Source organism: Pseudomonas sp. (assembly GCF_050739935.1).
Classification (GTDB): domain Bacteria; phylum Pseudomonadota; class Gammaproteobacteria; order Pseudomonadales; family Pseudomonadaceae; genus Aquipseudomonas.
Genome location: NZ_JBOICF010000045.1, coordinates 1 through 100,280, shown reverse-complemented (window position 1 = coordinate 100,280; position 100,280 = coordinate 1). Strand labels below are relative to the sequence as shown.

The following is a 100,280-nucleotide window of genomic DNA, read 5'->3' as shown; positions in this document are numbered from 1 at the left end:
CCACCGCATTCGCCAGCAAGCCGGCTCCTACAATGGAATGCACCTGTCTGACGTTATTACCCATTACATCCAACGCAACTTCTTCATCCCCCTGGTATTGCCACATGGCTGGATAACGAACCCTTGCCGTTGCCACGCAGTGTCGCAGAGGCCTGTCATCCGAACCGGTTTGTGGTGCGTCATCTGATAAGAGGCAAATAACAGCGCCCTACACAGATCCTCCTTGTAGGGGCTGGCTTGCTAGCGAATGCGCAGTGTCAGTCGACAGGTTCGTCACTGATCCTGTTTGTAGGAGCTGGCTTGCTAGCGAATGCGCAAGGTCAGTCGACAGGTTCGTCACTGATCCTGTTTGTAGGAGCTGGCTTGCTAGCGAATGCGCAGTGTCAGCCGACAGGTTTGTCACTGATCCTGTTTGTAGGAGCTGGCTTGCTAGCGAATGCGCAGTGTCAGCCGACAGGTTTGTCACTGACCCACCGCATTCGCCAGCAAGCCGGCTCCTACAATGGAATGCGCCAGCCTGACATTCCTACTTCCACATTCAAGGCAACTTCTTCACCCCCCTGGTATTGCCGCATGGCTGGATAACAAACCCTTGCCGTTGCCACGCAGCGTCGCAGAGGCCTGGCATCCGAACCGGTTTGTGGTGCGTCATCTGATCAGAGACAAATAACAGCGCCCTACACAGATCCTGCTTGTAGGAACTGGCTTGCTAGCGAATGCGCAGTGTCAGTCGACAGGTTCGTCACCGATCCACCGCATTCGCCAGCAAGCCGGCTCCTACAATGGAATGCACCTGTCTGACGTTATTACCCATTACATCCAACGCAACTTCTTCACCTCCACGCTGATCCACTGTCCGACCGTTTGCATATCCCGGTATGCTCCACTGCGTTCTCCCTTCAGGTGCATGTCGATGCTGCAAGTCCAAGGCGTGTTCAAGAGCTATGCCACGGCCCAAGGCCCATTGGCGGTATTGCGCGGTGCGGATTTGCAATTGGGCCAGGGTGAAAGTCTGGCGTTGATGGGCGAATCCGGCAGCGGCAAGAGCACCCTTCTGCACTTGGTGGCCGGGCTGGATCAGGTCGACAAAGGCAGCATCGAGATCGCCGGTCAGCGTCTTGACCAGATGAACGAAGCGCAACTGGCCAACTGGCGACGCACCGAAATCGGTCTGGTGTTTCAGCAGTTCAACCTCATCGGCAGCCTCAAGGTCGAGGACAATCTCGCGTTTCAGGCCCGTCTGGCCGGGCGTTATCAACCCCAGTGGCAGGCCGAACTGGTCGAGCGCCTGGGTCTGGGCACGTTGCTCAAGCGTTATCCCGAACAACTTTCCGGCGGCCAGCAACAACGAGTCGCCATCGGTCGTGCCCTCGCCTCTCGCCCCGGTCTGCTGCTGGCGGACGAACCTACCGGCAACCTCGACGAGAACACCAGCGACGAAGTACTGCAGTTACTTTTGGACCTGCTCGCCGACAGTCCCACCAGCCTGTTGATGGTGACGCACAGCCCGCGGGTGGCGGCGCGTCTGGATCGTCAGGCAGTGCTGCATCTGGGGCGCTTGGCCGCTGAAGGCGATCGCTGATGCCGGTGTTCTTCTGGACGCTCAAGGCTTTGCTCAGCCATTGGCGGCGCCATCCGGTGCAATTCTTCAGCGTGTTGACCGGCCTGTGGCTGGCGACCAGCCTGCTTACTGGCGTGCAGGCGTTGAACAGCCAGGCCCGCGAAAGTTACGCCAAAGCCAGCCAGTTGATCGGCGGTGAGCCGCAAAAGGTCCTGGTTGCTCCCAATGGCGCGAATTACTCGCAAGAACTGTTCGTCAGCCTGCGCCGGGCCGGCTGGCCAGTGTCGCCTGCTTTGCGCGGGCGCATCACCCTGAAAAATCTGCCCGATCAACGCCTGACGCTGTTGGGCATCGAGCCGGTGTCGCTGCCTGCCAACACCGCGTTGGCAGGACGGGCACTGGACACCGCGCAGATCGTTGATTTCTTCACTCCGCCGGGCAGCACCTGGATCTCCCCACAGACCATGCAGGCGCTGGGCTTGCATGAAGGTGAGCAACCGTTGAGCGAATCCGGTCAGGCCCTGCCGCCGCTGCATGCGCAAGCCGACATGGCTCCCGGTCTGCTGCTGGTGGACATCGGCTTCGCTCAGCAACTGCTGAACCAGCCTGGGCAAATCTCGCGCATGATTCTGCCCACGGACTTTGCGGACAACGCGCCCGCCCTACCCGATGACATGAAGGGCGAACTGGTGATCCGCAAAAGTGGCGAAGACAACGACCTGGGGCGCCTCACCGAAAGCTTCCATCTGAACCTCGACGCGCTGGGTTTTCTGTCGTTCGTGGTCGGGCTTTTCATCGTGCATGCGGCGATTGGACTGGCGCTGGAACAACGCCGCGGACTGCTGCGCAACCTGCGTGCTTGCGGGGTCAGCGCCAGGGGTTTGATCGCTAGTCTGGTGATCGAACTGGGTGTGCTCGCGCTGTTGGGCGGCATTGCCGGGGTCATCAGCGGTTACTGGCTGGCGAGCGTGCTACTGCCGGATGTCGCCGCCAGCCTGCGCGGCCTGTATGGGGCCGAGGTGGCGGGGCATTTGAATCTGAGCATCTGGTGGTGGCTGAGCGGCCTCGGAGTCGCTCTGTTCGGCGCCTTCCTCGCCGGTGCCAGCAGCCTGTTGCGCGCCGCGCGTCTGCCATTGCTGGCGCTGGCCAACGCTCAAGCCTGGCATGAGACCCACGCGCGCTGGCTCAAGCGCCAGGGCTGGATCGCCGGGATTTCTGCGCTGATCGCGTTGCTCGCGGCATTGTTCGGCAACAGCCTGGCGCTGGGTTTCGTGCTCATGGCGAGCCTATTGCTAAGCGCCGCACTGGGCCTGCCAGTATTGCTCAACGCCTTGCTCAACGCGCTGTTGGGCAAGAGCCGTTCGGTGTTGGGACAGTGGTTCCTCGCCGACTGCCGCCAACAGCTGCCGGCCCTGAGTCTGGCACTGATGGCCCTGCTGCTCGCCATGGCTGCGAACATCGGCGCGGGCAGCATGACCTCCGGTTTTCGTCAGACCTTCAGCCATTGGCTGGAGCAACGACTGAGCGCCGAGCTGTACATCAACCCGCAGAATTCGGCGCAGGCCGCGCCGCTGCAAAAATGGCTAAGCGAGCAACCGCTGACCTCCGCCGTGCTGCCCAACTGGCAGGTGTCGCTGCAACTGCATGGTTGGCCCGCCGAGCTGTACGGCGTCATCGACAGTCCCCATTACCGACAACACTGGCCGCTGCTCGAATCGACCGGTGGCGACCCGTGGGGACAATTAGCCAAGGACGACACGCTGATGCTCAGCGAGCAGTTGGCGCGTCGGCTCAGGGTCGCCGTGGGTGACGAAGTGAAACTGCCGGCGCCGGACGGTGACTGGCAGCTGCGAGTGGTGGGCATCTACGCCGACTATGGCAACCCCAAGGGGCACATGCTGGTGAACGCCGAGCACCTGCTCGAACACTGGCCGCAACTGACGCCCAACCGCTTCAATCTGCGCATCGACCCGCACGCCATTCCGCAACTGCTGCGGGTGTTGCACAACAAATTCACCATCGATGACAACCGCATCGTCGATCAGATCCAGCTCAAGACCTGGTCGCGACAGGTGTTCGAACGCACTTTCGCCGCGACTGCCGCATTGAACAGCCTGACGTTGATGGTCGCTGGGGTGGCGCTGTTCATCAGCCTGCTGACCCAGAGTCAGAGCCGTCTGGGGCAACTGGCGCCATTGTGGGCGTTGGGCGTCACCCGCAAGCAATTGATGCTGCTGAACCTGGCGCAGACCTGGCTGCTGGCAGTGCTGACGCTGGTGCTGGCGATACCCCTCGGGCTGTTGCTGGCCTGGTGTCTGGATGCAGTGATTAACGTTCAGGCGTTTGGCTGGCGCTTGCCGTTGCAGGTTTTCCCGGGCCAACTGTTGAGCCTGATGTTGCTGGCGATACTCGCCACATTGCTGGCATCGGCGTGGCCTTTGTACCGTCTGTATCGCACCCGCCCGGCCGATCTGCTGAGGACCTTCGCCAATGAAAATTAAGGCGATGGCCCTGTTGATGGCCGTGTTGCTGATGACTGGCTGCGACGAAAAACCGGAAGAAGAAAAAGGTTTCGCCGGGCTGGCGGACGATGCTGCCAGCTACGCCAAAGTGACCCCGGACAAGCGCTTCGTGTTTCCCGAGGATCACGGCCCGCACGATGATTTCCGCATCGAGTGGTGGTACATCACCGCCAACCTGAAGGATGCTGACGGTCAGTCATTCGGGGTGCAATGGACACTGTTTCGCAACGCCCTGCCCCGAGCGAAAACCGCCCTGGGCAGCGATCAGGGCTGGAGCAACCGAAACCTGTGGATGGGCCATGCGGCGGTGACTTCCGAAGACGCGCACTACGCCGCCGAGCGCTACGCCCGAGGAGGTGTCGGTCAGGCTGGTGTCACGCTGGCGCCTTTCTCGGCCTGGATCGATGACTGGGCCTTGAGCAGCCAATCGAACACCGAAGATCCCCTGGCCAACATGCAGCTGCAAGCGCGAGGGCCGCAGTTCAACTATCGCCTGCACCTGACATCGAGCAAGCCGGTGGTGCTGCAGGGCAAACAGGGCTTCAGTCAGAAATCCGAGCAAGGCCAGGCGTCTTATTACTACAGCCAACCGTTTTTTCAGGCCGACGGCAGCATCGAGATCGATGGCAAGACCTATCAGGTGTCCGGCCCGGCATGGCTGGACCGCGAATGGAGCAGCCAGCCACTGACGGACAATCAGACCGGTTGGGACTGGTTTTCCCTGCATTTAAAAGACGGGGCCGAATTGATGCTTTACCGCATGCGCCAGAAGGACGGCGAACCTTATCTGACCGGCACCTGGATCAACGCCGATGGCAGTACCGAATTGCTGGCGACGACGGATATCGTGCTTGAGCCGCAGGACACCAGCGATGTCGAAGGCCGCGACATGCCCACCCGCTGGTCGGTAAAAATCCCGGAAAAAGGCCTGGACGTCACGGTTGAAGCGCTCAACCCACAAGCCTGGATGAATTTGCAGATTCCGTATTGGGAAGGGCCGGTGCAGATGAGCGGCAGCCAGGAAGGCGTGGGGTATCTAGAGATGACGGGGTATTGAGCCCGCTTTCTACAGGGGCCTACGCAACCCGCTTCTGCCCGAAGGGCGTAGGAGCCGGCTTGCTGGCGAACGCGGTAGTCCAGATTGGAATGTTGCAACTGGCCTGACGCCTTCGACAGCAAGCCGGCTGCTACAGGTTCCGCGTAAGACACATCACCGGCTTATAACCGATCGTTCTAAAACTCTCGTAACCCCTGCCTGTCAGTCTTTGGGTAGCCGGACTTCCCGTCTACGTTCCCCAACGGAAAACCGGTAAGGATTATATGTGCGGATTAGCTGGTGAATTACGTTTCGACAACCAACCTGCGGACCTCGCCGCAGTAGAACGCGTTACCCATCATCTGGCCCCTCGCGGCCCGGATGCCTGGGGTTTTCATAGCCAAGGGCCGATTGCCCTGGGCCATCGTCGTCTGAAAATCATGGACCTGTCCGACGGCTCGGCGCAGCCGATGATCGACAGTCATCTGGGCCTGTCACTGGCCTTCAACGGCGCGATCTATAACTTCCCCGAACTGCGTACCGAGCTTGAAGCCCTGGGCTACCAGTTCCATTCCGGTGGCGACACTGAAGTGCTGCTCAAGGGCTATCACGCCTGGGGCGCAGAGATGCTGCCCAAGCTCAATGGCATGTTCGCCTTCGCCATCTGGGAGCGCGACAAAAAAAGCCTGTTCATCGCCCGTGACCGTCTGGGCGTCAAACCGCTGTATCTGTCGCGCACCGACAAGCGCCTGCGTTTCGCCTCGGCCCTGCCTGCGCTGCTTAAAGGCGGCGACATCAGCCCGATGCTCGACCCTGTCGCGCTGAACCACTACCTGAATTTCCATGCGGTGGTCCCTGCCCCGCGCACTCTATTGGCCGGCGTCGAGAAAATTCCGCCTGCTACCTGGATGCGCGTGAGCGCCGACGGCAAGGTCGAGCAGAAAGTCTGGTGGACGCTGCCCTACGGCCCACGTGCCGACGAAGCGAACCTGAGCCTTGAAGACTGGCGCGACCGCGTACTCGACAGCACCCGCGAAGCCGTGGCCATTCGTCAACGCGCGGCGGTGGATGTCGGCGTGCTGCTGTCCGGCGGCGTCGATTCGAGCATGCTGGTGGGCCTGTTACGCGAAGTCGGCGTAAAGGACCTTTCAACCTTTTCCATCGGTTTTCAGGATGCCGGTGGCGAGCGCGGTGATGAGTTCCAGTATTCGGACCTGATCGCCAAACACTACGGCACCAACCACCACCAACTGCGCATCAAGGAAAGCGAGATCATCGAGCAATTGCCTGCGGCGTTTCGCGCCATGAGCGAGCCAATGGTCAGCCATGATTGCATCGCCTTCTACCTGCTGTCCCGGGAAGTCGCCAAGCATTGCAAAGTGGTGCAGAGCGGCCAGGGTGCGGATGAATTGTTCGCCGGTTATCACTGGTACCCGCAGGTCGATGGCGCGAGCGATCCTTATGCGGCCTATCGCGATGCATTTTTCGACCGCAGTTACGACGAGTACGCTGCCACCGTGGCTCCGCAGTGGCTGACGGCCAATGACGCAGCGGGTGACTTCGTGCGCGAACATTTCGCCATGCCTGGCGCCGATGCAGCGGTGGATAAAGCCTTGCGTCTGGACAGCACGGTCATGCTGGTGGACGACCCGGTCAAACGCGTGGACAACATGACCATGGCGTGGGGTCTGGAGGCGCGTACGCCATTTCTCGATTACCGCCTGGTGGAACTGTCCGCCCGCGTCCCTGCCCGCTTCAAGCTGCCCGATGGCGGCAAACAAGTGCTGAAAGAAGCGGCGCGCCTGGTGATTCCGTCGGAAGTCATCGACCGCAAGAAAGGCTATTTCCCTGTGCCCGGTCTCAAGCACCTGGAAGGCGACACGTTGAATTGGGTGCGTGACCTGTTGCTCGACCCGAGTCAGGATCGCGGCCTGTTTAATCCGACCATGCTCGACAACCTGCTGACCGATCCCGATGGTCAATTGACCCCGCTGCGCGGCTCCAAGCTGTGGCAGCTCGCGGCGCTGAACCTGTGGCTCAGCGAACAAGGACTTTGACCGATGAAAGCCAACGCTTCGATCTATAACCAGCGTTTGTTACGCGGTCAGGCGCCGTCCTACGAACGCTTGCAAGCGCGTTTCGCCGAGGATGGCAGCACCCCCGATAGCGAGCCGCTGGCACTTCACTGCGGCTGGGGCCGTCTGTTGATCGGTCACACCTATCCCGATCCCGCGGCGCTGGCGAACGACCTGTTGACCGAAAAGCCCGGCGAGCGCGACATCGCGCTTTATGTAGCCGCGCCGCAACAGGTGCTGGCGCAATCGCCGCAGCAGTTGTTCCTCGACCCGTCGGACACCTTGCGTCTGTGGTTCAGCGACTATCGCCCTTCCCAACGCGTGTTTCGCGGCTTTCGCATCCGACGTGCGCAAAGCCAGGACGACTGGACTGCGATCAATAACCTGTATATCGCCCGCGGCATGCTCCCTATCGATCCCGCGCTACTGACCCCGCGTCATCAGGGCGGACCGGTGTACTGGATCGCCGAGGACGAAACCACCAATGCAGTGATTGGCAGCGTCATGGGCCTTAATCATCAAAAGGCCTTCAACGACCCGGAAAACGGCAGCAGCCTCTGGTGCCTGGCGGTGGACCCGCAATGCACCCGGCCCGGCGTCGGCGAAGTGCTGGTGCGCCATCTGATCGAGCATTTCCAGAGTCGCGGGTTGGCGTATCTGGATCTATCGGTACTGCACGACAATCAACAGGCCAAGAACCTCTACGGCAAGCTCGGCTTTCGCAACCTGCCGACCTTCGCCATCAAGCGCAAGAACGGCATCAACGAGAAGCTGTTTCTCGGCCCCGGCCCACAAGCGGACTTCAATCCCTACGCACGCATCATCGTCGAGGAAGCTCACCGACGCGGTATCGATGTGCAGGTCGATGATGCTGAAGCCGGGCTGTTCACGCTGATTCACGGCGGCCGCCGCATTCGCTGCCGGGAATCCCTGAGCGACCTGACTTCAGCGGTCAGCATGACCCTGTGCCAAGACAAGCGCCTGACCAACAAGGTATTGAAAGCGGCGGGTCTGGAATTGCCGGTGCAGCAACTGGCAGGCAATGCCGACGACAACCTGGCATTTCTGGATGAGCACGACCGCATCGTGGTCAAGCCGGTGGACGGCGAACAGGGCCAGGGCGTCGCGGTGGATCTGCGCACCATCGAAGACGTTCAGGCGGCGGTCGAGCGCGCTCGCCAGTTCGACTCGCGTGTACTGCTGGAAAGCTTTCATGAAGGGCTTGACCTGCGCATCGTAGTCATCGGTTTCGATGTAGCGGCGGCGGCGATTCGGCGTCCCGCAGAAATCGTGGGCGATGGCCAACACACCATCGGGGAATTGATCGAAGCCCAGAGCCGCCGTCGGTCCGCCGCGACAGGTGGGGAGAGCAAGATCCCGGTCGACGAAGAAACCCGTCGCACCGTGGAAGACGCCGGTTTTACCTTCGACAGCGTGCTGCCTGCCGATCAGCGACTGGCTGTGCGCCGCACGGCCAATTTGCATACCGGGGGATGCCTGGAAGATGTAACAGCGATTCTGCACCCGGTATTGAAAGATGCCGCCATTCGTGCAGCCCGCGCCCTCGACATCCCGGTGGTGGGTCTGGACCTGATGGTTCCGGCCGCCGATCAGCCGGACTATGTGTTCATCGAAGCCAACGAACGCTGCGGCCTAGCCAATCACGAGCCACAGCCGACTGCCGAGCGCTTCGTCGATCTTTTGTTTCCCCACAGCTTGCCTGTGCACGGCTAGACGCAAATCCCTGGCAGGAAGCCGGCTTACTGCAAGCCGGCTTCTACAGGGCCGCGCCGTCCCACGAGATACAGGAGCCTCCCATGACCACTGCAAAAATCCTCGAACCGGATCTGAATTACCTGCAGAAAGTCCTGCTGGAAATGCTCGCGATTCCAAGTCCCACGGGCTTTACCGACACCATCGTGCGCTACGTCGCCGAACGTCTGGAAGAGCTGGGCATACCCTTTGAATTGACCCGTCGCGGGACCATCCGCGCAACATTAAAGGGCAAGCAGAACAGCCCCGATCGCGCCGTTTCAGCGCATCTGGACACCATTGGCGCCAGTGTGCGTGAGGTCAAGGACAACGGCCGCCTGGGCCTTGCCGCTGTTGGTTGCTGGTCGAGCCGTTTTGCCGAAGGCAGCCGCGTCAGCGTGTTCACCGACACCGGGGTGATACGTGGCAGCGTGCTGCCGTTGATGGCCTCCGGGCACGCGTTCAATACCGCCGTCGACACCATGCCGATCAGTTGGGATCACATCGAACTGCGTCTGGACGCCTACTGCGCCACTCGCGCCGATTGTGAATCGCTGGGCATAAACGTCGGCGATTTCGTCGCCTTCGATCCATTGCCCGAGTTCACCGAAAGCGGCCACATCAGTGCGCGGCACCTGGACGACAAAGCCGGTGTGGCGGCGCTGCTCGCTGCGCTCAAGGCCATTGTCGACAGCGGCGCTGAACCGCTGATCGATTGCCACCCGCTGTTCACTATCACCGAGGAAACCGGCAGTGGCGCGGCGGGCAGTCTGCCCTGGGACGTCAGCGAATTCGTCGGCATCGATATCGCGCCCGTTGCGCCCGGCCAGCACTCCAGCGAACACGCGGTGAGCGTGGCGATGCAGGATTCCGGCGGGCCGTATGACTATCACCTGTCCCGGCATTTGCTGCGCCTTGGGCAGGAAAAAGAACTGTCAGTGCGCCGGGACCTGTTCCGCTATTACTACAGCGATGCGCATTCGGCGATTACCGCCGGCTACGACACCCGCACCGCGCTGCTGGCGTTCGGTTGTGACGCGACCCATGGCTATGAGCGCACGCACATCGACAGCCTCAGTACGCTGAGTCGCCTGTTGACCGCCTACATCATGAGCCCGCCTGTATTCGCGAGCGATGCCAAACCGGCCAATGCGTCGCTGGAGAATTTCAGCCACCAGATCGAGCACGACGCCCAGATGGAGACCGATACCCGAGTGCCGGCGGTGGATACATTGGTGGGGCAGCGGTAACCGAAGCGGTAGACGCCTCACCGTTCGGCTCCGTGGGAGCGAATTCATTCGCGATGCAGGAGTTCATTCGATGCAGATTTGGCGAATGTAAGAACCTCTCGCGATTGATTCGCTCCCACAGGTTTTGCGCTGCGCGCCTCTCAACTGCGTAGGAAATTGACTAACGCTGTAGCCCCTGGACGTTGACCACGCTAGCATCCCCGCCATCCGCCCCACTGCGATAACCGAGAACCCTATGCTGATCCCCCACGACCAACTCGAAGCCGATACCCTGACGCGTCTGATCGAGGATTTCGTGACCCGCGACGGCACCGACAACGGTGACGACACGCCACTCGAGACCCGCGTCCTGAGGGTCCGGCATGCGTTGAGTAAAGGTCAGGCCGTGATCTTTTTCGATCTCGACAGCCAGCAGTGTCAGCTGATGCTCAAGCACGAAGTGCCCAAAGAATATTTCGACGAATAAGCGACGGAACAAGACCCAGCGTGAGTCCCCGGCGCGACGGCAATGCTACGTGTCTGATGACTGCGCCGCCATTTGCTGCAGACGCGCGGCGATACGCCTGTAGACTTCGGCCCGGTGGATCTTCACGTGTTGAGGAGCATCGATGCCCAGCCGCACCTGATTGCCGGTGATGCCCAGAATCTGCACGGTGATGTCATCGCCGATGGAGAATGTTTCGCCAATTTCTCGCGTCAATACCAGCATCTTTCCTACTCCCTGGGTGGTAACCGAGGGGGCAGGTTGCCGCGCTGGATCCAATCCTTCAATGCGCTGTGGAGAAATCAGTCTTGCCCTTCAAGCCCGAACGGCGGCGGCTGACAGACATGTCCTACACGTCATCAAACGCGATCAAACACAGCGCAAACTAAACGCGCTCTTTAAGGTTTTGCTCAGGACTTCGTTATCCGGAAACTGACCAGCGCGGGCCGAACAGAATGATCGTTGCGCCTATCACGCACAAAGCCACGCCGATCCAGTCCGACGTCAAGGGACGCACGCGTTCGATCACGCCGAGCCAGGCGATGGATGCAATGATGTAGATCCCGCCGTAAGCCGCGTAAGCCCGACCGGCGTAAGTGGCTTCGACGCGTGTGAGCAACAGCGCGAACAGCGTCAGACTGATCAGCGCGGGAATCACCCACAGTGCGCTCCTGCCCTGCCGCAACCACATCCAGAACCCATAACATCCGGCGATCTCGAACAGGGCAGCGAGGAAGAACCAGAGATAATTGAGCACGGTGAAGTCTCTTCGAAGGTGACCGGAAACAAGAGCGACCGGAAAGATGCGCGCCACCCTATCAGAAAATGTTCCTGGCATGCCTGCGAAGCTAGAAGGCCAAACCCGCCGGTCTCACCCAGCCTTCGCCTTGGCGCGCATCTTTTCAGCCATATTGGCCATCTCGTCGTAGATCACGTTCGGGTTCTGCTGCTTGATCTGCCAGGCCATGCGTCCCTGTTCGTGCGGCAGAATCATGAATTCGCCCTTGCCCACCTCATCGAAGATATACGCGGCAATCTCACTGGCGGTGATAGGCGAGCTTTCCAGCAGCTTGCCGACCTGAGCTTTCATCGCCGGGGTCGGGCCACGGAAGGAGTCGAGCAGGTTGGTCTGGAAGAATGACGGGCAGACCACGTGCACGCCGATCTCCAGCTGTCGCAATTCGACTAGCAAGCTTTCCGACAACGCCACTACGCCCGCCTTGGCCACGTTGTAATTGCTCATCGCCGGGCCCTGCATCAAGGCGGCCATCGAAGCGATGTTGATGATCTTGCCCTTGCTCTGCTCCAGCAACGGCAGGAACGCCTTGCAGCCCTTGACCACACCCATGAGATTGATCGCGATCTGCCAATCCCAGTCCTCCAGCGACAGTTCGCCGAAGAAGCCGCCGGACGCCACGCCGGCGTTGTTGACGATGACATCAATGCCGCCGAACTTCTGCTCACAGGCTTGCGCGAATGCGGTCAGTTGGCTGTAGTCGCGGACATCGCAACGCTGAACGAAACCCTCTGCGCCCGCCTCGCGCACCAGTTTCAAGGTCTCTTGAAGACTGTCGTCACTGACGTCGGACAGCGCCAGACGCCAGCCTTCACGCGCCCAGCGCAATGCGATTTCGCGCCCCAGGCCGGATCCTGCGCCGGTGATCATGATGCGATTTTGCATAGCCTTTGCCTTGTCGATTGCGAGGGAATGGCTTGAGTGTAAACAGACAAATTGTGCGGCAGGATCTCCATTAGCTCGCTGAATATGCCAGGCAAACCGCCGCCTCAGCCCACTGTGCGGCGAGCCCGCCAGCGTTTGATAACAAGCGCGTAAGCGACCAGGTTGACCATCAGCACCAAGCCTGCGAGCCCGATTTGAATCTGTGGCGTGAGGGCTGCCGGATAGATCAGCGGGATCAGGTAACGGCTGACAAAATCCCCTTCATAGCCCGCAACACCCGCCTTGATTCGCAAGCTGTTTTCAAGCGGCGTCAGCGGGCAATACAAATGCAGGAGTTCCACGACCATGCCCCAGACCACGGCAGGCAAATGGAGCCAGATCCAGGCAGGCCTGTGCAAAACCAGAAGTGCGCCTAACATGACGAACACAATAAACATTAGATGGAAGACCACCACCGCATCCGCCATCAACGAATAGTACATAGGGTGCTTCCTATAAAGAGCTAGCAATAAGAATCGGGAGACCAACTCCAAACGGCTTGGTTCCAGAGTAAATCCCTCTAACCGCCCATCAGAACATACAGTCGACCAGCCCCCCTTCGGCAAACTAAATCCTATTAAGCTATTGTTTTTACAGGAATTTATTAGAAAGGTTATTTTTTATTTCCCTTCGTCAGAACCTTTTGTTCTTGGCCACAGTCGGATCATTCAAGCGGCACAACTTTTCGCCGAGTTGGCAAAAGCTTGAACGGCAAAGCCATTAACCAAGTACACAAGAAGGAACTCGTTATGGGCATCGGCACGATTCTAATCATCATCCTCATTCTCCTGTTGATCGGCGGTCTTCCGGTCTTCCCGCACTCCAGAAGTTGGGGTTATGGTCCATCCGGCATCATCGGTACGATCCTGGTGATCCTGTTGATTCTGGTGTTGCTGGGCAGGATATAAGCCCGACCCACCCGTCCTTCCCCGGACGCTGAAAACCCCGCCCTAGAGCGGGGTTTTTCGTTATATGGCCATCACAAGTGCCAGCAGACTCGGCAAAAAAAAAGGATTTACACCGAATCGAGAATGATTATTATTGGCGCCCAATTCGACCAAAGGGACCTGCGTCAGTGATACATGAATCTCTCGTATTTTCCCGACTCAAGGAAGGGAAGGACATCTACGGCATGCTCAACTCTGTGCCGTCCCCGTTGCTGTGCGAAATGCTTGCCTTCGCCGGTTATGACTTCGTGATGCTCGACCTGGAGCATTTGCTTCGCTCCGAGGACGACATCATGCATTGCGTTCGGGCGTGTGAAGCCGCGGGAATCTCGCCCTGGCTGCGCATCCCGCAAGTGGATGAAAAACTGATCGGCCGTGCACTGGATGCGGGCATCGAAGCGATTGTGCTGTCACGCGCCGAAAGCGCAGCGCAGGTCCGACGTGCCGTCGACGCAGCCTTCTTCCCGCCCATGGGCAAGCGTGGAATCACCGGGGGACGCATCACAGGTTTCGGTCGCCTGGCTCTCCCCGCCTACATCGACCGGGCCAATAGCCAGACCCCCATCATTCCCATGATTGAAAGCCGCGCCGGGATCGAGGCCCTTGGCGAAATACTACAGATCAAGGGTATCGGCATGATCATGGAAGGCGCCCTGGATCTGTCGCTGGATCTGGGACTGGGGCCTGATCCGCTCAATCCGCACGTCTGGCAAGCCCTGCAGTCGATGGCAGATGCTTGCCACGAAGCCCAAATACCTTTCTGCGCCAATCCCCGCACCCCCGAACAGAACGCCCATTGGCGCGCGCGCGGGGTCCGTAGCTTCATGGCCGGTGAAGACCGGGGCCTGCTGCACAACGCCCTGAAAGCCCGCCTGCATTCTCTCCAACAGCAAAACTGAGCCGACACAGTCAGATGAAAACAGCAACTTCACTCAATTTTTCATTCAGCCTCCTCACATTGGGCATCTGCCACGCTGCGATGGCGGCCGAAGCACCCACCGAGCTGTCCATCGGCCCGGTCGGCGACCTTTCACTGGCACCCATGGTGATCCAGGGCGACGTACTCGGCAGCGCCAGCGACCAGGACGTACGCAGCTATCCCGGCAGCCGAAGCGTGATTGATTCCAGCGAACTGCAGAAGGCCAGTGCGCGGGGCCTCGACGATGCCCTGCAACGCGTGCCGGGAATCAAGGTCTTCGACGAAACCGGCACCGGTGCACTGCCACAGATCGCGGTGCGCGGACTGTATGAGAGTCGTAGTGGCCGGATTCAGGCTCTATCGGACGGCATTCCCCTGGCATTGGCGCCTTATGGCCAGACCGGGCTGTCGCTGTTTCCGATGACCATGGCAACCGTCGACCGTGTGGACATCGTGCGTGGGGGCGCAGCGGTGCAATATGGGCCGAACAACGTCGGTGGGGTGATTAACTTCATCAGCAAGCCGATCCCGCATAAATGGGAAACCACCCTGCAGGAGAAGACCACATTCAACGCTGGCGGACGACAGTTGTGGGATACCTACCTGGGCACCGGCGGCTACCTGACCGAAAACTTCGGGTTGCAGCTGGACATCAACACCCTCAGCGGCGAATACGGCCGCGAGCATTCCGATACGGACGTTCAGAACTACCGCCTGCGGGGACAGTGGAATATCGACGATGATCGCGACCTGAGCTTCGGTATTCAGCGCTACAAGGCCGACATGGATCTGGCGGGTGCACTCAGCGTGCGCGACTACAAGGACGATCCACGGCAATCGACGCGCCCGCTGGACCGCTTCGAAGGCGACACCAATCGCGTCTGGGGCACTTATACCCAGCGTCTGGGGGCCATGGGACCGTTCGACTCGGTGGAGTTCAGCTGGACCAACTTCGCTCACGACAGCTACCGCAACTTTGTCGTCGGGCTGCCCTTCACCCCTGACGGCGCGGCGGTCACCAAACAGGATGGGCCGCGGGACTTCAAGGTCTGGGGCTCCGAGCCAAGGATCAGTGCCACCATCGACGGCGAAAACATCGGTCAGACCTGGTTGCTGGGCGCGCGCTATGTCAGCGAAGACATCGATTACAAGGTTGACCGCGAAAGCCTCGCCACTGGCCGTAACACGCCGTTCCGGGATTGGAAATTTGACGACGACGCCCGGGCGTTCTACCTGAGCAACGCCATCAGCCTGCTCGATCACCGTCTGACCATTACCCCTGGCGTGCGCTACGAAAATGCACGCATGGATTACAGCGACGGCATCACCGGTTTCAGCCGCGAGAACAAATCCGAAGAGTGGCTGCCGGGCCTGACCGTCGGCTATCAGGCGACCGACGCCTGGTACGTATACGCCAATGCCCAGAAGTCCCTGCGTCCACCGCAGGTCACACAAATCGTCAAGGAAGGTGACGTCGGCGCCGAGTTGGCGTGGAACTACGAAACCGGCGTGCGCTATACGCCGTGGGACGGCATGCGGGTCGACTTCGACCTGTACCGCATCGATTTCGACGACCAGATCGTTTACAACGCCACGTCCGATCGCTTCGACAATATCGGCAGCACCCGACATCAGGGTTTCGAGACCGAGATTTTCTGGACGCCGCAGGCCCTGCGTGACCTGCAGTTGCACGCCAGCTACGCCTATCTCGATGCCAAACAACGCAACGGCACCTACAAGGACAACGAAGTGCCGTTCTCCTCGCGCAATCAGTTCACAGTGGACGGCCGTTACCGTTTCGCCGAGCACTGGACCTACAACCTCGACGGCCTGTACGTCAGCAGTGCCTACACCGATGCCGCCAACTCGGGCAATGAAGACGCCACCGCCAGCGTAGGCAAGCTGCCCGCCTACTGGGTGTGGAACACAGCCCTGGAGCGCGAGTTCAAGCTGGCAGACCAGAGCGTCCTGACCGCGTCGGCCGGCATCAGCAACCTGTTCAACCGCGAGTACTACTTCCGCGGTATCGACACCAGCCCCTGGGGTCGTCAACCCGCGCCAGAGCGCTCGCTCACCCTAGGCGTCAATTACCGCTTCTAAACCGCGCATCCGCGCCCCTGTAAACCAGTTGCCCGATCTTTCGGGACGGGCAACTGCTGCCCCCAGGAAAACTGCCATGCAACGTCCATTCGTCATTCTTGCCCACGTCGCCCACCCCGCCGTTATCGAGGGTTTCCTGCCGGTCGTGCACCAACGCGGCCTGCCGATCGTGATCATTACCGATCACGCCCAGGAACACCGGCGCCTGCTCGCGGCTTCGCACATACCGGCGCAGCGGCTGCATATCGTTGAGTGCGATGTGTTCAACCCGCTCGCCGTCATCGAGACGCTCAATAGCCAGGGGATTCGCCCTGGAGCCGTGTTCTCCAACAGCGATCACTTGCAGACGGCCACCTCAATCGTCGCTGAGGCTTTCGAGTGTCCCGGCAAGGACTGGCGACTGTGCCATGCCGCGAAGAACAAGGCGGCAATGCGCGAGCGCATGCAGCGTCTGGGCCTCCCGGGGCCGTGGTTCCAGGTGTTGAGCGCCAGCACGCCCCTGCCGACCGATGCACCTTGGCCGGTGGTTGCTAAACCTCGGGAAGGCGTGGCCAGCCTGGACGTTCGGCTCTGCCACGACGCTGCGGAGCTAACCGCCTATTGCGCACAATTCTGGCAGCAGCAGCCGGGCCGTACGCTGTTGCTGGAGGCGTACATGGAAGGTGCGCTGTTCACCCTCGAAACCCTGGGCGATGGACGCACGCTGCAAGCAATCGGCGGCTTCGACGTGAGCCTGTCGCCACCTCCGCATTTCGTCGAACTGGCGGCACGCTGGGATGGTCAGTTGAGTCGAGCCCAACGCGCCGCCGCACTCGCTCAAGTAGCGGCGTTCGGGATCAACTTCGGCGTTTGCCACAGCGAATTCATTCTCACCGCCCAAGGGCCGGTTCTGGTTGAAATCAACTACCGCAGCATTGGCGACGGTCGTGAATTTCTGCTCGACCGTTTGCTGCCGCAGGGCTGGTTCGACCGAATCATCGCCCTGCATTTGGGGGAAAGCCTGAGCGTCGCACAACCGGCGCAGGCTGAAGCAGCCGTTCATTACCTTGTGGCCGATCGCTCGGGACGTCTGGACCAGGCCAGCACCAGCTTCAACCTGGAACGCGACGGTCACTGGTGCGACTACCGGGCGCTACACAATGCTGGCGACACCGTGACCATCAGCCATTCCAATAAGGACTACGTCGGGGTACTGCGTCTGATCGCGCCGGACGAAGTCAGCCTTGAAGCGCGACTGAACACGACCCTGAACGACCTCAAGTGGGTGGTGGCATGAGCTCTTACGCAGACCACGCCGATCAGGCGTTCATTACCCGACGCATCATCGATTGCTGCCTGCGCGAGGACATTCGCGCCGTCGTGAGCAAAGGGCAGATCTGCCCACCCTCGGCGCCACTCAGCGAACTGCTACCGACCCCGCCTGATTGCCGATGGCTGCGCGTCTCCCATCTAGGGGCTGATGAGCTTTGGCTGCCGGTGGTTCAGGCGTATCCGCTACAGGATTGGATCGGCACCGGCGACGCCTGGATCCGCGCTTCAACGCAGGGCAGTCTGCAGGTTCAGCGTGGCTACCGGCTCTGGCTCGATCATTTGAGCCATGGCCTGGACGAAGAGAGTCTGGAGCTGTTTGCGGCCTACCTGAAGGAAGCCGACTGCGCGACCGAACATCGCGCCCTGTGCAATCAGGCATACCGCCAACAGGCGCGTGGGCTGCTTGACGTGCCGGGGCTGAAGGACTGGTCGCAGCGCCTGCTGAAGATCGATCAACTGGCGAGCTACCTCGACCATCCGTTCTACCCGACAGCGCGCGCCAAGAGCGGCTTCGATGCTGTGGCGCTACAGGACTATGCGCCCGAGTTTGCGCCGCGCTTCGAACTGAACTGGCTGGCGATCCCGCGCGATGCGCTTACCCTGACCAGCGCGCAACCTTCGCACTGGCCCGATTTCGACGAAGTGGGACTGTCGCCCACCCTGCGAAACAGCCACTCATTAATACCGGTCCATCCGCTGACCTGGAGTCAACTGCAGCACTACGGGCTGCCGGAAGGTGCGCTCAAGGCCCCGCGCAGCGCCATGCGTGTCGAGCCGACCCTGTCGGTGCGCACCGTGGTATGCAGCGATCAACCGCAATGGCACATCAAGCTGCCGTTGCTGGTCAGCACCCTCGGCGCCCGCAATCTGCGCCTGATCAAACCCAGCACGTTGTACGACGGCCACTGGTTCCAGACCATCTTGCTGGCCCTCTCGGCGCGCGATGCACAGTTGGCCTCGCGCTACGTGCACGTCGACGAAAAACACGGCGGTCATGCAGCGGACAGCCGTCACTTGGCCTACATCGCGCGGCGCTATCCAGCGGGGCTGGAGGACACCACGCTGGTGCCGGTCGCCGCGTTGGCCAGCCCGCTTGGCGATGGCCGCCTGCTTGTCGAACAACTGGTCGAGCGTTTCCATGACGGCTCGCTGCAGCGCTGGTTGGAGGAGTACCTCGATCTACTGCTGCATACCCATCTCAGGCTGTGGCTGAAGTACGGCATTGCGCTGGAGGCCAATCAGCAGAACGCCGTGCTGATGTTCGAACAGGGCAAGCCCTTGCGTCTGCTGATGAAAGACAACGACGCCGCTCGCCTTTGGCCGCAGCGCTTCACCAAAGCCTGCCCGGATCTCGGCCATCTGCCAGCGGCCTTGCAGGACGAGCGCATTCGCGTGGACAGCAGCCAGCCGCTGGCCGAGATGTTCTGCACCATCACGCTGCAACTGAACATCGTGGCGATTCTGGAATCGATCGCCAACGCGGGCCTCGCTTCTCGATACAGCCTGTACGACTCGTTGAGGACGCGTTTGATGGCCTGTCTGCAACAGCTCCAAGCACAGGGCATCGACTGCGATGACGCGCACCATTGGTTGCTTGACCGCCAGCGACTGCCGGTCAAGTACCTGCTCAGCGCTGGCAGCCTGTTCAGCAAGGTGCATTCCGGCGCCAACGACATCAACAAGTTCTACGGCTACAGCGCGGCGAACTTCCTGCTGGGGGATGCGCCATGCAACGTCGTCTGATCAGCAGCGTATTGCTAGGGCATTACCTGTCGGCATTCACGGCGCTGGGTATCCCGTTGTACCTGCCACGAATTCTTGCAGACTTGGCCCCGGATACACCGGGCTGGACCATCGGCGTGCTGTTTGTCCTGCCGACGTTGTGCACCGCTCTGGCGGCGCCCATCTGGGGACGCTGGGCTGATCGCAACGGCTGTCGCCTGTCGTTGCTGCGCGCTCATGCCGGGTTGTTTGCCGGCTTCCTGCTGGCTGGCTTGAGCCCGAATCTGCCCGTCTTCGTGCTCGCATTGATCATCCAAGGCACGTTCGGCGGTGCGATGGCGGCTTCCAACGCCTACTTGTCGACCCAGTTCAAAGATGGGGACCTCTCGCGCGCCTTGAACTGGACGCAGTATTCGGCGCGCCTGGCCATGATCAGCGGACCCATCCTGCTAGGCGTTCTGACGTCTCAGGGATTGGGACTGAGCCTGTATCGCTACTTGGCCTGGCTGCCGCTGCTGGCGTTCGTGCTGATCCTGCCGTTGCCCGACGACACCCCGAAACGCGCATTGGCGCACAAGCACACCGCTACTCTGGGCGACCTGCCGGACGACATGGCACGCCTGCTGGCGGTGCAGTTTCTGTTCAGCTTCGCGATGGTCGTCACTTTCCCCTACTTCGTGCCGTTCGGCGAACGTTTGGGTCTTGGCAACGATGCCCTGATCGGCGTGCTCTACAGCCTGCCGCACCTGGTGTATCTGCTGGCGCTGCCCTGGGCGCAGAAACATCGGGGAAACCTGCTGCTCCCTGGGCTCGGATTGCTGGCAATCAGCAATGCACTGCAGTTCTGGAGCGTGCAGGCCGAACCGCTATTCGTCCTGCGACTGCTCAGCGGAGCCGGAATGCTGCTCGGCTTCGTCGGCCTGCACCGCTGCCTCAGTCAGCGCAGCCGCAAAGGCAGCGCGGGTCGCCTGTTCGGCTGGTTCGATTCCAGCGGCAAATGGGCCGGTACCGCAGCTGGCGTGACAGCGGGCCTGGTCAGCCAGACCTGTGGCATCGCCTCCCCGTTTCTCGTTGCGTGCCTGGCGGCCATTGCCGCCCTGGTGCTCGCCCGTCCCCTACTGATCACTTCCCGGGAGATTCCAGCATGACACTCACCATGGACCATACATCCCCTGACACCGTATCCCTGCGTGACCATGCCCTCGATGGCGAGGCCCAACGGCACGCCATCGAATGCCTGCTCAACTGCTACCTGCGCGAGTACGCATTACCCCGCGATGAAGCCAGCCTGAACCACCGGGCGCAGGACTTGCCCATGAGCCTGCGCCAGGCCAACAGCCGTTGCGTAAGCATTCGCCTGCCCAGCGGGCAGTTGGTGGTGCGCATTGACCGCGCCAGTCTGCTGGGTCGCTGCCACTACACCAGCGCGCCCTACTTCAAAGGCAACAACCACAGCTGGCGCCCCCTCGATGCCAAGGAACTGGCGAGCCTTTTGTGCACGCCGCTCAGCGGCGCAGACAGAGTGGGCGAGATGCTGCAACAGGTTGCCAACAGCTTGCAGATCACCCGTACCTTTCTGCGCCATGCGCGCCCGGCCAACCAGGCGAGTGATTCGCTGTTGGTGTCCGAACAGCATCAGCTCTGGGGCCATGCACTGCACCCGACGCCGAAAAGCCGCGAAGGGGTCTCCCATGACGACCTGCTGGCGTGCTCCCCGGAAGTGGGAGCGCATTTTCAACTGCATTGGTTCAAGGTCGACCCGAGCCTGATTCGCCATCAGGGCGACGATCCACGCAGCACCCTGCGCCAGCTGTCGGGCCGGGACGATGCCTATCCGTGTCACCCTTGGGAAGTCGCCCGCATACTCGCCGACCCTCTGGTGCGACGTGGGCAGGAAAATCGCCTGATCGAGTACCTCGGCCCTCTGGGACAGCCGATGTACCCGACCTCGTCGGTCCGTACGCTTTATCACCCGCAACTGTCGTACTTCATGAAGTTCTCGATGCATGTGCGCCTGACCAACTGCGTGCGCAAGAACGCCTGGTACGAGCTGGACAGCGCCGTCGCCCTGACTCGTCTGCTGGCACCGGTCATGATGGAACTGGCCAAGGAGCAACCAGGCTTTATGTTGATGCCCGAGCCAAGTGCCACCAGCCTGGATCTCAGCGCCCTGGGTTCGCTGGAGCAAGCCCGTGAAGTCACCGAATGCTTCGGGATCGTTTACCGGGAAAACCTCTCCCCCGCCGACCGCGAGCGCTATGAACCGCAAGTGGCGATGGCGCTGTTCACGTGGGATCAACAAGGCCGCAGCGTATGCCGTCAACAGGTACAGCGCTACGCCGATAACGCCGGTCTCGGCGTCGAGCAGGCCACGCTCGACTGGCTGAACGCCTATGCCGAACAGATGCTCGGGGGCGTGCTGTATTGCTTGTTCGGTCAAGGCGTGGTGCTGGAGCCGCATCTGCAGAACACCGTCATCGGTTTCGCCAGGGACGGGCTTCCTGCGCGTATCTGGATTCGTGATCTGGAGGGCACCAAGCTGGTTCCGGAGGTCTGGCCCGCCGAACGTCTTGGCGAACTGGATGAACGCACCCGCAAATCCGTGCATTACAGCGCACAGAAAGCCTGGCAGCGCGTGGCCTACTGCGCGCTGGTGAACAATCTGGGGGAAGCGATCTTTCATCTGGCCAACGGCAGTGCGCCGCTGGAGCAACGGCTTTGGGCGCGAATTGGCCAACTGCTGCACGCTCAATCGGCACGCCTCGACTATCCCGATGAGCTGCAGGAGCTCTGCGCTGGAGCGCCTCTTCCAAGCAAGGAAAACTTCATGACGCGGCTGTTGATGCGCGCCGACCGTGAGGCCGGCTACACCTCCCTCCCGAACCCACTGGCCATCATCGAAAAAAGGAAAAGCGCATGAGCCTTCCGGCTGCCGTCGTTCGACGCATCGAGCGACTCAGAACCGAGCACGACGCGCCGTTGTGCGCCTACGTCTACGACCTGCCGGCCCTTGAGCGGCATATCCAGGCAATGCGTCAGGCACTGCCCGCAAACTGCGAACTGTTTTACGCCGCGAAGGCCAATCCGGAGGCGGCAGTGCTGAAGACACTGGCGCCCTGGGTCGACGGTTTCGAGGCGGCGTCGGGCGGGGAATTGAGCTGGCTGTACGAGCAGTGCCCCGATCAGCCGCTGATCTTCGGCGGCCCAGGCAAACTCGACCGTGAGCTGGACATCGCCTTGCAATACGGCGTTTCGGCCTTCCACGTCGAGAGCGTCACCGAACTGCGCAGCCTGGCGCGGATCGCCCGCGAGCGTGGGACACAGGCGCCGGTGATGCTTCGCTTGAACCTTAAGCTGGCCCAGGCGCCGCAGAGTCGCCTGGTCATGGGTGGCAAACCGACACCGTTCGGCCTGGATGAAGAAGGTCTGGCCCACGCCCTGCAACTGCTGCGCGACGAGCCTTCGCTCAAGCTTCAAGGCTTGCACTTTCATCTGTTATCGCACCAGTTGGATGTCGATGCGCACCTTGAACTGATCCGCAGCTATATCCTGACCTTTCGCCAGCTGTGCGCCGAGCATGACCTGCACCTGTCCGTATTGAACGTGGGTGGCGGAATGGGCATCAACTATCAGGATGTGACGCAATCGTTCGATTGGGGGCGTTTCTGCGAGGGTTTGAATGGACTGATTGACAAGTATCGGATGGGCGCCACGCGCATTCGGTTCGAAATCGGCCGTTTCATCAGCGCCGCGTGTGGGTATTACGTCATGCAGGTGCTGGACATCAAGAGCAGCCACGGCGAGTTCTTCGCCATCGGACGCGGCGGCACTCACCATTTCCGCACACCGGCGGCGCAGGGCCACGATCATCCTTTCACAGTGATGCGGGGCACTCAACCGGCGCAGATCATCGATGCTTCAGTGACTCTCGTCGGCCAGCTGTGTACGCCAAAAGATGTGCTTGCCACACAGCAACCGGTGGAGCAGCTGGCCATTGGCGACTTGCTGGTGTTCACCTTGGCGGGCGCTTACGCATGGAACATTTCGCATCAGCACTTTCTGATGCACGAACCGCCGCTGAAGGTGTTCACCGAGGACTGACAGCCAGAACGAAAACGCCCCGATTCGATCGGGGCGTTTTTTATTGCCTCAGCACTTCAGATCAATGCGACACCGCACCACTCGCCCCCAGGCCAGTCTGCGAACGCACGAACTGCGGGAAGAACAACGCACGTTCGCCCTCTGCCGCTTTCGACTTATCCGTCACCGAGAAGAACCAGATCCCGACGAACGCAATGATGATCGAGAAGAACGCCGGATATTCATACGGGAAGATCGCCTTCTCATGATGCAGAATCTGCACCCAGATGGTCGGCCCAAGAATCATCAGCACCACGGCACTGATCAACCCCATCCAGCCGCCGATCATCGCGCCGCGGGTGGTCAGGTTTTTCCAGTACATGGAGAGCAACAGCACAGGGAAGTTGCAACTCGCCGCGATGGAGAACGCCAGACCGACCATGAACGCAATGTTCTGACTTTCGAAAGCGATACCCAGCAAGATCGCAACAATAGCCAAGGCGATGGTAGTGATCTTCGACACCCGGATTTCATCTTTTTCGTTGGCTTTGCCAGCCTTGATCACACTGGCGTACAGGTCGTGAGACACCGCCGATGCACCGGCCAGAGTCAGACCGGCAACCACTGCCAGAATGGTCGCGAATGCCACCGCCGAGATGAAGCCCAGGAACAGGCTGCCGCCTACGGCATCGGCCAGGTGCACCGCCGCCATGTTGTTGCCGCCGATCAGCGCGCCTGCTGCATCCTTGAACGCTGGGTTGGTGCTGACCAGCAGGATCGCGCCAAAACCGATGATGAAGGTCAGGATGTAGAAGTAGCCAATGAAGCCGGTCGCGTACAGAACCGATTTACGGGCTTCCTTGGCATCGCTCACGGTGAAGAAGCGCATCAGGATGTGAGGCAGGCCAGCGGTACCGAACATCAGTGCCAGGCCCAGCGAGAACGCCGAGATCGGATCCTTCACCAGACCGCCCGGGCTCATGATGGCTTCACCTTTGGGGTGAACCTTCACGGCTTCGGAGAACAGCATGTTGAAGTCGAAGTTAACGTGCTTCATCACCATCAATGCCATGAACGAGGCACCGGACAGCAAGAGCACCGCTTTGATGATCTGCACCCAGGTGGTTGCCAGCATGCCGCCGAACAGCACGTACAGGCACATCAGGATACCGACAAGCACGACGGCCACGCCGTAATCAAGGCCGAACAGCAGCTGGATCAGCTTGCCGGCACCGACCATTTGCGCGATCAGGTAGAACGCCACCACCACCAGCGAACCGCAGGCAGACAACGTGCGAATTTCCTTCTGCTTCAGGCGGTAGGACGCCACGTCAGCGAAGGTGTATTTACCCAGGTTGCGCAGGCGTTCGGCGATCAGGAACAGAATGATCGGCCAGCCCACGAGGAAGCCGATCGAGTAGATCAGGCCGTCATAGCCGGAGGCGTACACCAGGGCCGAGATACCCAGGAAGGACGCTGCCGACATGTAGTCACCGGCAATGGCCAGACCGTTCTGCAAACCGGTGATCTTGCCACCGGCGGCGTAGTAGTCCGCTGCCGATTTGTTTTTCTTGGCCGCCCAATAGGTCACGCAAAGCGTGGCGCCGACGAAGACCACGAACATGACGATCGCGGCGACGTTGAGCGGTTGTTTCTGCACGGCACCGGTCAAGGCATCCGCCGCCCAGAGTGTCGGGGCAAAGGCCGCAAGGCCGAGGGCTGAAAAAAGGCGCCGGATCATTGTTGCGCCTCCTTCAGAATCGCGTTGTTCAGCTCATCGAACTCGCCGTTTGCGCGGCGAATATAGATGGCGGTCAACACGAATGCGGAGAGGATCAGACCCACGCCGATCGGCATACCCCAGGTGATGGATGATGTGGCGCTGAGCTTGGCGCCGAGAATGTGAGGCCCATACGCAATCAGAAGGATGAAAGCGGCATAGAGCCCGAGCATGATCGCCGAGAGAATCCAGGCGAATCGTTCCCTTTTCGAGACCAGCTCCTTGAAACGGGGGCTGTTCTGAATCGAGAGGTAAATGCTGTCGTTCATTGTTTTTGTCCTCGCAGCACAGATGGATGTCACGTATTGCACTTTAGCCCGGTCTGCCACGCGCTCCAGACGACCTTAGTATTAGAACGACATTAGTTGATGCACGCGGGGCTGCGCATTTATTGAATGCGGTAAAACCGGAGGCATGTTTGGCGCAAAAGACATGCGCGCGGGGAGTGGCTTTTGATTCTGGCCGCAGGCCTGCAGGGGCCGGCTTGCTGGCAAAACGGTGGATCAGTGACAGATGAGTCGGCTGAAAAATCCTGGGGTCGCCAGCATGCCGGCTCCTACAAGGTCGGATATATGCGAGCATATAAAACCGCCCGGCAAATCACTTGCCGGGCGGTTCGAATCACGCATGAACCTTTTGCGGCAAATTACTTACCGGTCCATTCCTTGACGCGATCCGGGTGTTTGGCGACCCAATCCTTGGCAGCGGCTTCAGGCTTGGCGCCGTCCTGGATGGCAAGCATGACTTCGCCGATTTCATCCTTGCTGGTCCATTGGAATTTTTTCAGGAAGTCAGCCACGTCCGGGGCTTTCTTGGCCAGGTCCAGGCTGCCGACGTTGTCCACGGTTTCAGCCGCACCGTAAACACCTTTCGGGTCTTCCAGGAATTTCAGCTTCCATTTGGCGAACATCCAATGCGGCACCCAACCGGTCACGGCAATGGACTCTTTCTTGTTTTCAGCGCGGGTCAGCTCGGCAATCATGCCGGCGCCGGAACTCGCCTGAAGTTTGTAGCCGTCCAGACCGTAGTCCTTGATGGCCTGGTCGGTCTTGATCATCACGCCCGAGCCTGCGTCAATGCCCACGATCTTTTTCTTGAAGGATTCATCGGTTTTCAGGTCCGCAACGGAGTTGGCTTTGACGTACTCAGGTACGATCAGGCCGATTTTTGCGTCCTTGAAGTTGGGACCGTAGTCGGTGACCTTGTCCTTGTTCTTGGCCCAGTATTCGCCGTGGGTCACGGGCAGCCAGGCGGACAGCATCATGTCCAGCTTACCGGTGGCAACGCCCTGCCACATGATCCCGGCGGCAACCGCCTGCAGTTTCACGGGGTAACCCAGTTTTTCCTTGATCACTTCAGCGGCCACGTTGGTGGTCGCAACGCTGTCGGACCAGCCATCCACATAACCGATGCTCAGCTCCGGTTTGTCGGCGGCAAGGGCCAGCGTGGAACTGATGGCAAGCGCCAGTGCGGCACCTGCGCCCAGGATATTTCGCATTTTCATCGTTACTTCCCCGGTAGTCCTGCACCCGACGGCGGTCGGGTATCGTTAACGTTTTTTTAAGTCTGCGGCCTGCGCCCGCATTTGGCGCACCGCAGAACTTTCACGCTTCAACCACTTGCCTGCGCAGCAGCACTCGCTGCGTTGACGACCCGATGATCAACCCCCACTGACCTTGTGCCTTTCCTGTCAACGACACTCAGGCAGCGGGAAACGACATCAGTGCGCCATCAACGACAAACAGGTCGTGAAAAGGATCGCAATCCGTCCGAAAATTGCATGCCTAAACGGCAGTCGCGAGTTTTGCGCTGCGAACTGCAAGTAAAAGCAGGCGACGGCGCTTCGATTTGCAGCTTGAGGCTTATAGATCGAGACTGCTGTTGAGCTAAGATGCGGGCCCTCTGCCCCACTTTGGCTCGATCATGGCTGCCACTCCCCGCTCGCCTTTCGTCCTTTATCTGTCCTCCTGTCTGCTTGCCCTGATCGCCCTGTGCGGCTACTGGTATGCCCTCGGCAAGCCGGTCGTGTTGCCCGACGCCGCGACGCCCACCCACAAGCTGCAATGCGCGTCCTACACCCCTTTCGATAAAGACCAGTCGCCGTTCGATCAGCCATTCACCCTGCGCCCGGCGCGAATGGATGCCGATCTGGCATTGCTGGCGACGCGCTTCGAGTGCATCCGCACATACTCGATGACCGGCCTTGAAGCGATTCCGCAACTGGCGCGCAAGTACGGCCTGAAGCTGATGCTGGGCGCCTGGGTCAATGCCAACCCGGTGGACACGGCCAAGGAGGTCGACGCGCTGGTCAAGGCAGCCAACGCCTACCCGGATGTTGTCACCACTGTGATCGTGGGTAACGAGACCCTGTTACGGAAAGAGGTGACAGGGCCGCAACTGGCGAAACTGATTCGTCAGGTGAAGGCCCAGGTCAAACAGCCGGTGACGTATGCCGATGTCTGGGAGTATTGGCTGCAATACCCGGAAGTGGCGCCGGCGGTGGACTTCCTGACGATTCATCTGCTGCCGTACTGGGAAGACGATCCCAAGGGTATCGATGACGCGCTGTCTCACGTGGCGCAGATCCGGCAGACCTTCGCCAACAAGTTCGCGCCCAAGGACATTTTGATCGGAGAGACCGGGTGGCCCAGCGAAGGACGTCAACGTGAAACCGCCCTGCCGAGCCGGGTCAACGAGGCGAAGTTCATTCGCAGTTTCGTCGCCATGGCCGAGCACAACGGCTGGCATTACAACCTGATCGAAGCATTCGACCAACCCTGGAAACGTGAAGCCGAAGGCGCGGTGGGGGGATATTGGGGGCTGTTCGATGCCGATCGCCACGAGAAAGGCGTACTGACCGGCCCGGTGTCGAACTTGCCGTACTGGTCGTTCTGGCTGGCGGTCAGCGGTGCGATCAGTCTGCTCACGCTGGCCATGGCTGGAGGTGTTACCCACTCGCGTAACGCATTTATCCTGCCGTTACTCGCCGTGTTCGGCGGTTGCTGCATCGGCACCTGGGGCGAACTGGCGCGGGTGACCTGCCGCTTCACCGGTGAATACATCTGGGCCTGGGCGTTGGTTGTGCTGAATCTGTTGGTACTGACCCACGCGGCTCTGGTGCTGTCTGACAGGGAGGGATGGCGCAGCCGGGTGTTCGTCTGGTTCGAATCCCGCGCCGGCTGGTGGCTGAGTGCGGCGGGGTTCGCGGCGGCGGTGATGATGCTGGCGATGGTCTTTGACCCGCGTTACCGCAGCTTCGCCACGCCGACGTTGTGGCTGCCTGCGCTCTTCTATCTGCTCAGGCCCGTCACCGCGCCGCGCCGCGAGATCGCTCTGCTGGCATTGATCGTCGGTGTCGGGATCGTTCCACAGCTGTTTCGCGAAGGCCTGAGTAATCCGCAGGCCCTGGCGTGGGCGGCGGCCAGCGTGCTGATGGCGCTGGCACTGCGGCGCAGTTGGCAAGTCAGTTCGGCTTCACCTGCCGCCGAGGCCGCAACAACACGCGAACCAGGGAGCACGCAGGGATGACGCCCTGCGAAACACATTGTGTTACCGATGGAGGAATTCCAAAACAGAATACGGGTAACACGGAAACAGAATGGGCGCCGCTGACATCCCCTGAAATTTTGTGATTTCTTTAATCCATTGAATTTAAAGGGTTTTCAAAAGTTGGCACGCGCCCTGCTATATCTCCTGCATAACAAGAACAAAATGTGAAAACCCAATAAAAATAAGATGAATCGGCTCTGACATAACAAGAACAACGGCACAGAGACGCAGCCAACAGATTTTTTTGGAGTAGATGTGCTTTACAGAGGCCTTGGCCTCACAGCCCGACAGAGAACAATAAAACTACCATCAGGTAGCGTCCAGAACGGGTTGGATCCTCGCCACAGGTAAAGGATCGAAGCAGATAAGCGCTCAAAAAAATACGTTTGCTCTTGTATCCCGGATGGGGATCGCTGAAGAACGCTGTGAAGGGAACGGTTGCCAAAAACAACAACAGACCGCCCTACAACAATAAGAAAGAGCACGTGCAACGATTTAAAGGGGAGCCTCGGCTCCCCTTTATGCTGACTGGGGTTTGGGTTCGACCTGTTTTTTGATTCTGCCCGGAAGGCGTAGGAGCTCGGCTTGCCGGCGATCTGCCGGGAACCGGCAGCAAGCCCAGACACCGAGGACTAACTGACCCACCGCATTTACCGACTTTCCTGCCGCTACGCGCCAGATCGCGAGCAAGCTTGCTCCTACGCCCTTCGGGCAGAATCAAATGCGGCGCGAGAGCGCCAGATCACCTGCAAGTCTTCTACGCCCTCCGGCAGAATCAAAAGCGGAGCGAGCGCAAAAACACTTATGAAGCCCGCACCAGCCGCAACCCTGCAATCACCACCGCGAACACCGCCACACTCGCCGTATACAGCACCAGGGCCAGCACCCCCAGCAACAATCCAATTCCCGCCAGCACCCGCCCGACCTTGCGCGGTACGAAGAACGCAATCACCGACGTCACCAACGCCCCCCAGCCGAACACCCCGAAGTGGATCAACAATCCCAGATTCGAACGCAGTACGCATTGCCATTTCAGCGCGTCGTCGGAGCAGGTACCCACCCACTGCACGTCTTCCATCAGCCCGTACCTCACGCCATAACTCAGGGCGAGCCACAGGGTCAGGGCAGCAATCATTAAAGCCAGCGGCAGGCGACGTGACACTCGATGCTCCAGATGAGAAAAAACGACGCCCAGCATATCCGCAGTCAGCCCAGGACAAGAACCACAACACATTAAAAGCACAAGCTGACACGCCGGCAGAGCCAGAACGTATATTGTCGCCTAGGATTTGTACGGGTAACGCAGGTATCAACGCAAAATGCCATCACGGCACTTTTCGTGCTTCCCCTGTGTCATAGCCTGCGCATATCAACAGCACTTCTTTCCCAAGGGATTTAGTCATGCTTCGTTTTCTACGCCTCGCCGCCCTCTCTGGCGGCTTGTTCTTGAGTGCGTCCGTGATGGCGATCGATATCGATCCGTCCAGCTATGGCTTCCCTCTGACCAACCCGTTCGAAGCGACCATCGCCACGACACCGCCTGATTTGCGCGCAAATGTCCCGAACGATGCGGACATCGATCAGGACGACTACAGCTTGACCCTGCGCCCCGATCGCGAATTCACCCTCCCGGACAACTTCTGGGCCGTGAAGAAGCTGCATTATCGCCTGGCCAGGCAAGACCACCCGGCACCGCTGATCTTCCTGATCGCCGGCACTGGCGCACCTTACAACAGCACCCTCAATGAATACCTCAAGCGTCTGTATTACGGAGCTGGGTATAACGTCGTACAGCTGTCATCGCCGACCAGCTACGACTTCATGAGCGCTGCCTCACGTTTCGCGACGCCGGGTGTCACCACCGAAGACGCTGAAGACCTTTACCGCGTAATGCAGGCCGTCCGTGCCCAGCAGAACAAACTGCAGGTCACCGAGTACTACCTCAGCGGTTACAGTCTTGGCGCTCTGGATGCAGCCTTCGTCAGCAAGCTGGACGAAACCCGCCGCAGTTTCAATTTCAAGAAAGTGCTGCTGATCAATCCGCCGGTGAACCTCTACACCTCGATCACCAACCTGGACAAACTGGTCCAGACCGACGTGAAGGGCATCACCAACAGCACCACTTTCTATGAACTGGTGCTGCAGAAGCTAACACGCTATTTCCGCGAAAAAGGCTACATCGACCTCAATGACGCGCTGTTGTATGACTTCCAGCAGTCCAAGCAGCATCTGTCGAACGAACAGATGGCCATGTTGATTGGCACCTCTTTCCGCTTCTCCGCCGCCGACATCGCCTTCACTTCCGACCTGATCAACCGTCGCGGCCTGATCACGCCGCCGAAGACGCCGATCAGCGAAGGCACCAGCCTGACGCCGTTTCTCAAGCGCGCGCTGCAATGTGACTTCGACTGCTACGTCACCGAGCAAGTGATCCCGATGTGGCGCGCGCGCACCGACGGCGGCAGCCTGCTGCAATTGGTCGACCAGGTCAGCCTGTATGCACTCAAGGATTACCTGAGCACCAGCAAGAAAATCTCTGTGATGCACAATGCCGACGACGTGATCCTGGGTCCCGGTGACCTCGGATTCCTGCGCAAGACCTTTGGCGATCGCCTGACCGTTTATCCTTACGGCGGTCATTGCGGCAACATGAACTATCGCGTCAACAGCGACGCCATGCTGGAGTTTTTCCGTGGCTAAACGTCTATTGCTTATTGCCGCTCTGCTCTGTGCGGGCACCGTTCATGCAGCCGATGCGCCGATCGTTTCCCAGGCCGCTCCCGTGCAGCGCGTGGACAATCCCGATGGCTTCACCGAGCCGCTGAAGTCGCTGAAATTCAACCCTGGCCTGGACGCTCAGGAGTTCGAGCGCTCCTCGCTCAACGCGCTCAACGTCTACGACCCGCTCGAATCCTGGAACCGTCGGGTTTACCACTTCAACTATCGCTTCGATGAGTGGGTCTTCCTGCCGGTGGTCAACGGCTACAAATACGTCACCCCAAGCTTCCTGCGCACGGGCGTCAGCAACTTCTTCAGCAACCTTGGCGACGTGCCCAGCCTGCTGAACAGTCTGCTGCAGTTCAAGGGCAAACGCTCGATGGAAACGACTGGACGCCTGCTCATCAACACCACGCTAGGGATCGCCGGGCTGTGGGATCCGGCCACCAAGATGGGCCTGCCGAAGCAGAGCGAAGACTTCGGTCAGACCCTGGGCTTCTATGGCGTACCTGCCGGACCTTACTTCGTGTTGCCGATCCTCGGTCCGTCGAACTTCCGTGACACCGGCGGTCTGGTATTCGACTTTTCCGCGGAATCGCAGATCAACTTCCTGAACGTTGCGCAGGTCAGCGAAGACCATCCGGAGTTGTACCTGCTGCGAGCGATCGACCGTCGCTACACCACCAGCTTCCGCTACGGGTCGATGAACTCGCCATTCGAATACGAGAAGGTACGGTACGTGTATACCGAGGCGCGCAAGTTGCAGATTTCCGAGTGATCTCAAGCAACTCAGACCTGTAGGAGCAGGCTTGCTGGCGAACGTGGTGGATCAGTGACAGATGAGTTGTCTGCCCCCCGCGTTCGCCAGCAAGCCCGGCTCCTACAAAGGATCGTGCGATGTCGGACGCATCTACCAACTCGATCAATTCCTCGCAAAAACCTCACCCATCCATCGCCTCAACAGGCATACCATAGGCGTCATTCCCCTCTTTCGGAGTGAGCCTCATGACTCAATTACGCAAAGTGCTATCGATCCAGGCCGGACAACCGACCTCGGACGGCGCGGGCGTCAAGCTGACGCGCGTCTTCGGCGGCCCAGGTGTCGAGTTGTTCGATCCCTTCCTGATGCTCGACGAATTCGGCTCGGACAAACCTGACGACTACATCGCCGGTTTCCCACCGCACCCGCATCGCGGTTTCGAGACCGTGACCTACATGCTTGAAGGCCGCATGCGCCACGAAGATCACATGGGCAACGTTGGCCTGCTGCAGGGCGGCGGCGTGCAATGGATGACCGCAGCGCGTGGGGTGATCCATAGCGAGATGCCGGAGCAGGAAGAAGGGGTGATGCGCGGCTTTCAGTTGTGGCTGAACCTGCCGGGCAAATCGAAGATGGGCGACGCTGGTTACGACGATATCCAGCCCGAGCGCATTCCGCGGCTCACTACGCAAAACGGCGTCGAAGTGATCGTAATCGCCGGGCACTTCGATGATGGTCAGGTGCAACAGGCAGGTGCCGTGCAGCGTCCGGACACCGAGCCGCAGTATTTCGACTTCCATATACCTGCCGGTGCGCGGGTCAGCCCACAGGTTGCGGATGGTCACACCGTGCTTTTGTATGTGTACGAAGGCGAAGTGGAGATTGCCGGACAGGCACAGAAGCTCGGCAAGAGCCGTCTGGCGCGCTTGTCGGAACAGGGCGAAGTGCAGCTGAGCACTTCAACCGGCGCCCGCGTATTGTTGATTGCCGGTAAACCGCTGCGTGAGCCAATCGTGCAATACGGCCCTTTCGTGATGAACAGCCGCGAGGAGATCGAACAGGCGCTGCGCGATTTTCAGGCCGACAAGCTGACGGCGTGATCTTCAGCTGCGCTTTTTATACAGCTTCGGCTCACCCGGCGGTCTGCTTTTGAACCGCCGATGCGCCCACAAATACTGTTCGGGGCATGCGGTCACGGCTCGTTCGACCCACTGATTGATGCGCACGCAATCGGCCTCGTCGCTTGCGCCGGGGAAATCGGTCAGGGGCGGATGAATCACCAGCTTGTAACCGCTGCCATCGGCCAGACGCTCCTGAGTGAACGGCACCACTAGGGCGTGGCCGAGCTTGGCAAACTTGCTGGTGGCCGGCACGGTAGCGGCCTGAATGCCGAACAGCGGCACGAAGAGGCTCTGCTTGGCACCGTAGTCCTGGTCAGGCGCGTACCAGATGGCGCGGCCCTTGCGCAATTGCTTGATCATGCCGCGCACGTCTTCGCGCTCGACGGCGATGGAGTCCAGATTGTGCCGCTCGCGGCCACGGCGCTGAACGTAGTCGAACACGGGATTCTTGTGCTCGCGATACATCCCGTCGATGGTGTGCTGCTGACCGAGCAATGCCGCGCCGATCTCCAGCGTGGTGAAATGCAGCGCCATCAGGATCACGCCCTGACCTTCAAGATGTGGCTGCTTGAGGTGCTGCAACCCTTCGATATGAGCAAGCCTGGCCAGACGCGGCGTGCTCCACCACCAACTCATCGCCATTTCGAAAAAAGCGATACCAGTGGAAGCGAAGTTTTCCTTGAGCAGGCGTTTGCGCTCTGCCTTTGAATATTGCGGAAAGCACAGTTCCAGATTGCGCGCGGCGATGATCCGTCGGTCGGTGGCGAAGTAATACATGATCCCGCCAAGGACGCGGCCGATGACCACCAGCACACGGAACGGCAACTGCACCACCAGCCAGAGCAAACCCAGCCCAAGCCACAGGGGCCAGTAGCGCGGATGAAGAAATTGAGCTCGAAAACGCGGGCGTTCCATTACAGCTTCCGTCAGGGCAAAGGCGGGCATTCTACATTGGTTCGGCGCGATCCGGGACGCTTAGTCGGTTGCGGCTCCCTTGCGACTCGCGGGCGTTATCGTTATAAGTCTCGGCACTTTTAGCGACAAGCCGCTGTATGCCGACATGAGCCAAATCGAATTGCAAGACAAGGAACCCGTGTTCCAGTTGAAGGGCAGCATGCTGGCCATCACCGTGCTGGAACTGGCCCGCAACAACCTCGAAGCGCTGGATCGTCAGTTGGCGGCCAAGGTCGCCCAGGCACCGAACTTCTTCAGCAACACCCCGCTGGTGCTGGCGCTGGACAAGCTGCCGCCCAACGAAGGCGCGATCGATCTGCCGGCGATGATGCGCATCTGCCGCCAGCACGGTCTGCGCACGCTAGCCATTCGCGCCAACCGGATTGAAGACATCGCCGCCGCCATCGCCATCGACCTGCCCGTTTTGCCACCCTCGGGTGCCCGGGAGAGACTGCTCGATCCGACGGAAGGTGAAGTGAAGAAAAAACCCGAAGTGATCGAGAAACCGCCGGAGCCCCTGATCAAGCCGACCAAGATAATCACGGCTCCCGTGCGTGGCGGACAGCAGATCTACGCCCAAGGCTCGGACCTGGTAGTGATTTCTTCGGTCAGCCCCGGCGCGGAACTTCTCGCCGATGGAAACATCCATGTGTATGGTCCGATGCGGGGTCGGGCACTGGCGGGCATCAAGGGCGATACCAAGGCCCGGATTTTCTGCCAGCAGATGGTCGCCGAACTGATCTCCATCGCCGGGCAATACAAGGTTGCCGAAGACCTGCGCAGAGATCCTCTGTGGGGGGCCGGGGTACAGGTCAGTCTGTCCGGCGACGTGTTGAACATCACCCGTCTTTAACGGATACTGCGCCATTTTCAAAGCCACTCTGATTCGTCGCGAAAACGATGCAAAGGGAAAGGAAATCCGGGAAATTCATTTGTTTTCTCGAACATGAGCCTCGCAAGGCGCTCGCCTTCACCATTGCACGAACCAACGGTGCGTTCCGAGGGGCTATAACAGGGACTAGGTTCGTTCGAAAAGTCGGCGAGCGAAGGGCAGGCAAGGCAAAAGCAGGCGAGCAAGCGGAGTTTAGCCCCCTAAATGAGCATTGCGAGCCTGCTTTTAACGCAGCATGACCGAGCGCAGCCACTTTGCGGACGAAGCTAGCCGTCCTACTTTTAGGGGTTTTACACCTTGGCCAAGATTCTCGTGGTTACATCCGGCAAGGGTGGTGTGGGCAAGACCACCACCAGCGCCGCTATCGGTACCGGCCTCGCTCTGCGCGGCCACAAGACAGTCATCGTCGACTTCGACGTCGGCTTGCGTAACCTCGACCTGATCATGGGTTGCGAGCGTCGCGTGGTGTATGACTTCGTGAACGTGGTCAACGGCGAAGCCAACCTGCAACAGGCGCTGATCAAAGACAAGAAGATCGAAGGCCTGTACGTGCTGGCCGCCAGCCAGACCCGCGACAAGGAAGCGCTGACCAAGGAAGGCGTGGAAAAAGTCCTGATGGAACTCAAGGAAACCTTCGAGTACATCGTCTGCGACTCGCCTGCCGGTATCGAAACGGGCGCTCACCTGGCGATGTACTTCGCCGATGAAGCGATCGTCGTGACCAACCCTGAAGTGTCGTCGGTTCGTGACTCGGATCGCATGCTGGGCCTGCTGGCCAGCAAGTCCCGCCGCGCCGAGCGCAACGAGGACCCGATCAAGGAACACCTGCTGCTGACCCGCTACAACCCTGAGCGCGTGAGCAAGGGCGAGATGCTGGGCGTTGAAGACGTCAAGGAAATCCTCGCCGTGACGCTGCTGGGGGTGATTCCTGAATCCCAGGCTGTGCTCAAGGCTTCCAACCAGGGCGTGCCGGTCATCCTCGATGACCAGAGCGACGCCGGCCAGGCGTACAGCGATGCCGTCGATCGCCTGTTGGGCAAAGACCGCGAGCACCGCTTCCTGGACGTACAGAAAAAAGGATTTTTCGAACGTCTGTTCGGGGGTAATTAATGAGTATTTTTGACTTCTTTCGTGCCAACAAAAAGCCAAGCACCGCGTCGGTAGCGAAAGAGCGTCTACAGATCATCGTGGCGCACGAACGCGGCCAACGCAGCACCCCGGATTACCTGCCAGCCTTGCAGAAAGAACTGGTCGAGGTGATCCGCAAATACGTCAATATCGGCAACGATGACGTACATGTCGCGTTGGAAAACGACGGCAGCTGCTCGATTCTGGAACTCAATATCACCCTGCCTGATCGTTGATCGAAAAGGCAGTCGCCACGGCGGCTCGGTTGCTCGGGACTTTTTAGGTCCTGGGTGAGCGAGCCGCCGTTGGCGTTTGCTACAGGGCTGTTTTTTGCTCTGAGACTGGTTTAGCTACGAGGCTGTTCGATGCCGCTGTCCAACGTTCACATTCTCCATCAGGACGACGCCGTTCTGGTGGTGAACAAGCCCACCTTGCTGCTTTCGGTGCCCGGTCGCGCCGATGACAACAAGGATTGTCTGATCACCCGTCTACAGGAAAACGGCTATCCGGAGGCACGGATCGTCCACCGTCTGGACTGGGAAACGTCCGGAATCATCTTGCTGGCTCGCGATGCGGATACTCATCGGGAGCTGTCTCGGCAGTTTCATGACCGTGAAACCGAAAAGGCCTACACCGCGCTGGCATGGGGGCAACCGACGCTGGACAGCGGGAGTATCGATCTGCCTCTGCGCTATGACCCGCCGACCAAGCCGCGGCATGTGGTCGATCATGAGTTGGGCAAGCATGCGCTGACGTTCTGGAAGGTGCTGGAGCGGTACGACACGCATTGTCGTGTGGAGCTGACGCCGATTACCGGTCGCTCGCATCAGTTGCGGGTGCACATGTTGTCGATCGGTCATCCGTTGTTGGGGGATGGGTTGTATGCGCATCCTGAGGCGCTGGCGGCGTATTCGCGGTTGTGTCTGCACGCGAGTATGTTGACGTTTACCCATCCGGTGACGGGTGAGCGGTTGCGGTTCGAGTGTCCGGCGCCGTTTTGACAGGCCCCCGTCACAGATGCGTGGTCTGACACTCCGCGGTCGCCAGCAAGCCGGCTCCTACAGTAGATCGGGGGTGCAGCGAAGCATCGTGTTCGGCATCAACGATGCGAAGAACGTTAGCTCCAATCCGTCAAGCCGTTGCTCTTACGCGATAGTTGAGACGACACAAATCGCGACTTGGGATGCAGGCCGAACGCAGGCTTTGCTGCGCAAGATCGCTACCGCCGGCAAGCCGGACTGCTACAGGGAATGTGTGCATTCGCTGAATTCGATACACCGCAAAACCTGTAGGAGCCGGCTTGCTGGCGAATGCGGCGGGTCAGTCACAGATGCGTGGTCTGACACTCCGCGTTCGCCAGCAAGCTGGCTCCTACAGCAGATCGGGGGTGCAGCGAAGCATCGTGTTCGGCATTCGATGCGAAGAGCGCTAGCTCCAGCCCGTCATGCCGTTGCTTTTCTTACGCGATAGTTCAGACGACACGAATCGCGACTTGGGATGCAGGCCGCCGGAGGAAGGACTCCGACGACGTTGGACCCAACCGGAAGCAAACGCTTTGCTACTTTTGCCTGGTCCGGCATCCCGGCTTTTCAAAAATAACCCGCCGGGGGCGAAACGCTTCTGCCGTTAAGCAGAATTAAGTCAGCGGCGCCAAAAGCATCGGATATACACCCCAACCCAGCGCCAACATCAAGCCCCACAGCAACCACGCTCGCCCCCACAGTAATAGGCCTGTAAACTCGCGCCATTGCTGTCTGGAGTAACTTATGCGCGAAGAGTTGAACCAAGGCCTGATCGACTTTCTTAAGGCCTCCCCCACCCCATTCCACGCCACCGCAAGCCTGGTACAACGTCTCGAAGGCGCCGGCTATCAGCGCCTGGACGAACGCGAGCCTTGGCACACCGAAGCTGGTGGCCGCTACTACGTCACCCGCAACGACTCCTCCATCGTCGCCTTCAAACTGGGTCGCCTGTCGCCACTGATCGGCGGGATTCGTCTGGTCGGCGCGCACACCGACAGCCCCTGCCTGCGGGTCAAGCCCCAGCCTGAACTGCAACGCCAGGGTTTCTGGCAACTGGGCGTCGAAGTCTACGGCGGCGCCCTGCTCGCTCCGTGGTTCGACCGCGACCTGTCGCTGGCTGGCCGCGTCACCTTTCGTCGTGACGGCAAGGTCGAAAGCCAACTGATCGACTTCAAACTGCCGATCGCGATCATCCCCAACCTGGCGATACACCTCAATCGCACCGCCAACGAAGGCTGGCCGATCAACCCGCAAAACGAACTGCCGCCAATTCTCGCGCAAGTGGCAGGCGACGAGCGCGCTGACTTCCGCGCCTTGCTCACCGACCAGCTTGCACGCGAGCATGGCCTGAACGCCGACGTGGTGCTCGACTACGAGTTGAGCTTCTACGACACCCAGAGCGCAGCCGTCATCGGCCTGAACGGTGATTTCATCGCAGGCGCGCGTCTGGACAACCTGCTGTCATGCTTCGCTGGCCTGCAAGCCCTGCTCAACGCCGATGGCGATGAAACCTGCCTGCTGATCTGCACCGACCATGAAGAAGTCGGCTCGACCTCTGCCTGCGGTGCCGATGGCCCGATGCTGGAGCAAGTGCTGCAACGTCTGCTGCCCGAAGGCGACGACTATGTGCGCACCATCCAGAGATCACTGCTGATTTCCGCCGATAACGCCCATGGCGTGCACCCCAACTACGCCGAAAAGCATGACGCTAACCACGGCCCGAAACTCAATGCCGGCCCGGTGATCAAGGTCAACACCAACCAGCGCTACGCCACCAACAGCGAAACCGCCGGTTTCTTCCGCCATCTGTGCATGGCCGAAGAAGTGCCAGTGCAGAGCTTCGTGGTCCGCACCGACATGGCCTGCGGCTCGACCATTGGCCCGATCACCGCCGGCCATCTGGGTGTGCGCACAGTGGATATCGGCCTGCCGACCTTCGCCATGCACTCGATCCGCGAGCTGGCCGGCAGCCAGGACCTGGCGCATCTGGTCAAGGTGCTGACAGCGTTTTATGCCAGTGCCGAGTTGCCATAACCGACACTCGCTACTGTAGGAGCCGGCTAGCTGGCGAATGAGGTTTATCAGCAACCTTGTCTTGGCTGACACACCGCATTCACCGGAAAGCCAGCTCCTATAACGTAATCAATGGCCCGCCCGATTCGAGGTTGATGACCCGGTGATTCCCCCTTCCCGCACTTGCACCCTGCCGCGTCTGTTGTTGATCTGTCTGCTGGCATTGTTTCCTCTCGCGTTGACTCAGGCCGCCGGGCTGCCCAGCCTGCTGAGTGGTCAGAAGGCTCAGCCCCAGGCGCAAGAGCCACTGGGCCAGTCGCTGGATGAAGTAATCACCTCGCTGGAGAACGACCAGCAACGCAGCAAGCTGCTCGATGACCTCAAGAAACTACGCGACGCCAGCAAAAGAGCCCAGCCCAACGCCGAGCAAGGCGTTCTGGGATTGATCGGCGGCACGCTGTCCGAATTCGAAAAACAGTTCACCGGCGAAGACAGTCCGCTCAGCCGCTGGGGAGCTGAGGTGGCGTTGGCCGAACAGGAACTCGTCGCGCTGATGCTGCCTGCCAGCCAGTGGTGGCCGATCATCTTCAGCTTTGCCGTGGTCATTGCCCTTTGGAGCCTGCTGGCCGCCGCGTTGATCTGGCTCAGCCATCGGGTGCGCCTGCGTTTCGGGCTATCAGAAGAACTGCCACAACATCCACGCCCCACCGACATGCTGCGCTTTGCACTGCGCAAACTCGGCCCCTGGCTGATCGCATTGGTGATCACCATTTACCTCAGTTATTCCCTGCCACCGTCGCTGGGCCGTGACCTGGCCATGGTGCTGGCTTATGCGCTTGTGGTGGGTACGCTGTTTTCGGCCATCTGCGTGATCGCCTTTTCCCTGCTCGACGGCCCGCACCGTCATCGAGCGCTGTATATCCTGCGGCATCAGGCATTTCGTCCGCTGTGGTGGATTGGCAGTTTTGCCGCGTTCGGTGAGGCGCTGAGCGACCCACGACTGGTTGCCAGCCTCGGCGTGCATCTGGCGCACACTGCGGCGACCCTGGCCAACGTCATGGCGGCGATTTCGACAGGGCTGTTCATCCTCCGTTTTCGCAGGCCGATCGCCCATCTGATTCGCAATCAGCCACTGTCCCGCCGCCTGAAACGCCGAGCGCTGAGCGACACCATCGAAGTCCTTGGCAGCTTCTGGTATCTGCCCGCATTGGTATTGGTAGGTGTGTCGCTGTTCGCCACGTTCTTCTCGGCGGGCGACACAAGCACCGCCCTGCGCCAGTCGCTGATTTGTACCGTGCTGCTGGTGCTGTGCATGGTCATCAACGGCCTGGTGCGGCGCTACTCGCAGAAACCGGCCCACGGTCATAAACGACATGCGCTGTATTCCGAACGGCTGAAAAGCTTCTTCTATACCGTGGCGCATCTGCTGGTCTGGCTGCTGTTCATCGAGTTGGGCCTGCGTGTATGGGGCCTGTCGCTGATCCGCTTTTCCGAGGGCGACGGCCATGACATCAGCGTGCGTCTCGTCGGTCTGGCGGCAACGCTGGTATTCGCGTGGCTGATCTGGATTCTGGCCGACACCGCGATTCATCACGCCCTCACCCGCTCGCGCAAAGGTCTGGCCAACGCTCGCGCGCAGACGATGATGCCGCTGATCCGCAACGTGCTGTTCGTGACCATTTTCATCATCGCGGTGATCGTCGCGCTGGCGAACATGGGCATGAACGTGACCCCGCTGCTGGCTGGTGCCGGTGTGATCGGTCTGGCTATCGGTTTCGGCGCGCAGTCGCTGGTCGCGGATTTGATCACCGGCCTGTTCATCATCATCGAGGACTCGCTGGCCATCGACGATTACGTGGACGTCGGTGGGCATCTAGGCACGGTCGAGGGGCTGACCATTCGCACCGTGCGCCTGCGCGACATCGACGGCATCGTGCACACGATTCCGTTCAGCGAGATCAAGAGCATCCAGAACTACTCCCGCGAATTCGGCTACGCGATTTTCCGCATCGCCATCCCGTCGAACATGAACATCGACGACGCCTTGAAGATGATTCGCGACGTCGGCCAGAAGATGCGCACCGATCCCCTGCAGCGCCGCAACATCTGGTCGCCGCTGGAGATTCAGGGCGTGGAGAGTTTCGAGTCGGGCAACGCCATCCTGCGCGCACGCTTCAAGACTGCGCCGATCAAGCAATGGGAAGTGTCACGCGCGTTCAACCTGTCGCTCAAGCGCTATCTGGACGAAGCCGGCATGGACCTGGCGACGCCGCGGCTGAATGTGCAGGTGAGCACCAGTGGTGGAAGTGTGAGCGGGGTTCGCGGGAAGAAGGATGAGTCGGCGGGCTGAGTACCTGCGGATATACGCAAGGTTCTGTAGCAATCCGGCTTGCCGGCGGTAGCGATCTTCAGGACCGCACCGCCGGCAAGCCGGACTGCTACAGAAGGTCGGCTTAAGAGACCTGGATCAAGGCGTCGCCGATGCCGTGGCGCTGTCCTTGAACATCGCCGCGAAGCGCGGTTTGTTGGCCGCGTAATACGCAGCGGCCACCTTGTCGGCGGAACTCGCGCGCGCATCGTTCATCATCGTTTCCAGGTCCGCCTGCGGGATGGAGTAGTGGGCAAAGAACTGCGCCACCTGTGGGTACTGTTCACTGAAGCCTTTGCGGGCAACCGCGTGGATCTGCTCGGTGCCACCGAACAAATGCTCAGGATCATCCAGATAGCGCAGTGGATATTTGGAGAACATCCAGTGCGGACTCCAGGCATTGACCAGCGACCACTTCTTGCGTTTCAGGTTACGATCCAGCTCGCTCAGCATCCCGCTTTCCGAAGACCCGACCAGCGTGTACCCCACGATCTTTTTCTCGTTGATGGCCTTTTCGGTCAGCTTGTACTGTCCATTGCCTACCTCGGAGGTCAGTATCTTGCTGTCAAACCTGGTCCTGATTTCCGGCTTGTTCAGGTCAGCAATGCTTGAAACTTCACTCTCAGGAACAAGGTCTTTCGGCACCGCCATGCCGATGCGTCCTTCATACAGCACGCCCAGATCTTCGAGTTTGTCCTTGTATTTGTCATAGAAGGCCTTGTGTGTGCCCGGCAGCCAGACCATCGGGATCACGTCGATCTTGCCGTCGGCCATGGCCTGAAACTGTATGCCAATGTCGGCCATGACCAGCTTGACCGGCTGCTTCAACTGATCCTGCAGAACGATGTTGGCGAGCTGGACCGCAATCACGGTGTCCGACCAGTTGACCCAGCCGATACGCACTGGCGGTTGCTCTGCGGCCTGAGTGAACAGGCTCACAGTCGTCAAGGCAACCCCTGCCAACCAACCAATACGTTTTTTCTTATACGGTGAATAAGCAACCATTGTGCATCTCCCCTATCGTGTATGGATGTTACCTGGTGCGGCAGTGGAAATAATTACGGCTTTTTTTGTTATAACAACAGAACGTTTTAATAGGCTCAAGCTAATAAAGGTTATCCCGGCATGAGCCCAGGTTATCCGAGGATAATTGCACCTCTACTGTCTTTGAGAAAAATCCATTTCATAGTCTGCGATGGATCTTTTGATGTAGTAGCCCTTACAACTAATTCATTAAAAATTATTGATTTCACAGCTTTTTCTCCTGCCATTTTTACGACTTGGAAGATTCGGTCAGCGCAACAGCGCTGCGCAGCCCGTCGCAAGTGTTCTTGAAAAGTTGTTATTGGAGCATCATGCGACTTCAACTTAATCTGAACGACTTGTTTATCTCCATGGTAAGTAACGGGTATAACTACCGACGATAGTCGATCAATACTAAAGACTGCCTCCTGCTCGCGTGCCAGGCGGGTTTTCCTACATTCCGCCGCGCGCAACATCTGCTCCGGCTTGGACAGCACGCCCGACCATGGCCTCGAAATCGGCGGCGAGCAGGCTTTGCAACGCTGCCGCCGTGACCCCGCGATAAGCCATCAGCGAGTCGATCATCGCCTGCGGCTCGGTCTCATCAAGCAACCGACTCGCCCCCAGGACGACTCCGCGTGCGGCCTGCCGAGCGATGTCTTGCGGGATCCCGGCGGCAACGGCCTGCCGCATCAACGCCGTCATCAACAGCGCCGGAAACGCGGGCCCTGTGCCGCACAGCGCGCTCAGATAGTCGATGCAATCTTCCGTCGGCACGCGGCTCGCCGTACCGACACACTCCAGCAACTGCTGGACGAGAGCCTGATCAGACGCTGACAGCTCAACCGAGCAATGCCAGGGTGTGAATGACTGCCGTATGTCGACCGCCGCGTTGGCCATCGCGCGTACCACCTTACGCGCCCCGGTGGCACTGCTGATGGCTTGCGCCGGTACGCCGGCCATCAGCGAAATCACAAACCTGTCCGACGCATTGATCGCCAGTGCTTTGAATTGCTCTGGGCGCACCGCGACGATCACGATGTCGCTGGCATCGACCAACCCCTGATTGTCCGCCAGCAGATGAGCGCCCGAAGCAGCCAGCGGATGGTCACCGGAACGATTGGAGAGAAACAGTCGCTCGGCGGCAATCAATGCATTGTCGAGCAACGCTCTGGCCAGCGCCCCGCCCAGCCAGCCTGTGCCGCCAATGATGCCGACGGTTTCAGCTCGCACTTGGGGCCTCCTCGAAGGTATCCGCCAACGCCACGAACTCTCCGGGCTCTTTCTCGGCATAGCCGAACTTTCCAAAGAAACGGTCGAGCTCGCGTTTCTTCGGCGCCTTGCCGGTGAAAATGCTGACGTATTGAGGAATACGACGAAAACGCACCGTGATGTCCTCGGCGGTGCCCATCGAAATGTAGCCGATCTGGGTCAGGTAGATGGTCCGCGCCCGAGCATCGGCGGCGTCATGTTCGTAACCGAAACGCCTGAACATGGTCGCCAGGGCATTGATGCGCGCCTCGTCGGCCGCTGCGATCTCGGTGGTCACTTCGGCGGACTGCAGCGCCCAACTGCGAACCGCGAACTCAAACTGCGAATCAAAAAGCTCCGGGTTTATCCAGCATTCGAAAACGTTGAGGATGGCCTCCGAGATACTCTCCGCATAGCTTTCGCACTGCTTGACCAGCCCGCCGGTGTTCTTGTCCTTCCAGCGCGCCAACAGCGCGGCAAGCAACTGTTCGCGGTCCTGGAAGAACCAATAGAAGCTGGTCCGCGACAGATTGAGACGCTTGGCCAGCGGCATGACCCGTACGGCGTCCACGCCTGACTCTTTCAGCGCGTCGTAGGCGGCCTCCAGCCAACCCTCCGGAGAACCCCGCCAGCCCGAGTCCTGGGTTTTGCTCCGTCCTTTAGCTGATTCCGACATTCGCGAGTCGCCTCGAATTAAAAAGTGAATCAACTGTACGCTCATGATCTTTTGATGTACACCTATGTACATTCAGACGACGTTCCATGAAACGACTCAGGATTGCGTTGCATGAAAATATTGGACGAGAGCGACCACCATGCAACACGAAGAATTTCGTAAAAAGGTCAAAGGCTACCGGCGTCTGATCCCGTCGATGACCGCCTTGCTGGTGTTCGAGGCAGTCGCCAGACAGAGCAGTTTCACCCTCGCGGCTCAGGAATTGGGCGTGACCCAGGCGGCGGTGAGCAAGCAGATCAGGTATCTGGAGGAAACCCTGGAAACCCGGCTCTTTCACCGCCTGCATCGGGCAATCAAACTGACCAGCGAGGGTTACGTCCTGTATGCCGTAACCACTGATTCCCTGCAGCGCATGGCGAACGTCTTCGACAAGATCATCGAAGGCATCACTGAGCAGGAAATTGTGCTTGCCAGCACCTCGGCGTTCTCTCAACTGCGCATTCTGCCGCGCCTGAGTGCGCTGCGCCTGAATCATCCGGACTTGCAACTGCGCCTGATCACCCACGTTCTAACCCCGGATTTGCGCGCGGACGACATTGATCTGGCGGTGCGCTATGGCGACGGAAAGTGGGATGACGGCACGTCTGTCTTCCTGTTCGACGAAGAGGTCTTCCCCGTGTGCTCGCCAGGCTGGCTCGCCACCCATGCAGCACCATCTCGCGCGGACGATTTCCTGCACGTGAAGTTGATCGATTCGGATGCAACCCTGGAAGGCTGGATGACGTGGAACGGCTGGTTCAAAGCGCTGGGCGACGAGCGGCCCAAGCTCAAATACGCCCTGCGCTGCAGCTCTTACACCGACACCGTTCAAGCGGCTCTGCAAGGCCACGGCGTCGCACTTGGCTGGAACCGCCTGCTCGAACCGATGCTCGCGCGCGGCGAGCTGGTGCGCCTGACCCCCTGCGTGGTCAGGCCCAAGGAGGCTTATTATGTGGTCATCCCTAACGGGCGCCAGATCACTCCGTTGATCCATGCCCTGGTGGATTGGCTCAGAGACAGCAGTGCCCCACTGCAGTCGATTGCCAGCAGTTCATCCGCGGCGCGCTCGCATAACTTAGAGCTATGTGAAGTTGAAAATATGGAGCGTTGACGGTATTTAACCCGGTCACGATACTTTATTCAGTAAGTTTCAAAGATATTGAATAAACCTCTGGGGTATACCGTGAATACTGCCGCCATCGAAGCTCACCGAAAGTTAGTTGATACTCGCATTCCGGGCCATGGTATGAATGGCGGTTTGTTCGGTCGTGAAGATGTGTTCGAAAACGATATGGACATCTTTTTCAACAAACACTGGATTCTGGTTGGCGTGACCGCCGATATCCCTGAGCCAGGGGATATTTCCACCATTGATATCGGCAGGTCGTCGATTATTGTCGTACGTGACGACGACGAGCAAATCCAGGCCTTTCGTAATGTCTGCCGGCACCGCGGCGCTCGGCTCAAACCTGCGGGCAAATCCACAGTCGGCATGTTGGTGTGCCCTTATCATCAGTGGACTTATGATCTGGACGGCCGCCTTAAACATGCTGCACATATGGGCCAGGATTTCGACCGCAAATGCAGAAATTTGCAACCGGTACATACCAAAGTTGTCGGCACCCATATATTTGTCTGCTTGGGCGAGCAGGCCCCGCAAGATATCAATTATCTGGCCGAAGCCGTCACAGCGCGGTTTGCGCCTTATAACTTGCCCTACACGAAGATCGCGCATGAAGCGGAGATCATCGAGAACGGTAACTGGAAGTTGGTCATTGAGAACAATCGCGAGTGTTACCACTGTTCGGCGACTCACCCGGAACTGACCGCCTCGTTCCTGCCCGAAGACTTCGGTTTTTGCGCCGAAGGGCTTAGCGAAGAATCGCTTCAGGCGCTGGATGAGTATGAGCGCCGAAATGCAGCAGCGAGAAAGAGTTGGGAAGACGACGGTTTCCTCTGTGATGCCGTGGAGCATCTGGACGTGGATGCCGTGACGCAATTTCGTACGCAGCGATTGGTCATTGCCGGCAATGGCGAATCCCAGACCCTCGATACCCGGGTGGCGTGTACCAAGTTGTTTGGCGACCTGACCCGACGCGATCTGGGCGACATTCATCTGTGGACGCACAACTCATGGACCCACGTGATGAGTGATCACGCGGTGATTTCCTACATCATCCCGCTCGCTCCGGACAAAACCCTGGTGCGCACCAAATGGCTCGTGAATGCCGACGCAGTAGAGGGCGCGGATTACGAAGTCGACAAGCTGATCGAGGTCTGGAAAGCGACCAATCAGCAGGACGCCGATCTGGTCGCGATCACCCACAGCGGTACTCAGGACCCTGGTTATTCACCCGGTCCGTTCTCGGCATTCACCGAATCCTACGTCGATCAGTTCTCTCGCTGGTACGCCGCGCGGCTTGCTGCTCACGGTGTGTGAGGAATGATCATGACCCGATACGAGAATCTGCCCACCATCTCCGGTAGCGCATCATCGCAGCAACTGTTTACCGATGCGCAGACCTGGAGTGCATACGGCGCGCAGTGGAACAGTGGCGAGCAAAAAAACTTGCTGTGTTGCGATGTACATAACGAAACCCACGACGTGAAGACATTCAGCTTTCGTTGCGGCGACTTTAGCGCGCTGAGCTTCGAGCCCGGTCAGTTCATAACGGTGTCGCCGGTCATCAGCGGGCAGACCTTATCGCGTTGTTACACCCTGTCGTCGTCGCCTACGCGGCCGTTTTCGTTCTCGATCACGGTCAAGCGCGTACCGGGCGGGATCGTTTCGAACTGGCTGCACGATAACTTGCGGGCGGGCGATTCGCTGAAGGCTTCAGGCCCGGCGGGCAGCTTCACGCCCGTAGGGCATCCGGCGCAGAAGCTCTTGTACCTGTCGGCAGGCTCCGGGGTCACACCGCTGATGTCGATGACCCGCGCCGGTTTCGACCTGGCGGCTCGTCTGGACATCGTTTTCGTGCACAGCACGCGTACGCCGGCCGACATTGTGTTTCATGACGAACTGACCCGTATGCAAGCGCTGATGCCCGGTTTGCGCGTGCTGAATGTGTGCGAAGGTCGCGGGGCGGAGGCGGACTGGGCCGGGCCTGTGGGACGTCTGGATCTGCAACTGCTGAGCGAATCGGTGCCCGATTTCAGGGAACGTGAAGTGTTTACCTGCGGCCCGCAGGGCTACATGGATGCGATCAAGGCGGTGCTTGCCAAAGGGGCGTTCGATTTCCAGCATTACCATCAGGAAAGCTTCGACATCGCAACGCTGAACGAAGAGCCGCTGATCGAGCAGCCCCCAACTGCCGAACAGATGGAAACACTGTTCAGCATCACCCTGTCCCGCTCCGGCAAGACTTTTTCCATGCCCGCCGACCAGACCGTGCTCTGGGCGGCAAAAAAGGCAGGTGCTATCGTGCCATCATCATGCAGTCAGGGTGTGTGCGGCACCTGCAAGACCGCACTGTTGCAAGGGACGGTGGAGATGAACCATAACGGCGGCATTCGCCAGCGGGAGATCGACAAGGGCTTGCGGTTGTTGTGCTGCAGCAGGCCGACGTCGGATCTGGTGCTCGATCTGTAGCAGCGCGGCTTGTCGGCGGTGGCGCCCGTGATATCGCCACCGCCGACAAGCTGTGCTGCTACAGCTCCCCTACCACCGCACTCACATGAATCGCATCGTGCCGCCAATACTCCAGATCGCAATCGATCAAGCGGCCATGTTGATCGTGATTGACCCTGGCAATCCGCAAGCCGGGGCTGCCGAGGGATACTTTCAATGCCGCAGCCGCCTCGACGGGTAGCGCCGTCGGCACCATCTCGAATCGCACTTGACCGTAAAGGATGTCGTAACGACTGACGTACAGCTCGGTTAGCGACTGATTCAGGTCGAAATCCAGAATCTGCGGGAAGTATTCAGGATTGAGGTAATGCTCGACATACAACACCAGGCGCTCGTCGATTCGTCGTACGCGACAGATCTGGATCACGCTGGACAGCGCGGGCAATTGCAGTAATTCACAGATCGCCGCCGACGCAGGTTGCAATCGTGCGCAGATCACCTGAGTCGCCGGCACCCTGCCCTGTGCCTGAACCATGGCGTGAAAATGGCTGCGACGCATCAGGTCGTAGGCCAGGCGTGGCGGCGAGATGAACCAGCCGCGACGTTCTTCTCGATAAATCAGCCCCTGAGCTTCGAGCTGCACCAACGCCTCGCGCAGGGTTATACGCGTGGTGTCGAAAACTTCACTGAGTTTGCGTTCGGCAGGCAACTTGCTGCCCGGCGGCAATAGACCGTGCTCGATCTGTTCCTGCAGGGCATTGCAGATGGTCGTCACCGCTCGAGGCACATCTTGGCGCATTGCGTTACCTATCTGGACTAGACCAGTGCGATTTGGGGGCAAGGTCTACAGCGGAATGGCCCGTTTCAGTGCTCTAGAGCCTAGGCAGCCTAGATGACTGTTGCATGACAATCCAGCGCGATCCGCTTGAAAATCCCGACCTTAAAAAGAACTTAGGCTTTTCAGATCAGGCACTTGGACATGGTCTACGCTTAGCTCAAAGCCGTACCCCTAGCCTGTGCTTCCCCCAGCAAAAGTCGGTCCAGACACGAAAATGTCATGTAACGGGCCTAACTTGGCTCAGGTATTGCTGACCTAGACCAGCTTTCCAGACCAACCGATTAGACATACTCAAGACATACCCACCCGCAACGAACACTTCACCGACCCTTTCCAAGTCAATGTCGAGAAGTGCACGAAGGAGCTTCGAATGAAACACCTTTTGCTGGCATCACTCCTGGGTTCGGCCATCGCGCTGAGCACATCGGCCATGGCCGCGGACACCGACCTCAAGACCCTGGAAGCCGCGGCCAAGGCCGAAGGTGCGGTCAACAGCGTGGGCATGCCTGACGACTGGGCTAACTGGAAAGGCACCTGGACCGATCTCACCGCCAAATACGGTCTGGTGCACATGGACACCGACATGAGTTCGGCGCAGGAAGTGGCCAAATTCGATGCGGAAAAAGACAACGCCAGCGCCGACATCGGAGACGTCGGTGCCGCTTTCGGCCCTATCGCAGTTGCCAAGGGCGTGACCCAACCCTACAAGCCAAGCACCTGGGATCAGGTGCCGGACTGGGCCAAGGACCAGGACGGTCACTGGGCGCTGGCCTATACAGGGACTATCGCTTTCATCGTCAACAAGAAGCTGCTGCATGGCTCCGACGTACCGAAATCCTGGGCTAATCTGAAAACCGGCAAATACAAGGTGACGATCGGCGACGTCAGCACGGCGGCGCAAGCAGCCAACGGCGTACTCGCGGCTGCGATCGCCATGAAGGGCGATGAAACCAACCTTGCACCGGGCCTGCAACTGTTCACCGAACTGGCCCAGCAGAAGCGTCTGGGGATCAACAATCCGACCATCCAGACCATGGAAAAAGGCGAAGTGGAAGTCGGCGTGGTCTGGGACTTCAACGGCCTGAGCTACAAAGCCAAGATGACTAACCCGGACGACTACGTGGTGCTGATCCCGTCTGACGGTTCGGTGATTTCCGGCTACACCACCATCATCAACAAATACGCCAAACACCCGAACGCCGCCAAACTGGCGCGTGAATACATCTTCAGCGATGCCGGCCAGATCAACCTGGCCAACGGCAACGCTCGCCCGATCCGCGCCGAACATCTGACGTTGCCGCCTGAAGTACAGGCCAAGCTACTGCCCAACGAGCAGTACGAGAAAGTGACACCGATCAAAGATCCCGCAGCATGGGAAAAAACCTCGAAAGCCCTGCCTCAGCAGTGGAACGAGCAGGTCATCGTCGAGATGCAATAAAACCTAATGGCGCTTCCAGGATGAAGCGCCATTTTGGGGGGACGACCGCAAGTTTCGGTCCACACACCGAACCTCTGTGGGAGCGAATTTATTCGCGATACCGAAGTACAGACGATGAGGATGTGTCGGATGTATCGGCCAATCGCGAATACATTCGCCCCCACGGTTTTTAATCCGCGGAGCGAGTATGAAATACAACGTCATCCTGATCCTGCTGGACGGCCTGAGTTACAGCGTGGCGCAGCATGCGATGGGGCATTTGCTGGCTTACCGGAACGCGGACCGGGCCGCCTTGTACAAGCTGGAATGTGAATTGCCGGCGCTTTCCCGACCACTTTATGAATGCATTCTGACCGGCATTGCGCCAATCGACAGCGGCATCGTGCACAACCACGTGTCGCGCCTGTCCAACCAGCGCAGCGTCTTCCACTACGCCGCCGCTGCCGGGCTCACCACCGCCGCTGCGGCCTATCACTGGGTCAGCGAGCTGTACAACCGCAGCCCGTTCATCGCAGCCCGCGACCGACACACGGATGACGCTGACCTGCCGATCCAGCACGGCCACTTCTATTACGTCGATCACTACCCCGATTCACACCTGTTCGACGATGCCGAGCACCTGAGAACCGCGCACCAGCCGAATTTCCTGTTCATCCACCCGATGAACATCGACGATGCCGGCCACAAGCACGGCCTGGACACCGCGCAATACCGCAACAGCGCGCGTTCGGCTGACGTCATTCTTGCCGAATATCTGCAGCGCTGGCTCGACGCCGGGTATCAGGTGCTGGTAACCGCCGACCATGGCATTAACAACGACCGCTCGCACAACGGCACCCTTCCCGAGGAGCGCGAAGTGCCGTTGTTCGTCATCGGTGACGCATTCAGCCTCGATCCCGGGGCACAACCCAAACAGACCGAGATCTGCGGAACGGTGTGCGAACTGCTCGGCGCGCCCCACGACAAACCTGTTTGCAGAGAGGTGCTCAAGTGAATTCACAGAGTCGCGGCAAATGGCTGGGGCTGCTGTGCCTGGTGCCCTTTGCGATTTTCTTCATCGCGTTTCAGATCGCGCCACTGGCCTGGGTCGCGATCAACAGCCTGCACTCGGACGCGGGCTGGGGCGTGGACAACTTCGTCAAGGCGTTCAATTCGCGCTTCTATCGCCAGGCGATGCAGTACAGCCTGGAGATCAGTTTCTGGTCGAGTTTGATCGGCATCGTCATCGCGATCCTCGGCAGTTACTCGCTGCGCAAAGTGCCAGGGCGGCTGCGGGATTTCGTCAGCGCCTTCGCCAACATGACCAGCAACTTCTCTGGCGTGCCGCTGGCCTTTGCCTTCATCATCCTGCTCGGCTTCAACGGCGCGCTGACGCTGATCCTGAAACAGGCCGGGATCATCGACGACTTCAACCTGTACTCGAAAACCGGCCTGATCATCCTCTATACCTACTTCCAGATCCCCCTTGGCGTATTGCTGCTGTACCCGGCGTTCGACGCGCTGCGTGAAGACTGGCGCGAATCGGCTTCGCTGTTGGGTGCCAGCGGCTGGGCTTTCTGGCGACACATCGGCATCCCGGTGCTGACCCCTGCCCTGCTCGGCACGTTCGTCATCCTGCTGGCCAACGCTCTGGGCGCCTATGCGACGGTTTACGCATTGACCACCGGCAACTTCAACGTGCTGCCGATTCGCATCGCCGCGATGGTGGCCGGTGACATCACGCTGGACCCGAACATGGCCAGCGCACTGGCGATGATTCTGGTGGGCATGATGACCTTGGTCACTCTCGTCCATCAGTGGCTGTTGAAGAGGAGCTACCATGTCTCGCGCTGAACGCGGCCCGGTCGGGCTTTACCACCGCTTGGTGGTGTACATCCTGTTCCTGATTCTGCTTGCGCCACTGCTCGGCACCTTTGTCTACTCGATTGCCACCAGTTGGTCGGCGACCATTCTGCCCGCAGGCTTCACTTATAAATGGTATGTGGCGCTGTGGAGCGATCCACGCTTTCTGATTGCCTTCGGGCAATCTTTGCTGGTCTGCGTCGGCGCGTTGATCCTCTCGGTGGTGCTGATTCTGCCGCTGCTGTTCGTGGTGCATTACCACTTTCCGAAGCTCGACGCGCTGATGAACATCCTGATCCTGCTGCCCTTCGCCGTGCCACCGGTGGTGTCGTCAGTCGGGCTGTTGCAGCTCTACGGATCGGGGCCGCTGGCGATGGTCGGGACACCGTGGATTCTGATCGGTTGCTACTTCACCGTGGCACTGCCGTTCATGTATCGGGCGATCACCAACAACCTGCAGGCGATCAACCTGGTCGACCTGATGGACGCCGCGCAACTGCTGGGCGCTAGCACCTTCAAAGCGGCATTCCTGGTGGTGCTGCCCAACCTGCGCAAGGGGTTGATGATTGCGCTGCTGCTGTCGTTCTCCTTCCTGTTCGGCGAATTCGTATTCGCCAACCTGTTGGTCGGCACTCGCTACGAAACCCTGCAGGTCTACCTGAACAACATGCGCAACAGCAGCGGCCACTTCAACAGCGCACTGGTGATCTCCTATTTCTTCTTCGTACTGCTGCTGACCTGGGCGGCCAACCGACTGAACAAGGACAAAGACTGATATGAGCTTCGTCAGCGTCGAAAACCTGCAAAAGAACTACGGCAGCACAGCGGTGTTCAGCGATATCAACTGCGTGATCAATCAGGGCGAATTCGTCACCCTGCTCGGCCCGTCGGGTTGCGGCAAATCTACCCTGCTGCGTTGTATTGCCGGCCTGACCTCAGTCACCCGCGGCAAGATCTTTCTCGACGACAAGAACATCGTTCCGCTGTCGCCGCAGAAGCGGGGCATCGGCATGGTGTTCCAGAGTTATGCGCTGTTTCCCAACATGAACGTGGAGCAGAACGTCGCCTTCGGTCTGCGCATGCAGAAGGTCAGCACCGATGAAACCCGGCAGCGTGTGGCCGAAGTGTTGAAGCTGGTGGAGCTGAACGAACTGGCCAAGCGTTATCCGCACCAGATGTCCGGCGGCCAGTGCCAGCGAGTGGCCCTGGCGCGCTCGCTGGTTACCCGCCCGCGCCTGCTGCTGCTCGATGAGCCGCTGTCGGCGCTGGATGCGCGGATTCGCAAACACTTGCGAGAGCAGATCCGCGCCATTCAACAAGAGCTGGGCCTGACCACGATTTTCGTCACCCACGATCAGGAAGAGGCGCTGACCATGTCTGACCGCATCTTCCTGATGAACCAGGGCCGGATCGTGCAAAGCGGCGACGCGGAAACGCTGTACACCGCGCCGGTCGATGCATTCGCCGCAGGCTTCATTGGCAACTACAACCTGCTTGAGCCCGACGACGCCAGCCGCCTGATGCAGCGCCCGATCAACAGCCGCGTGGCGATTCGCCCGGAAGCCATCCAGTTGAGCCTGACCGGCTCGCTGGAAGGCGAGGTGCGCAGCCACAGCCTGTTGGGTAACGTGATTCGTTATCGCGTCGAAGCGCGAGGGGTGGAGCTGGTCGTCGATGTGCTCAACCGCTCTGCCGACGACTTGCACCCCAACGGCAGGCGCGTCACCCTGAACATCGAAGCGTCGGCGTTGTGTGAGGTCGCGTGACGAAGCTGCCGTAAATTTGAACTGTGGGAGCGAATTCATTCGCGATGGGCCGGTACATCCGACGCACCTTCATCGTCTGTACCTACGTATCGCGAATGAATTCGCTCCCACAGGGTCCAGGTTCTCCATGGATCTGTACGTACCGAATTAAGAGGATTTACACCATGGCACTGGCCATATTCGATTTGGACGAAACCCTGATTCACGGCGATTGCGCCAGCCTGTGGAGCGAGCAGATGGGGCGTCTGGGCTGGGTCGATCCTGAGTCGTTCATGAAAAAAGACCACGAGCTGATGGAGGCCTACAGCAAAGGCGATCTGGCGATGGAGGATTACATGGCCTTCAGCCTGGAGCCGATGATTGGCCGCACGCCTGAAGAAGTGGATTTCCTGGTAGCCCCGTGGGTGGAGGACTTCATCGAGCCGATCATCTTCAGCGACGCCACCAAGGCCATCGCCGAGCATCGCGCCGCAGGCGATCGCATTCTGATTATCTCCGCGTCCGGTGTGCATCTGGTGCAGGCCATCGCCGAACGCATCGGCGTCGATGAAGTCTTGGCCATCGACCTGGACATCGCCCACGGCGTCTACAGCGGCAAAACCCGCGGCGTGCTCACCTACCGCGAAGGCAAAATCATCCGCCTGCTGGAATGGCTGGATCAGGAGGGCGAAAACCTCGAGGGGGCCAGCTTCTATTCAGACTCGCGCAATGATCTGCCGTTGTTGCAGAGGGTCGATTTCCCCCATGTGGTCAACCCCGATCCGGTGCTCAGGGAAGCAGCAGAAAAGGCGGGTTGGCCGATTCATAGCTGGAAGTAGGCGCTCTGGCGGTATTGGACCCGTGCAACACGGCCCGACAAACGGCAGCAAAACCTGTCATTTCTGACAGTAGGCAAAGATCCCAAAGCGGCGCTCAATGACTTCTGCGATACACAGACAGGAGTCAACCGCCATGGCAACAACACCTCCAGACACCTCCACTTCCTCCGCTTCGACCTATGAGGCTGTACCACCCGAGATCCCCGGCGGCATCCGGCTGGGCGGCCCGCCCGCCGAGCCAGGTGAAGACCTATGGGGGATCAACCATGGGGCGGCGCTGGACAACTTTCCCAAGAACGGGCTGCAGTTGTACATCCAGGCATGGACCAACATGAGCGTGGGGGACAGCGTCAGCGTGCTGCTCGATAACGGCGAAGTGGCCAGCGAGCGCATCCAGGCCGGCGAGGCGGGTCAGCGCGTCACCACCTTTGTCCCGGCCGTGAGACTGGAAGCTGGTCGTCAGAAAAAAACCCTCCAGTACATCCTGAGACGTCTGGGTCAGGTTCCGGAAAACTCTGCCGAGAGGAACATTTACGTCAAGCTCGATCGCCCCGGAGGGCAGGATCAGGACGGTGATAACCCGGGTCATTCCGAACTGACATTCTCGCTGCCCGAAGATATCGTCAATGATGGTGTAGACGCGGAAGCCGCGAAGAAAGGCGTGCAAATTACTGTTCAGCCCTATCCAAATATGGCTGAACTGGACGAGATCAAGCTCTCTTGGGGCGGGGTGTTCGTCCTTCACGAAGTGCTGAAGGAAGAAATCGGCAAACCGATCGTCATCATCGCAGATGAAGCCACCATCGTGGCCGCAGGCGACTCGGGGGCGAACGGCCTGGCGGTGACCTACGAAGTTTATGACTTGGTGCACAATCGCTCGGAAGACTGGGCCGCGGAGGCTCGCATCGTCGTCGACACAGGAAATTCGCGTCTGGGCTTCCCGCTAGTCAAAGGTACTGTAGACAACGTCCTGGACCTGGACGCCCTTGGCGACCAGCCAGCCATCGTTCAGGTCGTCGCCCAGACCAGAAGCGGTGTGCTGAGCGCAGAGCTCAAGAACCAGTTTGAATCGTCGATCTCCAGGGCCTCACTGGGCCGTGAAACGCTGGAAAATGTGCTGACCCTCAACGCCGATTTCAACAAGGGCGACAAGATCGTCGTGAGACTCAAGGGTACCAGCATCGAAGGCATCGAGATTGACTACGAAGCGCCGGAAGAGCTGGTCGATAACCTGCCAACTATCTACGAGATACCTGTCCCCAATCCGATCATCCGGCAGTTGGCCAAGACCCAGGTCGTGTTTTCTTACCGTGTGATCCGTCAGGATGGTGCCGAAGCGAAGTCCAAGGGCGCGTTCATTCAGGTGGTCGGCGAGCCTGTGCGCATGGCTGCGCCGATTGCCAAGGACGCCGCACAAGGTGCCATCGACCCCGACCTGGCGAACACCCTAGTCGAAGTGCCGTGGGACAACAGCATGATGGCGGGCGACGTGATCATCCTGAAGTGGGTCGGCATCCGTCCCGATACAACCATCTATGATCCGGAGCTGCCGATCAAAGTCATCTCCAATGGCGAGGCTGCCAGCAAACAGCCTATTCCCATCCAGGTCGAGGGTAACCATTTGAAGGCCGTGGAGGGCGGCACGCTGGAGCTGTATTACCTGCTGGAAAAATACGTCGATGGATCGACCGTCATTCGCGAATCCGCTCGTCTCCCGCTGTTGCGTGTAGGCGAGCCCAAGGCGGAACTGCCAGCGCCTACCGTGTCTGGCGTGGTAGACGGTGTGATGGACCCCGCCCTGGTACAGGCGATACTGACCGCACCGGTTTACACCCACAAAGCCGTCGGTGACCAAGTGCATTGTTTGTGGAATGGCAGCGCGAGCGGTCAATACTCAGATTGGGTAGATGTCGGCGAGCGGACGAAAGACCTTCCCATCGACTTCACGATCAGCGGCTCGTTGATCAAGCCAAACGAAGGCGGCACTGTCGAGGCGTCCTACTGGGTGATTCGCAAAGAGGATAACCGGCGCAGTGATTCGGAGTTGACTGCTTTCAGTGTCGGGCGGCCAGAGCAGCTCGATCCGCCCACCATCAGCAGTATCAAAGATTTAAACAACCTCGAAATCCGCCCCGGCGCCACCACGTTCGAGACCAGCGTTAACGTCACGGGCACGGCATCGCCCGATCAGGAGGTCGAAATCTTCGATGGCGATGTCTCGAAGGGGAAAGTGACGGCCAACGCCAACGGCACCTGGACCAAACCGCTGAACGGGCTGACCACGGGCGACCACGCCATCAAGGCCGTCGCGCAGTATGGCGACGGCGCGCAATCGGCGGTGCGCAGCTTTACGGTTATCAGCGTCAAAGCCATTGCCATTACGGACGTCAAGGACTCCAAAGGAACTTCGATACCCGATGGCGGCACGACCCCTGATACAACGGTAACCGTCTCCGGCACTGTCACCTATTCCTGAGCAACGGGACAATCAGACGGCAACTGGAGGGGCAGCAGTTGCCCCTCTCTGCTTGCGCATTGCCCGGCCAGTTCAGGCAGCGAGCTGACCTCATCAAGGATCTGTACCCTCATAAGGAATGCGACCATGCAACGGTTTACCTCCACCTTGTTTCCTCCCGTCAACCGAGACCCCTCGACCATGGCGCTGCGACCAATATTGATCGCTGGCATGGTGAAGCCGGTCGAGGACGGCGACGGCGGTGTCAATTTCAGCATCGTGAACGATCCGTATGGCATGTTGGCCGCCGTGGATCCGTGGCCGGGCATGGCAGTGGGCGATCATGTCGACCTCTACTGGGACACCGAACTCATCGCGCAAGGAGATGTGGGGCCCGCCGATCTCAACGAGCGTATGTTTTTCTTGCTGGATACCCAGCCCATCGCGGTGGGCTGGGCCGAGAACGTTTACTTCCGGTTGACGCGCCAGGGCCCCAGCACGCCCGAAGATTCAGCGGGCTTGCGGATCAGGGTCAAGCTCGATTTCCCGGGAGGGCTGGACAAGGAACCACATCTGCCCGGTCATTCGGAACTCGCGGCACCGCGTCTGCCCCAGGAGGTGATCGACAATGGCGTGGACGCCAGCTGGGCCGAGCGCGGTATTCCGGCGCAAATTGCTGCCTATCCTGGCCGCGCGGCACACGACACCATCGAATTGGTATGGGGTGATGTACCGCTGAGCCACCGAGTCACCCCCGCCGAAGCTGCCGGCACACAGCCCATCGTGATCACAGTGGATCAGGCGACCGTCCTCGCGGCAGGGGATGCCAGCCATCTGGTGGTGCGCTATCAGGTGTACGACGAGGTCTGGAACTTCTCTTCGGACTGGTCGCGGCAAACGCTGGTGGACGTTGAAGCTGGCGCCCACCGCCTCGACGCGCCGGTAATCAAGAACGCGTTCAATGGCGTGATCGACCTCGGACGGCTCGGAGCAGACGATGTCGCTGTACAGATCGTGATGACGGGCGCTCCGTTCGAGCGCAACGACACCGTCACCCTAACCTGGCTTGGCACACCTGCGTCGGGCTCGCCGGTGATCTACACCAAAGCGGTTAGCGTCGGCAGTATTCCGTCCATCCTGGAGATTAATGTACCCAACGCTGATATCCGGGCGATCAATGGCGGCAGCGGTCGGGCGACCTATGTGCTGACCAAAGCCAATGGTGACCCGCCTCAGTCCTCGAAACGCGCGACCGCCAGGGTTACTGGCCAGATTCCGCTGCCGGCTCCCGCTGTGCTGGAGGCCGTCGGCAACACGCTGGACCCGACGCTGGAGCGGGCCCACGCGCAGATTCCCGTGTATGAGAGAATGGCCAACGGCGACCTTATCGACATGATCTGGCGAGGTACCCAAGAGAACGGCGTGCCGCACCTCTACGAAGGCCAGCACATCGTTTCGGCCAATGAGGTGGGTGATGTGATCTATATTCCGGTACCCGAACGCGACATCGCCATCCTGGCCAACGGCACGCTCGCGGTCAGTTACCAGGTCTCAAACGATGCCTTGGGCACGCTGGATGTTCGCGTCTCGGACCAGTTGCGGCTGAGTGTTGCCCAACGGCATGCCGAGCTGCCCGCCCCGTCCGTGGACGAGGCACCTGAAGGCGTTCTGGATCCGGAACTGGTACCCATTCACGCCACCTTGCGCGTGCCGTATACCGGCACCGCGGCGGGCGATCTCCTGACCTGGTACTGGCAGGCCGAATCTCCGGACGGCACCTATCAAGACTCGATCCCCATCACTCACCCGATCGCAGGGCAACCCGTGACCTTCTACATTCCCCGGTCGCTGATCGAGCCAAGCCTGAACACAATCGTAATGATCTTCTATAGCCTCAAACTCGCCAGCACCGGTAACTTCCAGTATTCACAGGTGCTGGACCTGACCATCGGCAAGTTGATCGGCGAGTTGCCTGCGCCACAAGTGCTTGAAGCAAATGGCACGATGCTGAACCCGATGCAGGCCCTTAACGGGGCGACCGTGCGCGTGCGCTACGCCAGCATGGACCCGGAAGACCTCATCACGCTGACTTGGCTGGGCAGCCCTGGAGGGGGTTCGCCAGCAGACCAACAAGTGGCGGGCTCGGCGAGCGGCCAGGTCGATTTTCCAATCCCCGCGTCTGTCATCGGCGCCAACATCGGTCAGCAGGTCAGCGTGGTCTATAAGGTCAAGCGCTCGACGACAGAGAAGCAATCCGAGTTTCTGCTGCTCGACGTGACGCCCATTCCCGACAGCCAACTGCCCGCGCCGATCATTACCCAGGCCAACGCGCAAACCAAGATCCTGAACCTGGCGACCTTTGCCGGCAACGCGACGACGACAGTGGAGAAATGGCCTTTCATCGCGACCGGCCAACGGGTCTGGCTGCGCCTGGAAGGTGAAACCGAGAACGGTGGGCCGCAGTCAATCGTCCTGCTCGATGGCTCGGAACTGACAGGTGCGCAAGTCGGCTCCGGCCTGTCCGAGACTGTCCTGCGCACAGAGCTGGAAAAACTGGGACAGGACACGTCCCTCAACGTCATCTGCAAAGTGGCGTTCAGCAATGTGGCCGATGAGGGCAGTGCGCTGCCGCTCCCCACTACGGTTTATGAGTTCAAACTTCACCATGACTGGGTAATCCCTGTCATCGTCAGCGTGAAGGACTCCAAAGGTGAAGTGGCCAACGGTGGAACGACGTTGGATAGAAACTTGACCCTCAGCGGGACTGGAACGATAGAAGGCGAATTGGAGATCATCGATGGAACGACTTCGCTGACGAAGACGCGCGTAACCGCCGACGGGACGTGGACGGTTGATCTGACCGGCCTCAGCGTACGAAATTACAGCATCAGGGCCAGAGCGCTGGATGGTAGCGGGCCGGAATCGTCGGCGTGGGACTTCACCATCAGAGCGGGCGTAGAACCTACGCTGTCCAGTGTCCGCGATACCAAAGGGGAAGTCCCAAACGGAGGTTCAACGACAGATACGACAGTAACGGCGTCGGGCAAAGCCAGTGCCAATGAGACGGTTGAAGTATTTGACGGAGCGACGTCCAAGGGCAACGCGGCGGTCAACGACAATGGTGACTGGAGCCATTCCGTGTCCGGGTTGGCTGTGGCCAATCACAGTCTCAAGGCCGTTGCGCAATATGGCGATGGGATGTCATCGAATACCCGCACCTTCACCGTCAGGTCTCCCGTGCCAGACTTTGTACTGGATCGGTCGCAAGTTAATTTGAACGGCAGGGTTTATATCCTTCCAGCCTATCCAGCTCTCGATCCAGTCAGTTGGCCCAGCGGCACTACTTACACCCGTGTGCCTAGCAGTGGTGTGACGCCCTACACCTACACCTCGAGTAATCAGTCGGTGGTGAGAGTCAGCACCAATGGCACGATCATCTCCCGCGGAAACGGCAGCGCAACCATCACGGTCAGAGATGGACAAGGGCGCTCCGGCTCATACACGGTCAGAGTCAGCAATGTGATTCAGGTCATAGGGCTAGGGAACAGCCTCTATCCGCATGCATTGAGTGCCGCTGCAAGCCAGGGCAAGCGGATACCGAGTCATGCTGAACTAAATGAGATTGCCTCTGCGTACTCGGGCCGCTGGCCAATGGGTAATCGTTTGTACTGGTCAACCAGCCCAGGCTCAGGTTATTGGACGGTAGAGTGTAAGAACCTGGTGACCGGCGGCTGGGCGAATGTGTCGACCAAGGTATTCCTGGGTGGCGGGCAATACTGCAACGTCGTTGCCATCTAGAAAAAAGCCCACTGAGCGACTCAACGCTCAGTGGGCTCTTCGTCACGCGCTGTTTCACCAGCTATAGCGCAATCCCACGTTAGCCCCAAATGGCTGCTCGATATGCTCGCCATTGGAGTAATCAAAGTCGGCATGCATTTGCAGACGGTCACTGAAGGCCACAGCGACACCAGCCCCCAACTCGCCACGAGAGCCTGACAAATCGTTGTTGAACACGTTGTTGTTGACCTGAACTTTGTTGTTCTTGGCAAACTCATGCACACCCGCCACGCGAACATAAGGCTGCACGATCTTGCCGTCGCTCAACGTGAAATTGCGCCCTGCGGTGACGCCGACCTTGCCCAGCAAGGAGCGAGTGCGATCGCCTTCGGCCTGCATGTCGTTATCCAGGCGGTAATCCTTGCCCTGAATCACCACGGCCGAAAGCTGGGTGTAGGGTTCAACGAAGTAACCGTCGTCGAGTTTGATATGGCGCCCGAATTCCACCGAACCGCCCATACCCACATTGTCGTAATCACCCTTGGCGCGAGTGCCGTCGCTGATACTGACTTTCGAATCGTTGCGGAAACGGTTTAATTTGAGCACGCCGTCGAAGTAGTAGCCGCTGGCCTGATCCATCCAGGTGGTGTAAACGCCCGCGTAGTAGCTCTTGACTGTACCGGAGGTGCCGCGAGTCAGATCAAGATCCGATTTACTGTGACCTGCCAGCACGCCGATCAGCCACTGGCCGTCGCCGATCGGCAACGGCGCATCCGCACCCAGAGAGAAGCCTTGTTGCGTCTGCTGATAACCCACTCCGGAAGCTTGATCGACGTTGTATTTGTTGCCGTACGTGCGCACCCAGCCTCCAGCCTTGCCGCCGTTGAAACGCAGTTCACCCATGCGACTGCGCAGCGAGGTCAACTCGCCGTACCAGACGGTCGGCGCGGTATTGAACAGGGCCAGGACCGATTGAGTACCAGGGCTGATGGTGCGGGTGCTTGGATCGAGGAACCAGTCCGATCCTCCACTGCCATTGGCGCTGGACGCAAGCTCGTAAGAATAAGCGCCCACGTCCACAGCACGGGCACCGGCCAGGGCAAAGGTCGCGTCGCCGCTCGCCGTGCGCACTACGTTCAAAGGCTCGGGGGACACCGGATCGACCCCGGACCCTGCGATCAGCAAGGTATGACTGCCCGTCGCGGAACCGGTAACGTTCAGGGTGTCGTGCTGATTGGTCGCATAGTCGGCATCCATAATGAAAGTGCCGTTGCCGGTGAGGTTGCCGACATTGAGCTGATAGAACTCGTTGGCCGCACCGAACTTCACCACGCCGTCGTTAAGCGCCAACGAGTTAACGCTGTTGTTGCCCGCCATGTTCCAGACCGAACTATCGCCAATGGTCACCCTATCTACGTTGATCAGATTGCCGTCGAAAATCGAACCTCTTTGCAGTGAAACCGCGCCCACCCCGTCTAGTGAGGTGATATTGCCGCTCAACGAACTGGCATCAAGACTGACATTATTGCTTTTCACATTGCCGTTGAGCGCTGCACCGCTACGCAGGGCGACACCACCCGCAGCGGTCGCCGAGGTGACATCACCTCTGATTGAGCTGGTATCGAGGCGCACGTCATCGCTGCCAATGATGCTCCCCTCCAGGACCGAGCGGTTGCCCAGTACGACCGAGCCCGCGTTCGCCATACTGACGTCGCCAGTCAACGAGCTGGCGTCCAGGGCAAGCGTACCGATTCCGGTGACTGTGCCCGTCAGACTCGAGCCGTTTTGCAACGACAACGTACCGTTGGCCCCCTCGGCAGCTGCAACATTGCCGTTTAGTTGTGCACGGTCAAATGCGAGGCTGGCGTTGCCGCCCTGCGCGACTTGTACGTTACCGGTCAAGGCGCTGCCTGCAACCCGCATATTGGCAGTCGCATCCCTTTCAACCTGGAGCAGGTTGCCATTTCCACCGTTTAGCGTGGAACCATTGAGCACCTCGATGTTGCCTGTGACGCCCTGAGCTACCTGAATGGCGGCGCCCGCTGTACCGATCACGCTTGAGTTGTCGAGGGTCAGTCGGTAGTCACCGAATGCCTCAGGCGTATCTCGGGCGAACACCACCCCATGATTGGCACCGCTGATGGCCGAGGCATTACTGGCAAGGACGTTCCCCCCCTGCACTCGCAAGCCGATACCATTAGCGCCACTGCCCACCAGACGACTGTTGTCCAGTTGCAAGGTGCTCAGACCGGTAACCCGAGCGCCTATTTCCCCACCTTCGATCGTGCTGCCGGTCACCTGAGCCCGAGAACCTTCATTGCCCAGCTCCCTGCCTGCGGACAAGCCTATTTCGTCGCTGGAGACGGTTGCGTTATTGATAGTCGCGAAAGAACTGGCCAGCTCAACGGCAGTCCCTATATCACCCGCATTCACGGTGCCCCCATTCATATTGAAGGTGCCCCCCGACACAAGTGTCACGTACGCAAGATTCGCCCCGGATGCATTCAGGGTACTGCCTGAACCAGTAACGGAGTAGTCATCGAGCGGGATGCTTTCGTCGATATTCAGTACATCACCATTGGAGATGATGGTAAGTGCACTCGCGACAGGCGTGAGTAACAAGAAGGGAATGGCAGTGAGTGCAGCACTCCAGCCTGGGGAGAGGGAAAACTTGGGAGAAACACGCCTTTTAGGCGTCGGGGACATAATTGGATTCATATCTTAAAGTCCGATGGAATGTAGAGCGATCGGAAAGATTCGCTACTGGAAATTCAGTGACGAAAAAACATATAGAGAAAGCCGACGAAAAAATGCAGGACAAGTCCTACCGACCTGTAGGACTTTTCCTACCAAAAACATCATCAACCGGACGCACTCGAGCGGTGCCTATATATTGGGCATCACAAGATTATAAGTATGCTCAGTTAAGTGAGCGGAGTTAGTATAAATAGAGATAACGCAACTGGCTGCTCAGCCGATTCGCTATTGCCTCAACAAAAAAGGGGAGTACAAGTTGCCCCCCTTCTTTGTTCAACTAGTTATCAACTACTACCTGAGCGATTCAGTTCGCACGTTGCACCCGGTGCACCCGCGATTCCCATCCACACCGGTACGGTGTCTTTAGGTGACTTGCGAGTGAAACCGTCAACGACCGCCGTGTACTCGATAGTGCCAGGCCCGTTTCGAGTATCGCGCAGCGGTTCGTACTCCAGAAACACAATGAATCCCGCAGTGGCCTCTTGAGGAGTTGGTTCATAGGTAAACGAGAAGGTAACTTCCCTGTTTTCGGCAGTATTGTGCCCTGTGTAGTTGAAGGTCAGTACTTGGTTGGCTAGCTGTGGCTCTCCCCCCTCGACCTGGATCTCCACGCCCCAACCAATCCCGCTCTTCTCTCTCAACGAGTTGCAGTTAAGGTTGCCGAAATCCTCGTCCAGATTGAGGAATTTCACCGCAGGCAAGGCGACTACTGTAACGGCGACCTCCACTGGCTGATCGGGCGAAAACACCTCGGCGTTGTTCACGTCCGGGTGCGTGATCGAGTAGCGCACCGGCAATGCCGAGTTATTACCAGCGGCCTCGATGATGTCCCATGGGATGGTAAACGGAATGAGTTGAGCCTCAGCCTCATCGCCCACAACCTCATAAACACCTCCGGGCGCCGGCACTGGGACAAAGTTCCAATACAGCTGTACGATTTCACCTGCGACGTGCGGCTCGTAAATCTCGACGGTCGCGGTTGCGTCCTGACCGGCATCGTCCTCAGTCAGCATGTTGTCTACAGCGCTCACTGCGCCGCGTACGGTGACCTTTTCGAGAAGTGGGTTGACCGGATCCGGAATATCGGGGTTTTCAGGACCTGGGGAGCGCAGATCGACCTGGATTCCGACCACCGTGCCTTCAGGGTAGGTTCTGGCCCGTTTGATGGCGTAGGTCACATCCACAGGCTTGGGTCCTGTGCCCGATGTACCGCCTTCAAGCAACGCAGGGTAAGGAATGCGCACGAAGGTCTGCGAGCCTTCAACAGCGATCGCCGTTACCTTGATTCCTCCCCAGTCGACTTCAACGATATCGCCGGAAACGAAGTTGGTGTAGGGCTCGATCACCACCTCCACCCCGGTAACGACATCCTGTGGATCTATCAAGTCGTCGCCGGGAGGTGCCAGCGGAATGGTCAGAGGTCGCAAACCAGCTGGAGCCGGGGTTAACACGACATCGACGGGCTTGTATTCCGAAGGTCGGCCGACGTTTCCGACCCTGTCTTCCAGGGTGTAGAAAATCGACTTCTCGCCCTCTTCCAATCCGATCTGTGCCGCCGTCAGGGTAGTGGTCAGCGGGCTGGTGGTATCAGTTCGAGTAATCTTCCCTACGTATACTGCCGACGGGATGGATCTGCCGAAATACACGTTCACTGCGTCGCCAATTTTCCTGTCGGCATAATCGCCCGGTACCGTGATGAGCACCCCGCCGTTGGCGTCCAGATACTCCTTGGTGATGCCATTACTCTCCACCTCTGCCGGCAACGTTACCAATGAACCGGGCCCGCCGTTGTTGGGCGCTGTACGGTCGATGTTAAAGTCCAGAGCATCGGACGCAGCGGGGTTGCCCTCCACATTGACCTGATACTGCAAGCTGTGGAGCCCTGGCTGCGTCGTCTGATTGGGCGATAACGCGATCATGCCCGGAAACTCGCTGTCTTCAATGGGGAGGGTGAATCGCCATGTGTTATTCCCCAACAGCGCGCCGTCCCATATCAGCCGCACAACAACCCGCTGCCCTGCCACACCGTCAATGTCAAATTTCGGAATACTCACTTTCAACGTCTGCCCCTGAAACCTTGCGGGCAACTGACGGTTGGGGTCGTCGGTGGTGACTGGCAATAGTGGGTTATCAGGGTGAAACTCAGGGGCTGGTCTGGCGAGAACCCGCAGTGAGCGAGACGCGAATAGAGTGTCACGCGCCTCCTTGGCTGGCCCGCTTTGCTCGGTGGTATCAATAGAGCTCATGGTGCTTCCTCCTTGAGTGGTTTTCAGTCCATTGGCGACGTACTGCATGATCCCGGCCGACGGTCCTTCTCCACGTGTTGATGACAGCAGGTTTAATGCTTGAACAGACCGAGGAACTTATCCAGCATCCCGGTCGATGGGGTCTTCGCAGTGGGCTCAGTGAGACTCGTCGCCGAGCGCTACTTAGATGAAACAGGGTCCGGGCCACACACCTCGCCAGAGGCATAGGTCCGGGTGATCTTGACGACATCGGTGCGAGATCGCCCGACCGTACCGCTGGTTTTATAGAGGGTGTAGCGGGCCGTGGCCGAACCGTTGTCCTCCATAGGCGCGATCAGCGTGTCGAAGGGCAGCACGACATGATCGAAGCCATTGCTGGCCTCGGCGGCGTCCAACGTCCTGGAAAAAGTCGCGAAAGCCCCCGGTATCGGAGCGGTGCCATTAAGGTTTTTGCAGCCTTGCCACGCCAGTTCGATGCGGTCGCCCGCGGTAAAGCGCGGGTCGCCTGGAACCCTCACCGTCACCCCTTCCCAGAGCTTGGGCTCCGACCCGCAGTTGAGGTAACCGTAAAGGTCGGCATGGGGGAACGACGGCTCGGTCAAGTCTTCAATTACCTCGATATTCACATTGACGTTGGTCTCCAGTGACAGCTGCTGGTTGACGCCGTTATCGGTAAGGTAATAGACCGGCAATGCAGGGTTGATCAGCTCCGGCTCGATGGCCGACCAGGGAATGGTGAAGGAGATCGGCTGGCCGGCGACGTCGCTTGCCTTGACCGTATACTCGGCGATCGCCGCCACTGAGCGCCCCCAGAACACTTCCAGCCGCTCACCGGGATGCGGATCCTGAAACAGCGCAACCGTGGCCGTCGCGTCCAGTCCGAAATCCGCGCCTGTGAGGGTATTGGGTATGTCGGAGTACTGACCGCGTACCTCGATCTTGTCCAGAGTGACGTTCAACAACGCCGGCGCATTGGTGTGATCCTGACCGGCGATGGTCAAATCCACCGGCACCGACACCGGAAGCAGAGCAGGTGTCAGCAGCGTGCCGCGACGTACCTGATAATCCACTTCCGCAGTCATCGGGCCCAGGCCCCTGGCGGTTAACGTGCCCCAGGGCACATAGGTGCGTAGCGGGAATCCCGAGGGCACGACCGGCACTTCGGCAAGCTCGGTACCATCCCAGTCGATGATGATGAAATGGCCGGGCTCGGCGTTGTCGTAGCGATCGATTTCGACCGTCACACCGCCCTCAGAGGTCGCGCCTTCACGGGCATGCTGGCGGTCGATCAGGTCACGGATGGACAACGGAACGCGTGCCGGTTTCAGGTTTTCTGGTGGCGGCGTCAGATCTACCGTGATGGATGACAACACCGAGCGCGGACCTAAATTTCCCGCAAGGTCGCGCAGCCTGTAATACAGATAGCGAATACCCTGCCCGGCCTGCCTGACGACTTGCGCGTTAACCGGGATGATCAAGCGATCGTTATCGATGTCGTCCTGAGTAAACAGGACTTCGCCCTGGACCTTTTCGAGATCAGGCGGCGGGTTGCTATTGCTCCAGTACCATATCGCCACGTCCTTGGCCCGAAGTTCGAAATAAGGCTGAACCGCACACTCCACCTTGCCCTCCCTGGCCAGGTACTCTTCCGAGATCACGCCTGCCAGCTCTGGGGGAAATACTACCGCGCGTGGCTGTTGTCCTGAGTCGGGCGGGGTAAGGTCCACGGTGACGGTTTTTTTCAACGACTCCCGCCCGTCGTTACCCGATAGCGAGATCTTGTATGAAAGTTCGTAGACACCTTCCTCCAGCATCGACTCGAGGACGGCAACCTGTTTATCACCGGGCGCAATAGGTGGCTCGAAAGTGAAGCGGCTCACCTGGATGAATGGGGCGCCTGCGCGTCGCCAAGACAATATCACTATGTTCAAACGATGCTGATCGAACTCCCACTGTGGAATGAGGACCTCCAGATCGGCGTTCAGCGCCGTTCGCGGCAGCAGTCCTCCGGGCTCCTCATTGCCTTCATCATCCTTGAGAATGTCCGGCACGACAGGCGCCCCAAACTCCTCGGTTATGACCCAATGGCCGTTGTTGGTGCGTTGGCTATCGGCCTGAAACAGATTGTTCATGCGACATCATCCTTGATTCTGGTACCGGCAGCGGAACCTGCTTGAACTCAATCTCCAAGCTCGCAGGCAAGGCTCTCGTGTGCTGAGTTGCGATTGATTAAGCGCCGATTTGTGCGAGTTGGGTACTGTCAGAAATGACAGGTTTTGCGACCGTTCGTCGGTTCAGCAAATGCTTTTAGAAGCACTGAGAGTGGCGTCGCGATCGGGTCGATCACGACGCAATGAGGTGAGACGGGTTGGGATGGAACGGCAGGGCTCAGGTCAGATCGGAATCGATCACCAGAACCACCTTGCCCGATACCTGATTGGTCGCCAACTCCGCGTAGGCCTCTTCAGCCTCGCTGATCGGAAAACTGCGCGCCAATTGCGGCTTAAGGCGACCCTCAGTGAACAGCGGCCAAACCTGCTGACCCAGGTCGCTCAGCAGGTCGGCCTTGAACTGATCGTCACGGCTGCGCAGGGTCGAGCCCAGAATCTGAATGCGCTTGCCCAGTACCTGAGCGAAATCCACCTCAGCCTTTCGCCCGCCCATCAAACCGATCAGCACCAGGCGCCCGTCCGTGCCCAGCACTTTCAGGTTAAGCGCGGCATAGTTGGCGCCTACTGGGTCGAGAATTACGTCGAACGGTGCGAAATCGCTCAGCCCATCGAGACTCTCGTTGCGGATCACTCCGCCCTGTGCACCCAGCTCTTCGCAGTACGCCAGACGCTCGGCCGAGCCGACGCTGACCCAGCACGGGCTGCCAAACGCCTTGCAAAGCTGAATGGCGGCTGAACCAACTCCACTTGCTCCAGCGTGCAGCAACACTTTTTCGCCAGGCTTCAGACCCGCGAGTTGAAACAGGTTGAGCCAGGCCGTTGCATAGACCTCCGGAATACCCGCCGCTTCATGCAGCGACAGACCCTCTGGTACGGGTAAAACATGCCGTGCGTCGACCACCACTTCTTCAGCCATCGCCCCGCCTGCAACCAGCGCACAGACGCGGTCTCCCACCGTCCATGAGGTGCCGGAGCCGACTTCGGCGATCACTCCGGAACACTCCATGCCAAGGATTTCCGTGACGCCCGGGGGTGGTGGATACAGACCTGCCCGTTGCAGCAGATCGGCCCGATTGAGTCCTGCCGCAGCGACCTTGATGCGGACTTGCCCTACATCAAGCGCTGGCGATGGCTGTTCAACCCATTCCACATGACCTTCAACGCCTTGCAATGCTTTCACGGTGCCTCCATAGTGAGTCTTGACTGAGCCCGATGCGCTTCATGGCGCACGGGCTTTTTGCATTATGCGACCGGGTTTCGCATCAGGTTGGGTGAATTACGTCACGAGCGACGGCAGTACAAGGTAGCCGAGCGCAGTTGTTTTTCACGGAGCCCGAAAGGAACCGGCGACCTCAAAGACGGCCTAATATGCGTTATCAATTGTCCCCGCGTCGAATCAGCATGAAGCATTTTTTACCCAGCACCACCCTTGCATTACTCATTGGCCTGGCTGCCCTGCCAATGTCCGCCAGTTCGTTCGCAGCCAACAGCTGGGACAATCTTCAGCCTGATCGCGATGAAGTCATTGCGAGCTTGAACGTCGTGGAGCTGCTCAAGCGCCACCACTACAGCAAGCCGCCGCTGGACGACAAGCGTTCGGAAATCATCTATCAGAGCTACCTGAAACTCCTCGACCCTGCGCGCAGTTATTTTCTGGCCAGCGACATCGCCGAGTTCGACAAGTGGCGTTTTCAGTTCGACGACTTCCTCAAGAGCGGCGATCTGAATCCGGGATTCACTATCTACAAGCGCTATCTGGACCGCATCAAGTCGCGTTTGGATTTCGCGCTGGCCCAGTTGGATAAAGGCGTCGACAAGATCGACCTGACCACGCAGGAAACCCTGCTGGTCGACCGCAAGGACGCGCCATGGCCGAAGAACGAAGCCGAACTCGATGACCTGTGGCGCAAACGCGTCAAGGACGAAGTGCTGCGCCTGAAGATCGCGGGTAAAGACCCGGCGAAGATTCAGGAAACCCTGACCAAGCGCTACAAGAATCAGCTCGCGCGTCTGGGCCAGACTCGCAGCGAGGACATCTTCCAGGCGTACCTGAACACCTTCGCGATGTCCTACGACCCGCACACCAACTACCTGTCGCCTGACAGCGCGGAAAACTTCGACATCAACATGAGCCTGTCGCTGGAAGGCATCGGTGCCGTCCTGCAAAGCGATAACGACAACGTCAAGATTGTGCGTCTGGTTCCGGCCGGTCCTGCCGCCAAGACCAAGCAGGTCGCCACCGCCGACAAGATCATCGGCGTCGCCCAGGGCGACAAGGAAATGGTCGATGTGATCGGCTGGCGTCTGGACGAGGTGGTCAAGCTGATCCGTGGCCCGAAAGGCTCGGTGGTGCGTCTTGAAATCATCCCGGCGAGCAACGCGCCGAACGATCAGACCACCAAGATCGTGTCGATCACTCGCGAAGCCGTGAAGCTCGAAGAGCAAGCAGCGAAGAAGTCGATCCTGCACCTGAATCAGGACGGCAAGGATTACAAGCTGGGGGTGATCGAGATCCCTGCGTTCTACCTCGACTTCAAGGCTTATCGTGCTGGCGACCCTGAGTACAAGAGCACCACGCGCGACGTGAAGAAACTGCTGACTGAATTGCAGTCGGAGAAAGTCGACGGCGTGGTCATCGATCTGCGTAACAACGGCGGCGGTTCGTTGCAGGAAGCCACCGAGCTGACCAGCCTGTTCATCGACAAAGGTCCGACCGTGCTGGTGCGTAACGCCGACGGTAAGGTCGATGTGCTCGAAGATGAAAACAGCGGTGCGTTCTACAAAGGTCCGATGGCCTTGTTGGTCAACCGCTTGTCCGCCTCGGCTTCGGAAATTTTCGCCGGCGCCATGCAGGACTATCACCGCGCACTGATCATTGGCGGCCAGACTTTCGGCAAAGGCACCGTGCAAACCATTCAGCCGCTGAACCATGGCGAGCTGAAACTGACTCTGGCCAAGTTCTACCGGGTTTCCGGTCAGAGCACCCAGCATCAGGGCGTACTGCCGGACATCGCGTATCCGTCGATCATCGATACCAAGGACATCGGCGAAAGCGCGCTGCCGGAAGCCATGACTTATGACACCATCAAGCCCGCGATCAAGCCGGCGGTAGACCCGTTCAAACCGTTCCTTGCCCAGTTGCAATCGCGTCACGACGTACGTTCGGCCAAAGACGCCGAGTTCGTGTTCGTCGAACAGAAGCTTGCGCTGGCCAAGAAACTGATGAGCGAAAAAACCGTCAGCCTCAACGAAGCGCAGCGCCGCACCGAGCACGCCGACATCGAGAACAAGCAGCTGGTGATGGAAAACGTGCGGCGCAAGGCCAAGGGCGAGGAACCGCTCAAGGAGCTGAAGAAAGAAGACGAAGACGCGCTGCCAGTGGACGACGACAAGACCAAACCCGAAGACGACGCGTATTTGTCGGAAACCGGGCGGATTCTCATCGACTACCTGGGCCTGAGCGGGTCCGTGGCGAAGAAGTGATTTGTCGCGGTCCTGCTCGCCGGCGGTAGCAGATTCGAGATCAGCATCGATGAAAAATGCTGAATGATGGCAAAAAGTCATCAAATAGTCATGAATCTGTCGTGAAATACAGGGGCTTGGCGCCAGGCGTCGGGCCCCTTTTTCTTGCCCCGAGATTGCCATGACCGTGACCGAACAGCTGAGCGCTTTGAGTGCGATCCTGACTCATAGCGACCTGCACAGCTTGTTCCAACCGATTGTGTCGCTGCCGGATCGCCGTATTCTCGGCTACGAAGCCCTGACCCGCGGACCGTCCAACTGCGCGCTGCACTCCCCTATCAACCTCTTCGCCGTGGCGCGCCAGGCCGGTCGCCTGAGCGAACTGGAACTTGCCTGCCGCGAATCTGCCTGTCGCCGCTTCAGCGAGCAGAAACTTGAGGGCAAGCTGTTCCTCAACATCTCGCCCGAGTCGCTGCTGGAGCCTTCGCACCCACCCGGCCGCACCTTGCAGCTATTGCAGCGCTATGGCATCCCGCCAAGCCAGGTGGTGATCGAACTCACGGAACAAACCCCCACCGATGATTTCGAGCTGCTGTATAACGCGCTCTATCACTATCGCGACATGGGTTTTTCCATCGCGCTGGATGATCTCGGTGCAGGCTATTCCAGCTTGCGCCTGTGGTCGGAACTGCGTCCGGACTATGTGAAGATCGACCGGCACTTCATCGATGGCATTCATCAGGATGCGGTCAAACGCGAGTTCGTCGGTTCCATGCTGCAAATGGCCAAGGCCTCCCGCGCGTTGGTGATCGCCGAAGGCATCGAATTGCAGGAAGAACTAGCCGTACTGATCGACATGGGCGTCGAGCTGGTCCAGGGTTATCTGCTATGTCGCCCACAGGAACGTCCGCCCTGCGACGCCCGCACCCTGCTGCCCAAGATCGATCCGAGCGGTGTCGCGCTCAACGATGAAGGCAGCGACCTCAGCGCCCTGCTCAACACCCCGCCGGCCGTGCTACAGACCACGCCCACCGCAACGGTGCTGGAAGCCTTCCGCAAACAGGCCAACCTGAACTCGCTGGCGGTGTTGGACGAGCATCAGCAGCCCGTCGGTATCGTCCACCGCCACTCGCTATCGGACGTGCTGCTGCAGCCGTTCGCAACCGAGCTCTATGCACGCAAACCGATCAGCCGATTGATGAGCGATGACTTCCTCGCCGTTGAGCTGACCCAGTCACTGCAACAGGTCAGCCGGCTGATTACCAGCCGCGCCCGGCAGCGTATAGAAGAAGATTTCATCATCATGCAAAACGGCGCATACCTGGGACTGGGCCGGGTGATCGATGTGCTCAAGCTGATCACCGAACTGAAGATTCAACAGGCGCGCTATGCCAATCCGCTGACTCTGCTGCCGGGCAACGTACCGATCCAGCAGTGCCTCACGCGGCTGCTGCAACAGGGGCGCGAGTCGATGATCTGCTACGTCGACATCGACAGCTTCAAGCCCTTCAACGACATCTATGGTTATGGCCGGGGCGATGAGGTGCTGCTGTGTCTGGCGCAATGCCTGAATGACCGAATCGACCCCAGCCGCGACTTCGTCGGCCACATCGGCGGGGATGATTTCCTGATGGTGCTGGGCGCGGAGGACTGGCGCAAACGCCTGAACATGCTGTTGGAAGCCTTCCAAAACCAGTGCCGCCGCTTCTACCGCGCCGAGCACCTGGAGGCTGGTTGCTTCGTCGCCCTGAACCGCCAGGGCCAACGCCAGGAATTCCCCCTGCTGTCGCTGTCGGTAGGCGTTGTGCACCTGCATCCGCAAGTCTGCAACACGCTGGACGCCAGTCAGCTGGCCGAACTGGCGTCCCAGGCCAAGCATCACGCCAAGGACGTCATCGGCGCCAGCGTGCACCTGATCGATACGCTGGAGATGGAAGCAACGGCGGCGCTGAATCAAGCGATCTCAGGTATGTGAATGTCCGCCGCGCGGCGCAGGATTTTATACGCGCATGCCCTGAAGGAGCCGGCTTGCTGACGAAGCGGTGGGACATTCAATACAGCAATATCAGGCCTGACGCCTTCGCCAGCAAGCCGGCTCCTACAGGCTCTCGGTTCGACGCCGGATTCGCACCGATGCCATTGGCTGTGGCCGGCTCGACGCGAATCTTCATACGCCAAATCCCTTTGTACGAGCCGGCTTGCTGGCGAAAGCGGTGGGACATTCAATACAGCAATATCAGGCCTGACGCGTTCGCCAGCAGCCGGCTCCTATAGGCTCGCGGTTCGACGCCGGATTCGCACCGACGCCATTTGTCGTGGCCGGCTCGACGCGAATCTTCATACGCCAAACCCCTTTGTAGGAGCCGGCTTGCTGGCGAACCGGTGGGACATTCAATACAGCAATGTCTGAACAGACGCCTTCGCCAGCAAATTGATTCCTGCGATGTGAAGACCTTCATGCGCCGCGTGGCCTGCCGGCGGTTCAACGGGGGATATTGATGCGCCCCTCCCGCCGCTCACCAGAAATGGTGTTTATTCACGCTTAATCTCTTCCGGATATTCGAACTCAAACACCCGCGCCACTTCCGCGGCGTGCCAGGAGGCTGCGGCGACGCCGTCGGAGGGGCCGGAGAAGCGGTTCAGGCGTTCGGCGCACTCGAAGAAGCCGGTGCGTGGCAGGCGGCTGGCGCCTTGGCTGATGACCAGCGAACTGCGCAAAGGCTGTTCGGCGCGGGCGTCGAGGGCGGCGAGGTGTTCGAGGGCGGCGGTCAGGGTCTGCATCGCCGGGGTCGGCAGTTGCAGGCGTTCCAGCAGCGCGCGATAGGTCACCAGATGACGCTGCTTACGCGCCAGATCAAGCTCTGCAAGTAGGGCTTCCCAATGCTGACGGCTGATGCGCACGCTCATGGCTCACCTCGCCAGCCGGGCACACCCAGCTCCCAGGCCAGACTTCGCCGAATGGCCGCATCGGGCTGACGCGTGCCGTTCTCGATCAATTCCAGATAAGAAGGACTGATGCCGACAGCGCGCGCCAGTTTGGCAGCTTCAATACCCTTGGCTTGGCGTAGCGCACCTAGCTGGTCGAATGACGGGAAATCAGCGGATGCAGAAGCGGTGGCGTCGGCGGACTGAGCAGCGGGTACTGAAATTTGCGGCTCGGAAACTCCGGCCGCTTGCAACAGGGCCTGATACTGCGCCCACGGCAGGACCGCGTACTCTGGCTCTCCATCGCGAGAAATAACCTGAAGATCCATACCACCCCCCCTGTAGGACAAAAAGCCGGCTCTTGTAATCTTTTTTTCTTGATATTGGCGGCATCTTAACAGCGGATGAGGCGCAAAGGCGTACGCCCAACCGACAGAGTCTTTACTGGAACGACGTTTTTTATGGGGATTGAGACAGATTGACGATAACAGCGGGCCTGCTTCGCCATGTAGCAGCATGGCATGCCTGAGGGCGCCAGACTTATGCCATGCCAGCATATTGATGTGCCGTGACCAAACGGGTGTTAATCCTTCTTCTCCCGCTCCAGCAGTTTCGGCGTTTCAGGCAGTCGCTCGACCACCGCCAGCTTTTCCGGGTTCTGTCGCTCACGCCAGGCGCGAAAAGCATTGAGTTCGGCATCGAGATTCTTCATGACCCACGCCAGCACGGCGATGTCATCGAGCATGCCCAAACCTGGAATCCAGTCGGGAATGGCGTCAAGCGGGCTCAGGAAATACATCAGCCCTGCGACCACCGACAGGATTGCCTTGCCGCTGATGGCCCGATACTCGCCGCGCCAATACGCCAGACACAACGCCTGGAGCAGTTTCAGATCGTCCTTGAGTTTGCCCAGCCGGTTACCTTCGCTGGCGGCCTTGCCTGCCACGGCGAACAACAACGCGGGCAAACGGCCCGCCGCCATCAGGCGTTTGGCCATGGGAAGATAACGAATGAAGTTCCAGGGTGCTTTCATATTTCACTCCAGCGATATCGATAAAAATCGACCAATCGGTCAATCGCCACTGATGAAGAACCCAACCAGGAAGCGCCACCCTGTACGCACGAAAGGTTATCCACACAAATTGTGGATAACCTTGTGAACAGAGCCGCTTTGCGGCCCTGAAACGCCCGCACTATCGGGCCCTGGCTTAAATCGCGCGTTTTTTACTCACATAAGAAAACGCAGAAATTCGTTGACTTGAGCGCTTGTCGAGACTACCGGATGCACATCGAAACCTGACGCATCAATCAACAAATCCCGATATTCGCTCGATCCGTCAACGGTATTGGGACTGTATGTGCCCTACCCCGTTCGATTTTTTTTCGACAAAAATGAAAATGCCCCGTCGAGACGGGGCATTTCGTGCAAGCGGTAATCGGCGTATCGATTACTTCTTGGCTGCAGGCTTGGCAGGTTCTGCTGCCGGTGCTGCTTCTTCTTCCTCATCCGCACCAGCGGCACCAGCGGCGTCGTTACCGGCAGCGGCTGGATCCTTGATGCCCAGCAGTTCCAGGTCAAAGACCAGCACCGAGTTGGCCGGAATCATCGGGCTCGGGCTTTGCGCACCGTAGGCCAGATCGCTCGGAATGTAGAGCTTGACCTTCTCGCCGACGTGCATCAATTGCAGGCCTTCGACCCAGCCAGGAATCACACCGCTGACTGGCAGATCGATCGGGCTGCCGCGCTCGACCGAGCTATCGAATACCTTGCCGTCAGTCAGCTTGCCTTCGTAGTGAACGGTCACGACGTCAGTCGGCTTGGGCACCGGGCCGTCGGCTTTCTTGATGATTTCGTATTGCAGGCCGGAAGCCGTGGTGGTCACTTCCTTGCGCTTGCCGTTTTCTTCGAGGAATTTCTTGCCAGCTGCTGCCGACTCTTCGCTCATTTTGGCCATGCGTTCTTCGGCACGCTTTTGCAGATCGCCGAAGGCCGCTACCAGCTCTTCATCCTTGAGTTTCTGTTCTTTCTTGCCGACTGCGTCTTCGATACCGAGCGCTACGGCTTTGGAATCCAGGTCGTCCATGCCTTCCTGAGCCAGGCTTTTGCCCATGTTCAGGCCGATGCCGTAAGAGGCTTTTTGTGCCGAGGTTTTCAGCTCAACGGTGCTGGCTTGCTTATCGCAGCCCGCGAGTACCAGACCGACCAGGGCAATCGCCGCTGCCAACCGATGCTGTTTCATCCTGTTTCCTTGTTCATGCGCCAATAGGGCAAACGAGTAAAGCCGCGAGCTTATCAGGCCGCCGCGATCAATGGCTACCGGCATGAGAGGGGGAAAAGGCAGATAAGTTCAGGTATCAAAAGGTTTTCTCGTTTGATCGAGAAAACCGTTCAGTTTGGGTTCAGGCGCTCGGCAAAAATCATTCGATCGCCATATCCGTTGTATGAGCGCGCTCGCCCGCGATGCATTCGCCAGTAACCGCCAGGACGTCTGACAGAACACGATCGCGGGTAAGCTCGCTCCGGCGGTGTCGATGAAGATTCAATAAACATCCCGCACATACCGCTTCTGCTCGGCCAGATAACGCAAATGCTCAGCGGCATCTTCCGCACTCAGGCCACCGTGCTCACTGATGACCTGGCGCAGCGCCTGATCAACGTCTTTGGCCATGTAGGTGGCGTCGCCACAGATATAAAGCTGAGCGCCTTCCTGCAACCAGCTCCATACTTCGGCGCCCTGCTGCCGGATGCGATGTTGGACGTAGACCTTTTCCGCCTGATCCCGGGAAAACGCCAGACTCAAACGGGTCAGCAGTCCGTCCTTGTGCATCCCTTGCAGCTCATCGCGGTAATAGAAATCACTCGCCGCGTGTTGCTCACCAAAGAACAGCCAGTTGCGCCCGCGATCTCCACGCATTCGCCGCTCCTGCAGAAACGCGCGAAACGGCGCTACGCCAGTACCCGGTCCGATCATGATCATCGGCACGTCACCATCGGCGGGCGGGCGAAAGTGGCGGGTCGGTTGCAGGAAGATCGGCACTTGGCCGTCATCGGCGCGATCGGCGAGAAACGTCGACGATACCCCTTTTCGTTTGCCGTAACGCACGGTGGAAACCGTCAGGTGTACCTCATGCGGATGCGCCTTGGAACTGGAAGCGATGGAGTACAGACGCGGTTGCAATCGCTTCAGCGAGTCAAGCAATTCCTGAGGCTGACACTGGGTTTTGCAGGCCTGCAGCACATCCGCCAACTGCCGCCCCCACAGCCAGTCCTTCAATGCGTCCTTGTTCGCCTCGGCAAGCAGCGTCTGCAGTTCAGGATGACGGCTGCGCTCTGCGATCAGATTTAACGTGTCACGGTGTGCCCGGGCGATTTCGTAGTGCTCGGTCAGGGCCCGATGCAGCGGCATTTCACCGACTTTATCGACCTGCACGACGTGCTCGCCATTCAGCCCGGTCAGCGTCAGCAATTCGTCCACCAGCGCCGGGCAATTGCGCGGCCAGACGCCCAGCGCGTCACCCGCTTCATATTTCATCGCGCTGCCACCCAGACTCAGCGCGAGCTGCCGTGTGTCCTTGCTTGAGCCTGCGCCGTTCAGACGGTTGTTGATGACCAGCTTCGACGACAGAGGTCGCGCACGACTGGGCACCTCAGCCAAGGCCGTGGCAGGCCTGGGTTCAACGCTCGACGAGGTTGAGTCCACTGTCAGCGCGCGCTGTAACTTGTCCAGCCAGGCGTCGGCGGGCACCTCATAATCGGTGTCGCAATCAAGCCTGGGCAGCAACGGCGAGGCACCCAGCGCTTGCAGCCGCTGATCGAGGTTTTTGCCATGCTGGCAGAACTGATCATAGTTGGGATCGCCCAGTGCCAGCACCGCGTAGCGCAGCGACTCAAGACGCGCCTGACGGCTGCTGAGAAAGGACCAGAACGGTTGGCCATTATCCGGCGCGTCGCCGTCTCCGAAGGTGCTGCTGATGAGTGCCAGATTGCCGACCTTGTCTAGCTGCTCCGCTGAAAATGCCGCCATGTCGCTGACCGTCACGGCGATACCGGACTCACGCAAGCGGTTACCGAAGCGTTGCGCCAGCGCTTCGGCATTACCGGTCTGCGAGGCCCAGAGCAACGTCAGATCGGCCTTGCTCTGAGCCGGGACGGGACTCTCCTGGGCCGCCGCCGACAGCTCATTTGCGCTGCGATTGAACAGGCCTGCCAGCAGCCCATCGAGCCATGACCGCGTACCGTCGGCAAATGGCGCCGATTGAGGCAGCACCGGCACATCATCGGCAGGGGCCGATTGCAGTGCGGTGAAAAAACCAGATAGCCAGGTGCGCTGCTGATCATTCAGTTCCGGGGCAGGCACCTGCGCGATACCGGTGATTCGAGCAAAGGCAGCGAGACGCGACATAGCAGGCTCCTTGGTATGCAGGACGGTCGGCGGCACGGGGTCCGAGGCTTGATCCGCAGCCTCGGGTGTTTCAAGAAAACGATGGCCGATCAGGTCGAGTTTGCGCAGCGCCACCGCACAGAATTTGAATTCGGGCTGTTGCGAGACCGGGTCGACGGCGTCGCTGGTGACGGCGTTGATTGCCAGGTTCTCACCGTACACATCGTTCCAATGAAACGGCGCGAAACAGTTACCCGGCCGCACTCGATCGGTGACCACCGCCGGCAGCACGGCGCGTCCTCTTGCCGAGCGCACTTCGACCGCGTCCTTGGCGGCGATGCCAAGAGCGGTGGCATCGTCCGGGTGTATTTCTATGAAAGGCCCGGGGTTAAGTCTGTTCAGGGTCGCGACTTTGCCGGTCTTGGTCAGGGTGTGCCAATGATGCTGTACGCGGCCGGTGTTGAGCACCATCGGAAAGTCTTCGCCGGGCATCTCGGCAGGCGGCATGTGCGGGCGCGGCAGAAAGACTGCCTTGCCGTTCTCGGTGGCGAACACGATGGCTGGACGCTGGCCTCGCTCATCCAGTTTCAGGGTCTGACTTGTCCCATCGTTGAGGTAACGAATCGGATTGCGCGCGGCGTCGGAGTCGGGTGCGCAGGGCCATTGCAGGGACCCTTCACGCAGCCGCGCATAACTGGCGCCGCGGATGTCGTAGCCGGTTTTCGGATTCCACGCCTGTTTGATTTCCTCGAAGACATCCTCGGCCGAGCGGTAAGTGAAAGCCTCGGCGAAGCCCATTTCACAGGCCACGCGGGCGATGATCTGCCAATCGGGCAAGGCGTCGCCCGGCGCATCGACCGCTTTTTGCGTCAGGTTCAGATTGCGCTCGGAATTGATCATCACGCCTTCGGCTTCGGCCCACAGCGCGCCGGGTAACAGGATGTCGGCGTAGCGGTTGGTTTCAGTGTCGAGGAAGGCATCCTGGGTGATCACCAGCTCGGCGGCCTGCAACCCTTCGATGACTGAGGCGCGGTTGGCGACGCTGGCGACCGGGTTGGTGCAGATGATCCAGCAAGCCTTGATCGTGCCAGCGCGCATCTGCTTGAACATATCGATGGTGCCACCACCGGATTTCTGCCCGAGAGAGCCGTGGGGGATCGACCACATTTCTTCTATATAGCTGCGATCCGCTTGTGCCAGCACCGAGCGCTGTCCGGGAAGTCCCGGCCCCATGTAGCCCATTTCCCTGCCGCCCATGGCATTGGGCTGGCCTGTGAGGGAAAACGGACCGCTGCCGGGGCGGCAGATTTTCCCGGTCGCCAGATGCAAATTGCACAGCGCGTTGGTATTCCAAGTGCCGTGGGTGCTTTGGTTCAGGCCCATGGTCCAGCAGCTCATCCACTCCGGTGCCTGGCCGATCATCTGCGCGGCCTGACGAATATCTGCTTCTGCCAGACCGGTGATTTGCGCCACGTTGGCGGGGAAATAATCGGCGAGGAAGTCGGGCATGGCATCCCAGCCCTGGGTGTACGAAGCGATGAAGTCTGCGTCGATGTCGCCGCTTTCCAGCAACAGGTGCAACAGGCCATTGAGCAACGCCAGATCGGTGCCGGGTTTGATCTGCAGAAACAGGCTGGCCTTGTCCGCCGTGGCGCTGCGCCGGGGGTCGACGACGATCAGCTTCGCCCCGGCCTTGACCCGATCCATCATGCGCAGGAACAGGATCGGGTGACAGTCGGCCATATTCGCGCCGATCACGAAGAACAGGTCGGCCTTGTCGAAGTCGTCGTAAGAACCCGGCGGGCCGTCGGAGCCCAACGAAAGTTTGTAGCCGCTCCCGGCACTGGCCATGCACAGCCGCGAGTTGGACTCGATGTTGGGGGTGCGCACGAAGCCCTTGGCGAGTTTGTTGGTCAGGTATTGCGCTTCCAGGGACATCTGCCCGGAAACGTAAAACGCCAGCGCATCGGGGCCTTCGCGATCAAGGATCGCGCGCAGGCGCTGTGCGGTTTCGCTGATGGCGATATCGATGCCGGTGCGCACCGGATCCTGGTTGCGCTGATGACGCAGGTACGCCGATTCCATACGCCCCGATTCGGCGATGGCCTGGCCGCAGGTTGTGCCTTTGGTACATAGGCGACCGAAGTTGGTCGGATGGGTCTTGTCGCCGGTGACCTTGATCACCCGATTGTTTTCGACCTGCATGACGATGCCGCAGCCGACACCGCAATAAGGACACACACTCCGCACGCTGTTGCTCGCCATATCCACTTTCCCGAAGCCAAAAAAAGACGCCCTGTTCCCCACCGCTTAATAAAAAACGGGGAGCACACGGCGCCTTTGTCGTGAAGATGGCAATCGGCGTTGACTGCCTGTAACAGGGTCGTTGCAAACCGCAGGCCAGCGTCAATGACATGGGCTGTAGCGGCACGGATTGGCGGCGTTGGAGTATTCAGAGCGGCTCCCGCCGGCGAGCCTAACTGCAACAGATTGGGGCGAACGGCGCCCGATTCGCACTGTTTTTGCCCCTTTATTGACCCACCATCTGCCCGCTTCTGCCCGGAGGGCGTAGGAGTCGGCTTGCTGACGATCTGCCGCGAACCGGCAGCAAACCCGGCAAACGCGGTCTGCCTGCTGCGACCAAGGTGGCTGAATTGCTGCCGCTTCGCGCCAGTTCGCGAGCAAGCTTGCTCCTACGCCCGTCGGACAGAACCAAAAAGCACGGCTCTGCGTCAGCCATGAAGATTGGGAGAGCGCCCCTAGCTGGCACACCCGTTGCTTCACCTCAATCCAGTCCAGCCTCTACATACGGTTGGCGGCCCGGGTCGATCAACGACGATCGCCTGCCCTACAAGGCAATGGGCTCGCAGGTTGCTGCCGACAATGTGGTCGAGTGACAACCCATAAAAGAACAGGCAAAGGCGCCTGGAACCGAGAGGTTCCGGGCGCCTTTTTTTTGCTTTCAAAAACCTGATTGGCTTTGGCCGGGACTCGATATGAACACCACTGTCGCCCCTCTTGATGATGTGCAAACTCTGATCGTCGTCGGTAACGGGATGGTCGGTCACCACTGCGTCGAGCAACTGATCGCTGGCGGTGCCCTTACGCGCTATCGCATTCACGTCTTTGGCGAGGAAGGCCAGCGCGCCTATGACCGCGTTCACCTGTCCGAATACTTCGGCGGACGGGATGCCGAATCGCTGGCCCTGAGCGACGCAGCCTTATATGAGCAAGCCGGTCTGACGCTGCACCTGGGCGTCCCGGTGCTGGAAATCGACCGCGCCCGCCGTGAGGTAATCACATCCAAGGGCTGTTTTGGCTACGACAAGCTGGTGCTGGCGACCGGTTCCTACCCCTTCGTGCCACCGATCGAGGGCGCCGAAGGCCATTCGCGGCTGGTGTATCGCACGCTAGATGACCTGGACACCATCCGCGCTGCGGCGAGCCAGGCCAAACGTGGCGTGGTCGTCGGTGGCGGCTTGCTAGGTCTCGAGGCGGCCAATGCACTGAAGTCGCTGGGGCTTGAAGCCCATGTGGTCGAATTCGCCCCGCGTTTGATGCCGGTGCAACTGGACGACCATGGTGGCGCAGCCTTGAAGGCGCGCATCGAAGCCCTGGGCGTCGGCGTACATCTGTCGCGCGCAACCCAGTCGATCACCCAAGGCGAGGACTATCGCTACCGGATGAACTTCGCCGGTGATGAATTTCTCGAAACCGATCTGATCGTGTTCTCCGCAGGCATCCGGCCGCAAGACGCCCTCGCCCGCCAATGCGAGCTGGAGCTGGGCCCACGCGGCGGCATCGCCATCGATGAGCACTGTCGCACCAGCGATGCCGACATCTTTGCCATTGGCGAATGCGCGGCCTGGAACGGCAGCGTGTTCGGCCTGGTAGCGCCGGGTTATCAGATGGCGCGCAATGTCGCGGCTCAGTTGTGCGATTTGGACGCCGAGCCATTCTTCGGCGCCGACATGTCGACCAAACTCAAGCTGCTCGGCGTCGACGTAGGCTCGATCGGCGATGCCCACGGCGCGCTGACAGGCGCCCGCAGCTATCGCTTCATCGACGAGGCCACCGGCAGCTATCGGCGTCTGGTGGTGTCCGCCGATGGTAAACAGGTACTCGGCGCGGTGCTGGTTGGCGACAACAGCTATTACGACACCCTGCTGCAATATGCGCAGAACGGCATCAAGCTGCCTGCCGATCCATCGAGCCTGATCCTGCCCCACAGCGAAGGCGCACCCACGCTCGGCGCCGATGCGCTACCCGCCACCGCGACCATCTGCTCCTGCCATAACGTCAGCAAAGGTGCGATCTGCTCGGCCATCGATGGCGGCTGTACCGATCTCGCAGGCATTAAGGCCTGTACCAAAGCGGCGACCGGCTGCGGTGGCTGCTCGGCACTACTCAAAAGTGTGTTCGAGCATGAACTGACCGCGCGGGGTGTCGCTGTGGACAAGAGCCTGTGCGAGCACTTCGCCTTCACCCGTCAGGAGCTGTACGCCTTCGCTCGCGTGGAAAAAATCGAAAGCTTCGAGGACATGTTCGCCCGTCACGGCAAAGGCCATCTCGGTTGCGACATCTGCAAACCGGCTATCGGATCGATCCTTGCGTCGTGCTGGAACAAGCCGATCATGGACCCGTCCCTGGTGCCGTTGCAGGACACCAATGACACCTTCATGGCCAACATGCAGAAGAACGGTACCTACTCGGTGGTCCCGCGGATTCCGGCGGGTGAAATCACCCCGGACGGCTTGATCGCCATTGGCGCCGTGGCGAAGAAATACGACCTGTACACCAAGATTACCGGCGGGCAGCGTATCGACCTGTTCGGCGCGCAGTTGCACGAATTGCCGGACATCTGGGCCGAGCTGATCGCCGCCGGTTTCGAGACCGGGCATGCGTACGGCAAATCGACGCGCACAGTGAAATCCTGTGTCGGCAGCACCTGGTGTCGCTATGGCGTGCAGGACAGCGTACAGATGGCGCTGAACATCGAGGATCGCTACAAGGGCCTGCGCTCGCCGCACAAATTGAAGTTCGCGGTTTCTGGCTGCACCCGCGAATGCGCCGAGGCGCAAAGCAAGGACATCGGCGTGATCGCTACCGAAAACGGTTGGAACCTGTACGTCTGCGGCAACGGCGGCATGCGCCCGCGCCACGCCGAGCTGTTCGCCACCGACCTGGATGACGAAACATTGATTCGCTATATCGACCGGGTGCTGATGCTCTACATCCGCACCGCCGACAAGCTGCAGCGCACGTCGGTCTGGCGCGAGTCGCTGGAGGGCGGGTTGGATTACTTGAAAGCCGTAGTCATCGACGACAGCCTGGGGCTGGCCGTCGAACTGGAGGAACAAATGCAGCTGGTGGTCGATCGTTATGAATGTGAGTGGGCCAACGCGCTGAAGAGCCCGGAAAAGCTCAAGCGCTTCCGCACCTTCGTCAACGACAAGAGCGCCGACCCGGACATTCATTTCGTCAAGGAACGCAGCCAGCGTCGCCCGGCGCGGCCCCATGAACTCAACCTTATTCCCGTCGAGGAGATCGCACGATGAGCCACGCCAACGCGCTTATGAAGGACATGACGCACACCCAAGCCTGGCGCGCGGTGTGCGCCCGTCAAGACCTGGTGCTCAACTCCGGCGTGGTGGCGCTGGTAGGTAACGTGCAGGTGGCGCTGTTCTACGTAGCCTGCATCAGCGGCACGCCGCAGCTGTTTGCCGTGGACAACCGCGATCCGGTGTCCGGCGTGAATGTAATCGGTCGGGGGTTGATAGGCAGCCTGGCGGGCGATCTGGTGATTGCGTCGCCGCTGTATAAGCAGCATTACCGGCTGGAGGATGGCACGTGTCTGGAGGACCCGGCATTGAGATTGCGGACCTGGCCGGTGCGACTGGCGGGGGATGTGGTGGAAGTCGATGTGGGGTGAGTAGACCCTGCACCAGGGAGTCTATGCAGGCCGAAAGGCTTGAGGGTATCAAGACCAGCCGGGACACTTGAGCTGCGAGCAGCAAGGGCCGAATTCGGCTGCCCTGCTGCTTGAGGTTCACGTCAAATGGCTGCGACTGACTTATTGATCCACTACGAATCCATCGAAATGCGGCCGCATGCTGATCGGCTTCGACAGCGGCGGGCGGATGCGCTGAGCATCGGGCAGCAGCGTCATCCCAAGACCGGGACCGCTCGGAATGTCGACAAAGCCATTGAGCGGCAATGGCACTTTATCGACGATGTTGCTGCCCAGATGCTCGGGACGGGATTCGAAAATACCCGCCTCGAATCCTGTCGCGTATTCCTGGATCGCGAAATTCGGCACAGCCGCCGCCAGTTGCAGACAGGCCGCCAACCCGATGGGCGACAGCGGGTTGTGCGGCACGATCTGAACATGATGTGCCTCGGCCATGGCGGCGACCTTGCGTGCTCCGGTTATGCCACCACACAGGCACAAATCGACCCTTGCGTATTCCACTGCGTTACGACTGAGCAGCGCTTGAAATTCGTAAATCGTAGAAAAGCGCTCGCCGGTGGCGATGGGCACATGGATCTTGTCGGCGACCCGCGCCATCGCATCGGGCCCTTCCGGGCGAATAGGATCCTCGACGAACATCGGATGATATTCCTCGATGCCACGGGTGAAGGTAATCGCCTCGGCAGGCGTCAGACGCCGGTGCAATTCGATCAACAAATCGACCCGGTCACCCACCACCTCACGCATCCGTCGCACGTTATCGATGGCATCGCGCATCTTGCGGATGTGGGTCTTGAAGTAGACCTGGTCGTTGCCCTCGTCCAGGAACGGATTCAAATGGCCAAAGGCGGTGAACCCTGCGTCCATTTTGGCTTTGCACTCTTCGAGGATTTTCTCGATGGAGCTCTCGTAGATGTGGCCGTAAATCCGCGCTTTTTTGCGCACTGCGCCGCCGAGCAATTCATAGATCGGCACGTTCAGAGCTTGTCCCTTGATGTCCCACAACGCTATGTCGATGGCAGAAATCGCCGCATTGATCGCCAGCCCCTGGAAATAACTGAACCGGTGCATGACGTTCCAGTGATGCTCGATATCGAAGGCCGGCTTGCCCTCCAGGTACTCGGCAAAACGGCGAATGGCGGCACCGGACGCCTCAATGTGCCCCCAGGCCCCCGCCTCACCCACGCCCACCAGACCGCTATCGGTTTCGACCCGGGCGTACATGAATTGACCGACGTGCAATGCTTCGACTTTGGTAATTCGCATGGTTTCTCTCGCTTCTATCAATATTTTTGTCAGTTACGGACGGCTGGAAGGCGCTGGATAAATCTTCGGCCCACCCTCGACTGCCGCCGTATTGGCTTCATCGGCGGCAGCCCCGTCGCGCAAATCGCGATTGACGGTTTCCGGTCCCATGAACACCGAGAACGCTGTGATGACCGCCAGTACGACCACGTAGATCGACACCAGATGGGGCGAGCCATCGCCGATGGACAACAAGCCAACGGCGATCATTGGCGCGATACCGCCGGAAATCGGCGAAGTCACTTCTCGGGCCAGCGAAAACCCTGTGTAGCGGATGCGTGACGGGAACATTTCCGCCAGCCATGGGCTTTGCGCCGAGGTCATCATGGTCTTGGCCACCGAAGAGACGAGGAACAGGCCCGCGTAGATCCACACCAGATCCTGGGTCTGCAGCAGTTTGAAAAACGGAAAGATCGCAAGCCCGGACAAAATCGCCCCGCCCATGTACACCGGCTTGCGACCGACCTTGTCCGACAGCCAACCAAAAAGCGGCACTGTGAGAAACTGCGCCGCGGTGCTGAACATCAGCGCGGTGACAATCGTGCTGCGCGCCATGTGCAGTTGCTGAACGACGTACACAATGACGAACGATTCGTAGATATACGCCAGTGAGTTATCGCCCAGGCGTGCTCCCCAGGCGCACAGAATCGGACGCAGCGAGGTGCGAAACACTTCCCGGATCGGCGCCTTGACCACCGCCTTGCGGCGTTTGAGGTCCTCGAAGATCGGTGATTCCTTGAGGGTCGAGCGCAGCAGCATGCCCAATGCGACCACCACCGCGCTGAGCAGAAACGGGATACGCCAGCCCCACTCTTCGAAGGCATCCTGCGACAGATGCGAAGACAGATTGAACGTGGCCAGAGACATCAGCAGACCCAGCGCCACGCCCATATAAGGCATCGCCCCGTACAGGCCGCGGCGTCCCGGTGGTGCATGTTCCACCACCATCAGCACCGCTCCGGCATATTCGGCGCCAGAGCCCAGCCCCTGCAGTGCGCGAAGTACAGTCAGCAGGATTGGCGCCCAGATGCCGACCATCGCGTAGGTTGGCAGCAACCCCATCAGCGTGGTCGAGCCACCCATCAACAACAGCGTGATAATCAGCACTTTCTTGCGGCCGATTCGGTCGCCCATGCGTCCGAAAAACACGCTGCCCAATGGGCGGACGAAAAAGCCGATGGCGAAGCTGGCAAAAGCCAGCAACGTGCCGACCAGATGGTCGAACGAGGGGAAGAACAATTTGTTGAACAGGGTCGCTGCCGCTGTCGCGTACAGGTAGAAGTCGTACCATTCGACGGCTGTGCCGACGATGGCGCTGAGGATAGTGTTGCGTACCGCTCGCCGTGTTTCCGGCGTCTGGCTTGATGATTCCACGATGAGCCCCTTTTTATAGTTTTCGAGGGTCTAGCGATGGATGGGCTTGGGTCGCGCTGCCTCTTCAATGAATGCGTGAGGCCGCTTGACGGATGCTTGATGAGCAGCGCGGACACTTGGCACATGTTCGTTCTGCTATGATCACGTCGTCGAAAATCATTTTGGAAACGTTTCCGGAAACGTTTCCAAACCATAAAAGGAACATGGCCGAACGTCAAGTGCTAATCGGCTGAAAGGATTTTGATGAGTAAGAACACTGCAAGCGGTGGGCGGTCGGGCATTCGTGAAGTGGCAGAACTGGCGGGTGTGGGAATCGCATCGGTATCGCGAGTACTGTCCGGGCAACCCGGCTCCAGCGCAAAAATGACCGAGCGGGTGATGGAGGCCGCGAGGCAGTTGGGCTACACGCCGAATCTTTTGGCTCAAAGCCTGCGTCGGCGCTCCAGCCGCTCAATAGGTTTCGTCTGTTCGGACATCACCAACCCGCTGCTATCGTCCATTGTCAGCGGCGCGGAAAGTGTGCTGACGTCGGCCGGTTTTTCCATCCTCCTGACCAATTCCGGCGGTGAGCCCAGCGTCGATGCCCAACGCATCGAATTGCTTCAGCAGCGTCAGGTCGATGGCCTGATTCTGCTGCCCGCCCTGGAAGACGACCCCGCCACGCTGGCGCTGCTGCAACGAAGCGAAACGCCGTTGGTAGTGATTGATCGCAGCCTGCCCACGACGATCAATGCTCATTACGTGCTGTCGGACCACTATTCGGGGGTGAGTGAAGCGACCCGCACGCTACTTGAGTTAGGGCATCGGTGTTTGGGCCTGATCGTAGGTCGCGACGTGCGCCCGACTCGCGAGCGCGTGCGGGCAGTCGAAGACAGCTATCGCAACCTTGGCCTTGAGCCTGACCTTCTGATCGATTCAGGTACTTTGTCCGTGGAACATGGCGAAGAGGCGATGGAACGGCTGCTGGATTCAAGCCCTGCTCCCACGGCGGTGATTCTGGGCGGCAATCAATTGCTTGAAGGGGCGCTACGTGTCATCCGCCGTCGAGGCGTGGCATTAGGCAGCGAACTGTCACTGATTTGCTGCGACGACGTGGCGCTGAGCCGTTTGTTCGAACCACCCATCGCCACGGTAATGCGCGACAACGTCTTGTTGGGTAAGCGCGCGGCTGAACTGCTGCTCAAGCAGTTGGAAGTACCGCACGCCAGCGAGGCGGTCATTCTGCCGACCTGGTTCGAACATCGCGCCAGCTGTGGGCCGGTTCAAGCGGGATCTGGCTGAAAGGCTCGACAATGGGATTGCGGGGATGGCCGGTGCGATTGATTGACCGGCCAGAATCACAAGCAGATCGAGGTGTGTCGTCGCCAAATCGCAGGCACAAAAAAAGCGACCCTAAGGTCGCTTTCTTTGTCGTTACGAGGAGTTCAAGGGCCTCATAACTCAATATGGCGCAGCGGACGGGACTCGAACCCGCGACCCCCGGCGTGACAGGCCGGTATTCTAACCGACTGAACTACCGCTGCGCGTAACACCTTTCAACGAGTGGTGGGTGATGACGGGATCGAACCGCCGACCCTCTGCTTGTAAGGCAGATGCTCTCCCGGCTGAGCTAATCACCCTTGTCTCTCGGTGTGGCGCGCATTCTACGGAGCGATCAAATCTCTGGCAAGCACTTTTTCAAATAATTTTTATAATCCCACCAAAGGCTTACATCAGGGTTGGCCGCAGGGTCACGGCAGCGAATAATGCCCCCCTTTGTATAAAGGAGAGATGTACCCCCATGTGGTTCAAAAACCTGCTTGTCTATCGCCTGACCCAGGACCTGCCATTTGACGCCGAGGCGCTGGAAACCGCATTGGCGACCAAGCCCGCGCGCGCTTGTGCCAGCCAGGAGTTGACCACTTACGGTTTCATCGCCCCGTTCGGCAAGGGCGAAGACGCACCGCTGGTGCATGTCAGCGGTGATTTCATGCTGATCTCAGCGCGCAAGGAAGAACGTATCCTGCCGGGCAGCGTGGTCAATGATGCACTTAAAGAGAAAGTAGAAGAGATCGAGACCGAGCAGATGCGCAAGGTCTATAAAAAGGAACGCGATCAGCTGAAGGACGAAATCATTCAGGCCTTCCTGCCGCGCGCGTTCATTCGTCGCTCGTCGACCTTCGCTGCCATCGCGCCAAAGCAAGGCTTGATTCTGGTCAACGCTTCCAGCCCGAAACGCGCCGAAGACCTGCTGTCGACCTTGCGTGAAGTGGTCGGCTCGCTGCCCGTGCGCCCGGTGACCGTGAAAACCGCACCGACCGCGATCATGACCGAGTGGGTCAAGTCCGGTCAGACTGCCGAGAACTTCTTCGTCCTCGACGAATGCGAATTGCGCGATACCCACGAAGACGGCGGCATCGTCAAGTGCAAGCGTCAGGACCTGACCAGCGACGAGATCCAACTGCACCTGAGTACCGGCAAAGTCGTGACGCAACTGTCGCTGGCCTGGCAGGACAAGCTGTCGTTCGTGCTGGACGACAAGCTGAGCGTCAAGCGCCTGAAGTTCGAAGATTTGCTGCAGGACGAAGCCGAGCAGAATGGTGGCGACGATGCACTCGGTCAGCTGGACGCCAGCTTCACCCTGATGATGCTGACCTTCGGCGAGTTTTTGCCAGAGTTGTTTGAAGCATTGGGTGGCGAAGAGATTCCACAAGGTATCTGATCGACTGCCCCCTAGGAGCCGACTTGCAGGCGAAACCCGTTGTGTAAGCGACATGAACAGTGGCTGACATACTGCGGTTCGCCAGCAAGGTGGAGCGCCATCCCGGCGGCTCCTACAGTTTGCGTACCCGGTTCACCCCACAATAAAAGGAGCAAGCCATGCGTGCACTGGCTGCATTGAGTCGTTTTGTCGGTAATACCTTCGCGTACTGGGTGCTGCTGTTCGCCGTGCTGGCGTTCCTGTTCCCAAGCTGGTTCATCAGCCTGAAGACCCTGATCGTGCCGCTATTGGGGCTGGTCATGTTCGGCATGGGACTGACTCTCAAGCTGGACGACTTTTCCGAAGTCGTGCGTCATCCATGGCGCGTGGCGCTGGGGGTGGTCGCGCACTTCGTGATCATGCCGGGTGTTGCCTGGTTGCTGTGCCAGGTGTTTCACCTGCCAGCGGAAATCGCAGTGGGCGTGATTCTGGTCGGATGCTGTCCGAGCGGCACGTCGTCCAACGTGATGACCTGGCTGGCCAAAGGGGATCTGGCGCTCTCGGTGGCCATCGCCGCTGTCACCACCCTCCTCGCCCCGCTGCTGACTCCGGCACTGATCTGGCTGCTGGCCTCGGCGTGGCTGCCGGTATCCTTCATGGAGATGTTCTGGTCGATCCTGCAATTCGTCATGCTGCCGATTGTGCTCGGGGTGGTCGCGCAGCGTCTGCTTGGCGAGAAGGTGCGATACGCCGTGGACGTGCTGCCGCTGATTTCGGTGGTCAGCATCGTGATGATCGTCTGCGCGGTGGTCGCGGCCAGTCAGGCGAAGATCGCTGAATCGGGCCTGCTCATCATGGCTGTGGTGATCCTGCACAACAGCTTCGGTTTTCTGTTGGGCTACTTCACCGGCAAGCTGTTCAAACTGCCCCTGGCCCAGCGCAAGTCGCTGTCGCTGGAGGTCGGCATGCAGAACTCCGGCCTCGGCGCGGCACTCGCTGCAGCGCACTTCTCGCCCCTGGCGGCCGTGCCCAGCGCGTTGTTCAGCGTGTGGCACAACATCTCGGGGGCGCTGCTTTCGACGTATTTCAGGAAGATGGAGCCGGATGTCGAGGCTGAAACGCAGAGGAAGCCTGCAGCGCAGTAAGAGTACTAAAAGCGCTCGATGCATAGTGATGGTGGTGGGCTAAGCTCGGGAGTCCCCTAGCCCACCATCATTACCCAGCAAGATTGTTAGAGTCTCGCTTGGGGGCGCTAGCAACGAACTCGGTACTGCATGGGAGCGTTTCTATTTGAATGCGTTATATATCTAACCATTATTTTTGTAATCGATTTGCGCGTCCAGCCAGACATCAACCGCTAAATAATCGTCGTCGAATCTAACAATTGCTGGATTGTGAAAGTGATAAATTTGCCTTTTAACAGCTATCTTCACCTGATTACCAAAGACCGTCGTTTGAGCATCATGATCGCGGGTGATCAAGAACGCTGTAGCATTCTCCCGAAGAGACTCTAGTGCCAGACCGTCGTCTTCTATCGAGCGATGCACAAAATAATGATAAGTGAATGGAACCGTCGCGCCTCCTGAATCGCTGAGAACTACATAAACCATTGCTTTATCTCCGACGGGATAACGCTGGATGATCTCCGACAACTCGGCTGTAAACTTATAGTTGAGCAGAATCCAAATTGCCTGTAAAGCACAGAGCGAGAGCAAACATCTGAATACCCATTTACCAGGCGCGCGTGTTTGCATACTTGATGCCCTCCGCAATCATTTCCTGATCATTCTTATCGTCCCCAAAAGGATATGTAAACCAATTCACCCAGGTTACTTCCGGGGCCGTAGTCCCTGCCCTGAACTGGGCGGCACCGGCTGCTCGATGGAGAACAAACTCTGAGTATCCTGCGCAGGTTCCGACTGTTCCATAATGAAAATTTCCGAATTGTTCAAATTGTCTTCCCCTCTTTTTTTTGAAATCCCAGGGGCCGCCATTTCTCACTCGGCTATAAAACCAAAGATGTGCTTCTTGAGGGGATCGTGGCAACCAATCTCATCTGGCGAGCGATGCTCATATTTCCATACAGCGAAACCCCTTCGGGTGCAGGAGGTACGATCATTAGGATCTTCATCCAAGTCGATAGAGAAGCGGACGAATCTATTGCGCCAGGGCAGTGAGAAAAAGGTTATAGGCAGCCATCAAAAAAAAATCAGAAAAGTCCTACAACCATCACAAGAAACCACCGACGGACATCTTTGAACTTAACTACAAGCATCGCTTTATAAAGCCGGCTTACTGGCGATAACGGCGCTCAGTCAACATTGATACCGCCTGCACCGCCCAAACCACTGTGGGAGCGAATTCATTCGCGATTGGCCGGCAGGATCGATATATCTCTATCGCCTGCCAGATTTTTCGCGAATGAATTCGCTCCCACAGAGAACCGCATGACTGCACTGAAATCTCGGTGCTTTTATCACCGCACCGCGCCCCGAAGCTCCGCCACCCGCTCACGCACCAGCGCCGGCTGCGAATCATCCCCCGAAATCGCCGGCCCGGCCACCAGTGTCACCCGCGACCATAGTCGGCGAAACACGCCTTTGTCGGGATCCCGACTGAAGAAGCTGCCCCACAGTCCCTGCAATGCCAGGGGGATCACCGGCACGTCGTTTAATTCCAGCACGCGGGTCATGCCGCCTTTGAACTCATCGATCTCGCCGTCGGTGGTCAGTTTTCCCTCCGGAAAGATGCACACCAGTTCGCCTTCCTTCAGGTATTCAGCGATGCGCTTGAACGCCTGATCGTAGATCAGCAGGTCCTCGCCGCGCCCGGCAATCGGGATCGCGCCAGCGGTGCGGAAGATGAAGTTGAGCACCGGCAGGTTGAAGATCTTGTAGTACATGACGAAGCGGATCGGCCGACGCACTGAACCCGCGATCAGCAGCGCATCGACGAAGGACACGTGGTTGCAGACCAACAACGCCGCACCCTCATCAGGAATCTGTTCGAGGTCGCGATGCTCGACGCGGTACATGGAGTGGCTGAGCAGCCAGATCATGAAGCGCATGGTGAATTCAGGCACGATCTTGAAGATGTAGGTGTTGACCGCGATGTTCATCAGCGACACGACGAGAAACAGCTGCGGGATCGACAGCTTCACCACGCTGAGGAAGATGATCGACACGATAGCCGACACCACCATGAACAGCGCGTTGAGGATGTTGTTCGAGGCGATCACCCGCGAGCGCTCTTTCTCTGGCGTGCGCGACTGGATCAGCGCATACAGCGGCACGATGTAGAAGCCACCGAAGATGCCAATGCCGAGAATATCCAGCAGCACCCACCACGCTTGCCCGTATCCGAGAACCGCAAGCCAGTTGTTGGCCTGAACGTTCTGCGGGAAGCCCCCCGAGTGCCACCACAGCAACAGCCCGAACACGGTCAGCCCCATCGAACCAAACGGCACCAGGCCGATTTCCACTTTGCGCCCCGACAGCCGCTCGCAGAGCATCGAGCCTGCGGCGATGCCGATGGAAAACACGGTAAGAATCAGGGTAACGACGGTTTCATCGCCGTAGAGAAATTCCTTGGCGTAGGCTGGAATCTGCGTCAGGTAGATCGCGCCGACGAACCAGAACCACGAGTTGCCGACGATCGAGCGCGACACGGCTTTGGTCTGCCCCAGACCCAGCTTCAGCGTGGCCCAGGACTCGCTGAAAATGTTCCAGTTCAGACGCATGCCAGGGTCGGCGGCGGCCGCCGCTGGAATACCGCGACTGGCCAGATAACCCAGGCAGGCCACCAGCACCATGGCGGTGGAAACGACGGGCGCGTAATGCGTGGCGGACATCATGATCCCGGCACCGATGGTTCCGGCCAGAATCGCCAGGAAGGTGCCCATTTCCACTAGCCCGTTGCCGCCCACCAGTTCGTTCTCATGCAAGTGTTGCGGCAGGATCGAGTATTTCACCGGGCCGAACAGCGCCGAGTGGGTGCCCATGGCGAACAGCGCCGCGAGCATCAACGAAAGGTGTTCGAAGAGAAAGCCCACCGCACCGAGCACCATGATGCCGATTTCCAGCACCTTGATCATGCGGATCAACCGGTCTTTGGGATACTTCTCGCCAAACTGCCCGGCCAACGCCGAAAACAGGAAGAACGGCAATATGAACAACAACGCGCACAGGTTGACGTAGATCGACCGGTCGCCGTCGATGGTCAGCCTGTAGAGAATGGCGAGGATCAGCGATTGCTTGAAGATGTTGTCGTTGAATGCCCCCAGGGACTGGGTCACGAAGAACGGCAGGAAACGCCGTTTTTTCAACAGATTGAACTGCGACTGACTCATCAAACGTGGTCCTGAATGGCGCCGCTGTCGGCTTTGAGGATTGGAACGCTGGAGTTTCGATCCGAGCCACATTGAAGACGTAACCGGCATGCCTGTCGATAGGCACATCTATGGAGCCGTCTCGCCGTTAACGCGCCGCGCTGTCGCACGACCAACTCGGCCCGCTGTGGGAGCAATCTATTCGCGAAAAATAAGTCAGGCGATAGAGATGCATCGACTGAACGTGCCACTGGTGAATGAATTCGCTCCCACAGTTTGATGCCGTGCGAACAAGAGGAAGCAGTCAGCGCTTTAGACCGGCAATACACGGCGAAACGAAAAGCGCTCCTTTATAAGCCCCCACCACCGTACGTTTCATGACCACCAGCCACAACGCTGCCAAGCCTGCCACCGACAGACTGCCGAAGACCGCAAAGAACCCCAGACTCAATACAGCCCCCAGCTTCAACGTGGTCAAGGCAAACACCCCCAGCGGGAAGGTGAACCCCCACCAACCGAGGTTGAACGGGATGCCGGTGCGTAGATAGCGGGCGGTGATCAACCCGGCAATCAATAGCCACCACACGCCGACGCCCCAGAGAACGATACCCGCGATCAACCCCAACCCTGAGGCAATCTCCCCTGCCCCGCGCAAGCCATGATCAGCAAAAATCGCCGGCGAGTCGGCGCCGAGGATGATCAATCCAAACGCCCCGGTGCTGATCGGACCCAGCGCCAGCCAGCTCGACGCCGCCATGCTTTCGTGGGGCAGTTTGTGCAATGCCATGCGCAACAACAGGATGGTCAGAATGCTGAACGCCACCGGCACCGACAATCCCCACAGCACATAACTGGTGATGAGCACACTGAATCGGCTGTGACTGTCGGCCAGATGCGGCGCCAGCAGGCCACCGCTGACCGCCGCGACTTCCGCCGCAACCACGGGTAACAGCCAGACGGCGGTCATCTGGTCGATGCGATGTTCCTGGCGGGTGAACATCATGAACGGAATCAGCGTCCCGCAAGCCAGCGACATCACCACATCCAGCCACCACATCGTCTCGGCCAGGGCGAATACGCCATCCCCCCAGCGCGGCAGGCCAAAGGTCAACAGGCCATTGATGATCGTAGCCAGGCCCATGGGAATCGTGCCGAAGAACATCGAAACCGTCGAATGCCCGAAGATCCGCCGCGCCTCATCGAAGAACATCACCCAACGCGCGGAGTAAAGAAAACTGAAGGTCAGGAACAGAACGATGTTCAACATCCATAGCGCTTCGGCGAGCTGATACAGACCAGGGATGTGAACCGGGAGCTGCGTCAGCACCGCCGAAAGAATCCCGGTGCCCATGGTCGCGGCAAACCAGTTGGGGGTGAATTGGCGAATGACTTCCCGCGGATGGGTCAGTTGGCTGAAGGGTTTGTTCGCAATGAAAAGACTGTGGCTCATGGGTCGCTCCTGTCCTCGTGTGAGGTGCTACCCATGTTACGGGGGGCGCTGATATCTATTAAGCGGGTATTTTCGTTATGCCTCATAGATTTTGCAGATATACGAATTTCCTGCTTCGCGATCCCTCGAACTTGTCCAAAGCTGCATGTCAATGAAATCTGCGACAGGCTCTTCTGATCGGTAATCCCCTGCGACACCACGCCGCTCAGACCTTGGTCGAAACAGACGAATGTCATCCGGCGTGCGAGACTGTCTGGCCTGCGAAGGATCGCAGCGCAAATGTTATTTGTCTGAGTCTGGAGTTCCCATGTCGCTGTCCAGCGGGCTGATTGCTGCTGTCGCCTTGGCCTATATGGCCATCATGTTCGCCATTGCCTTCTATGGCGATCGTCGCAGCGGTGCCTTGCCGCCGCGATTGCGTGCGTGGGTGTACAGCCTGTCGCTGGCGGTCTACTGCACCAGTTGGACTTTCTTCGGCGCTGTGGGCCAGGCCGCCGAGCAATTGTGGTCGTTCCTGCCGATCTACCTGGGGCCCATCGTGATGATGGTACTGGCGCCCTGGGTACTGCAGAAAATGGTGCTGATCAGCAAGCAGGAAAACATCACCTCCATTGCCGACTTCATCGCCGCACGCTATGGGAAATCTCAGACGCTGGCCGTGGTCGTCGCGCTGATCTGTCTGATCGGCGTACTGCCCTACATCGCCCTGCAACTCAAAGGCATCGTGCTGGGCGTGAACATTTTGATCGGCGCGGGCGCCGACGCCACAGGCACGCGTGCGCAAGACACGGCGTTGATCGTGTCGCTGGTGCTGGCGCTGTTCACCATCGTTTTCGGCACGCGCAACCTGGATGCCACCGAACACCACCGCGGCATGGTCCTGGCGATCGCTTTCGAGTCACTGGTCAAGCTGTTGGCCTTCATGGCCGTCGGCGTGTTCGTGACCTTCGGCCTGTATGACGGGTTCGACGATCTGTTCAACCAGGCGATGCTCGCGCCGCGCCTGGAAGCGTATTGGAAAGAGACGATCAATTGGCCTTCGATGGTGGTGCAGACCGGCGTCGCAATGATGGCGATCGTCTGCCTGCCCCGGCAATTCCACGTGACGGTGGTCGAGAACATCGAGCCGCAGGATCTGCGACTGGCGAAATGGGTATTCCCGACCTACCTGCTGCTGGCCGGGTTGTTCGTGGTCCCCATCGCGCTGGCCGGGCAAATGCTGCTGCCGGGTTCGGTGCTGCCGGACTCCTTCGTAATCAGCGTGCCGCTGGCCCATTCCCACCCTGCGCTGGCACTGTTGGCGTTTATCGGCGGCGCGTCGGCAGCAACGGGCATGGTGATCGTCGCCAGCGTCGCCCTGTCGACCATGGTCTCCAACGACATGCTGTTGCCCTGGCTGTTGCGGCGCAAAACTGCAGAGCGTCCGTTCGAAGTGTTCCGCTACTGGATGCTCTCGGTGCGTCGGGTCAGCATCGTGGTGATTTTGTTGCTGGCCTATGTCAGTTACCGTCTGCTCGGCTCGACGGCGAGTCTGGCGACCATCGGCCAGATCGCCTTTGCCGCCATCACCCAGCTGACCCCGGCCATGATCGGCGCCTTGTACTGGAAGCCGGCCAACCGCCGAGGCGTATTCGCAGGCCTGGCGGCGGGTGTGTTCATCTGGTTCTACACCCTGGTGCTGCCGCTGACCGCCCACAGCATGGGCTGGTCGCTGAGCAGCTTTCCGCTACTGGCGTGGCTGCACGGCAATCCGCTCAACCTGCCGATCACCCCGCTGACCCAGGGCGTGGTGCTGTCGATGGCCGGCAACTTCATCTTGTTCGTCTGGGTTTCGCTGCTGTCGCGCACCCGGGTTTCGGAGCACTGGCAGGCGGGCCGGTTCATTGGTCAGGAGTTGCAGGCGCGACCCAACAATCGCTCGCTGCTATCGGTGCAGATCGAAGACCTGCTCAAGCTCTCGGCGCGCTTTGTCGGCGAGGAACGCGCGCAGCAAAGCTTCATCCGCTTTGCCTATCGTCAGGGCAAAGGCTTCAACCCGAACCAGAACGCCAACGGCGAATGGATTGCCCATACCGAGCGACTGCTGGCTGGTGTGCTCGGCACGTCTTCGACCCGCGCAGTGGTCAAGGCCGCCATCGAAGGCCGCGACATGCAGCTCGACGATGTGGTGCGCATCGCCGACGAAGCCTCCGAGGTATTGCAGTTCAACCGCGCCCTGCTGCAAGGCGCTATCGAGAACATCACTCAAGGCATCAGCGTCGTCGACCAGTCGCTGAAGCTGGTGGCGTGGAACGACCGCTATCTGGAGCTGTTCAATTACCCGGAAGGGTTGATCAGCGTCGGTCGCCCCATCGCCGACATCATTCGCTACAACGCCGAGCGCGGATTGCTCGGACCGGGCGAAGCCGAGGTGCACGTCGCCAGGCGCCTGCACTGGATGCGTCAGGGTCGCGCCCACACTTCCGAGCGGCTGTTTCCCAATGGTCGGGTGATTGAGTTGATCGGCAACCCGATGCCAGGGGGCGGTTTCGTCATGAGTTTCACCGACATCACCGCTTTCCGAGAAGCCGAGCAGGCGCTCAAGGGCGTCAATGAAAGCCTGGAGCAGCGCGTCGCCGAGCGCACCCGCGAGCTGTCGCAACTTAACGTTGCCCTCACCGAAGCCAAGGCACACGCTGAAGCGGCCAACCAGTCGAAGACCCGCTTCCTTGCCGCTGTCAGTCATGACCTGATGCAACCGATGAACGCCGCGCGACTGTTTTCGGCCGCGCTGCTTCACATCGATGACAACATCCCCGATGAAGCACAAACACTCATTCAGCACCTGGACAGTTCGTTGCGCTCGGCCGAGGACTTGATCACCGACTTGCTGGATATTTCCCGCTTGGAAAACGGCAAATTCAATCCGACCATCGCGCCTTTTCCGCTCAACAATCTGTTCGACACCTTGGGCGCCGAGTTCAAGGCACTGGCTCAGGAACAGGGCCTGAGTTTCCGCGTACGTGGCAGTCAATTGCGGGTTGCCAGCGATATAAAGCTGCTGCGCCGGGTGCTGCAGAATTTCCTGACCAACGCCGTCCGTTATGCCAAGGGGTCGATTTTGCTGGGGGTGCGGCGCAAGGGGATGCACCTGAGTCTGGAGGTGTGGGATCGCGGGCCTGGGATCCCGGAGGACAAGCGTCAGGTGATTTTCGAAGAATTCAAGCGTCTTGACAGTCACCAGACACGCGCTGAAAAAGGCCTTGGGCTGGGCCTGGCGATTGCCGATGGTTTGTGTCGGGTGCTGGGTCACACGCTTCAGGTACGGTCCTGGCCCGGTGAAGGTAGCGTGTTCAGCGTCACCGTGCCGCTGGCCCGAAGTCAAATCCTGCCGCCACCTGCCAGCGTCGAGCCGCAGCGCGCCGCGCTCAATGGCACGCGGGTGTTATGCATCGACAACGAAGACAGCATCCTGATCGGCATGAACAGCCTGCTCAGCCGCTGGGGTTGCCAGGTGTGGACAGCGCGCAATCGCGAGGAATGCCAGACCCTGATCGAGGACGGCATTCGTCCGCATCTGGCCTTGGTGGATTACCACCTGGACCATGGCGAGACCGGCACCGAGCTGATGGCCTGGCTGCGCACACAACTGGGCGAACCGGTGCCCGGCGTGTTGATCAGCGCCGACGGAAGGCCCGAGCTGGTGGCGCAGGTGCACGCGGCGGGACTGGAATACCTGGCCAAACCGGTGAAGCCTGCGGCATTGCGGGCGCTGTTGAGTCGGCATGTGAGTTTGAGCTAGTCCGAAGACATGGATTTATCGACTGCTACAGAACAATGTGATCGGCTCCAAAACCGGCCAGGCGTTCGACGCTGATCATCTGACTCACCGCAAATCCCCTTGTAGGAGCCGGCTTGCTGGCGAAAGCGCAGTGTCAGTCAACATTGATGTATCTGACCTACCGCGTTCGCC

At 59.3% G+C, this 100,280-nt stretch carries 72 protein-coding genes, 2 tRNA genes and 4 pseudogenes; 46 read left to right on the top strand and 32 right to left on the bottom strand.

Features of this window, described 5'->3' with window-relative positions:
• Positions 1-96: 96 nt before the first annotated feature.
• The 9 genes and pseudogenes from ACRER8_RS08215 to ACRER8_RS08175 form a co-directional block, all read left to right on the top strand.
• A pseudogene (locus ACRER8_RS08215) lies at positions 97-201 on the top strand (hypothetical protein); the annotation flags it as partial.
• Between the two features lie 364 nt (positions 202-565).
• Positions 566-670: pseudogene (locus tag ACRER8_RS08210) on the top strand (hypothetical protein); the annotation flags it as partial.
• A 243-nt stretch (positions 671-913) separates the two neighbouring features.
• Complete coding sequence (locus tag ACRER8_RS08205; RefSeq protein ID WP_431745838.1) at positions 914-1,582, top strand: ABC transporter ATP-binding protein; 669 nt, start codon at positions 914-916, stop codon at positions 1,580-1,582.
• Positions 1,582-4,062, top strand: coding sequence for an ABC transporter permease (locus tag ACRER8_RS08200; protein ID WP_431745837.1), 2,481 nt, complete (start codon positions 1,582-1,584; stop codon positions 4,060-4,062). Before ACRER8_RS08205 ends, ACRER8_RS08200 begins: the two co-directional genes overlap by 1 nt.
• Positions 4,052-5,140 carry a lipocalin-like domain-containing protein gene (locus tag ACRER8_RS08195; RefSeq protein ID WP_431745836.1) on the top strand — a complete coding sequence of 363 codons (1,089 nt, stop codon included), beginning with the start codon at positions 4,052-4,054 and terminating at the stop codon, positions 5,138-5,140. Before ACRER8_RS08200 ends, ACRER8_RS08195 begins: the two co-directional genes overlap by 11 nt.
• A 263-nt stretch (positions 5,141-5,403) precedes the next feature.
• Positions 5,404-7,176, top strand: a complete 1,773-nt coding sequence (locus tag ACRER8_RS08190) for an N-acetylglutaminylglutamine amidotransferase (RefSeq protein WP_431745835.1) — start codon at positions 5,404-5,406, stop codon at positions 7,174-7,176.
• A gap of 3 nt (positions 7,177-7,179) precedes the next feature.
• Complete coding sequence (gene ngg, locus ACRER8_RS08185) at positions 7,180-8,928, top strand: N-acetylglutaminylglutamine synthetase (RefSeq protein ID WP_431745834.1); 1,749 nt, start codon at positions 7,180-7,182, stop codon at positions 8,926-8,928.
• An 83-nt stretch (positions 8,929-9,011) separates the two neighbouring features.
• Positions 9,012-10,196 (top strand): osmoprotectant NAGGN system M42 family peptidase, encoded by a 1,185-nt coding sequence (locus tag ACRER8_RS08180; protein WP_431745833.1) that lies wholly within the window; start codon positions 9,012-9,014, stop codon positions 10,194-10,196.
• Positions 10,197-10,431: 235 nt separating this feature from the next.
• Entirely contained in the window at positions 10,432-10,662 is a 231-nt protein-coding gene (locus ACRER8_RS08175; RefSeq protein WP_081566003.1) for a YheU family protein, read from the top strand.
• A 45-nt stretch (positions 10,663-10,707) separates the two neighbouring features.
• Here ACRER8_RS08175 and csrA read toward each other — a convergent pair whose 3' ends face one another.
• From csrA to ACRER8_RS08155, 4 genes are all read right to left on the bottom strand, one after another.
• Positions 10,708-10,905 (bottom strand): carbon storage regulator CsrA, encoded by a 198-nt coding sequence (gene csrA / locus ACRER8_RS08170; RefSeq protein WP_431745832.1) that lies wholly within the window; start codon positions 10,903-10,905, stop codon positions 10,708-10,710.
• Between the two features lie 196 nt (positions 10,906-11,101).
• Positions 11,102-11,437 (bottom strand): YnfA family protein, encoded by a 336-nt coding sequence (locus ACRER8_RS08165; protein ID WP_431745831.1) that lies wholly within the window; start codon positions 11,435-11,437, stop codon positions 11,102-11,104.
• Between the two features lie 114 nt (positions 11,438-11,551).
• A complete protein-coding gene (locus ACRER8_RS08160) occupies positions 11,552-12,361 on the bottom strand; it encodes an SDR family oxidoreductase (protein WP_431745830.1) in 810 nt (269 codons plus the stop codon).
• A 104-nt stretch (positions 12,362-12,465) separates the two neighbouring features.
• Positions 12,466-12,843, bottom strand: coding sequence for a DUF2784 domain-containing protein (locus ACRER8_RS08155; protein ID WP_431745829.1), 378 nt, complete (start codon positions 12,841-12,843; stop codon positions 12,466-12,468).
• Positions 12,844-13,149: 306 nt separating this feature from the next.
• Between ACRER8_RS08155 and ACRER8_RS08150 the strand changes: the two genes are divergently transcribed.
• The 8 genes from ACRER8_RS08150 to ACRER8_RS08115 all read left to right on the top strand — a co-directional run bounded on the left by ACRER8_RS08150 (position 13,150) and on the right by ACRER8_RS08115 (position 23,500).
• Positions 13,150-13,308 (top strand): DUF3309 family protein, encoded by a 159-nt coding sequence (locus tag ACRER8_RS08150; RefSeq protein ID WP_092410703.1) that lies wholly within the window; start codon positions 13,150-13,152, stop codon positions 13,306-13,308.
• A gap of 167 nt (positions 13,309-13,475) precedes the next feature.
• Positions 13,476-14,246, top strand: coding sequence for an HpcH/HpaI aldolase family protein (locus ACRER8_RS08145; RefSeq protein WP_431745828.1), 771 nt, complete (start codon positions 13,476-13,478; stop codon positions 14,244-14,246).
• A gap of 14 nt (positions 14,247-14,260) precedes the next feature.
• On the top strand, positions 14,261-16,366 hold the full coding sequence (locus tag ACRER8_RS08140; RefSeq protein ID WP_431745827.1) for a TonB-dependent receptor family protein: 2,106 nt from the start codon (positions 14,261-14,263) through the stop codon (positions 16,364-16,366).
• Between the two features lie 76 nt (positions 16,367-16,442).
• Positions 16,443-17,642 (top strand): ATP-grasp domain-containing protein, encoded by a 1,200-nt coding sequence (locus ACRER8_RS08135; protein WP_431745826.1) that lies wholly within the window; start codon positions 16,443-16,445, stop codon positions 17,640-17,642.
• Positions 17,639-19,420 carry an IucA/IucC family protein gene (locus tag ACRER8_RS08130; protein ID WP_431745825.1) on the top strand — a complete coding sequence of 594 codons (1,782 nt, stop codon included), beginning with the start codon at positions 17,639-17,641 and terminating at the stop codon, positions 19,418-19,420. Before ACRER8_RS08135 ends, ACRER8_RS08130 begins: the two co-directional genes overlap by 4 nt.
• A complete protein-coding gene (locus ACRER8_RS08125; protein WP_431745824.1) occupies positions 19,405-20,547 on the top strand; it encodes an MFS transporter in 1,143 nt (380 codons plus the stop codon). The genes ACRER8_RS08130 and ACRER8_RS08125 overlap by 16 nt, the downstream gene beginning before the upstream one ends.
• Entirely contained in the window at positions 20,544-22,319 is a 1,776-nt protein-coding gene (locus ACRER8_RS08120; protein WP_431745823.1) for an IucA/IucC family protein, read from the top strand. Before ACRER8_RS08125 ends, ACRER8_RS08120 begins: the two co-directional genes overlap by 4 nt.
• Positions 22,316-23,500 carry a type III PLP-dependent enzyme gene (locus ACRER8_RS08115; protein WP_431745822.1) on the top strand — a complete coding sequence of 395 codons (1,185 nt, stop codon included), beginning with the start codon at positions 22,316-22,318 and terminating at the stop codon, positions 23,498-23,500. Before ACRER8_RS08120 ends, ACRER8_RS08115 begins: the two co-directional genes overlap by 4 nt.
• A 61-nt stretch (positions 23,501-23,561) precedes the next feature.
• Here the strand turns inward: ACRER8_RS08115 and ACRER8_RS08110 are convergent, their stop codons facing one another.
• The 3 genes from ACRER8_RS08110 to ACRER8_RS08100 form a co-directional block, all read right to left on the bottom strand.
• Positions 23,562-25,220, bottom strand: a complete 1,659-nt coding sequence (locus ACRER8_RS08110) for a cation acetate symporter (protein ID WP_431745821.1) — start codon at positions 25,218-25,220, stop codon at positions 23,562-23,564.
• Entirely contained in the window at positions 25,217-25,528 is a 312-nt protein-coding gene (locus tag ACRER8_RS08105; RefSeq protein WP_431745820.1) for a DUF485 domain-containing protein, read from the bottom strand. The genes ACRER8_RS08110 and ACRER8_RS08105 overlap by 4 nt, the downstream gene beginning before the upstream one ends.
• Before the next feature lie 377 nt (positions 25,529-25,905).
• The gene (locus tag ACRER8_RS08100; protein WP_431745819.1) at positions 25,906-26,763 is read right to left on the bottom strand and encodes a glycine betaine ABC transporter substrate-binding protein; all 858 of its coding nucleotides are present in this window, start codon (positions 26,761-26,763) and stop codon (positions 25,906-25,908) included.
• 419 nt (positions 26,764-27,182) lie between these two features.
• Here ACRER8_RS08100 and ACRER8_RS08095 point away from each other — a divergent pair, with 419 nt between their 5' ends.
• Positions 27,183-28,787: a beta (1-6) glucans synthase gene (locus ACRER8_RS08095; protein ID WP_431745818.1), complete on the top strand. Its 1,605-nt coding sequence runs from the start codon at positions 27,183-27,185 to the stop codon at positions 28,785-28,787.
• 823 nt (positions 28,788-29,610) lie between these two features.
• Here ACRER8_RS08095 and ACRER8_RS08090 read toward each other — a convergent pair.
• Positions 29,611-29,970, bottom strand: a complete 360-nt coding sequence (locus tag ACRER8_RS08090) for a hypothetical protein (RefSeq protein WP_431745817.1) — start codon at positions 29,968-29,970, stop codon at positions 29,611-29,613.
• A gap of 239 nt (positions 29,971-30,209) precedes the next feature.
• Between ACRER8_RS08090 and ACRER8_RS08085 the strand changes: the two genes are divergently transcribed.
• The 3 genes from ACRER8_RS08085 (at position 30,210) to ACRER8_RS08075 (ending at position 33,386) form a co-directional block, all read left to right on the top strand.
• Positions 30,210-31,508 (top strand): serine/threonine protein kinase, encoded by a 1,299-nt coding sequence (locus tag ACRER8_RS08085; protein ID WP_431745816.1) that lies wholly within the window; start codon positions 30,210-30,212, stop codon positions 31,506-31,508.
• On the top strand, positions 31,501-32,304 hold the full coding sequence (locus ACRER8_RS08080) for an MlaA family lipoprotein (protein WP_431745815.1): 804 nt from the start codon (positions 31,501-31,503) through the stop codon (positions 32,302-32,304). Before ACRER8_RS08085 ends, ACRER8_RS08080 begins: the two co-directional genes overlap by 8 nt.
• Before the next feature lie 227 nt (positions 32,305-32,531).
• Positions 32,532-33,386 (top strand): pirin family protein, encoded by an 855-nt coding sequence (locus ACRER8_RS08075; protein WP_431745814.1) that lies wholly within the window; start codon positions 32,532-32,534, stop codon positions 33,384-33,386.
• Positions 33,387-33,389: 3 nt separating this feature from the next.
• On the opposite strand, the gene ACRER8_RS08070 is transcribed toward ACRER8_RS08075, so the two are convergent.
• Positions 33,390-34,322 (bottom strand): lipid A biosynthesis lauroyl acyltransferase, encoded by a 933-nt coding sequence (locus ACRER8_RS08070; protein ID WP_431745813.1) that lies wholly within the window; start codon positions 34,320-34,322, stop codon positions 33,390-33,392.
• A 145-nt stretch (positions 34,323-34,467) separates the two neighbouring features.
• On the opposite strand from ACRER8_RS08070, the gene minC reads away from it, so the two are divergent.
• The 6 genes from minC to ACRER8_RS08040 all read left to right on the top strand — a co-directional run bounded on the left by minC (position 34,468) and on the right by ACRER8_RS08040 (position 41,766).
• On the top strand, positions 34,468-35,214 hold the full coding sequence (gene minC, locus ACRER8_RS08065; RefSeq protein WP_431745812.1) for a septum site-determining protein MinC: 747 nt from the start codon (positions 34,468-34,470) through the stop codon (positions 35,212-35,214).
• 336 nt (positions 35,215-35,550) lie between these two features.
• Positions 35,551-36,363, top strand: a complete 813-nt coding sequence (minD, locus tag ACRER8_RS08060; protein ID WP_431745811.1) for a septum site-determining protein MinD — start codon at positions 35,551-35,553, stop codon at positions 36,361-36,363.
• Positions 36,363-36,617: a cell division topological specificity factor MinE gene (gene minE / locus ACRER8_RS08055; protein ID WP_037013831.1), complete on the top strand. Its 255-nt coding sequence runs from the start codon at positions 36,363-36,365 to the stop codon at positions 36,615-36,617. The genes minD and minE overlap by 1 nt, the downstream gene beginning before the upstream one ends.
• A gap of 129 nt (positions 36,618-36,746) precedes the next feature.
• A complete protein-coding gene (locus tag ACRER8_RS08050; protein ID WP_431745810.1) occupies positions 36,747-37,382 on the top strand; it encodes an RluA family pseudouridine synthase in 636 nt (211 codons plus the stop codon).
• A 765-nt stretch (positions 37,383-38,147) separates the two neighbouring features.
• Positions 38,148-39,437, top strand: coding sequence for a M18 family aminopeptidase (locus ACRER8_RS08045; RefSeq protein WP_431745809.1), 1,290 nt, complete (start codon positions 38,148-38,150; stop codon positions 39,435-39,437).
• 142 nt (positions 39,438-39,579) lie between these two features.
• Positions 39,580-41,766: a mechanosensitive ion channel family protein gene (locus ACRER8_RS08040; RefSeq protein ID WP_431745808.1), complete on the top strand. Its 2,187-nt coding sequence runs from the start codon at positions 39,580-39,582 to the stop codon at positions 41,764-41,766.
• 117 nt (positions 41,767-41,883) lie between these two features.
• Here the strand turns inward: ACRER8_RS08040 and ACRER8_RS08035 are convergent, their stop codons facing one another.
• The 4 genes from ACRER8_RS08035 to ACRER8_RS08020 all read right to left on the bottom strand — a co-directional run bounded on the left by ACRER8_RS08035 (position 41,884) and on the right by ACRER8_RS08020 (position 44,734).
• Positions 41,884-42,789 carry a glycine betaine ABC transporter substrate-binding protein gene (locus ACRER8_RS08035; RefSeq protein ID WP_431745807.1) on the bottom strand — a complete coding sequence of 302 codons (906 nt, stop codon included), beginning with the start codon at positions 42,787-42,789 and terminating at the stop codon, positions 41,884-41,886.
• Positions 42,790-42,920: 131 nt separating this feature from the next.
• Positions 42,921-43,283, bottom strand: a complete 363-nt coding sequence (locus ACRER8_RS08030) for a 4Fe-4S dicluster domain-containing protein (RefSeq protein WP_431745806.1) — start codon at positions 43,281-43,283, stop codon at positions 42,921-42,923.
• Entirely contained in the window at positions 43,261-44,040 is a 780-nt protein-coding gene (locus tag ACRER8_RS08025) for a pyrroline-5-carboxylate reductase family protein (RefSeq protein WP_431745805.1), read from the bottom strand. Before ACRER8_RS08025 ends, ACRER8_RS08030 begins: the two co-directional genes overlap by 23 nt.
• Positions 44,030-44,734 (bottom strand): TetR/AcrR family transcriptional regulator, encoded by a 705-nt coding sequence (locus ACRER8_RS08020; RefSeq protein WP_431745804.1) that lies wholly within the window; start codon positions 44,732-44,734, stop codon positions 44,030-44,032. The genes ACRER8_RS08025 and ACRER8_RS08020 overlap by 11 nt, the downstream gene beginning before the upstream one ends.
• Positions 44,735-44,873: 139 nt before the next feature.
• Between ACRER8_RS08020 and ACRER8_RS08015 the strand changes: the two genes are divergently transcribed.
• The 3 genes from ACRER8_RS08015 to ACRER8_RS08005 all read left to right on the top strand — a co-directional run bounded on the left by ACRER8_RS08015 (position 44,874) and on the right by ACRER8_RS08005 (position 48,365).
• The gene (locus ACRER8_RS08015) at positions 44,874-45,884 is read left to right on the top strand and encodes a LysR substrate-binding domain-containing protein (protein WP_431745803.1); all 1,011 of its coding nucleotides are present in this window, start codon (positions 44,874-44,876) and stop codon (positions 45,882-45,884) included.
• 135 nt (positions 45,885-46,019) lie between these two features.
• The gene (locus tag ACRER8_RS08010; protein ID WP_431745802.1) at positions 46,020-47,213 is read left to right on the top strand and encodes an aromatic ring-hydroxylating dioxygenase subunit alpha; all 1,194 of its coding nucleotides are present in this window, start codon (positions 46,020-46,022) and stop codon (positions 47,211-47,213) included.
• A 9-nt stretch (positions 47,214-47,222) separates the two neighbouring features.
• Positions 47,223-48,365 (top strand): FAD-binding oxidoreductase, encoded by a 1,143-nt coding sequence (locus ACRER8_RS08005; RefSeq protein WP_431745801.1) that lies wholly within the window; start codon positions 47,223-47,225, stop codon positions 48,363-48,365.
• 58 nt (positions 48,366-48,423) lie between these two features.
• On the opposite strand, the gene phnR is transcribed toward ACRER8_RS08005, so the two are convergent.
• The gene (gene phnR, locus ACRER8_RS08000; protein WP_431745800.1) at positions 48,424-49,143 is read right to left on the bottom strand and encodes a phosphonate utilization transcriptional regulator PhnR; all 720 of its coding nucleotides are present in this window, start codon (positions 49,141-49,143) and stop codon (positions 48,424-48,426) included.
• Between the two features lie 409 nt (positions 49,144-49,552).
• On the opposite strand from phnR, the gene ACRER8_RS07995 reads away from it, so the two are divergent.
• The 8 genes from ACRER8_RS07995 to ACRER8_RS07960 all read left to right on the top strand — a co-directional run bounded on the left by ACRER8_RS07995 (position 49,553) and on the right by ACRER8_RS07960 (position 61,299).
• Entirely contained in the window at positions 49,553-50,620 is a 1,068-nt protein-coding gene (locus tag ACRER8_RS07995) for an ABC transporter substrate-binding protein (protein WP_431745799.1), read from the top strand.
• Positions 50,621-50,807: 187 nt separating this feature from the next.
• A complete protein-coding gene (locus ACRER8_RS07990; RefSeq protein ID WP_431745798.1) occupies positions 50,808-51,614 on the top strand; it encodes an alkaline phosphatase family protein in 807 nt (268 codons plus the stop codon).
• Positions 51,611-52,453 (top strand): ABC transporter permease, encoded by an 843-nt coding sequence (locus ACRER8_RS07985; RefSeq protein WP_431745797.1) that lies wholly within the window; start codon positions 51,611-51,613, stop codon positions 52,451-52,453. Before ACRER8_RS07990 ends, ACRER8_RS07985 begins: the two co-directional genes overlap by 4 nt.
• A complete protein-coding gene (locus tag ACRER8_RS07980) occupies positions 52,440-53,237 on the top strand; it encodes an ABC transporter permease (RefSeq protein ID WP_431745796.1) in 798 nt (265 codons plus the stop codon). The genes ACRER8_RS07985 and ACRER8_RS07980 overlap by 14 nt, the downstream gene beginning before the upstream one ends.
• Position 53,238: 1 nt before the next feature.
• Positions 53,239-54,228, top strand: a complete 990-nt coding sequence (locus ACRER8_RS07975; RefSeq protein WP_431745795.1) for an ABC transporter ATP-binding protein — start codon at positions 53,239-53,241, stop codon at positions 54,226-54,228.
• 164 nt (positions 54,229-54,392) lie between these two features.
• On the top strand, positions 54,393-55,046 hold the full coding sequence (locus tag ACRER8_RS07970) for an HAD family hydrolase (RefSeq protein WP_431745794.1): 654 nt from the start codon (positions 54,393-54,395) through the stop codon (positions 55,044-55,046).
• Positions 55,047-55,179: 133 nt separating this feature from the next.
• Positions 55,180-57,522 (top strand): Ig-like domain-containing protein, encoded by a 2,343-nt coding sequence (locus ACRER8_RS07965; protein ID WP_431745793.1) that lies wholly within the window; start codon positions 55,180-55,182, stop codon positions 57,520-57,522.
• Positions 57,523-57,648: 126 nt separating this feature from the next.
• On the top strand, positions 57,649-61,299 hold the full coding sequence (locus ACRER8_RS07960; RefSeq protein ID WP_431745792.1) for a hypothetical protein: 3,651 nt from the start codon (positions 57,649-57,651) through the stop codon (positions 61,297-61,299).
• A 54-nt stretch (positions 61,300-61,353) separates the two neighbouring features.
• On the opposite strand, the gene ACRER8_RS07955 is transcribed toward ACRER8_RS07960, so the two are convergent.
• From ACRER8_RS07955 to ACRER8_RS07940, 4 genes are all read right to left on the bottom strand, one after another.
• Positions 61,354-63,711 (bottom strand): autotransporter outer membrane beta-barrel domain-containing protein, encoded by a 2,358-nt coding sequence (locus ACRER8_RS07955; RefSeq protein ID WP_431745791.1) that lies wholly within the window; start codon positions 63,709-63,711, stop codon positions 61,354-61,356.
• Between the two features lie 608 nt (positions 63,712-64,319).
• On the bottom strand, positions 64,320-66,281 hold the full coding sequence (locus tag ACRER8_RS07950) for a hypothetical protein (RefSeq protein ID WP_431745790.1): 1,962 nt from the start codon (positions 66,279-66,281) through the stop codon (positions 64,320-64,322).
• A 179-nt stretch (positions 66,282-66,460) separates the two neighbouring features.
• Positions 66,461-68,413 (bottom strand): hypothetical protein, encoded by a 1,953-nt coding sequence (locus tag ACRER8_RS07945; RefSeq protein WP_431745789.1) that lies wholly within the window; start codon positions 68,411-68,413, stop codon positions 66,461-66,463.
• A 256-nt stretch (positions 68,414-68,669) separates the two neighbouring features.
• The gene (locus ACRER8_RS07940) at positions 68,670-69,632 is read right to left on the bottom strand and encodes a zinc-binding dehydrogenase (RefSeq protein ID WP_431745788.1); all 963 of its coding nucleotides are present in this window, start codon (positions 69,630-69,632) and stop codon (positions 68,670-68,672) included.
• A 221-nt stretch (positions 69,633-69,853) separates the two neighbouring features.
• Here ACRER8_RS07940 and ACRER8_RS07935 point away from each other — a divergent pair, with 221 nt between their 5' ends.
• The gene (locus ACRER8_RS07935; RefSeq protein ID WP_431745787.1) at positions 69,854-71,935 is read left to right on the top strand and encodes a carboxy terminal-processing peptidase; all 2,082 of its coding nucleotides are present in this window, start codon (positions 69,854-69,856) and stop codon (positions 71,933-71,935) included.
• 160 nt (positions 71,936-72,095) lie between these two features.
• Positions 72,096-73,889, top strand: a complete 1,794-nt coding sequence (locus tag ACRER8_RS07930) for a bifunctional diguanylate cyclase/phosphodiesterase (RefSeq protein ID WP_431745786.1) — start codon at positions 72,096-72,098, stop codon at positions 73,887-73,889.
• Positions 73,890-74,446: 557 nt separating this feature from the next.
• On the opposite strand, the gene ACRER8_RS07925 is transcribed toward ACRER8_RS07930, so the two are convergent.
• The 6 genes and pseudogenes from ACRER8_RS07925 to ACRER8_RS07900 form a co-directional block, all read right to left on the bottom strand.
• Complete coding sequence (locus ACRER8_RS07925; RefSeq protein WP_431745785.1) at positions 74,447-74,821, bottom strand: hypothetical protein; 375 nt, start codon at positions 74,819-74,821, stop codon at positions 74,447-74,449.
• Positions 74,818-75,006: pseudogene (locus ACRER8_RS07920) on the bottom strand (helix-turn-helix domain-containing protein); the annotation flags it as partial. The pseudogene ACRER8_RS07920 and the gene ACRER8_RS07925, both read right to left, overlap by 4 nt.
• 65 nt (positions 75,007-75,071) lie before the next feature.
• Positions 75,072-75,168: pseudogene (locus ACRER8_RS07915) on the bottom strand (transcriptional regulator); the annotation flags it as partial.
• Positions 75,169-75,422: 254 nt separating this feature from the next.
• Entirely contained in the window at positions 75,423-75,872 is a 450-nt protein-coding gene (locus ACRER8_RS07910; protein WP_431745784.1) for a YkvA family protein, read from the bottom strand.
• A gap of 415 nt (positions 75,873-76,287) precedes the next feature.
• On the bottom strand, positions 76,288-77,079 hold the full coding sequence (locus ACRER8_RS07905) for an FKBP-type peptidyl-prolyl cis-trans isomerase (protein ID WP_431745783.1): 792 nt from the start codon (positions 77,077-77,079) through the stop codon (positions 76,288-76,290).
• 300 nt (positions 77,080-77,379) lie between these two features.
• The gene (locus ACRER8_RS07900; protein ID WP_431745782.1) at positions 77,380-81,486 is read right to left on the bottom strand and encodes a molybdopterin-dependent oxidoreductase; all 4,107 of its coding nucleotides are present in this window, start codon (positions 81,484-81,486) and stop codon (positions 77,380-77,382) included.
• 731 nt (positions 81,487-82,217) lie between these two features.
• Between ACRER8_RS07900 and nirB the strand changes: the two genes are divergently transcribed.
• A complete protein-coding gene (nirB, locus tag ACRER8_RS07895) occupies positions 82,218-84,779 on the top strand; it encodes a nitrite reductase large subunit NirB (RefSeq protein WP_431745781.1) in 2,562 nt (853 codons plus the stop codon).
• Positions 84,776-85,153 carry a nitrite reductase small subunit NirD gene (nirD, locus tag ACRER8_RS07890; protein ID WP_431745780.1) on the top strand — a complete coding sequence of 126 codons (378 nt, stop codon included), beginning with the start codon at positions 84,776-84,778 and terminating at the stop codon, positions 85,151-85,153. The genes nirB and nirD overlap by 4 nt, the downstream gene beginning before the upstream one ends.
• A gap of 141 nt (positions 85,154-85,294) precedes the next feature.
• On the opposite strand, the gene ACRER8_RS07885 is transcribed toward nirD, so the two are convergent.
• Positions 85,295-86,458, bottom strand: a complete 1,164-nt coding sequence (locus ACRER8_RS07885; RefSeq protein ID WP_431745779.1) for a mandelate racemase/muconate lactonizing enzyme family protein — start codon at positions 86,456-86,458, stop codon at positions 85,295-85,297.
• A 33-nt stretch (positions 86,459-86,491) separates the two neighbouring features.
• On the bottom strand, positions 86,492-87,871 hold the full coding sequence (locus ACRER8_RS07880; RefSeq protein WP_431745778.1) for an MFS transporter: 1,380 nt from the start codon (positions 87,869-87,871) through the stop codon (positions 86,492-86,494).
• A 243-nt stretch (positions 87,872-88,114) separates the two neighbouring features.
• On the opposite strand from ACRER8_RS07880, the gene ACRER8_RS07875 reads away from it, so the two are divergent.
• Positions 88,115-89,152, top strand: a complete 1,038-nt coding sequence (locus ACRER8_RS07875; protein WP_431745777.1) for a LacI family DNA-binding transcriptional regulator — start codon at positions 88,115-88,117, stop codon at positions 89,150-89,152.
• A 165-nt stretch (positions 89,153-89,317) separates the two neighbouring features.
• Here the strand turns inward: ACRER8_RS07875 and ACRER8_RS07870 are convergent.
• Together ACRER8_RS07870 and ACRER8_RS07865 are read right to left on the bottom strand one after the other, a co-directional pair.
• Positions 89,318-89,394 (bottom strand) — tRNA-Asp (locus tag ACRER8_RS07870).
• 20 nt (positions 89,395-89,414) lie between these two features.
• Positions 89,415-89,490 (bottom strand) — tRNA-Val (locus ACRER8_RS07865).
• A gap of 161 nt (positions 89,491-89,651) precedes the next feature.
• Here ACRER8_RS07865 and rdgC point away from each other — a divergent pair.
• Together rdgC and ACRER8_RS07855 are read left to right on the top strand one after the other, a co-directional pair.
• Positions 89,652-90,572 (top strand): recombination-associated protein RdgC, encoded by a 921-nt coding sequence (gene rdgC, locus ACRER8_RS07860; protein WP_431745776.1) that lies wholly within the window; start codon positions 89,652-89,654, stop codon positions 90,570-90,572.
• Between the two features lie 158 nt (positions 90,573-90,730).
• Positions 90,731-91,696 carry a bile acid:sodium symporter family protein gene (locus ACRER8_RS07855; protein ID WP_431745775.1) on the top strand — a complete coding sequence of 322 codons (966 nt, stop codon included), beginning with the start codon at positions 90,731-90,733 and terminating at the stop codon, positions 91,694-91,696.
• 162 nt (positions 91,697-91,858) lie between these two features.
• On the opposite strand, the gene ACRER8_RS07850 is transcribed toward ACRER8_RS07855, so the two are convergent.
• From ACRER8_RS07850 to ACRER8_RS07835, 4 genes are all read right to left on the bottom strand, one after another.
• Complete coding sequence (locus tag ACRER8_RS07850) at positions 91,859-92,305, bottom strand: hypothetical protein (protein WP_431745774.1); 447 nt, start codon at positions 92,303-92,305, stop codon at positions 91,859-91,861.
• The gene (locus ACRER8_RS07845) at positions 92,283-92,552 is read right to left on the bottom strand and encodes a polymorphic toxin type 44 domain-containing protein (RefSeq protein ID WP_431745839.1); all 270 of its coding nucleotides are present in this window, start codon (positions 92,550-92,552) and stop codon (positions 92,283-92,285) included. Before ACRER8_RS07845 ends, ACRER8_RS07850 begins: the two co-directional genes overlap by 23 nt.
• Before the next feature lie 475 nt (positions 92,553-93,027).
• Positions 93,028-94,902: an MFS transporter gene (locus tag ACRER8_RS07840; protein ID WP_431745773.1), complete on the bottom strand. Its 1,875-nt coding sequence runs from the start codon at positions 94,900-94,902 to the stop codon at positions 93,028-93,030.
• 280 nt (positions 94,903-95,182) lie between these two features.
• Positions 95,183-96,328 (bottom strand): TDT family transporter, encoded by a 1,146-nt coding sequence (locus tag ACRER8_RS07835; protein ID WP_431745772.1) that lies wholly within the window; start codon positions 96,326-96,328, stop codon positions 95,183-95,185.
• A gap of 307 nt (positions 96,329-96,635) precedes the next feature.
• Here ACRER8_RS07835 and ACRER8_RS07830 point away from each other — a divergent pair, with 307 nt between their 5' ends.
• The gene (locus ACRER8_RS07830; RefSeq protein ID WP_431745771.1) at positions 96,636-100,109 is read left to right on the top strand and encodes a hybrid sensor histidine kinase/response regulator; all 3,474 of its coding nucleotides are present in this window, start codon (positions 96,636-96,638) and stop codon (positions 100,107-100,109) included.
• Positions 100,110-100,280 lie beyond the last annotated feature (171 nt).

Coding starts and splice junctions, on each gene's coding strand:
- ACRER8_RS08205 (WP_431745838.1), top strand. CDS start 914: ATGCTGCAAGTCCAAGGCGTGTTCAAGAGCTATGCCACGGCCCAAGGC.
- ACRER8_RS08200 (WP_431745837.1), top strand. CDS start 1,582: ATGCCGGTGTTCTTCTGGACGCTCAAGGCTTTGCTCAGCCATTGGCGG.
- ACRER8_RS08195 (WP_431745836.1), top strand. CDS start 4,052: ATGAAAATTAAGGCGATGGCCCTGTTGATGGCCGTGTTGCTGATGACT.
- ACRER8_RS08190 (WP_431745835.1), top strand. CDS start 5,404: ATGTGCGGATTAGCTGGTGAATTACGTTTCGACAACCAACCTGCGGAC.
- ngg (WP_431745834.1), top strand. CDS start 7,180: ATGAAAGCCAACGCTTCGATCTATAACCAGCGTTTGTTACGCGGTCAG.
- ACRER8_RS08180 (WP_431745833.1), top strand. CDS start 9,012: ATGACCACTGCAAAAATCCTCGAACCGGATCTGAATTACCTGCAGAAA.
- ACRER8_RS08175 (WP_081566003.1), top strand. CDS start 10,432: ATGCTGATCCCCCACGACCAACTCGAAGCCGATACCCTGACGCGTCTG.
- csrA (WP_431745832.1), bottom strand. CDS start 10,905: ATGCTGGTATTGACGCGAGAAATTGGCGAAACATTCTCCATCGGCGAT.
- ACRER8_RS08160 (WP_431745830.1), bottom strand. CDS start 12,361: ATGCAAAATCGCATCATGATCACCGGCGCAGGATCCGGCCTGGGGCGC.
- ACRER8_RS08155 (WP_431745829.1), bottom strand. CDS start 12,843: ATGTACTATTCGTTGATGGCGGATGCGGTGGTGGTCTTCCATCTAATG.
- ACRER8_RS08150 (WP_092410703.1), top strand. CDS start 13,150: ATGGGCATCGGCACGATTCTAATCATCATCCTCATTCTCCTGTTGATC.
- ACRER8_RS08140 (WP_431745827.1), top strand. CDS start 14,261: ATGAAAACAGCAACTTCACTCAATTTTTCATTCAGCCTCCTCACATTG.
- ACRER8_RS08135 (WP_431745826.1), top strand. CDS start 16,443: ATGCAACGTCCATTCGTCATTCTTGCCCACGTCGCCCACCCCGCCGTT.
- ACRER8_RS08130 (WP_431745825.1), top strand. CDS start 17,639: ATGAGCTCTTACGCAGACCACGCCGATCAGGCGTTCATTACCCGACGC.
- ACRER8_RS08125 (WP_431745824.1), top strand. CDS start 19,405: ATGCAACGTCGTCTGATCAGCAGCGTATTGCTAGGGCATTACCTGTCG.
- ACRER8_RS08120 (WP_431745823.1), top strand. CDS start 20,544: ATGACACTCACCATGGACCATACATCCCCTGACACCGTATCCCTGCGT.
- ACRER8_RS08115 (WP_431745822.1), top strand. CDS start 22,316: ATGAGCCTTCCGGCTGCCGTCGTTCGACGCATCGAGCGACTCAGAACC.
- ACRER8_RS08110 (WP_431745821.1), bottom strand. CDS start 25,220: ATGATCCGGCGCCTTTTTTCAGCCCTCGGCCTTGCGGCCTTTGCCCCG.
- ACRER8_RS08105 (WP_431745820.1), bottom strand. CDS start 25,528: ATGAACGACAGCATTTACCTCTCGATTCAGAACAGCCCCCGTTTCAAG.
- ACRER8_RS08100 (WP_431745819.1), bottom strand. CDS start 26,763: ATGAAAATGCGAAATATCCTGGGCGCAGGTGCCGCACTGGCGCTTGCC.
- ACRER8_RS08095 (WP_431745818.1), top strand. CDS start 27,183: ATGGCTGCCACTCCCCGCTCGCCTTTCGTCCTTTATCTGTCCTCCTGT.
- ACRER8_RS08085 (WP_431745816.1), top strand. CDS start 30,210: ATGCTTCGTTTTCTACGCCTCGCCGCCCTCTCTGGCGGCTTGTTCTTG.
- ACRER8_RS08075 (WP_431745814.1), top strand. CDS start 32,532: ATGACTCAATTACGCAAAGTGCTATCGATCCAGGCCGGACAACCGACC.
- ACRER8_RS08070 (WP_431745813.1), bottom strand. CDS start 34,322: ATGGAACGCCCGCGTTTTCGAGCTCAATTTCTTCATCCGCGCTACTGG.
- minC (WP_431745812.1), top strand. CDS start 34,468: ATGAGCCAAATCGAATTGCAAGACAAGGAACCCGTGTTCCAGTTGAAG.
- minE (WP_037013831.1), top strand. CDS start 36,363: ATGAGTATTTTTGACTTCTTTCGTGCCAACAAAAAGCCAAGCACCGCG.
- ACRER8_RS08050 (WP_431745810.1), top strand. CDS start 36,747: ATGCCGCTGTCCAACGTTCACATTCTCCATCAGGACGACGCCGTTCTG.
- ACRER8_RS08045 (WP_431745809.1), top strand. CDS start 38,148: ATGCGCGAAGAGTTGAACCAAGGCCTGATCGACTTTCTTAAGGCCTCC.
- ACRER8_RS08035 (WP_431745807.1), bottom strand. CDS start 42,789: ATGGTTGCTTATTCACCGTATAAGAAAAAACGTATTGGTTGGTTGGCA.
- ACRER8_RS08030 (WP_431745806.1), bottom strand. CDS start 43,283: ATGTTGCGCGCGGCGGAATGTAGGAAAACCCGCCTGGCACGCGAGCAG.
- ACRER8_RS08020 (WP_431745804.1), bottom strand. CDS start 44,734: ATGTCGGAATCAGCTAAAGGACGGAGCAAAACCCAGGACTCGGGCTGG.
- ACRER8_RS08015 (WP_431745803.1), top strand. CDS start 44,874: ATGCAACACGAAGAATTTCGTAAAAAGGTCAAAGGCTACCGGCGTCTG.
- ACRER8_RS08010 (WP_431745802.1), top strand. CDS start 46,020: ATGAATGGCGGTTTGTTCGGTCGTGAAGATGTGTTCGAAAACGATATG.
- ACRER8_RS08005 (WP_431745801.1), top strand. CDS start 47,223: ATGACCCGATACGAGAATCTGCCCACCATCTCCGGTAGCGCATCATCG.
- phnR (WP_431745800.1), bottom strand. CDS start 49,143: ATGCGCCAAGATGTGCCTCGAGCGGTGACGACCATCTGCAATGCCCTG.
- ACRER8_RS07995 (WP_431745799.1), top strand. CDS start 49,553: ATGAAACACCTTTTGCTGGCATCACTCCTGGGTTCGGCCATCGCGCTG.
- ACRER8_RS07990 (WP_431745798.1), top strand. CDS start 50,808: ATGAAATACAACGTCATCCTGATCCTGCTGGACGGCCTGAGTTACAGC.
- ACRER8_RS07980 (WP_431745796.1), top strand. CDS start 52,440: ATGTCTCGCGCTGAACGCGGCCCGGTCGGGCTTTACCACCGCTTGGTG.
- ACRER8_RS07975 (WP_431745795.1), top strand. CDS start 53,239: ATGAGCTTCGTCAGCGTCGAAAACCTGCAAAAGAACTACGGCAGCACA.
- ACRER8_RS07970 (WP_431745794.1), top strand. CDS start 54,393: ATGGCACTGGCCATATTCGATTTGGACGAAACCCTGATTCACGGCGAT.
- ACRER8_RS07965 (WP_431745793.1), top strand. CDS start 55,180: ATGGCAACAACACCTCCAGACACCTCCACTTCCTCCGCTTCGACCTAT.
- ACRER8_RS07960 (WP_431745792.1), top strand. CDS start 57,649: ATGCAACGGTTTACCTCCACCTTGTTTCCTCCCGTCAACCGAGACCCC.
- ACRER8_RS07950 (WP_431745790.1), bottom strand. CDS start 66,281: ATGAGCTCTATTGATACCACCGAGCAAAGCGGGCCAGCCAAGGAGGCG.
- ACRER8_RS07945 (WP_431745789.1), bottom strand. CDS start 68,413: ATGAACAATCTGTTTCAGGCCGATAGCCAACGCACCAACAACGGCCAT.
- ACRER8_RS07935 (WP_431745787.1), top strand. CDS start 69,854: ATGAAGCATTTTTTACCCAGCACCACCCTTGCATTACTCATTGGCCTG.
- ACRER8_RS07930 (WP_431745786.1), top strand. CDS start 72,096: ATGACCGTGACCGAACAGCTGAGCGCTTTGAGTGCGATCCTGACTCAT.
- ACRER8_RS07925 (WP_431745785.1), bottom strand. CDS start 74,821: ATGAGCGTGCGCATCAGCCGTCAGCATTGGGAAGCCCTACTTGCAGAG.
- ACRER8_RS07910 (WP_431745784.1), bottom strand. CDS start 75,872: ATGAAAGCACCCTGGAACTTCATTCGTTATCTTCCCATGGCCAAACGC.
- ACRER8_RS07905 (WP_431745783.1), bottom strand. CDS start 77,079: ATGAAACAGCATCGGTTGGCAGCGGCGATTGCCCTGGTCGGTCTGGTA.
- ACRER8_RS07900 (WP_431745782.1), bottom strand. CDS start 81,486: ATGGCGAGCAACAGCGTGCGGAGTGTGTGTCCTTATTGCGGTGTCGGC.
- nirB (WP_431745781.1), top strand. CDS start 82,218: ATGAACACCACTGTCGCCCCTCTTGATGATGTGCAAACTCTGATCGTC.
- nirD (WP_431745780.1), top strand. CDS start 84,776: ATGAGCCACGCCAACGCGCTTATGAAGGACATGACGCACACCCAAGCC.
- ACRER8_RS07885 (WP_431745779.1), bottom strand. CDS start 86,458: ATGCGAATTACCAAAGTCGAAGCATTGCACGTCGGTCAATTCATGTAC.
- ACRER8_RS07875 (WP_431745777.1), top strand. CDS start 88,115: ATGAGTAAGAACACTGCAAGCGGTGGGCGGTCGGGCATTCGTGAAGTG.
- rdgC (WP_431745776.1), top strand. CDS start 89,652: ATGTGGTTCAAAAACCTGCTTGTCTATCGCCTGACCCAGGACCTGCCA.
- ACRER8_RS07855 (WP_431745775.1), top strand. CDS start 90,731: ATGCGTGCACTGGCTGCATTGAGTCGTTTTGTCGGTAATACCTTCGCG.
- ACRER8_RS07850 (WP_431745774.1), bottom strand. CDS start 92,305: ATGCAAACACGCGCGCCTGGTAAATGGGTATTCAGATGTTTGCTCTCG.
- ACRER8_RS07835 (WP_431745772.1), bottom strand. CDS start 96,328: ATGAGCCACAGTCTTTTCATTGCGAACAAACCCTTCAGCCAACTGACC.
- ACRER8_RS07830 (WP_431745771.1), top strand. CDS start 96,636: ATGTCGCTGTCCAGCGGGCTGATTGCTGCTGTCGCCTTGGCCTATATG.